The following is a 115,343-nucleotide window of genomic DNA, read 5'->3' on the forward strand; positions in this document are numbered from 1 at the left end:
CCCGCTGCCGATATCGGATAGATCGTAGCCAGCGTCGCCGTCAGCGTGGTGACTATACGGCTGCGTACACTCGGGGACCGGCCACCCGATGCGGCGGCAGCCGAGGAATATGAGGAGGAACACGTCGTGGGCACCGCGCGAACTCCCCGGGCCAGATGGATCGAGGAAGGTCTGTCCGTGCTGGCGTCCTCGGGCGTCGACGCGGTGCGGATCGAGGCGCTGGCCAAGCGCATCGGCGTGACCAAGGGCGGGTTCTACGGCTACTTCGCCGACCGCGACGCCCTGCTCACCGCCATGCTCGACGTGTGGGAGAACGAGGCGACCGATCAGGTGCTCGAGCGCGTCGCGACCCTCGACCCGAAAACCAAGGCGCGGGTGGCCGGGCTGCTCACTTTCTCCAGCGATCGGCTGCTACCCATCGACCTCGCGATCCGCGACTGGGCCCGCCGCGACGACGACGTCGCCGAACGGCTGCGCCGGGTCGACAATGCGCGAATGGCGTTGCTGCGCGAGACAATCGGCGTGTTCTGCGAAGATCCAGACGAGGTCGAAGCGCGAAGTCTGCTCGCCTTCTGCGCCACCATCGGCAGTCACTTCCTGGCCGCCGACCACGCGGGTCGCTCGCGTGTGGAGGTCCTCACGCGAGCCGCCGACCTGCTGTTCGAAGACCGGAATCGCTCGTAGCCGGAACTACCGCTACACTGGCCGACGGATCCCGCGCGGCGAGCATCCTGTGAACTCCCCCAGGGCCGGAAGGCAGCAAGGGTCAACGGGCTCTGCCGGGTGCGCGGGGTCCCCTTTAATTTCAGGGGTCCCGTCCTCGACCGATCGGCCTACGCACCTTCGCAGCGTGCGAGCCGGATCCTGGCCCTGATACCCCGCCGATTCCGGGCAACCGCCGGGTAACGTTGCGGGTGTTGGCACGCTAGAGCGTGCACCCCACCTTGCTGCTTCGAAAGGCTGCCCAGGATGCCCCGGCAAACGCAGATCGGTTTGATGAGCCACGAGGAACTCGTGTCCGAGCACGAGTCCCAGACCGCGAATTACGCGACGCTCAAAACCGAGAAGCTCACGCTGGACCTCACCCGAGGTAAGCCCTCGCCGGAACAACTCGATCTGTCCGCGTCGCTGCTGTCCCTGCCGGGCGACGGCGACTTCCGCGACAGCTCGGGCACCGACTGCCGCAACTACGGCGGCCTCACCGGCCTGTCCGAACTGCGCGCGATCTTCGGTGAACTGCTCGGCGTTCCGGTCGCCCAGCTGCTGGCGGGCAACAACGCCAGCCTCGAGATCATGCACGACATCATCGTGTTCTCGATGCTCTACGGCACCCCCGATTCCCCGCGCCGCTGGGTCGACGACGAGCCGATCAAGTGGCTGTGTCCGGCCCCCGGCTACGACCGGCACTTCGCCATCACCGAGGCGCTCGGCATCGAGATGATCACCATCCCGATGCGCCACGACGGCCCCGACACCCACGCCATCGCGGCGCTGCTGGCGAACGATCCGCAGATCAAGGGTCTGTGGGCGGTGCCGAACTACTCCAACCCCACCGGCGTCACCTTCTCCGAAGAGATTGTCCGCGAACTGGTTTCGATGCCCGCCGCGGCGCCGGACTTCCGGCTGTTCTGGGACAACGCCTACGCGGTGCACCCGCTCACCGATACCGCGGCCCCGGTCATCGACGTACTCGGGATGGCCGCGGCCGCGGGCAACCCGAACCGCCCGCTGGTGTTCGCGTCGACCTCCAAGATCACTTTCGCCGGCGCGGGCGTGAGCTTCTTCGGTGCGTCCCAGGCCAATATCGACTGGTACCTGTCGCACGCCTCGAAGAAGAGCATCGGCCCCGACAAGCTCAACCAGCTGCGCCACCTGCGCTTCTTCACCGACGCCGAGGGCGTGCGCGAGCACATGCAGAAGCACCGCGCGCTGCTCGAACCCAAGTTCGCGCTGGTGCGCCGCATCCTGGAAGACCGGCTCGGCGCGTCGAAGGTGGCGTCGTGGACCGAACCGAAGGGCGGCTACTTCATCAGCCTCGATGTGCTCGACGGCACCGCCGCCCGGGTGATCGCCTTGGCCAAGGAGGCCGGCATCGCGCTCACCGCCGCGGGCTCGGCGTTCCCGTACAGCAAGGATCCCGAGGACAAGAACATCCGCATCGCGCCCAGCTTCCCGCAGCTGCCGGAGCTGGAGAAGGCGATGGACGGGCTGGCGACCTGTGTGCTGCTCGCGGCCACCGAGAAGCTGATCGAAGAGCACTGAGCCGTGGGTGCCGGGCGCGGCGAGCGCCCGGCACCGGTGTCAGTCCGGTTTGTGCACCAGTGCGCCGAACAGGGTTACCGAGATGTGGATGTCGCCTCGGTCGGCGCCTGCCTGTAGGTCGGCGAGTAGTTGGTCGCGTTCGGTCGCGGTGATCACGCCGCGCAGGGCGGCCAGGTCCGCGATCCGGCGGACCAGGGCGCCGGTGCCGACCGTGCGGTCCTGGACCAGTGCGTGCGAGCCGATCTCGTCGACTACCAGGCCGGCGCCGGTGAGCAGTCCGGCGAGGCGACGGCCCGAGTGCGGGTTGGTGGTCGAGGAGATCAGCGTGTCGATCACCGCGCGCACCACCCTCGGGTTGCCGGGATGCACGATCGCGGTCGCCCAATCGCAGTCCACGACGACCGCGCGCCCACCGGGCCGCAGCACCCTGGCGATCTCGGCCGCCGCCCGCGCGGGGGCGGTGAGGTGCTGGAACACCCGCTCGCACAGCACCGCGTCGAAGGTGTCGGCACCGAACGGCAGGCCGTAGGCGTCGCCGGAGACGAACGTCGCGCTCGACCCGGACTCGACCGCGCGGCGCTGGGCCGAGGCCAGCAGGTTCGGATCCGGCTCGACGCCGACCGCGGTGCCGTCGGGCCCGACTTCCGCGGCGAAGGTGACCACCTCCGATCCGGTGCCGGACCCGATATCGAGGGCGCTCTCGCCGGGCCGCAGCGCCAGCGCGGTGTGACTCCAGGCGCCGAGCGCGCGCATGCCGGGTCGGGTGACTTCCAGATCATGGGCGTCGATCAATTGGTCCCGGGCCGCTTGGTCGAAGCGGGCCGGTCGTGGGGTGTAGTCGGTCATTCGCACCGCCAGAGTGGGAGCAGTCCTCGTGAGCATGGACTCAGAGGCTACTGGTGAAATGTGTCACGATGAATGTATGACTCGCACGCTGTGCCTCGCGCAGGAATCCGAGGCCGACGAACTGCTCAGCACCGACGATTTCGCGCTGCTGCTGGGGATGCTGCTCGATCAGCAGTACCCGATGGAGCACGCGTTTCGTGGGCCGCGCAAACTCGCCGAGCGCATGGGGGGTTTCTCGCTGCGGCAGATCGCCGAAGCCGATCCGGCCGAATTCGAGGAACTCGCGGCGACACCGCCCGCTATTCATCGATACGGGCGGTCGATGGCGCGCCGGGCGCAGGCGCTGGCCCAGTACGTGATCGAGCACTACGACGGGGTACCCGCGCAGATCTGGACCTCGGGTGATCCCGATGGGAAGGAGGTGCTGCGCCGGTTGCAGGACCTGCCGGGGTTCGGGGCGCAGAAGGCGAAGATCTTTCTCGCGCTGCTCGGCAAGCAGCGCGGCGTGCAGCCCGAAGGGTGGCGAAAAGCGGCCGGATCCTATGGCGATGACGGATCGCGACGCTCGGTCGCCGATGTGGTCGATGCCGAAACGCTGTCGGAAGTAAGGGAATTCAAGAAGCAGGCCAAGGCGGCCGCGAAGGCCGAGAAATGAATTCTTAGTTAAGATCTAGCTGCTTTTTTCCCTCGTCACGGGGGTGGATCTGCTCGAAGCTGGCAACTCGAACAGCTCCACGACAGATGAGGGATTGGCAGTTTATGAAGATTAGGAAATTCGCCGTGGTCGCGGCGCTGTTGACCGTGGCTACCGGTGTCACGGCGGGGACGGTGAACGCCGCGCCGGCCGACGAGACCGCCGCCCCGATCAACTACACCGCCGAGGTCGTCGACGAGTCGAAGGCCGTCATCACCACCGACGCGGGCTCGCTGGTCGAAGAGGACGGCGTCTTCAAGATCAAGGCCGCCAACGGCACCGTCGTCGCGGGCACCCCGCTGGCGTTCCGCCTCGACGAGTTCGAACTGCCGATCGCGGCGGAGATCTCGGGCAACACCGCGACGCTGACGCCGCAGCTGGATCCGGCCAGGGCCGTGTACAAACCGGTCGCGCTGCCGTATGAGGACAAGGCCCCATGGAAGACGGAATACGAGCGTGAGCAGGCTGCCTGGAGCCGTTTGACCTCCACCATCTCGCTCGGTGCCTCCATCGGCACCTTGGTCGGTGGACTCGGTGGCGCGGCCGTCGGTTGCGTCGCGGGTGCTGCCTCCGGTGCGGTCGCCGGTGGTCTTCTCGGCTTCCTGGTCGGCTCGGTCCCCGGCGGCATCGGCGGCTGCCTCGTCGGCGCCACCACGTTCGGTGCGCTCGGCGTCATCGCGGGGCAGATCCTGGTCACTGCTCCGGTCGCGATCGGTGCGGCGATCCAGTACTTCACCACGATCAACCAGCCCTTCAACGCGCCTGCTCCGGCCAAGTAAGAGCAGTTCTGCATTCGAATCCCCTGCGGGAACTTCGGTTCCCGCAGGGGTGCTGCTGCTTTGGCACGACGCTGACCTGCGGTGATGGTGTGCCGCATCGCACAATTCGCCGGTTCGGCTTGGATGGGTCCGGATTCGGTGTTAACTTGATTGTTATGTCCGGCAACCATCTCACCGCTGAGCGGGTCACCTATGTGACCGCCGCGCTGGGTCTGCGGTTGCCGTTGACGCGTGAACTGTGTCGTTCCTGCCACTGCGGCTGAGTCGTCTTCGGCTCCCTCGCCGCCACGTTATACGTGTAGGCAATCCCGTTGGGACAACGGGATTTCAGCAAGGAACTTCATATGTCTGCTCCTATCATCGATCGCCCCGTCTCCCGGGCGGGCGCCGGTCGTCCTCGAGTTTCCCGACCCGTCGTACCGCCGGAGCTGCGGCGTAGCGACAACCCCGCTGCCGCTGTGCTGCGTACCGCGGCCTCGGGCCCTGTCTCGCGCGACAATGCCGCACGGGCAACGGGTTTGAGTATCGCCACCGTGAATCGGCAAGTGGCGTCGTTGCTTTCGGCGGGACTACTGCGTGAGCGACCCGATCTCACCGCCGCGGGTGCAGTCGGCAGGCCGCGAGTGCCGTTCGAGATCGATCACGACGCGTATCTGACCCTTGGCATCCACATCGGTGCCGAGGCGACGAAGATCGTTGCCGCGGATCTGCGTGGACGGATTCTCGGTGGGCTCGCCATCGCGACGCCGCAGACCGGGCAGGAATTCGCGGTCACCACCGTCGCTCGCAGCGCCAAGGCGTTTCTGCAGCGGTGGCATCGGCGCACGCCGCTGTGGGCGGGTGTCGCCATCGGTGGGCGGGTGGATCCGCAGAGCGGGGTGGTCGACCATCCGAAGCTGGAATGGAAGGGCGCGCCGATCGGGCAGGTGCTCGGTGATGTGCTCGAGCTGCCGGTTTCCGTCGCGCCGCACGTCGAGGCGATGGCGGCTTCGGAGCTGCTGCTGCCGACCTTCGACGCTCGTCGTCCCGAGCCCGATACCGAACTCCCCGCCGCTCAGCACGGCAGCAGCCTCTACTTCTACGTTCGTGAGACCGCTGGTATCGCAGTGACTCTCGACGGTCGGGTGCACACTCCGAGCAACGGGCCGGGGTCGATCGCCCATCTGCCGACGGGGTCCGATGTGCAGTGCACGTGCGGGCGGCGTGGGTGCTTGGAAGTGACGGTCGGCGATCGGGCGTTGCAGGCTCGGGCGGTGGGACGGGGAATTATCCCGGCGCACAACGGGACTGCCGGGACGATCAACGATCTGTATCGGGCGGCGGAGTCGGGGTCGGAGTCGGCGCGGGAATTGCTTGCCGAGCGGGCGACGATGCTCGGGCAGACTGTCGCGCTGGTGCGGGACATGCTCAACCCGGATCGAGTTGTGTTGGGTGGGCAGGCTTTTACGGGGTATCGGCCTGCGCTGGGGCATGTGGCTCGGGCGTTTTCGCAGAGTACGCAGTTGGCTGCGACGGATGTTCGGATCAGTGGGTTCGGGGGGAAGGTGCAGGAGTTCGCGGCGGTGGTTACTTCGTTGAGTGCGTTGTACGCGGATCCGCTGGCGGCTGTTCGGCGGGTTTAGGTGGGCTGGGGTTTGGTGGTCCCGGGGCGGGTTTGTGTGGCGGAGTGCGGGGTTTGGTAGTCCCGGGGCGGGTTTGTGTGGCAGGGCGTGGGGTTTGGTAGTCCCGGGGCGGGTTTGTGTGGCAGGGCGCGGGGTTTGGTAGTCCTAGAGGCGCTGGCTGTGTTTATTGGAGCGCTGGCGCGCTCGAGTCGCGGCCCCGAGGGGCCGCCGGTTAGCCACCGGGGCTTGCTCCTTCGTCGCGTACGCCCCGGCGGCTAACCGGCGACCCGGCCGCGACCGGCCACTGCGTGGCCGTCCCTCCCTAAGGGTCGGGAGTGCGGTGGCTGGGTTGGGTGGGTTGTTGAGGACGGAGACGGAGACCGAGACGGTCGGGGCTCAGTGTGGGTTGTTGAAGACGGAGACGGAGGCGGAGACGGGCGGGGCTCAGTGTGGGTTGAAGGCGCCTTCTAGTGCCGTTATGAAGAAGGGGAATTGGGCGGCGAAGCGGTGGAGGTTGGGGTCTCGGTCGTAGCCGGCGAACCAGTAGAGGCCTGGTTGGGAATCGGCGGCGGGGTTCATGTCTCGGAAGGTGCGGATCCAGTTGTCTGCTCGGCCGCTGATCACCGTGTAGGGGAGGGCGCGGGAGAAGATTGTTTCCTGGTCGATGGGGGGGATGCGGTCGCGGGTGACGGTGTCGAGGCCGCGGTGCATGGCGCGGATTCGGCCTGCGACGGTGTCGCCGAGGGGGGTTCGGGTGGGGAGGTAGTTCGGGAGGAGCATTGCTGCGCCGCCGGCCAGCGCGATGGCTACGCCGACCAGGGCGTGGCCCGTGGTCAGGGCGAGGGTGACCGTGATGATCAGGCCGAGGGCGATCAGGGCGGCGCCGATCCAGCGGGGGAGGGCGCGCTGTTTGGGGTCGGCGAAGGCGCCGGTGGCTACGGCGTCGTTGCGCATGGCGGCGCGGATCGGGTCGAGTTGCAGGCGGCCGGGGGCGCGTAGTTCGCGGACGGCGACGGTGTCGGTGCCCTCGGGGAGCAGCATGTCGTAGACGGTGCGTTCGTATTCGCGCAACTGGTCGTCGGGGGCGTTGACGCGGCTGATGCGCCAATCGTCCTCACCGCGCGCGTTCACCGGCGTGATCCACAGGTAGCGCCGGACCGCGAGATCGACGACGGTGGCGGCGATGTCGACCGGGTCGGCGTGTTCGTCGATGATCAGGCCCGCCTCGCCGGGGAGCACGCCGTCGGGCGAGGTGAACTCGACGCGGCCGCCCTGCTGGATCAGCGGATCGAACGCGTCGCTGCCCGCCACCGCGGCGGCGGCCCGCTTCCGCGCCAGCAGCACGTAGGCGATCATGCCCGCCAGGGCGAGCAGGAAGGCGCCGAAGGCGACGAGCACTGGCGTGGTGAAGGCGAAGGGGCCCGTATCTCCGCCGCGCACATCGGCATTCGCGGGCACGGTGCCGGGGGGCATCTGCAAGGTGAGGTCGATGGCATCGCCCTTGCGCAGGTCGGTCTGGTGCAGGTAGAGCACGCCGTCGGGTTCGGTGTGGACGTCGGCGCACGGCTTGGCATTGCCCGCGGAGCCGAGTTTGCAGTCCACGATGCCCATTTGGAAGCTCGGGCTGATCACCGAGACGTCGAGCACGGCGATATCGGCGTTGAGTACGCCCAGCCAGTGGAACACCTGCGTGCCCGGCATGTCGGAGACGGTGTTGTGCACCGTATACGTGAACTTCGATTCGCCGGGCTTGGCTTCGACGACGAACTGGTCGTTGGCGGTGGTGGCGGTGCCGCTACCGGTCGCGGTCACATCGGTGACCTTGAAGACGCGTTCGACATCGTCACCGACCTTGAGGCGCAGCGGCAGCGACATGGTGAAATTTCCGTCGGCGGGTACCGCGACAGTTTCGATGACCTCGAGCACACCGGTTTCGGTCAGCGTGAGGTCGGCGGTAATCGAAACACCGGAGGTCGAGGGCTCCGTGTGGGCTACCGGCGCGGCCACGAGCAGACCCGCCGCAGCGAGTAGCAGCGCGCCCGCGGCGCCCCCCCGAAAAGTCAGCATGGGTGCTTACTCTAGACAGCTTGCTATTCTGCGTCAGCGGCTGTCGACGACTCATGAGACGAGGGGGGTACGGGGGAGTGACTCAACCACCGTACGGTTATGGGCCGAACGGCCCAGGTGGACGTCCGGTTCCACCACCCCCTGGCTATGGGCCGCCCCCGGGATACCGGCCACAACCGGGTTATGGGCCGCAAGGTTATCCACAGCCGCAGGGCCATCCCGGATATTCCCAGCCACAGGGTTACGGGCAGCAGCGTCCGGCGTACGGTCCGCCGCCGGGATACCGCCCGCCCCCGATGCCCTACGGTCCGCCGGGCAGGCCGACTCCGCCGCCACGTAAGCGCGGCGGTGGTTTCACCTCGCTGATCCTCGTCCTCATCTTCCTGCTGGTCGGCGGCCTGGTGAAGTATGCCGTCAACACCGGCGTCGACCTCGGGATCGGCGCGATCGGCCCGAAACCGACCACCACCTACGAGCCTCAGCCCGGCACCGCGCCCGCCGCGACCGGCGACAACCCGCTGCTCACCGACTCCGACGGCACCCTGGTCCCGGCCTCGTGCGACTACGCGCCGTGGGGCACCTCGGTCGACAAGGCACGCGCCTTCTTCGAATCGGCCGCGACGTGCCTCGAATCGGCATGGAAGCCGCTGCTGGCGGCGAACAATCTGCCCTTCGAGTCGCCGACCCTCAGCATCACCGCGACCACCGACGGCATCACCACCCCGTGCACCGGATCGACGAGTAACTTCGCCGCTTTCTACTGCCCGGCGAACAAGACCATCTACATGCCGATCAGCCAGCTGCAGACCGAGCAGTTCCGCGACAACTGGGTCGTGTACCTATCGGTGTTCGCGCACGAGTACGGCCACCACGTGCAGGCCCAGTCGGGCATCCTGCGCAAGGCCAACAGCGAGCGCGTCGACGCGGGCGCCCGCTCGGCCAAGGGCCTCGAGCTCTCGCGCCGAGTCGAGTTGCAGGCCAACTGCTTCGACGGCATGTTCATCGCCTCCTCGAAGGGCGGCGGCTCGCTGTCCTCCTCGCAGGTCACGGTCGCCACCAAGGATTCCTACGGCCGCGGTGACGGCGTAGGCGACATGCGCGACCACGGCACCGCCGAGCACGGCGGCCAATGGTTCGAAGCCGGCCTCAACCGCAACCTCACCGCCCAGTGCAACACCTTCATAGTCGCTGCGAGCGAAGTGAGCTGAGGCTGTACCGCCACTCCGGGCCTTCTAGCCAGACTTGTGTGCCGCATAGGTAGCGTTGGCGGCCGACGGTGTGGTGCGGGGTGAGTTGGCTCGTGCCCGGTGAGTTACCCATGTCCGTGCGTGATCAGTTGTCAGGTGATTGATGTATCCCCCGCCTCCTCCGCAGCCGCCCTATGGCCGGCCCGTGCCGCCGCCCTACGGCGGGCGGATGCCGTCGCCTTATGGCGGGCAGATGCCACCGTCTGGTCGGCCCGCGATGCCGCCGTACGGCAGGCCATTGCCGCCGCCGTACGGCTATGCGCCGCAGGGATATCCGCCGCCGCGTCGGGGTAGTTCGGGTGTGGCCGGTGCGGTGCTGACGGTATTGATCGTGTTCGGCGTCGTCGCAGGGCTGGTGGCGGCGGTGACGCTGTCCGATCAGACCTCGCCGGACAGGGGCGCGCAGACGACGCCACCGAGTTTCACCTACAGCTCGAATTCGCCTGCGCCGACCACGAATCCGACGACGACCGCGCGTGCCACCACCACCGCGCGCAGCACGGCGCCGACCACGACGAAACCGGCGGGGCCGCAACCTGTTATCGCGCTCGGCCAGCACCCGCTGTTCAAGAACGACGATGCGGGCCTGTCGAATATGGACTGTGATCTGCCGCGCTGGTCGACCGCCGCGGCGGTGGCCAAGGCGTTCTTCGCGGCGGCGCAGGTCTGCCTCGATCAGATGTGGCGGTCGAATCTGGCCGCCGCGAATCTGCCGTTCAAAAGCCCGGGCCTGGTTGTCGCGGAACAACCTTCGCAGTTGTCATCGCCGTGTGGCGGCGCCACCAGTGACGCGTTCTACTGCAGCGCGTCGAGCACCATCTACATGTCGACCGAGGGCCTGGTCCTGCACAACACCCCCTATCCGCCGATGGAAGCACTGTCGGTCTACGCGCACGAGTACGGCCATCACGTCCAGGGGCTCACCGGCCTGCTGCAGGCCTCGTCGAATCAGCGCCGCGAGCAGGGCACGATGTCGGCGGGCGGGCTGGAGACATCACGTCGAATGGAGCTGCAGGCCAGCTGTTTCGGCGGCATGTACATCGGTTCGTCGGAAGCGGGCGGATCGTGGACCTCGCAGGAGGGCTACGCCGCGGTGAAGCACAACTACAACCGCGGTGACGGCAACGGCCGCCACCGCGATCACGGCACCCCCGATCACAACGGCAATTGGTACAACCACGGCTATCTGAAGAATCGCAACTTCGAGTGCAACACGTGGTTGTCCCCAGCCGACGAAGTGAGTTAGGTCCCGTAGTGGCCTTCGCCGAAGCGGCGCGGCGAGGAGCCGTGTACCCCTTCGGCATAGGCGGTTTCGGCGTGCAGGGCGAAGTCGATGCCCGCGGTCTCGTCTTCCTTGCTCACGCGGAAGCCGATGATCTTGTCGATGCCCTTGCCGAGCACCCACGAGACGGCGAACGCGTAGGCCGCCACCACCAGCACCGCGACGAGCTGCTTGCCGAGCTGGGCGAACCCGCCGCCGTAGAGCAGGCCGTTCACGCCGCCGGTCATCACCTGGGTGGCCAGCAGGCCGATCAGGATCGTGCCGACGATGCCGCCGACGAAGTGCACGCCGACCACGTCGAGTGAATCGTCATAGCCCGCTTTGTGTTTCCAGCCGACCGCGAAGGAACACAGCACACCGGCGGCCAGGCCGACCACCACGGCACCGAGGGTGTTCACCACGCCGCAGGACGGGGTGATCGCGACCAGACCGGCCACCGCACCGGAGGCCGCGCCGAAGGTGGTTGGCCGCCCGTCGCGGAGCTGTTCGACGATGAGCCAGCCGAGCATGCCGAGGCTGCCCGCGACCAGCGTGTTCAGGAAGACCGCCGCCGCGGTCCCGGTGGCGCCGAGCGCGGAGCCCGCGTTGAAACCGAACCAGCCGAACCACAGCAGACCCGCACCGAGCAGCACGAAGGGCAGGTTGTGCGGACGCATCGCGTCGATGTTGAACCCGATGCGCGGCCCGAGGACCAGCGCCAAGGCCAGGGCCGAAGCGCCGGAGGCGATCTCGACCACGAGGCCGCCCGCGTAGTCGAGCGCGCCGAAGTTCAGCAGCCAGCCGTCGGGTCCCCACACCCAGTGCGCGATCGGCGCGTACACCGCCAGCGTCCACAGCGGAACGAACACCATCCAGCCCGCGAACTTGGCGCGGTCGGCGATGGCACCCGAGACCAGGGCCGCGGTGAGGATCGCGAACGTCAGCTGGAAGGTGACGAACAGCAGTTCCGGAATCGTGCCGCGGACGGAGCCGGGATCGATCCCGGCCAGCCCGAGGTGTTCCAGATTGCCGATCAACCCGCCACCCGCGTCGTCGCCGAACGCGAGGCTGTAGCCGGCGACCAGCCAGACCACGGTGACCAGCGGGATCGCGATGAAGCTCATCATCAGCATGTTCAGCACGCCGGTCGAGCGCACCATCCCGCCGTAGAAGACGGCCAGTGCGGGCGTCATCAACAGCACCATGGCGGTAGCCGCGAGTAGCCAAGCAGTGGCCGCTGGGTCGATCGTTGCGGGCACGGTAACTCCTTTCACGCGTGAGTGCGTTGCGAGAAAGTTACCGAACGCGCACCTCGAGTGGCGGTGCTAGCCCCGGTTTTCCTTGGCCAGTGCCCGCGCGCCGCGCTTACCGGGAATGGGCAGGTCATCGCTGTCGGCCAGCCATTCGGCGGTGGTGAGCCAGCGCCGCTGGGCATGCGCGTCGGCCACGTCGAAGAACAGGCGGCGGCCGCGATCGTCGCGCGCGTCGCGGGCGAGCACCGCCCAGCTCGGCGGCTTGCCCCGGTCGGCGGTGTGCTCGGAGACGAAGCCCGCGACCAGCTTGCCGACCATGTTGACCGGCTTCTGGGAGACCCGATTGCCGTATTTGGTGGTGTGCCAGCGCCGAGCCGGACACAGTGAACCCGGCGTCGCGTTCGAGGCGATCCAGCCGGCCCGCTGCGCCCGTTCGATGAGCCACAGATGCTTCACCGCCGACGGCGCGATCTCACCGACCCGTTCGGTGATGAGCTCGCAGACCTCGGCGTCGGCGAGGATATCGCGCCTGGTCGGACCGATATTGTGGTCGGTCCAGTGGGCGGCGGCGAGGCGGGCGAGAATGCGACCGAACTCGTCGATACTGCGCTGGGCGCGGCGGCCGAGCCGCTCGATTCGCTCGGCCTCGCGGCGCATCTCGTTCTGCGCGGTGAGCGTGCGAATGGCCGCCATCGTCGGCACCTGCCCGCGTTCGAGCAGTTGCAGGATGGCGTCGGCGGTCGCCGGGTCGGCCGCGGCCGCGACGGGTAACGAGTCGCGTTTGATGTCGAAGTCTTGTGGGCTGATCGCCCGGCTCAGTAGCCCGACGGCGGCGTTGTCGCCGGCGAAGTCGGTGTGGGCGAGCCAGGCGGTTGCGATGTCATCACACGACAGCACGGTGAAACGTTCCTCCGGTCGATGCGGTGGGGGAGCGATCGGTGCGCGAAGGTTGTGCCCCGGTCGGGATGAGGGACCGGCCGGGGTCACCAACCTGATGAAGGTTTGGCCACCGAAGTTGCCGAGATCCACGGTAGCCAGGCACTTGCGCCGCTGTCACGACCGTTCATGATTTCGTTACATCCAGTAAGGAGCCGTCAACCGGGGAATTGGTATGCATTACCGCAGCAACCAGTATCAACCGACTGCTCGACAGTAGATTCGCCGCGTGTAAAGCAGTCGATAGCTCGACCGTTGCGCCTGGTGGCACGCTTTACACCTACGCTCCATACCGCGAAATTCAATGTGATTTGGGTCACATCATTATCAAGGGTTCGTCACCGCGCGTGGGTACAGTGCCAGCCGCCGATAAACCCTGTCGGACACTCTCGGTAGCCTGTGGGTCGTGGCTCTGTACCGGAAGTATCGACCGGCGACATTCGCAGAAGTAGTGGGTCAGGAGCACGTCACCGACCCGCTGAGTACAGCGCTGGATACCGGGCGGATCAGTCACGCGTATCTGTTCTCCGGGCCACGTGGTTGCGGTAAGACCTCGTCGGCTCGGATCCTCGCGCGCTCGCTGAACTGTGTGGAGGGGCCAACGTCCACGCCGTGCGGTACGTGCTCGTCGTGTGTGGCGCTCGGGCCGGGCGGGTCGGGCAATCTCGACGTCACCGAGCTCGACGCGGCCAGTCACGGTGGTGTCGACGACACCCGTGAGCTGCGCGATCGCGCCTTCTACGCGCCCGCCGAGTCGCGCTATCGGGTGTTCATCGTCGACGAGGCGCACATGGTCACCACGGCCGGTTTCAACGCGTTGCTCAAGATCGTCGAGGAACCGCCAGCCCACCTGATCTTCATCTTCGCCACCACCGAGCCCGACAAGGTGCTGCCGACGATTCGCTCACGCACGCACCACTATCCGTTCCGTCTGCTGCCGCCTGCCACCATGCGCGGGCTGCTCGGCAAGATCTGCGAGCAGGAGCATGTGCCGGTCGAGGAAGCGGTGTATCCGCTGGTCATCCGGGCCGGTGGTGGTTCGCCGCGCGACAGCCTGAGCGTGCTCGACCAGCTGTTGGCCGGTGCCGGGCCCGACGGTGTCACCTATCCGCGCGCGGTCTCGCTGCTCGGCGTCACCGATGTGGCGTTGATCGACGACGCCGTCGACGCGTTGGCCGCCAATGATGGTGCCGCCCTGTTCAACACGGTTGATTCGGTGATGGAGGCGGGCCACGATCCGCGCCGATTCGCCGTCGACCTGCTCGAACGACTGCGCGACCTGATCCTGCTGCGCGCGGTCCCCGACGCCGCCGACCGCGGCCTGGTCTCCGGCCCCGGCGACGTCATGGAGCGGATGCGCGACCAGGCCGAACGCCTCGGCCCCGCCACCCTCACCCGCTACGCCGAACTCCTCCACGAGGGCCTTGGCGAAATGCGCGGCGCCACCGCGCCCCGCCTCCTGCTCGAAGTGATCTGCGCCCGCATGCTCCTGCCCTCGGTCTCCGACGCCGAGTCGGCGACCCTGCAGCGCCTCGAACGCCTGGAACGCGGATTCGCGAGCGGATCGGTCCCCGCTCCCGCGCGTCCTGGTCCAGCTGCGGGCGAGTCGCCCGCCGAGCGCCCCGCTGTCCCGTCGTCCAGCGGCCGGCGAGGTGCGGAGCTTCTCGCCGCCGCTCGCGCCGAGAAGGAAGCGGCGACCGGTGGGTCGTCAGCACCTGGTGTTGCGAACCCTGTTGTCGCGGAACAGAAGGCCGCCGCCCCGAGAACTCCCGCGCCGCCGCCTGCTGAGGCTGCGCTGATCGCCGAGTCCGCACCGTCGGCGCCTGCTGTGCAGCCCGCACCGTCCGCGCCTGCTGCACCGTCCGCGCCTGCTGGACCGTCGGCGCCTGCTGCGCAGTCCGCACCGTCCGCGCCTGTCGTGCAGTCTGCGGCGCCCGCCACCCAACCGGCACCCGCAGTGGATTCGGCAACGCCTGACCCTGCCGCGGCGCCGATCGATGCCGGGCAATCTGCCACCAGCGCTCCCGCGGAAGTGATTGCCCCCCAGCGACTTGCGGCCGACGGTCCGCCGGTCGAAGCGAGAGGCCCGGCGCGTTCCAGCATTCGATCGGAAGGCGTAGGCCCCGAGCAGTCCGCCGAGCCGTCGACCGACATCGACGCATCCCGCGCGGACGTGACCCCGGTCCCGGCGCCGGAAGTAGTAGCGCCGCAGGCGGATTCGCCGGTGCGGCCGGAACCCGAGCCGGATCCCGCCGAAGCACCGCAGGTCGACGCCACACCGGCAGAGCCGCCGGTCGGCGCGGCGCAGGCGGCCGAGCCCGCCGAGGATCTGGTCGGGATCGTCGATGCCGCGTGGCCCGAGATCAAGGGTCGGGTCCGCGAGTTCGGTGCCACGCTGCAGGCGTTGTTGTCGGGGGCGGCGGTGTCGCGGGTCGAGGGTGATGTGATCGTTTTCGCGCATCAGAGTCCGCCGTTGGCGCAGCGGTTGTCCGATCCGCGCAATATCGACGCGGTGCGGTCGGCGGTGCGGGCCGTGCTCGGGCGTGAACTGGATGTGCGCTGGGAGACCGGAGCACCGCCGCCGCGACCCGCGCCCGCCGCCAAGGCCGGGGCCGCGCGGGGGACGGGCAGTCCGGAGAGCAAGCCGGCGGGACGGCCGAAGTTCTCGCGGCCGAGTCAAGCCGGGGGCAACCAGTCGCCGAACCGCGCGAACCGCTCGTCCGACGATGACATTCCGCCGCCGGATTTCCCCGACTTACCCGATGACCCGGGCCCGGAGGACGGGCCGGAGTCCCGGTCCGGCGGCGATTCCGCGCGCAATGCCGCGGTTCTCGCCCCGCCGACGCCGGAGGAGGAACGGGAGATGCTGGCCGCCGCCGCGGTGCCGGTGGCTCCGGGCGACCGTCAAGACCCGGACGAGGTCGCTCTGGCGTTGCTACGTGAACAGTTCGGGGCAAAGAGTCTGGATGGTTGACAGCCACCGTCCGGAGCGCGTTAAGTTAACCGGAGTTCGCACACCACGGTAGTATGAACGGGTGGCCGGGATCGCCGGTGGAGCATGCTTCTATGCTCCGCTGGTGCTTGCCGGGATTTGTACGACGCTGAGCCGATCGGTCGTGGCGTTCGTGCGGCCACCGCACCCCAAGGAAGGAAACACTCCGATATGACCACAGAGGCCTACATCTACGAGGCCATCCGCACTCCGCGCGGCCGCGGCAAGAAGAACGGCTCGCTGCACTCGGTCAAGCCGATCGATCTGACTGTTGGTCTGATCCAGGAGCTGCGTGTCCGCTTCCCGAACCTCGACGAGGACCAGATCTCGGACCTCATCCTCGGCGTTGTCACCCCCGTCGGTGACCAGGGCATGGACATCGCCCGCGTCGCGGTCACCATCGCGGGTCTGCCCGACACCGTCGGTGGCTTCCAGCTCAACCGCTTCTGTGCTTCCGGCCTCGAGGCCGTGAACCTGGCTGCGCAGAAGGTTCGCTCCGGTTTCGACGATCTCGTCATCGCTGGTGGCGTCGAGTCGATGTCGCGCGTGCCGATGGGCTCCGACGGCGGCGCCTGGGCGCTCGACCCGGCCACCAACTACGACGGCTACTTCGTGCCGCAGGGTGTCTCGGCCGACCTGATCGCCACCATCGAGGGCTTCTCCCGCGACGATGTCGACGCCTACGCCGTGCGCTCGCAGGACCTGGCGGCCAAGGCCACCACCGGCGGCTACTTCGCCAAGTCGATCGTCCCGGTCAAGGACCAGAACGGCCTCGTCGTGCTCGACAACGACGAGCACATGCGTCCCGGCACCACCGCCGCCGACCTGGGCAAGCTGAACCCGTCCTTCGCCGGTGTCGGTGAGATGGGTGGCTTCGACGCCGTCGCGCTGCAGAAGTACACCTACATCGAGAAGATCAACCACGTCCACCACGGTGGCAACAGCTCGGGCATCGTCGACGGCGCCGCCCTGCTGCTGATCGGTTCCGAAGAGGCGGGCAAGAACTCGGGTCTGACCCCGCGTGCCCGCGTCGTCGCGACCGCCACCTCCGGCGCGGACTCCACCATCATGCTGACCGGCCCCACCCCGGCAGCCAAGAAGGCGCTGGCCAAGGCCGGTCTGACGATCGAGGACATGGACCTCGTCGAGATCAACGAGGCCTTCGCCTCCGTGGTGCTGAAGTTCCAGAAGGACCTGAACGTCCCGGACGAGAAGCTGAACGTCAACGGCGGCGCGATCGCGATGGGCCACCCGCTGGGTGCCACCGGCGCGATGATCACCGGCACCGTGCTCGACGAGCTGGAGCGTCGCAACGCGCGCTACGGCCTGATCACGCTGTGCATCGGTGGCGGCATGGGTGTTGCCACCATCATCGAGCGCGTCTGACCTTCCGGCCCAACTTCTCACAGGAGAGAACGAAAACTTATGACTGACAACATCATCGGCTGGGAGAAGGACGCCGACGGCGTGGTCGTCCTCACCATCGACGACCCCAGCCAGGGCGCCAACACCATGAACGACGCGTACCTCGCGTCGATGAACGCCACCGTCGACCGCCTCGAGGCGGAGAAGGACGACATCACCGGTGTCGTCATCACCTCCGGCAAGAAGACCTTCTTCGCCGGCGGCGACCTGAAGAACATGATGAAGGTCGGCCCGGACAACGCGGCCGAGGTCGTCAAGATGGTCACCGACGTCAAGGCCCCGCTGCGTCGCCTCGAGCAGCTCGGCAAGCCGGTCGTCGCGGCCATCAACGGCGCTGCCCTCGGTGGCGGCCTGGAGATCGCGCTGGCCACCCACTACCGCATCGCGGCCGACGTCAAGGGTTCGGCCATCGGCCTGCCCGAGGTCTCCCTCGGCCTGCTGCCCGGTGGCGGCGGCGTGACCCGCACCGTGCGCATGCTCGGCCTGCAGAACGCGCTGATGCAGGTGCTGCTGCAGGGCCAGCGTCACCGCGTCACCAAGGCCAAGGAAATCGGCCTGATCGACGAGGTCGTCGCCACGGTCGAGGAACTGATCCCCGCCGCAAAGGTGTGGATCGCGGCCAACCCCGAAGCGGCGCAGCCGTGGGACAAGAAGGGCTACCGGATCCCCGGCGGCACCCCGTCCACCCCGGCCTTCGCGGCGAACCTGCCCGCGTTCCCGGCCAACCTGCGCAAGCAGATCAAGGGCACCAACATGCCCGCCCCGCGCGCCATCATGGCCGCGGCGGTCGAGGGTTCGCAGGTCGACATCGACAACGCGCTGACCATCGAGGGCCGTTACTTCACGAGCCTGCTGACCGGTCCGGTCGCGAAGAACATGATCCAGGCGTTCTTCTTCGACCTCAACCACATCAACGGTGGTGGCTCGCGTCCGTCGGTCGCCGATGTGCCCAAGCGTGAGATCAAGAAGATCGGTGTCATCGGCGCGGGCATGATGGGCGCGGGCATCGCCTACGTCTCGGCCAAGGCCGGCTACGAGGTCGTGCTCAAGGACGTCGAGCTCGCCAACGCCGTCAAGGGCAAGGGCTACGCCGAGGCCATCGAGGCCAAGGCACTCTCGCGTGGCAAGACCACCCAGGAGAAGTCCGACGCGCTGCTGGCTCGCATCACCCCCTCGGCCGACGCGGCCGACTTCAAGGGTGTCGACTTCGTCATCGAGGCCGTGTTCGAGAACCCGGAGCTCAAGAACAAGGTCTTCCAGGAGATCGAGGACATCGTCGACGCCGATGCCCTGCTCGGCTCGAACACCTCGACCCTGCCGATCACCCTGCTGGCCGACGGTGTGAAGCGCTCCGAGGACTTCATCGGTATCCACTTCTTCTCCCCCGTGGACAAGATGCCGCTGGTGGAGATCATCAAGGGCGAGAAGACCTCCGACGAGGCGCTGGCCCGGGTGTACGACTACACCCTCGCCATCAAGAAGACCCCGATCGTCGTCAACGACAGCCGTGGCTTCTTCACCTCGCGCGTGATCGGTACCTTCATCAACGAGGCCATCTCCATGGTCGCCGAGGGCATCGACCCGGCCACTGTCGAGCAGGCCGGTCTGCAGGCGGGCTACCCGGCCGCGCCGCTGAAGCTCAGCGACGAGCTGAACTTCACCACCATGCAGAAGATCTACAAGGAGACCTCCGAGGCCATCCTCGCGGCCGGTGGCGAGCTCAATGCCGCGTCCGCGAAGACCGCCGAGGTCCTCAACACCCTGATCGACAAGTACGACCGCAAGGGCAAGCTGGGCGGCGCGGGCTTCTACGAGTACGTCGACGGCAAGGCCACCGGCCTGTGGGACGACCTGCGCGAGATCTTCAGCTCGAGCCGTGAGCTCCCGGAGGGCGTCACCTTCCAGGATCTCAAGGACCGGATGATGTTCGCCGAGTCCATCGAGACCCAGAAGTGCTTCGACGAAGGCGTGCTCACCAGCACCGCCGACGCGAACATCGGCTCGATCTTCGGCATCGGCTTCCCGGCCTGGTCGGGTGGCTCGCACCAGTTCATCGTGGGCTACCCCGGTGGCCAGGAGGCCTTCGTGGCCCGTGCCGACGAGCTGGCCGCGAAGTTCGGCCCGCGCTTCGAGGTCCCGGCCTCGCTGCGCAAGTAAGTCGGTAGTTCCCGGTTCGCGCCGGATCCGGACGCCCGTCACCTCATCGAGGTGGCGGGCGTTCGCGGAGCGGCGCGAGAGCAGGGCTAGCGGAAGCCGATCGCGCCGACGATGTCGCCGTGGCGGTATCGCAGGTACTTCTCGACGAGCGCCTCCTCGACTGCTGCGGTTGCGGTCACGAGGGTGATCACCACGAATTCCTTCGAGGCGCCCGCCTTCCATTTGCCGGTCTCGAAGTCGTCGATCATCCCCGCGGCGCGCACGTTCAGATCCTTTTCCTCGACCTGTTCGGCCGCGGTTTCGGCGGCGGCCGCGTCCTTCATCGCCAGCACGAACTGGGTGAACTTCACGGCACCACCCTCGGCGGTCAGCAGCATCTCGGTGGCGTACTCGCAGCCGAGTCCGGTGAGCTTGCTGCCCTTCGCGATCGGCGCGCAATCCTTGTGATCGCGCCCCTCCACCCAGTCGGCCTTCATCTCGACGTCGCCGAGTTTGAAGTTCCACGGACCTTCGTAGTCGACATAACTCAACCGCGCCGGCGCCTTGGGCTTCGGGCTGGTGGTGGTCGTGGGCTTCCTCGAAGTGGTGGAATCAGACGGCTTCCCGGTCGCCGACGCGGCCACTGCCGTACCCGCAACGTCGCGACCAGCCGATATGAGCAGCCCGGCGCCGACGATCAACCCGGCGACCACGACCAGGGCGATGACGATCCACCCCGCATTCGACTTCGGTGGGGGCGGACCGAGCGGCGGAATCTCCTGTGCGTACGGGGCAGGCGGCTGCCCCCACGCCCCGGGATCCTGTTGCCCCGATGGATACGTCATGACCAACCCCCCTTGTCATCCCCGACGGCGCCCCGAGCCCGCCCGAGTTCTTGCCATCGACCCTACTTTGTGCGGGCGCCGAGGATGACGCTGACATTGTCGTAGCGGGGCGACCGACAGTTCGGATGGTGTTAACCCGGGCGTGTGCTCCGGTGGATAGCGTTGCGGCCCATGGGACGTCGGGTAGCCGCGGTACTTTTCGGTGCGATGGTGGTCGGGGTGAGTGCGCCGGGGGCGGTGGCCGATCCCGGGGTTCGGGTGTTGGGGGAGCAGGTTGTCGCGCACGACGTGGACTATCGGGGAACTGTGGTCGGCGGGCTGTCGGGGATCGACTATCTGGCGGGCACCGGGGAATACGTGCTGATCAGCGACGATCGGTCGGAGAAGGGACCTGCTCGGTTCTATACGGCCCGGATTCCGGTGGGGGAAACGGGGATCGGCGAGGTGAGTTTCACGGGGACGGCTCCGCTGCGGCGTGCCGACGGCGCGGTGTACTCGCCGAAGTCGGTGGATCCGGAGGACATCCGGGTGGATCCGTGGACTGGCGACTACTTCTGGACGCAGGAAGGCGAGCGGGCCGGTGGGGTGCTCGCGGATCCGTCGGTGCGGGTCACGCGAGCCGACGGCGGTTTTGCCGCCGAGCTGCCGATCCCGGAAAACGAACGGATGCGGGCTGATTCGGGGCCGCGGCAGAATCAGGCGCTCGAAGGGGCGACGTTCGCCGCCGGTGGGGCGTTGTTCGTGACCGCGATGGAGGGACCGCTGATCCAGGACGGACCGGGAGCTACCACGACAGCGGGGGCGACGACGCGGATCACCGTGCAGGCCAGGTTCGGGCCGGTGCTGGCGCAGTACGCGTATCCGCTGGAACCGGTGTTCGCCGAGTCGCGACCCGAGGCGGGGCAGGCGAGCAATGGCGTGACCGCGATCCTGGCCGACGACGCGCTCGACCCGACGCGATTCCTCGTGGTGGAACGCGCTTTCGCCAAGGGCGTGGGGAACCGGGTGCGAATCTTCGAGATCGACACCGCCGCCGCGAGCAATGTGCTCGACGCGCCGATCGCGGGTGCGCGTCCGGTGGCGAAGCGGCTCGTCGCCGACCTCACCGATCTCGGGATCGAGGCCGTCGACAATATCGAAGCGATGACGTGGGGCCCGCGTCTGCCGTCGGGTGAGCGCACATTGGTGCTGGTCGCGGACAACAACTTCGCCGCCGAACAACGCACTCAGCTGATCGCGCTCGCGGTGCGCTGAACCACGGTTCGGACAACCGATGCCGCCACAGCGTCGAATCTCCACCCGATAGATGCCGGATCGCGCTAGCTTGGATATGTGCGGTGATGTCGATTCCGCATACCGACCGAAATGCCGGTGACGCCGAGTTTGTGAGAGGTGGTCACATGGATCCGGAGCCGACGCGATTGCAGCGCGGGCTAGCCGAAGCGGCACCGGTGGGTCTGGATACACAGCGGACGAAGGCGCCGGGGGAGCCCGACGAGGCTGTGATCGCGGAGCTGGACGTCATGGGGCTCACGGGGGCCAAGGAGATCGGGCGCGGCGGGTTCGGTGTCGTGTATCGAGCTTTGCAGCCGGCGCTGGATCGGGTGGTCGCGGTGAAGGTGCTGTCCTCGGAGATCGACGTGGAGAGCCGCGAACGGTTCCTGCGCGAGGAACAGGCGATGGGCAGGCTGTCGGGGCACCCGAATATCGTCGACATCCTGCAGGTCGACGTGACCGAGACCGGGCTGCCGCTGATCGTGATGCCGTACTGTTCGCGCGGCTCACTCGAACGGCTCATTCACGATCGCGGCCCGCTGACCTGGTCGGATACCTTGCGGGCGGGGGTGAAGCTGGCGGCGGCGATCGAGTCGGCGCATCGGGCGGGGATCCTGCACCGGGATGTGAAACCGGCGAACGTGCTGATCAGCGGCTATGGCGAACCGCAACTCACCGACTTCGGCATCGCCCGCATCCCCGGCGGTTTTCAGACGTCGAGCAGCCTGATCACCGGGTCGCCCGCGTTCACCGCGCCGGAAGTGCTCAAGGGCGAAGAACCGACCGTGCGGTCTGATATCTATGGTCTCGGCGCGACCCTGTTCGCGCTGCTCACCGGGCATGCCGCCTTCGAACGCCACGCCGGGGAGAAGGTGGTCGCCCAGTTCCTGCGGATCACCACCCAGCACGTCCCCGACCTGCGCGCCCAGGACATCCCCGGCGACGTGGCCGGGGTGATCGAGCGGGCTATGGCGCCGGACCCGCCCGACCGTCCGTCCTCGGCCTACGAATTCGGCGAACAGCTGCGCGATGTCCAGCGCGCCCACGGCCAGATGCCCGACGAAATGGCGTTGCTCGACTCCGCGGAGACCACCGACGCCGCACCGGAGGTCCTGAAATCGGTCACCGGCCGCCGCAGTTGGCCGCTGACCCTGCAGCCCGCGGGCGCCTCGGTGCCCATGCCGAGCACGAGCACCGGCACCCTGCCGCCGACCGCGGCCACCAAATTCCGCCCGCCGACGCCCGCCCGCGAACCCTTCCCCCGCCAGCGCCTGCTCGACGTGCTGCGCGCGGGTGGCGAGCGCCGGCTCGCCCTGATCCACGCGCCCGCCGGATTCGGCAAGAGCACCGTCGCCACCCAGTGGCGCGCGGACCTGGCCACCCGCGATATTCCGGTCGCCTGGCTCGGCGTCGACCAGGCCGACGACAGCGAGATCTGGTTCCTCGCCCACCTCATCGAGGCCATCCGCCGGGTGCGCCCCGACGTCGGCGCAGGCCTCGAACAGGTGCTGGAGGAGCGTGCCGCCGACGCGGTCGCCTACGTGATCGCCACCCTGATCGATGAGATCCACGCCAGCGGGCGACCGGTGGTCGTGGTGGTGGACGACTGGCACCGGGTGCGCGACCCCGGCGTGCAGCGCGCGATGGCGACTCTGCTCGACAACGGCTGCCACCACGTGCGGTTCGTTATCACCAGTCGCGATCAGTCCGGCCTGCCGATCAGCCGGTTGCGGGTGCGCGACGAACTGGTGGAGCTGGATGCCGCCGCGCTGCGGCTCACCGAATCGGAGACCCGGCAGATCCTGGTGGAGCGCAACGGTTTCGCGCTCACCGATGAGCAGGTCGAGCAGATCCACACGGCGACCGACGGCTGGCCCGCCGCGATCCAGCTGGTGAGCCTGACACTGCGCGGGAAGGCCGATCCGGCCCAGCTGCTGAGTTCGCTCGCCGAGGGTGGGCACGGAATGCGGGAGTACCTGGCCGAGAACGTGCTCGACGCGCTGGCGCCGGAGCAACTGGAGTTCCTGATGGCGATCTCGGTGGTCGAGCGGGTGAACGGCTCCCTGGCCGGGCTGCTCGCCGACGTCACCGACGGTGCCGCGATGCTGGAACAGGCCGAACAGCGTGAGCTCTTCCTGCACCGGATCCAGCACGATCCGGAGTGGTACCGGATGCAACCACTGTTCGCCGAGCATCTGCGCGCCCGGCTCGACCGCGAGCATCCCGGACGCTCGAAACTGCTGCACCGCAGGGCAGCTCGCTGGTACGCCGAGCATCAGCTGCTCCGCAAGTCGGTGGACCACGCGCTGGCCGCGACCGATCTCAAGCTCGCCGCCGATCTGCTCGAAAGCGGCGGCATGGACCTGATCGACGGTTCCCGGCTCGCCACGCTGCTCGGCAGTGTGTCGAAACTTCCTGTGCAGCAGGTGACTTCACGCTCGAAGCTGTTGATGGCGGTAGCCAGGGCGAATATGAACATGCAGCAGACCGGGACCGCCCGCAGTGCGCTCGGCAGGCTCTCGAACCTGCTGGCCCGCAGCGCGCCCGGCGCGCCCGAACTGACCGAACAGCGATGTGTGGCAACCGTTCTGGATGCGGCTGACCGGATAGCCCATGATGACACCGCCGAGGTGGCCGACAGCCTGACCGCCCTCCTGGAAGAACCCGGCGACCTGCCCGCTTGGACCGTGTCGACCGCCGCCAACTTGATGTCGTTCGTTCGGCTCTGTGAGTTCGACTTCGACGCGGTGACCGAGCTCCAGGACTGGGCCGCGGACTATCACGCACAGTCGAAGGACCCGCTCGGTCCGGTGTTCGGTCTCTGCGCGCAGGGCGATGCCGCCTACGAGCAACTCGATATCGGCACCGCCACCACCTGTTTCGAGCAGGCCTACGAGACGGCACGGGACCGGGCGGGGCCGCGTTCGGACGCCGCCCGCATCGCCGCCGCTCTGCTCGGGGAAGTGGCTTATCGCCGAGGTGATCTGGCGTTGGCCGATCGGCTGCTCGACGAGAGCCACGAGCTGGTCACCCGGGTCGGCCCCGTCGACTTCCTGATCGCGACCTTCGTGGTCGGCGCCAGGGTGAAGGCCGCGCTCGGCGACCAGTACACGGCCTCGGCCCGCCTCGACGAAGGCGCGCGAGTGGCCGCGGAGAACGGGCTGGCGCGCCTGGATGCCCATGTGCGGGCCGAACGGTCCAGGCTCGGATTGCCCACGGGCGACGACAAATTCATCCCCGATGCCTCGGGTAACGGCGCACGGCGCAAGAAGGGCGCCGCCGCGCTGATCACCGAGGCGCGCGCCATCGCCGATATCCGAATTCTGCTGGCCGAACAGCGGCTGCGCGCCGATGACCGCGCCGCCCGCCATGCCAGGGTGATCTACGCGAAAATGCTCGAACAGTCCCGTCCCCGTGCCGAATTGGACGCGACCCTGCTGCTCGCGGAGTGCCTGGCGTCGGCCGGGTGGGTCGGGGAAGCGACCGGGCTGGTGCTGCCGGTTCTGCGCACCTGCGCCGAACTCGGCTGGACCCGGCCGCTGCTGGACGCGGGGCCGGGTGTGGTCGGCCTGCTGCACGTGCTGCGCACGCAATCCCATGACGGGCAGGAGCATCCCATCCTGCAGGATCTACCCGGTCACTTCCTCGACGAGTTACTGGCCTGAGCAGCGCAGTCTAGGGCTGCCACCACGGGCGCAGCGGGACATCCCAGGCGCCGTTCGAATCCAGCTTCACGCCGAGGACGTGGTGCAGCTGGATCACGTTGCGCTGGAAGCCGAGTCGGCAGCCCGCCATGTACAGGCCCCACACCTTCGCAGTGCCCTCGCCGACCTCGGCGACGGCCTCGTCCCAGTTGGAGACCAGGTTCTTGCACCATTCGTGCAGCGTGAGCGCGTAGTGCTCGCGCAGGTTCTCCTCGTGCAGCACTTCGAGGCCGACGTTCTGGATATCGGAGATGATGCGGCCGGAGCCGATCAGCTCACCATCAGGGAAGACGTAGCGGTCGATGAAGTCGCCCGCCTTGGTGGTGCGGGTGTTGTCGTGGCGGGTGATGCAGTGATTGAGGAACAGGCCGCCCACCCGCAGCTTGTCTTTGATGTAGCCGAAGTAGAACGGGTAGTTGTGCACACCGATGTGCTCGGTGAGGCCGATCGAGGAGACCGCGTCGAACTCGCCCTCGGGGATGTCGCGGTAGTCGCTGTGCCTGACCTCGGCCAGTGCACCGAGGCCTTCCTCGGCGATCTTCTGCTGGGCCCAGGCGGCCTGTTCGGCCGATAACGTCGCGCCGATCACCTGCACGCCGCGGCTCGCGGCGTAGCGGACCATGCCGCCCCAGCCGCAGCCGATGTCGAGCAGCCGGTCGCCTTCCTTCAGCCGCAGCTTCTCGAAGATCAGGCGGTACTTGTTCTCCTGTGCCTGTTCGAGCGTCCAGTCCTCGTCGCCGTACACCGCGCAGGTGTAGGTCATCGACGAGCCGAGGACGTACTCGTAGAACTTGTTGGAGACGTCGTAGTGGTGATGGATCGCCTCGGCATCGCGAGTCTTGGAGTGGCGCAAGCCTTCCAGCGCGATCCGGCGCCACCGCGGCAGCGTCTCCTGTGGCGGGGGTGCGATCGGCTTGAGCCGCTCCCAGCCGAGCGAGCGGGCGATGGTGACCAGTGACAGTGCCGAAGGACGATGGAACTGCATGTCCTGCATGGCTTTCAAGATGTCGTACGGGTCGCCGGGGTGCACCCCACCGGCGGCCATGTCGCCCGCGATGTAGGCGCGTGCCATGCCGAGGTCACCCGGGGCGCCTGCGAGGTAGTTGATGCCGCGTGGGGTCTTGATGTCGAGGGTGTAGGGCGCGTCCTCGGGGCCGGTCGCGCTGCCGTCGTAAGCGGTCACGCGGACGGGGATCTCGCCGTCTACGAGGCTTTCGACGACCTCGGCAATGTTGAGCCTGGTCCCCAGCTCGGCCAATACCTCGGATCGGTCCTTGAATGTCGTCACTTGCGTTGCACCGCCTTCGAATACAGATTCAGCAGTCGTTGGCCCGGGTCGTAACGGGTCTTCAGTTCGGTATAGGTGTCGCCGCCGTAGAGCTCGGCGAACTCGGCCTCGTCGTAGTAGGAGTCCGAGTAGAGCGACTTGTGCCCGTCGAACGCGGACACGATCTTCTCGATGGCGCGGTTGGCCGCCCCTTCCGGTTGACCTCGCTTGGTCGGCACCGCCGACCAGAATCCGACATTGACGTAGGTGCGCTGTGGTTCGAGCGGGTACAGCGGCCACGGACGCGCACCGTCCGCCGCCGGCGCGTCATCGGTCGCACGCAAGCGCAATGGGCATAACCAGATCGGCTCGATCGGTATTTCCCGCAGGAACCATTCGACGAAGTCGGCGGTGTGTTGCACCGGTACTTCGATGTCCTGTACGACGCGTTCCTGCGGCGGGTTGCCCTTGCGGGCCTGCCTGCGGTCGTCGAAGTGGTACTTGCGGTCGAGCGCGACCAATTTCCAGTAGAAACTGCTGCGGCGCCGCGATTTCGGCCAGAGCCTGCGGATCTTCGGGTTCTGGGCGCCGAACGCGCGCGAGCACCAGAACCAGTCGGTATCCCAGCGCCACAGGTAGTCGTGGATGGTCAGCCGGTCTCGTTTCACGCCGTCGGCGTGCTGCAGGGAGCGGTAGAAGATATCCATGCCGGTGTAGTCGCTGACCTGGCCCGGCTCGTCGGTCTTGCGGCCCAGGGTCAGGTAGCTCTCGTCTGCGGTGAACACCACGCCGTCGATGTAGTCGACCACTTCGTCTTCGTAGCGGCGTTCCACGACGATCCGATCGAGTTCGGCTTCCAGTTCGCGCAGGTCGTGGAAGCGCACGTGCCGCAGTTCCACGAACGGCAGCACGGGTTCGAGCTCGATCTTGAGCCGGACGGAGTACCCGAGCGTGCCGTAGGAGTTGGGGAACCCGTGGAACAGGTCGGCGTGCTCGCCCGTCGGCCTCGCGGTGACGATCTCGCCCGAACCGGTCAAAATGTCCATTTCCAGCACGGATTCGTGGGGTAGACCATTGCGGAACGAGGTCGATTCGATGCCGAGGCCGGTCACCGCGCCGCCCAGGGTGATGGTCTTGAGCTGGGGAACCACCAGCGGCGCCAGCCCGTAGGGGAGGGTTGCCGCGACGAGGTCCTCATAGGTGGTCATGCCCGCGACGTCGGCCGTGCGGGCCTGCGGGTCTACCGCGATCACCTGCCCGAGGCCGGACACGTCGAGGCCGGGCGCGGTGGTTGCCGCCCTGGCCCGGAACAAGTTCGATGTCTTCTTCGCCAGTCGGACGACGGCACCGGGTGGGATGGCGCGATAGCTTTCCAGCAGTCGCTCCACGCCCGCTCGATGCGCGGCATATCCGGACTCACGTGCGGCCGGTTCGTGACCAGCCCTACCCAAAAGACTCACTGCCACCCCTTTGACGCTAGTACGACCCCGACCGCCGAGCCACTGGATACTTGCGCGCCGCGGAAAAATGTCACGCACATGTTTCCCGCTCGCCCCAACCTGGTCGGGAGATCCGGTCGGGCACAGGGCAGGATGTAACCCGGTCGAACCTCTAGCAAGGAGTCAACAGTGGGACAGGTCAGTGCCAGCAGTTCGATCGTCGTCGCCGCGGATCCGCAGCGCACACTCGCGGCGATCGGCGACTACGAAACGATCCGGCCGCGCATTCTTTCCGCGCATTACCGCGACTACAAGGTTGTCGAGGGCGGTCAGGGCGCGGGCACTGTGGTGGAGTGGACGCTGCAGGCCACCGAGAAGCGCACCCGCAACGTGCGCGCGACGGTGACGGTGGCGGATTCGGTCCTCACCGAGCGCGACGCCAACTCCACCATGGTCAACACCTGGACCGTCACCCCGGACGGCGCCGGCTCGAAGGTCACCGTCGAGACCACCTGGAAGGGTGCGGGTGGCATCTCGGGCATCTTCGAGGGCATCTTCGCCCCGCTCGGCCTGAAGAAGATCCAGGCCGAGGTGCTGGGCAACCTCTCGCGCGAACTGGTCTGAAATCCCGGTCCGTGCAGGTCAGGCCTTGCCGATGTCGAAGAGGTTTCCTTCGGGATCGGCGAGGGTTGTCCACTGGCCGCCGTACTCGTCGAAGTCGGCGATGTGCTTGGCGCCCAAGCTGATTGCGCGCTCGATGTAGTCCGGGGACTGTGCCGAGGCGAAATCCAGGTGAACGACGTTTTTACCGGGGGTCTTGTCCGGGACCTTGATGAACATCAGCAGCGGGGTTGTGCCTGCGGATTTGCCGACGGTCGCGAAGAACTCCGATGCTTCCGGATCGACGGTCGTGTCCATCAGTTCGGCGTAGAACGCGGCCAGGCTGGCGGCGTTGTCGCAGTCGATCGTCACATTCGCCAGGGCGATGGTCATCAGATGTCTCCTTCGGTGATCGGCCAGCACACTTCGGTGCGGTAGGCGGCCGGGTTATCGGTGATTTCCGGGCCGACGAGGTAGCGCTCGCGGACCGGCTCGTCGGGCAGTGCGGCGCCGCGCTCGGCGACGTGGCTGCCGAGGGCGCCGTAGGTGCGGTCGAAGTCTTCGAACGGGCCCTCGTGCACGGCCACGGCGAAGTGGCGGGCAGGGAAGTCGACGACGGTGAAGCCGCGGGTGGGGATGAATTCGGCCCCGGGCGGCAACGGCACGTACGCGGTGACCGCGCCGTTGTCTTCGGTGAAGAACTCGTTGGAATAGGTCGCGCCCGCAACACCTCCCGGGTCGACACCGGCTTCGAGCAGGATCATGTACAGCTGCTCGAACGCCGTGCCGCACCAATCGGCGATGGCGTTGTGCTCGACCTGGTCGGTGACCGTGAGCGCGGTGAACGCGGGCTCGATCCGGTAGTCGACCTCGATCGGTGGTGGCGGCGCGGTGAGCAGGGCGCGCAGCGAGACCACCACCTCGCGGGTGCGATCCAGCGCCGCCTCCATCCTGGTCAGATGCGTCCGCAGCGCGGTGTCGCGCTCGGCGGGGTCGGCGGCGGCGAGCACGGTGCGGATCTCCGGGAGCGGCATGTCCAGATCTCGCAGGCGCCGGATCAGATGCGCCCGTTCCGCCTGGTCGGTGGAATATCGGCGGTAGCCGGTGCCCGCGTCTATCGCGGCCGGTTCGAGGAGCTCGATCTCGTGGTAATACCGCAGCGTCTTGACGCTCAGATGGGTGAGGCGGGCGAACTCGCCGATCGCCACGGTTGCTGTCATGACGTCCAGAGAACACCCTCCAGCAGGTGGAGAGTCAACAATCGATTACGCGGGCGTCAGCACGAACGCGGCGAGTAGCGGCCACGAGCCCTCGCGCCACCACGAGTAACCGAACCAGACGCCGGGGGTGATCTCGCGGATCTCGTCGTAGACCTGCGGGGTGGGTGACGGCGCGTAGTTCAGCGCCCAGGCAGGCGCGCCGTCGAGAACCGACGGTGCTCGATAGACATCGGCCGGGAACGCCTCGATCCCGGCGCCGGTGACCCGGTTGGTCAGCGAGCCGCCGTCGGGCCCGGTACGGAACACCTTGCCGATCCACAGCGCCGGTGCGGTCGCTTCGAGTTGCGGCGGACGGGTCACCCAGCCGTTGGTGAGGCCCGTCGCGATCGCGCCCGCCTGCGCGTCGCGGTAGATCTGGTCCTGCTGGGCGACACCGCACCGGAAGCGCAGCGAATCGACGGTCGCCGCCCGATTGCCCGGATCGACAAGGCAGCCGTTGCCGTAGTCGGCGATTCCGGCCACGGGGTCGGCCGATACGACGGCGGGTGAGTGAAGAAGCAGGCTGGCGACAGCGGCGCACAGGGCTGACGTGGACATCAGCCGCGCACGGGATGCATTCATGGGATCTCCTGGAGATTGCTGAATCATTGCCCGATCGGTCTTGATCGTATGCCCGAACGCGTAGCGGAGCCATACCGGAGGCGACCGAATCCCACGACTAAACTGACAATCTCACGCGCCCGATCCCCGCACCCAACGCACCCCGACGGTTTTCGGCCGCCTCGCACCCGAGGGGCGAGACGGAACGCCGAAGGCGCAGTATCGTCCCTCGGGTGCGAGGCCTCCATGGCCGAAAACCCAGCGGCCCCGGCCGCAGACAAACACAGGAGTGTTCAGTGCAACCCGGTGATGGTCAGTTCGATATGCAGGCACTGCTTGCCCAGGCACAGCAGATGCAGCAGGCAGTGATGCAGGCGCAGGCCGAGCTCGCCGAGACCGAGGTGGCCGGGCAAGCCGGCGGCGGTCTGGTGCAGGCGACGATCAAGGTCAGCGGCGAGGTGATCGCGCTGACGATCGACCCGAAGGTGGTCGATCCGGCCGATGTCGACGGTCTGCAGGACCTGGTCATCGGTGCGATCAACGACGCGATGGCCAACGCGCAGCAGCTCGCGGCCGAGCGCCTCGGCCCGCTGTCGCAGGGTCTCGGCGGCGGCTCGATGCCCGGTCTGCCCGACTTCTGATGTATGAGGGGCCGGTTCAGGATCTGATCGACGAGCTGGGCAAACTGCCCGGCGTCGGTCCGAAGAGCGCACAGCGCATCGCTTTTCATCTGCTGGCGGTGGAGCCGCCGGATATCGACCGGCTGCAGGCCGCCCTGCAGAAGGTGCGCGACGGCGTGCAGTTCTGCGTGTCGTGCGGCACCGTCGCCGATGGTGAGCTGTGCCGGATCTGCGCCGACCCACGCCGCGACCGCACGATGATCTGTGTAGTCGAGGAACCAAAGGATGTGCAGGCGATCGAGCGCACCCGCGAGTTCCGTGGTCGCTACCACGTGCTCGGCGGTGCGCTCGATCCGCTCAGCGGCGTCGGGCCCGATCAGTTGCGGATCAGGGAGCTGCTCACCCGCATCGGCAATCAAGAGGACGGCATCGATGTGAGCGAGGTGATCATCGCGACCGACCCGAATACCGAGGGCGAGGCGACGGCCACCTACCTGGTGCGGATGCTGCGCGATTTCCCCGGGCTCACCGTCACGCGGTTGGCCTCAGGGCTGCCGATGGGTGGCGACCTGGAATTCGCCGACGAACTGACCCTCGGGCGCGCGCTGTCCGGTCGGCGGACGTTGTAGCACTGGCAGGCCGGTGGCGTCGGTCGCCGCCGGCCACCTCGGAATCAGAGTTCGACGCGGGTCCAGGTGACGCCGTCGCCGGCGGCGGGCTTGCCGTTGGCCCAGTCCCAGATGATCCGGGCGACCTGCGCCGGGTCGTCGAGGGTGGTGCCGAAGTGCCGGTCGGGGGCGCCGTCGCGGTATTCGAGGGTGTACGGGCCGCTCGGGTCGCGGTAGGTCTGGATGTACTGCTGTTCGCCCTGCTCGACGATCAGGTACGGGTTGGGAGCGGCGAGTCCGGTGACCCACTGGTGCGCCAATTCCTCGGTGATATAAGGGAATTCGCCCGCGCCGCCGTGGGTGACGTTGACCGGGATGTGGCCTGCCGGGTCGATCAGCCAGCTCAGCTGCGGATCGTAGACGGCATAGCCGCGGGGGGTGGCGAGGTCGAAGAGCAGGTTGCGGACGAAGCCGATGGCGTCGTACGGCGAGGGGATGTAGAGCGTGTCGCCGCTGGGACCGCCGACGGATTCGACGCTGAGGAACGAGTCGTCCACCGGCAGTTCGGCGTTGCGCGCGTTCAGCTCGGCCGCGATCTCGGCGATCGGTTCGGACTCGGTGACGCCCTCCTGGGCGGCCAGATACGCGTCGATCTCGTCGACGGAGCTGGCGACGCCGGACGGCAAGAGGATGTGGTCGTAGCTCACGGGGTCAACCCTACGGGGAGCGGCGCAGGCGGCCATCGATGCGGGTCGTCGGTGTCGAGCTATTACCGCGGTGTTTCGAAAGGGCGGCCGGTCGGGAAACTCCGCTTTCGTCGGCCCGCGCGGTGTCGGTGGTGTGTGGTCCACTTGGTGAATGGGCATCAAGGTGTCACTCGAGCACCGCACGGCATACTCCTTCGATCGGCTCGTCGAGGTGCATCCGCATGAGGTGCGGTTACGTCCGGCGCCGCATTCGCGGACTCCGATCGAGGCGTATTCCCTCGAGGTGTCCCCGGCCGACCACTTCGTCAACTGGCAGCAGGACGCGTTCGGCAATTTCGTTGCGCGCCTGGTGTTTCCGAATCCGACCAAGGAATTGTCGATCACCGTGGGGTTGATCGCCGACCTCGAGGTGGTCAACCCGTTCGACTTCTTCATCGAGGATTACGCCGAGTTCTTCCCGTTCGAGTACGAGACCGCGCTGGCCGAGGATCTCGCGCCGTATCTGCGGCGTGTCGACGAGGCGGAGCCGGGCAGCGGGCCGGGCGAGCTGCTGCGCGACTGGGCGCGGGCGCACCGGCCGCAGAGCCGCATCCGGGCCATCGACTATCTCGTCGAACTCAATTACGCGCTGCGCAACGCGGTCGACTACACCGTGCGCATGGAGGCGGGTGTGCAGACGCCCGATCACACGCTGCGTACCGCGCTCGGATCCTGCCGCGACTCGGCGTGGTTGCTGGTCGGCGTGCTGCGTGAGCTGGGGTTGGCCGCGCGTTTCGTCTCCGGCTACCTGGTCCAGCTCACCTCGGACGTGCCGTCGCTGGACGGCCCGTCGGGTCCGACCGCCGATTTCACCGATCTGCACGCCTGGACCGAGGTATATCTGCCCGGTGCGGGCTGGGTTGGCATGGACCCGACGTCCGGGCTGTTCGCCGGCGAAGGCCACATTCCGCTCGCCGCCACCCCGCATCCCGGCGCCGCCGCGCCGATCACCGGGGCGACCGGGATCACCGAGGCCACCCTGGATTTCAGCAATGTGGTTCGGCGCATCCACGAGGACCCGCGAGTCACGCTGCCCTACACCGATTCTCAGTGGGAACGCATCGTCGCTTCCGGTGCGGCGATCGACGCGCGGATGGCCGCCGCCGAGGTGGGCCTCACCATGGGCGGCGAGCCGACGTTCGTCTCCATCGACGACCAGATCAGCGCGCAATGGACCACCGACGCCGACGGTCGGCACAAACGTGAGCGCGCCGTCGACCTCGCCGACCGCCTCCGCGCGATCTACGCGCCGACCGGCATCGTGCAGTATCGCCAGGGCAAGTGGTATCCCGGTGAACCCCTGCCCCGCTGGGAGATCGCGATCGCGTGGCGGGCCGATGGTGAGCCGATCTGGCAGCGTCAGGATCTGCTCACCGATCCGTGGACGCCGGTTGCGCGGCACACGCCGGTGAAACCGGTTGTCGCCGAAGCGGCGGGGACCGGTCACCCGAACGGATACGCGCCCGCCGGTGCCGAGGTCGCGACCACGGTGGTCGCGTTGGGGCCGGCGGACGAGCCCAGTGAAGAGGCTGCCGACGACGTGCCCGGATCGGCCGAGGCGGTGCTCGGTGCGCGCATCCCCGCCGCCAAGGTCGTCGCCGACCCGGTCGGCATGGTGGCCGTCTTCGACGCGCGTCGTCGAATCGGCGGTGACGATGTCGCTGCCGTGGTTATCGCGCTGGGGCTCGCCGAGGATGACGATGTTCGTGGGAACCGCGAAACGGGCGGTGTCGATCTGCTCGAGAAAGTCGACGGCGCCGACGATCTCGCCGAAGCGGCAGCGCCTGCTGTCGAGGTCGTGGAGTTCGACGACGGGCCGGTGCTGATCGACGAGCCGGTCGAGTTGGTCGCCGCCGAACATCGCCGCGCCGCGGAGATTCAGCAGGCCTGCGCCGATGCGGGTGGCGATGTTCGCCCGGCGAAGAAGGCCGAGGAGCCGAAGAAGGCCGACGAGTCGAAGAAGGAAGCGAAGAAGACTGCCAAGGCCGCCGAGAAGGCAAAGGAAGAACTACGAAAAGTCCTGGGTAAGAAGAAGCTTCGAGGAAAGAAGGAGGACGGGAATGCCCCGCGGTCGGCGTTCCCGCCCATTCAGCTGACTCGCTCGCAGCCGACCAACTCGGCTGCCGGGGTCGTCACCGACCGGCCACCCGCCGCGGGCATCGGGGCGGCCAAGGCATTGATCGCGGAGATCGCGGGCACCCTCGGACTGCCGGATGGGCAGGTGCGGCCCGCGTTCGAGGATCCGTTGGCGCGGTTGGCGGCGACAGTCAGTGCGCCGTACGGCGATCCGCCGCCCGCCGATATCGACCCGGCCGAGGACTCGCCCGAGGTGCGGCGGGTATTGCTCGAGAGTCTGGAGGAGTCGGTCGATCAGCCGTCGGCGTACGTGTTGCCGATTCACCGGCGCGCCGATGGCGCGGGGTGGGCCAGCGCCGATTGGCAGCTGCGGCGCGGGCGCGGTGCGGACGGTCGTGGCCGGATTGTGCTGGCCGATGGCGATTCGCCTGCGGGACTTCGCCTTCCGATCGGCTCGGTGTCCTGGCACGCGCCGCCGATCCTGCCCGACAGCGACCCGCTCTACCAGCAACCGTTGCGCGCGGACCGGGCCGAGCCGCCCGCCGCGGTCGAGGCGGCCGATTTCACGCCGACTACCGCCTTGGTCGCCGAGGTCAGGCAGGGGCGGCTGCATGTGTTCCTGCCGCCGGTCGCCGAGCTCGACGACTTCCTCGACCTGATCGCCAAGGTCGAGGCCGCGGCGGTGGCGATCGGGCAGCCGGTGGTGCTCGAGGGTTACGCGCCGCCGAGTGACGCACGGCTGCAAACCTTTTCGGTGACGCCCGACCCCGGCGTGATCGAGGTGAACATCATGCCGACCAGCTCGTTCGCCGAGCAGGCGGAGGTGCTCAACACCCTCTACGAACAGGCCAGACTCGCCCGGCTGAGCACCGAGTCCTTCGACGTGGACGGCACGCACGGCGGCACCGGCGGCGGTAACCACATCACCCTCGGCGGGGTGACCCCGGCGCGTTCGCCGATGCTGCGCCGCCCCGATCTGCTGGTCTCCATGCTCACCTACTGGCAGCGCCATCCCGCGCTGTCGTACCTGTTCGCGGGTCGTTTCGTGGGTCCGACCTCGCAGGCCCCGCGCGCGGACGAGGGTCGCGAAGGCGCGCTCTACGAACTCGAGATCGCCTTCGCCGAGGTCGCCAGGCTCACCGCCGAACAAGCCGCCGGGCCAACGCCGTACGAAATCCGTTCGGCCCCTTGGCATATCGACCGCGCGCTGCGGCATCTGCTCACCGACCTCACCGGCAACACCCACCGCGCCGAGTTCTGCATCGACAAGCTGTACAGCCCCGACTCCGCGCGTGGCCGGCTCGGACTGCTCGAGCTGCGCGGGTTCGAGATGCCACCGCATTTCCAGATGGCGATGGTGCAGTCGTTGCTGGTGCGCGGCCTGGTCGCGATGTTCTGGGACAAGCCGCTGCGGGCGCCGCTGATCCGCCACGGGGCCAACCTGCACGGCCGCTATCTGCTGCCGCACTTCCTGATGAACGACATCGCCGAAGTCGCCGCCGATCTGCGCGCGGCGGGCGTCGACTTCGACACCGCCTGGCTCGATCCCTTCACCGAATTCCGTTTCCCCCGTATCGGTACCGCGATGATCGGTGAGGCGGAGCTGGAACTGCGCGGCGCGATCGAACCGTGGCTCACCCTCGGCGAACAAACCACCGGGCAGGGCACCGCCCGCTACGTCGACTCCTCGGTGGAACGCCTGCAGGTGCGCCTGGTCGGCGCCGACCGCGGCCGCTACGCCCTGACCTGCAACGGCATGCCCGTCCCGCTACTGGCCACCGACAAATCCGACGTGCAGGTGGCAGGCGTGCGCTACCGCGCCTGGCAGCCACCGAACTCCCTGCACCCCTCGATCACCGTCGATGCCCCCTTGGTATTCGACCTGGTAGACGTCGCGACCGGCATCTCCCGTGGCGGCTGCACCTATCACGTCGTGCACCCCGGCGGCCGCGCCTACGACGACGCCCCCGTCAACGCCGTCGCCGCCCAGTCGCGCCGCAATCGCCGTTTCGAGGCCGCCGGCCATACGGTGAACCCGATGGATCCCGCCGAACTCCGTGCGAAGATCGCGGCACAGTCGACCGATGTCGGAGCACCAGGCATCCTGGACCTACGCCGCGCGCGAACAGTGTGGGGCCATTGAACAGTCACCGGGCGCGATCGCTGTCGGCCGGCCGCGCGCGAGCCGACCAGGTGCGGTAGTCGCAGGAAGTCGGTTGCTCTGGGTTTTGCGGCCGTCCCGATTCTGGACTGACGGAGGGAGGGAGCGAAGCGACTGACCGGAGGAGGGAAGAATCGGGACAAACGGGGCCACAAAACCCCGCGGCGCCAGCCGCAAAAATAACAGGAGGCTCGGTGGCTCAGCGCGATGAAGCGCTCAGGGACGGGAATCGGCAGGGGTCGGGCGTGCGCGCTCAGGTTGCCGAGCAGTTCGCGCGGTATCGGGCTGACAGTGTGGCGGGTGCGCGCTTCGACGAGTGCGGTAGGCCGACCACGGGGTACTACGACGAGTTGGTCGACGGGCGCGGGCGGGTGCGGTCGATGTGGTCGGAGCTCTCGGCCGACTTCATCGATCAGGGGGTCGGCGGGATCGACCGGATCGATCACCGGGTGCGCAGGCAGATCGAGGATGACGGTGTCACCTACACCGAGGTCGGTCTCGGCGGCGATGACGACACCGCGATCCCGCAACCTTGGCGCCTCGACCCGATTCCGCTGCTGGTGTCCGCCGAGGACTGGACCCGGCTGGAATCCGGGCTGGTGCAGCGCTCGCTGGTACTCGACGAGGTGCTCACCGATGTGTACGGCCCACGCAGGCTGCTGAGCTCGGGCCTGCTGCCGCCGGAGGTGGTGTTCGGCAATACCGGGTATGTGCGGGCCGCGCACGGCATCACGATCCCCGGCACCCATCAGCTGTTCCTGCATGCCTGCGATATCAGCCGGTGGAGCGACGGGCAGTTCCGGGTGCTGGCCGACTGGGCGCAGGCTCCCTCGGGCGCCGGGTACGCCCTGGCCGATCGTCGCGTTGTCGCCGCCGCCATTCCCGAAGCTTTCGAGCACGCGGGGCCGCGACCGCTGAGCCCGTTCGCGCGGGCCATGCGGTTGATGCTCGAGGAGGCCGCCCCCGAGCTGGCCGATGGGGAAGAGCCGGTCGTTGTCGTGCTCAGCCCGGGCTCGCATTCCGAAACTGCCTTCGACCAGGCTTATCTCGCGCAGATGCTCGGCTTTCCGCTGGTGGAGAGCTCCGATCTGGTGGTGCGCGACGGTGCGCTGTGGATGCGCTCGCTCGGCAGTTTGGAGCGGGTGGATGTGGTGTTGCGCCGCGTCGACGCCGAGTTCTCCGACCCACTGGATCTGCGACCCGATTCGCGGCTCGGGGTGGTGGGGCTGGTCGAGGTGCTGCGTCGCGGGGCGGTGACAGTGGTCAACACCCTCGGCAGCGGGCTGCTGGAATCGCCCGCGCTGAGTCCGTTCCTGCCGCGCATCGCCCGCTCGGTGCTCGGCGAGGACCTGCTGCTCGACGCCACCCCCACCTACTGGGGCGGCGACGGCACCGAGCGCGCGCATCTGGTGTCGCACGTCGGTGACCTGGTGATTCGCTCCGCCGTCGACGGCTCGACGATCTTCGGACCCAGCCTGTCGGCGGCTGAACGCGCCGACCTCGCCGCCCGCATCGAGGTCGAGCGGTGGAAGTGGGTCGGCCAGGAGCCGGCCGAGTTCTCGGTCGCGCCCGCGGTCGACGGTCCGGCGGGGCTGGCGCCGGCCCCGGTCGGCATGCGGTTGTTCTCGCTGGCCAGGCGGGGCGGCTACACGGCGATGTCGGGCGGACTCGGCCAGCAGCGCATGCGCCTGGAACCGACCCGCAGCGTGATCAAGGTGGCCGCCAAGGACGTGTGGGTCCGCGCCGCCCCGGCCACCGTGCCCGCGGCGAGTTCCGAAGCGCCGCACGAGGAACGCTTGCGCAGGGCGGTGCCGGTCGTCGAGGCGATCAGCTCCCCGCGCGTGCTCAACGACCTGTTCTGGATGGGCCGCTACAGCGAACGCGCCGAGTCGGTGGTCCGCCTGCTCGCCGCCACCCACGACGTCTACCAGGACTACCGCTACCGACCCTGGCTCGACGGCGCCGAGGCATTGCCGATCCTCATGCGCGCCCTGTCGATCACCACGGGCACGGTCGCGCCACAATCGGTGCTGCCCAATGGAACCGGTCAGCTGGTGGCCGTGCGACCAGGCGGTGCCGCTGCCACCGGACATTCGAATCCCGCTGCGGAGCACGATGATTCGACGACCCATTCCGACGGCCGAACGCGCGATGCGGAGCTCGACCAGCCCTCGCGCTCCTCGTCGGGCGACGAAGCATCAACGGGCGCAGTGCATCAGGACTCGCCAGCCGATCCAACGACGGCACAGCTGGCGGGGCAGAGTCAGTCAGCGGGTCAGTCTGTCGGGCAGACCCAGTCTGCAGGTCAGGGGCGGTCCGTGGGGCCGGGCCAGTCGGCCGGGCAGGCCCAGTCTGCAGGGCAGGGTGAGTCTGCAGGGCAGGGTGAGTCTGCAGGGCAGGGTGAGTCTGCAGGGCAGGGTGAGTCTGCAGGGCAGGGGCGCTCGGCGGGGCCGGATCGGTCCGGTGCCGATGAGGTAGAAGTCGACTCCGAGGATGAGGCGGAGGCGCCTTGGGAACGGGCGGGGACCAGTGCGCTGGCTCGGGCGCTGCGCACCACCGGTGTCACGCCTGACCGCGGGTCGGAGCCGGTGCCCGAGCCGGAATCCGAGCCGGTGCTCGCGCGGTCGCGGCAGGCACAGGGCCAGTTCACCCATCGCGCAATGGATTCCAGTGGGCAGGACGGGGTCGCCCCGCGGCGGGCGGTGGCGGGCGCTTCGGCCGAGGGGTTCCACTATCTCGCCGCGTTGACCGGGGATCGGGAGTTGGCCGGGTCGTTGTCGTACGCGGTGGATCATTACGGGTCCGCCGCGCGGGCGGTGCGTGATCAGCTGTCCGGTGACACCTGGATGATCGTGGGTGCTGTCGATCGCGCGCTGGCCGAATTCCGCAGTGCGCGAAGCGAACAGGAGACGGCGCTGTCGGCGGTGCATTCGCTGACGCTGGCGGCGTTGCTGTCGCTGTCGGGGATCGGCGCCGAGTCGCTGGTACGCGACACCGGCTGGTACGTGATGGATATCGGCAAACGGATCGAGCGTGGGCTCGCCGTCACGTCGCTGATCAATGCCGCGCTGGGACGGCGGAGTTCGGCCGAGGTACAGGGAGTTGTCGCTGACGCCGTGCTCGCCGCGACCGAGTCGGCGGTGAGTTACCGTCGCCGCCACCGTGGTTCGGCGCACGTGGCCGCGTTGGCGGGACTGCTGCTGTTCGACCCGGGCAATCCGCGGTCGCTGGTCTATCAGCTCGACCGTCTCGAGGCCGACTTCCAGGCACTGCCGGGTGGAGCGGGTGCCTCGCGTTCGGAGCGTCTGCTCGCCGATGCCCAGCGCATGCTGCGCCGCGTCGACCCGGCCGACCTGGAACACACCGACGACGACGGCGTACGGACCGAACTGGTGGAACTGCTGGAGGGGGTGCACTTGCGACTGCGCAAGCTGGCCGAATCGTTCGAAGCCACCAAACTCACTGTCCCGCTGGGCATTCAGCCGCTCTGGGGCAACACCAGGCTGGTCGGATGACACGGCGATACATGGTGGTGCACCGCACCACCTACAGCTACTCCGACGAGGTGACCAGCTCCTACGGTCGCGCATACCTCACCCCGCGCGAATTCCCAGGTCAGCGCCTGCTCGAGCACGAGATCTACATCGACCCGGTGCCCTCGGACCGCTCGGTGGGCACCGACGTCTACGGCAACACCACGACGTACTTCCACGTGACCGCCGAACACCGCAACCTGGAGGTCACCGGCGAATCCCTGGTCGACGTCGACGGCGAACACCCGGAAGCGATGCCGGGCGCCGACCTGGCCTGGGAGGCAGCGCGTCCCACCATCGGCACCGGCCCGCTCGCCGTCGAGTTCACGCTCGACCTGCTCCCACCCGAGATCACCGCTGATGTCATCGACTATGCCGCAGCGAGTTTCCCGCCGAACCGGCCGCTACTCGAAGCCGTCACCGAGCTGAACACCCGCATTCACAACGACTTCCAGTACCGTTCGGGCTCCACCACCGTGAGCACCAGCGTGGCCGATGTGTTCGCCGCCCGGGAAGGCGTCTGCCAGGACTTCGCCCGGATCGGCGCGGCCTGCCTGCGTTCCCAGGGCCTGGCCGCGCGCTACGTCTCGGGCTACCTCGCCACCGACCCGCCCCCGGGCAAGGAGCGCATGGTCGGCGTCGACGCCACCCACGCCTGGGCCGCGGTGTGGCTGCCCGGCACCGACGACACCGACCGCACCGGCCGCTGGATCGCCTTCGACCCCACCAACGACCAGTTCGCCGACGAGCGCTACGTGACAGTGGCGTGGGGCCGCGATTACCAGGATGTTCCGCCGCTCCGTGGCATCATTTACACCGATGCGAAGCAGTCCACGATCAAGGTGTCGGTCGACGTAGCCCCGGTGGAGGTGTAGTCCGTGCGTGATTTCGTCTGTCCGAATTGCGGCCAGCAGCTGGCGTTCGAGAACTCGGTCTGCCTATCGTGCCGCAGCGCACTGGGTTTCAGCCTCACCGAGCGCGCGCTGGTGGTCATCGGCGATCCACCGGGCGACGCGGCGGTCGATCACGCGGCCGGCGTCGTCGACGGTGACCGCTTCCGCCTGTGCGACAACCTCCATGTGGCGCAATGTAATTGGCTCGTCGACGGTGATGCTTCCGGTCCTGCGCTGTGTGTGTCGTGCAAGCTGACCCGGACCAGGCCCAACGATTCCGATACCGACGGCCTCGCCGCGTTCGCCGAGGCGGAGGCAGCCAAACGCCGATTGATCTTCGAACTCGTCGAACTCGGCCTGCCGATCGTGGGCCGCGACGAAGATCCCGAGCACGGCCTGGCCTTCGACCTGCTGTCCAGCCGCACGAAGGGCGTGCTCACCGGTCATATGGACGGCGTGGTCACCCTCGACCTGGCCGAAGCCGACGACCCGCATCGTGAGCAATTACGCAAGGAGATGGCCGAGCCCTATCGCACGCTGCTCGGCCATTTCCGGCACGAGACCGGGCACTACTACTTCCCCGTCCTGGTCGCCGATGACGCTGCGCTGCAACGTTTCCGCGATCTGTTCGGTGATCCGTTCGCCGACTACCAGGCAGCACTGGACCGCCACTACTCCCAGGGCGCGCCCAGTGGCTGGAAACGCGACTACGTCTCCTCCTACGCCACCATGCACGCCGCGGAGGACTGGGCCGAGACCTTCGCCCACTACCTGCACATCCGCGACACCCTCGACACCGCGGCCGCCTTCGGCCTCGCCCCCGCGGGCGCGACCCTCGACCGCCCGCAGATCGGTCGCGCCGGGTTCGACAAGATCATCGAACTCTGGCTGCCGCTGACCTGGTCGCTGAACATGGTCAACCGCTCAATGGGCCATGACGATCTGTACCCCTTCGTGCTGCCCGAGCGGGTGCTGGAGAAGATGCGCTTCGTCCACGAGCTGTGCACCGGCAGTCACGCCACCCCGGAGGCCGCCGCGACGGTGCGGTAATCCTTTGCCGATTCCGCTGCGACGCGCGTTACAGCTGGCTATTCTTCGAGATTGAGACCAGCGCGTCTCAACGGAGTCGAGACCTCGGCTCGGAATGTTCGACGAGAAGTGTGTGGCTATGAACTCTCCACTGGTATCAGTCGGTCTGCCGTTGGCGCTGGCGGTGATCATGTTCGGCCTCGGGCTCTCGCTCACCGGCGCCGACTTCGCCCGCATCGCGAAGACCCCACGCATCGTCGCCATCGCGCTGGCCTGTCAATTGCTGGTGCTACCAGTGGTCGCGTTCGGGCTGGTGCTGCTGTTCGATCTGTCGCCGATCCTGGCGGTCGGCATGATGCTGCTCGCCGCCTCGCCGGGTGGGACCACCGCGAACCTGTTCAGCCACCTGTTCCGGGGTGACGTGGCGCTGAATGTGTCACTCACCGCGGTCAATTCGATCATCGCCGTCGTCACCGTGCCGCTGGTGACGAACTTCGCCATCGGCTACTTCGAGCCGGCCGGCGAGGACGGCTCCGTCGGCTTGCAGCTGAGCAAGGTGATCCAGGTGTTCGCGATCGTGCTGGTTCCGGTCGGTCTCGGCATGCTGGTGCGCCGCTGGTCGGCCGCGTTCGCGGACCGGATGGACAAGCCGGTGCGGATCGGCTCGGCGATCACGCTGCTGCTGGTGATCGTCGGCACCATCGTCAGCGAGCGCGACACGCTGGCCGACTCACTCGCCGACGTCGGCGCCATCACCGTCGTGTTCTGCCTGATCAGCCTGTCGGCCGGCTACTACCTGCCGCGCCTGCTCGGCGTCGCCGACCGCCAGGCCATCGCCTGCTCGTTCGAGGTCGGCATCCACAACAGCACGATCGCCATCACCATCGCGATCAGCGTCCTCGACAGCACCGAGATGGCCATCCCCGCCGCGGTGTACGGCGTGCTGATGTTCCCGCTCGCCGCACTCGTCGGCTGGCTCATCACCCGCCGGCAGGCGGTCGCCGCGGAATCACGCGCGTAGGCATTTCTGCGCGACCTGTGCACCGGAAGTCACGTCACTGCTCTTGGAGGCCGCCGTATCGCCAGGTGATGTCTGGTTGCTATGGACACGCTCCGCCAGTGGGGCTAACTTCTTAGCTAAGGAGGCGTCATGGCAGGTAGCGCGGCGGAACAGTTCAACATTCACGACGCGAAGACGAACCTGTCGCGCATCATCGAGCGGGTGGAGCAGGGGGAGGAAGTCGTGATCAGTCGTGCCGGAACTCCGGTCGCCAAGGTGGTGCCGTTGAGCCGTCGGGTCAATCGCACGGGGCGTGGTTCGCTGCGTGGTCGGGTGGAATTGTCGCCCGAGTGGGATTCGCCGGAGACGAACGCCGAAATCGCCCGCGACTTCGACGCATGAGCCTACTGCTGGATACCTATGTGATCTTGTGGTGGCTGACCGACGACTTGACGCTCGATCCCGAACTTCGAGAGCGGCTCGACCACGATCCTGATGTCTACGTCAGCGCGGCGTCGGTATGGGAGATCGCGATCAAGCAGGCGTCAGGCAAGCTGGCAGGTCCTGCCGACCTACCCGAGCGGGTGGTGGGCGGCGGGTTCCTGCCGCTGGCTATCGATGCACGTCATACGATCGAGGCGGCGCGTCTGCCGATGATCCATCGTGACCCCTTCGGCCGAATTCTGATCGCGCAGGCTCGATGTGAGGACCTGACGTTTGTCACCCGCGACCCGTATTGCCTCCAGTACGAGGTCGATTCGCTGCGCTGCTGACTCAAGCGCGTAGGCGTTCCTTGCGCAGCTGCTCGACCTCGGGGAGGTCGAGCGGTGCGAGGTCGGCGGCGGGGATGCCGAGGGCCATGGCGATGAGCAGGTCGGCCAGTTCGGGGTTGCGGGCCAGTGCGGGGCCGTGCAGGTAGGTGCCGAACACCGAGCCCTGGACTACGCCCTCGGTGCCGTCGCCGACGCCGTTTCCGACACCGCGGGTCACGCGGGCGAGCGGGGCGGCGTCGGATCCCAGAGTTGTTCCGCCCCGGTGGTTTTCGAAGCCGGTGAGGGGTGCTTTCAGCCCAGTGACCAGGGGCGTGGTGGTCACCTCGCCGATGGCGCGCAGCTTTTGGGGCGAGGTGGTGACGTCGAAAAGGCTTACGCCGTCGACCTTTTCGCCCGCCGAGGTCTCGTACCAGTTGCCAAGCACCTGAATGGCGGCGCAGATGGCGAGCACGGGTGTGCCTTTGGCGGCGGCCTGCTGGAGACCGGGGTACTTCTGGAGATGGCGGGTGGCCAGCCGCTGCGCGGAGTCCTCGGCGCCACCGAGGGTGTAGATGTCGAAGGAATCCGGGACGGGATCGGCGAGGGTGATGTCGATGATCTCGGCGTCGTAACCGCGCATCTGCAGGCGTTGCCGCAGGACCAGGGCGTTGCCGCCGTCGCCGTAGGTGCCCATCACGTCGGGCAGGACGAGGCCGATACGAATGGTCGACTCGCTCACACTGTGTCCTCTCGGCATGCTCGGGCGCCCTCCGTGGTTACGCGGGCTGCCTCCTCCGGGCGCTGACCGATCATGCCATGGCCTCCAGATCACGGTTGAGATCGCGGAACGCGGTGTAGTTGGCCAGCACCTCGACGTGTCCGGCGGGGCAGGAGGCGATGGCGCGCACCGGATCCGGGACGAGTGTGTGTTCGACGCCCGCGTAGGTGAGGCGCACGGCGAGGTCGGTGGCGCGCTCGCCCGAGGCGACCACCTGCACGCCCTCGAAGTGCTCGAAGCGCACGTCCCACAGCCAGGACAGGTCCTCGCCGTCGGGCACCTGACCGTTCACCGCGATCACCAGACCGGCCGAGGACGGCTCGATCATCGACAGCGCCTCCTGCCAGCCCGCGGGGTTCTTGGCCAGCAGCAGGCGCGCGTCGTGCTCGCCGACGGTGACGGTGCGGTAGCGGCCCGCGATCTCGCGCACGGTGCCGGTGGCATCGGTCGCCTTCGCGGGCTCGGCCCCCATCGCGACCGCGGCGGCCACAGCCTGCGCCGCATTGCCGCGATTCGCGCGACCAGGCAGTGCGAGGTGCAGCGGGGCGCGGAAACCATCAGGGCCGCACAGGTCTTCGCCTTCGAGCCACCAAACGGGTTGCGGGCGATGGAAATCGGCGCCGGTCGAGCGCCAGTTCTCGCCCTCCCAGACGATCGGCTCGCCGCTGCGCGGACAACTCGTCGCGTCGACGGCCCAGCCGCTGCCCGCCGACACCCACACCACATTCGGGTGGTCGTAGGCGATGGAGGCCACCAGCACGTCGTCACAGTTGGCGATGACGACGGTATCGGGATGACGCGCGAGCCCGGCCCGCAGCTTGCGTTCGATCATGTTGATCTCGCCGACCCGGTCGAGCTGGTCGCGGCTGAGATTGAGCAGCACCACCGCGGCGGGGTCGAGCGCGTCGCTCACGTGCGGCAGGTGCAGCTCGTCGACCTCGATCGCGGCCAGCGTCACATCCTGGTGCAGGCTGAGCGCGGCCACGATGCCCGCGTCCATATTGGCGCCGTCGGCCTGGGTGGCGACATCGCCGAGCGTGCCGAGCGCGGCGGTCGTCATCCGGGTGGTGGTCGATTTGCCGTTGGTGCCGGTGATCAGCACTGTCCGTCGACCGCGCCCGAGCTGCGTCATGATCGACGGATCGATCTTCAACGCGATCAGGCCGCCGATCATCGAACCCTTGCCGCGACCCGCCTTCTGCGAAGCCCACGACGCTGCCGCCGCTGCTCGCAAGGCCAAGCGCCCACGCACCGAGATGTCTGCCACGCCGCGAGTCTATGTTGCGCGGTGTTGCGCGGTGTTACGCGCCGCGTGCGGGCGGGTTTCGCACGGGTGTTACGCGCCCGGTGCGGGACGGGGTGACGCGCGGTTCGGTGGTCGCGGGGTCAGGTGTGGTCGTCGAACAGGTTGGGCAGGCCGCGGGCGTAGCGGTCGGTGTCGAGGGCGCGCAGCGGCTCGAGTTCGGGGGTGCGGCGCAGCCGGAAAACGCGGCAGCGCGGCGCCGAGGAGCCCGCCACATCGAGTAGCGCGTTCACCGCGGCGCGGGCCGACTCGTTCGCGCCCTCCATGGTCGCCAGGTCGATATCGGTGCGCACGTAATCACCGGCGAGGAAAAGGTTCTCGATCGAACCGTGCGGCTCCGGTCTGGCGTCCCACGAGCCCGCGGTATTGATGAGCAGCGGGTCGGCGTTCTCGTTGCGGCTGCCCTGCCAGGTGATTCCCGGATCGAGGAACCAGGAATGCACGTCGGCGGGGCGGAGCAGTTGTTCGCGATCGTTGAGATGGCTGCTCAGCTGCGCCCAGACTTCGCGGAAGATCTCCTCGTGGGTGCATGCGGTGGCGGGCTTGCCGTAGAGCATGCCGGGCGAATTCCAGTCGGAGATGTCGATCGAGAGGCAATCGGCCACCGAACCGTCGCCGAAGGACGGCAGTTTATCGGTCCACCATTGATTCTGGCTGATCGACGTGAGTGACCACGGTGAATCGACATAGGCGGTGTGCCCGCGCGAAATATGCAGCGGCGCACGGAAATAGATCTGAATTCCGTTCATCCAATCGACGAAGAGCCGATCCGTCGCGGCGAGTTCCGGGGCCACGGCGAGCACCTGCGACGACCACAATTTCCTGGCCTGCTCGACGGCAAGCGCCACGACGAAATAGTCGGCGTCGACGGTGCGTGCGCCCGTGGCATCGGTGATTCGGGCGGCTCGGATACGTCGGTCGCGCACGTCGAGTTCGCTGACTCTGGCGCCGAGTTCGAAACGAACGCCGAGGCCACGCAGGTGCTCGACCCACGGGTCGATCCAGGCGGCATTGGTCGTGTTGTTGAGCACGCGGTCGAGACCGCCGTCGTTGCCGAGGCCGAGCGGGTTGCCGAGGAATTGTTCGCCCATGCTGCCGATGGTGCGGGTGCTGGCCAGGCTCGCCTTCGCGGCGACCATGATCGACGTCAGCGACCTGGATACCAGCGCGCGGAACTCGTGCGAGCGCTCGTGCCCGCGGACGAAGTCGTGCCAGGAGGTGTGCTCCCACTGACCGAATCGGCGGGCATCGCAGCTGGTGTTGAACACCATCAGCCGGTTCGCGAAGTACATCGCCTCCGTGGGGGGCATCTTGGACAGCGTGGTGATGGTGGCGGCGAGGGTTTCCCTGATCGCCGCCGGGGTGGCCTGCGCGGCGGTGATGCTGTCGGGCAGGGCGAGGGTGATGTCGTCGGCGTCGCGGCGGGAGAATCTGGCCTCCGGTACCGCGACGAGGTTGTCCCACACGCCGCCGAAATTGCCCCCGAAGGGAATTCGGCGCATCGTGTCCGGCACGTTCTGATAGAAGCCGGGGAAGAATCGGAACCCGTGCTCACCGGGCAGATCGGGCCTGCCGCCGCGACCGGTGCCCGGCACGCCGACGCTACGTGCCTTGCCGCCGAGCGCCCGTGCCTCGTACACGGTGACCTCGAACCCGCGCTCGGCCAATTCGTGCGCGGCGGTGAGCCCGGCGACACCGCCGCCGAGTACCGCCACCCGGCGACCGGGTGGCGCGGCGAATCCCGGCGCGCCCGCTACGGCCCCCGCCGATATCACCCCCGCTGCGACCGTGCCGCGAAGAAGGTTCCTTCGCGAAACGGGCCACCGCTGTTCCGCCATACGCTGTTCAGCTGCCTTGCTCGACTATTGCCTGAGATTTGCTATCACTCTAGAGCGCGGCGAAGACCTGGCTATATCGACCTGTGTGTCGTTCGCGAGCTCGAAACCAACCGGTCGCACGGAAACGCATCGGGCGACCGGTTTCACATGCTAACGAGAGCCCGGGCGATCGTGGGCTGAATTCGGCCTCAGGCTCTGGCCAATTCGGGAGTGGGGGCGGCCGAGGGGGTCTTCCCGATGCCACGGGCGGTGGTCGCCGCGAAAGCGCCCGCGATCACGATCGCCCCGCCGATCAGCGCGGCAGGCGAGGGTTGTTCGTCGAGGACCGCCCAGGCCGCGGCGATGCCGACCACCGGCACGAGCAGCGACAACGGCGCCACCGTGCCCGCGGGGTACCGGCTCATCAGATAGGTCCACAACCCGGATCCACAGACTGTCGCGAGGATCGCGATGTAGGCCAGGGCGGCGAGTGCGGGCAGTCCGTCGGCGGAGAAGGCGGTGCCGATCGCGCGGAAGCCTGTTCCAGGCCCCTCGACAGCCATCGACAGCACCAGCATCGGCACTACGGGCACTACCGACATCCACAGCGTCAGATGCATCGGGTTGTAGCCGGGGGAGTCGGTGCCCGCCTGCCGGGCGCCGATATTGCCGAACGCCCAGCCGAGGCCGCCCGCCAGCGTCAGCAGGACCGGGAGCAGGGTGGCGTGCGCCAGCCGGTCGGCGCCGATGATCACCATCCCGAGCACCGCGACCGCGAGGCCGGCGATCTGCACCGGCCGCAACCGCTCGCGCAGCAGCACCGCGCCGAGCACCACCGTGAACGGGGCGGACGACTGCAGCACCAGCGAGGCGAGGCCGGTCGGCATGCCGGTGCGCATCGCCGTGAACAGGAACGCGAACTGCAGGATGCCGAAGCCGGTGCCGTAGAGCAACAGCCAGCGGGTTTTCACGGCGGGGCGCGGGATGAAAAGCAGCACCGGGATCGCGATGACGGCGAAGCGCAGTGCGACGAAGAAGAAGGGCGGGAAGTGGTCGAGGCCGATGCGAATGGCCAGGAAGTTCAGGCCCCAGAGCACGACGACGGTCAGGCCGAGCAGGCGGTCACGGGAGGTCACGCCCTTATCGTGCGGGTCGCTAAAGATCAGGACAATCGAATAAATATTGATGGATAACGTAGTTTTACTTCATGTTCTCGATCGAGCGATTGCGGATTCTGCGCGAGCTGGCCGACCGCGGCACGGTCGCCGCCGTGGCCGAGGTCCTGTCGATGACGCCGTCTGCGGTCTCGCAGCAGTTGAAGGTGCTGGCCAGGGAGGCCGGGGTCGCACTGCTGGAACCGGACGGGCGACGGGTGCGGCTCACCGACGCGGGGCAGGCGCTGGTGCTGCGGGCCGACGATGTGCTCGCCGCGATGGAACGGGCCACAGCCGAGATGGCCCACTATCGCGGTTCACCGCGCGGGCAGGTGCGGGTGGCGTCGTTCCCGTCCGGTGCCGCGCTGCTGCTGCCGCCGGTGCTGGCCAGATTGGCGGGTAGTGGGGTCGAGCTGGTCGCCGGTGATGAGGATCTGCCGCCGAGTGAGGCGTCGAAACTGCTGGCCGACTACGACATCGTGCTCACCCATCGCGACGAACGCGCACCGTCGCTGTCCGGGCCGCGGTTGTCGGCGCGGGTGCTGATGCGGGAGCCGATCGATGTTGTTGTCGCGCCGGATCATCCACTGGCGGGGCGTCCTTCGGTGCGGCCGGAGGAACTCGCCGAGGAGAGCTGGGTGAGTGTGCGCGGTGGGTTCCCGGTCGACGATGTGCTCGAGTCCATCGCCACCGTCACCGGGGTGCGGCCACGGATCGCGCAGCGGCTCAACGAGTTCCGGGTGATCGAAACGCTGGTGGTGTCCGGCTACGGCGTGGCGTTGATGCCGCGCTACGCCGTCGCCCACCCCGACCTGTCGGTCCTACCGCTGGCCGGGGTCCGCGCGGCGCGGGTCTACGAGATCATCACCCGACCTCAGGCGCACCGCAGCCCCGCCATCGCCACGGTGCTCGATGCCTTCGAGGCCGCGGCGCGGGCGGTGACTGACCCGCACTGATCTCGGCACTCCGGTGTGAGATCAGTGCGGTGACAACCGCATTCGGCCTACGTCAGAACTGGCCCGGCTGCTGGTACTGCTGCCCCGGGTAGGGCTGGCCGGGCTGGTACTGCTGCTGCTGTGGCTGCTGACCGTGGTAGCTGAAGTCGTCGGCGACCATGGCGGCCAGTTCGAGCAGCGCCCGCCTGGTCGGCTTGCTGACCAGTTCGAGGTCGATCTCGGCGCCCTCGGCCAGGTGATCGTCGAACGGGACGATCTGCACGGCGCGGGTGCGGTCGAGGAACAACTTGCGCAGCTGGTCCAGGTCGACCGTGGACGCGCCACGGCGAGAAGCGTTCACGACGACCACGGTGCGTTCGACCAGCTTGCTGTAGCCGTGGTGGTCGAGCCAGTCCAGCGTCGCCGAGGCACTGCGCGCGCCGTCGATCGCGGGAGAGGTGACCAGCACCAGCGAGCTCGCCATATCCAGCACGCCCGACATCGCCGAGTGCATCAGTCCGGTGCCGCAGTCGGTGAGGATGATGTTGTAGAACGACTGCAGGATGCCGATGGCCTTGCGGTAGTCGGCCTCGCTGAAGGCCTCCGACACGGCCGGATCCTGTTCGGAGGCAAGCACTTCCAGACGGCTCGGGGCCTGCGAGGTGTGTGCGCGGACGTCCGAGTAGCGGGTGATCTGCTGGTCTTCGAGCAGGTTGCGCACCGTCGAGCGGGTCTGGCGCGGCACCCGGTGGGCGAGTGTGCCCAGGTCGGGGTTGGCGTCGATGGCGATGACGCGGTCACCGCGCTGGGAAGCGAACGTGGAACCGAGGCCGACCGTGGTGGTGGTCTTGCCGACGCCGCCCTTGAGCGAGAGGATCGCGATCCGGTAATCGCCGCGCACAGGCTGGTTGACCCGCTCGCCGAGATCGCGGTAGACGACATCGGCCGCGGACTCACCCGGGTTGATCACACCGCCGGACACCTTGTGCACAGCCTTGCGCCACCCGCTGCGCGGCGACTTCCGCGCGCGCTTGAGCAGGTTCAGATCGTTCACCGAATGACCGGGCTGGCCCGGAACCTGCATGTGCTGCGGCTGGAATGGTTGCTGCTGCTGTGGGGCCGGGCCGCCTCCCCACTGCTGACCAGGTGGCGGACCCGCCGGACCCGGCTGGCCGAGCTGGCCGGGGAACTGCCCCGGCTGACCGGGGAACTGACCCTGGTCGGGCTGCTGGCCGGTGAACTGGCTCGGCTGTTCAGGCTGCTGGCCGGGCATCCCGCCCGGCATCGGCTGCTGGTACATCGGCGGAGGGGGCGGTGCCCAGCTGTAGATGGGCTCGGACTGCGGGCCCTGCTCCTGCGCGGGGAACTGCTGCTGTTCGGGACCGGGGTACGGCTGACCGTCGGCGCCCGGATACTGCCCCTCGGCACCGGGATACTGCGGTGGAATGCCGGGATGCGGCTGCTCGCCGGTCGCGTGCGGGCCGGGGTAGGGCTGTTCGGCGCCCGGCTGACCCGGCAGCCACGGCTGCTCGCCCGGCTGACCCGGCCACGGCTGCTGCTCGGGGCCGTTCACCATCGGCTGGCCGCCATTGCTCTGGTACGGATCAGGCACCGAGTACGGGGCGCCCTGCGCGAACTGTCCCGGCGGCGCGAAACCGGCGGGCTGGTACACGGTCTGGTCGGCGAGTCCGGCCTGGCCTGGCTCGGCGACGGGCTGCTCACCGGTCGACGGATCGACGGCTTCGCCGGTCGGCTCGGCGCCGGCGTCGGCGGGCTCGATGTCGTCTTCGGTCGCGGTCTGCACACCGGAGGGACCGGACGCAGCTTCGGACGCGTCAGCCGACGGACTCTGCAGCCACGGCGGCGAGGTCGGATTATGGTCGTTGTTGGTCACAGTTCCCCCACTTGCTCGCTGAACGAGCAGGAAAGCTCGGCGCTGAATATGCCCTAAAACGCTAACACGGGGCCGAAATTCGCGCGTCGGGGGCGGGTGGCTCACTGATGCGGGCGCGAGCTGAATGCGTGCAGCTCAACCGGCATATCCGGTGTCGCGTCGGCGGGTGGAGACGTAGTTATCCACAGGGTTGGGAAACTATCCACAGATCAGGGCTGGGGGTTTTATGGGCTCAGGAGAGTGGTGGCAGAGCTCGGGGTTTGAGTGGTCCTGGAGGCGCTGGCTGTGTTTGTTGGAGCGCTGGCGCGCTCGAGTCGCGGCCCCTAGGGGCCGCCGGTTAGCCACCGGGGCTTGCTCCTTCGTCGCCTACGCCCCGGCGGCTAACCGGCGACCCGGCCGCGACCGGCCACTTCGTGGCCGTCCCTCCCTAGGGGTCGGGAGTGCGGTGGTTGGGTTGGGTGGGTTGTGGAAGACGGGGACAGGCTGGGTGTGCGGCGGTGTGACCGGTTGTGCGGTCATGGTGGGCGCAGGGTGTGCGGTATGGCTGGTGGTGCGGGAGGGCTGCGGAGCCCTGGGTGCGGCGGTGTGACCGGTCGTGTGGTCATGGTGGGCGCAGGGTGTGCGGTGTGGCTGGTGGTGCGGGAGGGCTGCGGAGCCCTGGGTGTGCGGTGTGGCTGGTGGTGCGATCATGGCGGGCCCAGGGGGTGCGGTGTGGCTGGTGGTGCGGGAGGGCTGCGGAGCTGGGGGTACCGGGGGCCGGGTTCGCGGGGGCGCGGACCCGGCCTACCGGCGGGTGGATCTACTGCGCGGCGCGGTTTACCGCCGAGACGACTGCGCGCAGGGAGGCGGTGGTGATCGAGGTGGCGATGCCTACGCCCCAGACGACCTTGTCGCCGATGGCTACCTCGACGTAGGCCGCGGCCTGGGCGTCGTCGCCCGCGGACATGGCGTGCTCGCTGTAGTCGAGGACTCGTACGTCGAAGCCGACCGTCGCGATCGCGTCTACGAACGCGGCCAGCGGGCCGTTGCCGGAGCCGCTGATCTCCTGCTCGGCGCCCTCGACCTTCACGGTCGCGACGATCGAGTCGACGCCGCCGTCGGTCTCGGCGGCGGTGACCTTCTGCTTGATGCGCTCGAGCGGCAGGATCGGGTTCAGGTACTCGGTGGCGAAGACGTCCCACATCTCCTTGGGGGTCACCTCGCCGCCTTCACCGTCGGTGATCGACTGGATGGCCTGGGAGAACTCGATCTGCAGGCGGCGCGGGAGCACCAGGCCGTGATCGGTCTTCATGATGTAGGCCACGCCGCCCTTGCCGGACTGCGAGTTCACCCGGATCACGGCCTCGTAGGTGCGGCCGACGTCCTTCGGGTCGATCGGCAGGTACGGGACCTCCCAGACGATGTCGGACACGTCGGCGTCCTGCGCGTCGGCGGTGGCCTTCATCGCGTCGAGGCCCTTGTTGATGGCGTCCTGGTGGCTGCCGGAGAACGCGGTGTAGACCAGGTCGCCGCCGTAGGGGTGACGCTCGGCGACGGCCAGCTGGTTGCAGTACTCCACCGTGCGACGGACCTCGTCGATATCGGAGAAGTTGATCTGCGGGTCGATGCCGCGCGAGAACATGTTCATGCCGAGGGTCACCAGGCAGACGTTGCCGGTGCGCTCACCGTTGCCGAACAGGCAGCCTTCGATGCGGTCGGCGCCTGCCTGGTAGCCCAGTTCGGCGGCCGCTACGGCGGTGCCACGGTCGTTGTGCGGGTGCAGCGACAGCACGATGGAGTCGCGGCGGGCCAGGTTGCGGTGCATCCACTCGATCGAGTCGGCGTACACGTTCGGCGTGGCCATCTCGACGGTCGCGGGCAGGTTGATGATCAGCGGCTTGGCCGGGGTCGGCGCGATGATCGCCGAGACCGCGTCGCAGACCTCACGGGCGTAGTCGAGTTCGGTGCCGGTGTAGGACTCCGGGCTGTACTCGTAGCGCCACTCGGTATCGGGGTAGCGCTTCTCGATCTCCAGGCACAGCGACGCAGCGTCGGTGGCGATCTTCTTCACCGCGTCGCGATCGGCGCGGAAGACCACGCGGCGCTGCAGGATCGAGGTGGAGTTGTAGAAGTGCACGATCACGTTCGGTGCGCCCGCGCAGGCTTCGAAGGTGCGCTCGATCAGCTCGGGGCGGCACTGGGTGAGCACCTGGATGGTGACGTCGGCGGGGACGGCGCCGTCTTCGATGATCTCGCGAACGAAATCGAAGTCGGTCTGGCTCGCGGCCGGGAAACCGACCTCGATCTCCTTGTAGCCCATTCGCACCAGCAGGTCGAACATGCGGCGCTTGCGGGCCGGGCTCATCGGGTCGATGAGGGCCTGGTTGCCGTCGCGCAGGTCGACGGCACACCACGCGGGGGCGCGATCGATGATCTTGTCCGGCCAGGTGCGGTCGGGCACCGTGACGGGCTCGACCTCTTCGGCGAAGGGGCGATACCGGAACGACGGCATCGAGGAGTTCTTCTGGGTGTTCCAGGCGGGCTGGTCGGCCGGTGCGGGTTTGCCGGGGGCCGAAATGGTGCGCGAAGCGGATACGAATGCGTCAGCCGAGGACATGCAAGTTTCTCCGTGGGTGTGATGGATTCCCGTGAATGGGAGCGGGTCGACCGGCGCGTTGGAACCCCGCGACGGGAGCCGGTCCGTATCAGGACCCGTCGCGGCGGCCGAGAAGAAGAACCCGCTGCAGCATGATCCTCCGAGCTTACCGCGTGCCCACCCTTGCTTGTAAGCGGCCTGGAGAATCAACCTCGCCGAATTCGCTCACCGGTTGACCAGTACGGTTTCTCCCATAACGCACGCTTGTACGGACCTGCGCGTCCGACGAGACGTACCAAAGGAATTCGAATGACTTGGTTACAACAGGTGGCCATCTTCGCCGCGGGTATCGCGGCGGGTGGCATCAATACGATCGTCGGATCGGGCACGCTGATCACCTTTCCCACGCTGCTCGCGTTCGGGTTGCCACCGGTGACAGCGAATGTGTCGAACACGATCGGGCTCGTCCCCGGCTCGGTGAGCGGGGTGATCGGGTATCGGCGGGAACTGCGAGGGCAGCGGTCGCGACTGCTGCAGCTTGGCACCGCGTCGCTGCTCGGCGGCATAACTGGCGCCATCCTGCTGCTGACGATGCCGGCGGCGGCGTTCAAGGCGATCGTGCCCGTCCTCATCATCGTGGCGCTGATCCTCGTCGTCGTGCAGCCGCGACTGGCCGCGTGGGTGAAGCAGCGCAGGGCCGACGGTGACTCCGCGGCTCCCGAACACGGCGGCCCGATCCTGCTGGTCGCCGTGTTCGGGACCGGCATCTACGGCGGCTACTTCGGGGCGGCGCAGGGTGTGCTGCTGATCGGTCTGCTCGGGGTGTTCGTGCACGAGGACATCCAGCGCCTCAACGGTGTGAAGAACGTCCTCGCCCTGATCGTGAACGGGGTGTCGGCGGCGATCTTCATCGCGATCGCCGAGGTGGACTGGCAGGTGGTCGCGTTGATCGCGGTCGGCTCGATCATCGGTGGGCAGCTTGGCGCGAAGGTGGGCCGGAAGTTGCCACCGAATGTGCTGCGCGCGGTGATCGTCGTGGTCGGCACGATCGCGGTGGTCAACCTGCTCACCAGCTGAGTTCCCGCCCAGCACCACCCGTGCGTCGTGACTTGCGACAAATGTGGGTACTACCGGGCGATTCGTCGTGTTTGCGGGGTATTCTTCGCGTCGGCCATGCGTGATGAGGGAGGTGGCCTGGTGCACAGACGTGCCTTTTTCAAGGCGGCGGGGCTGGCGGCTGTTGCCGGTGCCGTGGGAACGACGTTGGCGAGCGCGCCCGCTTGGGCGGACCCGCGCGAGGCGATGTTCCAGTCCTGGGTGCCGGAGATCTTCGCGCCGATCCCGGACGCGCCCGCGCACACGCAGGCCATCGTCATCGGATCCGGCTTCGGCGCCGCGGTGACCGCGCTGCGCCTGGCCGAGGCCGGCATCACCAATACCGTGCTCGAGCGGGGTTCGCGCTGGCCGAACGATCCGTGGCGGGAGATCTTCACCGGCGACGATCTGCCCGACGGCCGCGGATTCTGGCACCGCACGAGCTTCACCGGTGTCACCAAGGTGCCGATGAGCTTCAGCGCGTTCGGCGGGGTGCTGGATGTGACCGAGTATTCCGGTATCGATGTGTGGCGGGCCGCCGCGGTCGGTGGCGGCTCGGTGATCTTCACCGGCGCGATGGTGGCGCCGGAACGCAGACTGTTCGACCAGGTCTTCGGCGGTGTCGTCGACTTCGGCGAGCTGGAACGCGTCTACTACCCGCGGGTGCGCCAGATGCTGCGCCTCGACACGATGCCCGCCGATATCTACCAGTCCTCCCCGTTCGCGCACTCGCGCGCCTGGGACGACCAGGTGCGCGCGGCCGGCTACCAGCCGCTGCCCAACGACTCGATCTTCACCTGGGACGTACTGCGCAGCGAGCTCGCCGGAACCTCGCGCGCCTCGGCCACCACGGCCCGCTCGAACCTCGGCAACTCCAACGGCGCCAAGTTCGACCTCAACCAGAACTACCTGCGCTACGCCCGCGAGACCGGCAAGTCCCAGGTCTACCCAGGCCACCGGGTCGACGCCATCGCCCAGGACGCGAGCGGCAAGTTCGTGGTCGCCGTGTCGAAGCTGGCACCGACCGGCCAGGTACTGAGCACCCGCAACCTGACCTGCGACAAGCTGTTCCTCGGCGCCGGTTCCGTCGGTACCTCGGAGCTGCTGGTCCGCGCGCAGGCCACCGGCACGCTGCCCAACCTCAACGAGCACATCGGCGACGGCTTCGGCACCAACGGCGATGTGGTCCTGGCCCGCGGCGCGAGCAATATCGCAGGACACGGCCAAGGCGTGCCGAGTGCCAGCCGGATCTACGACGAATCCAGCGTCCCGCTGACCCTGGAGAACTGGTACATCCCCGGCATCCCGTTCGAGACCGGCGCGCTCGCCTCGCTCGGCATGGTCCTCGACCCGACCCGCGCCCGCTTCGGCTATCACGCGGCGACGGGCGGTGTCGGCCTCAACTGGTCGGCGGGCACACAGCACGCGGTCGCCGGTGCGGCCCGCGCGGTCGACCACCGGATCGCCGAACGCGCGGGCGCGGTGGCCGAATACGGTGCGCTCGGCTACGACGCCAACGCCCAGTTCACCGCGCACCCGCTCGGTGGCGCGGTGCTCGGCAAGGCCACCGATGCCTTCGGCCGTGTCCACGGACACCCCGGCCTCTACGTGATGGACGGTGCCGCGATCCCCGGCAGCACCGCGACGGTCAATCCGTCGCTGACCATCACCGCACTCGCGGAACGCAATATCGAAGCCGTCCTGCGCGGCTGAACACGCCCTCGACCGGCGTCCGCAACTCCACTCGCGGCACCGGTCGACCAATTAGCGTGGGAAAGATTGAAGGCCGACCCCACAGCCGACCTCGCGGAGGCCGTTCGGGGCCGCCCCTCGATTCAGCACTCGAAGCGCATGCGCCGCAGGCGCGAGTCTCGAGTGCTGAATCGAGGGGTGACGAGGCCCCGAACACGCGGCGCCAGCCGCCGAAGATACAGGAGCAATCAGTGGCTTCACCGGGGATCGAACGGGTCGAGGCCCTGCCGGACGTGCGCTCGAAAACGCCCACGCTGCGCACCGACATCTTCATGCTGATCCTCGCCATCATCTCGGTGGTGCTGGTCGTGTGGATCACGTTCTTCCAGGTCAGCGAGCCGACTTATCACGCGATCGTCATCGTCGACACCTCGATCTGCGCGATCTTCGCCGTCGAATTCCTGTGGCGGTGGCGTCGGGCGGGCTGGCCGTGGTCGTTCCCGTTCATCTACTGGTACGAGGTCCTCGGCATGATCCCGGTGACCAGCCCGCTGTTCCGCGGGTTCCGGTTGCTGCGGATCGTGGTGATCTTGATCCGGCTCGGCCGGGTCGCCGACCGGGCGCTGGGGGAGCGGGTCACCGCGACGATCGTCAACCGGTTCGTCGGCACGATCGTCGACGTCATCAAGCGCCCGATGACGATCGCCATCCTCGACGAGGTCTCCAAAGTGCTGCGCGCCGGCCACTACACCCAGAACATCGCCGCCGCGCTCGAGGAGAACCACGCCGAGGTCGACCAGCTGATCATGGACCTGATCAAGAACGATCCGCAGACCGGCAAACTGCGCTACGTCCCGTTCCACGACGACATCATCCGGCTCGTCGCCGACACGGTCTACCGCATGCTGCGCCAGTTGCTCGACGATCCGCGCACCGACGAACTCGTCGCCGACATGCTGCGCGAGAACCTCGACCAGATCAACGACGCCGTGCGCGCCGGGGTCAAGGTTCCGCCCTCACACCGTGGGGCGACGCCCGCCGAGCACGGCGTGCGCCACCACCTCGGTCAGATCAAGCGTGCCTGATCTGGTCGCGCGGCTGGGCGAATCGCACGGTCTCGAAGATCACCAGCACGGCAAGTAGCGCGCACAGCACGGTGAGTGAGGCGAGCGCGGGCAGGTGCGCGGCGAACGGGATGAGCGCGAACAGCAGCGCGGCCATCACCAGGCGCTCGGCCGACAGTGACTTGGTCGCATAGTATTTCGCGAACGTGATGCCGAGCAGGAACAGCGCCGGGCCGCCGTAGAGCGCGCCGAGCGGGATCCCGTACAGCGGGTCGGTGAGCGTGTGATGCGACGAATCGCCGACGTAGTACAGCACCTTCTTCAACCCGAGCGAGAGCCCGATGATGCCGACGATCATCGGGAAATGCCCGTACATATAGGTGTTCTGGGCGATCTTGATCTGCCGTGCGTCTTTGGCACGGGCGAAGGCGTGCTCGATCGAGATCGCGGCGACATCGAAGTACAGCCACCACAGCAGGCCCGAGATGGCCAAGCCCAGCATCGAACCGAGCGCGATCGGCCAGGAGATGGGCAGCCCGGCCACCCCGATGCCGATCGAGACGATGGATTCGCCCAGCGCCACGATGATGATGAGCCCGTAGCGTTCGGCGTAGTGCTTGGCCGAGTTGAGCCGCCAGTCCGTGCCCGCCGCCCAGGTCCACACCATGTCGCCGACAATGGCGGCGAGCCACAACAGGATCTGGGTGAGACCGGTCGTCATCGCGGCGACGACCAGCAGCGCGGTGCCGACAGTGATCGAGCCGAGCGCCCAGCGCAGCAGCTGCCCGCGCAGCTGCGCGTCGCCGGCGCTGATCGTCCAGAACACCGTGACATGAACCAGTCGCACGATCAGGTAGGCCACCGCGAAGACCAGCGGACCGAACCACCCGCCGGCCAGATCGTCGAACGCTTCCGGAATGGTGAGCGCGGCCAGGAACGCACCGCCCATCGCGACGAACATCGCGACCCGCGTGATGCCCTCGTCGGCCCGCACCACATTGCCCAGCCACGAATACGCGATCCAGAGCCACCACATCAGGGCAAGGACCAGGGTCGCCCGCAGCATGTTCGCCGCGGTCGTCTGGTCGGCGGCCAGTGCGGTGACCATCGTGAACGCGAAGACGATCACCAGGTCGAAGAACAATTCGAGCTGGGTCACCGAGTTCTCCTCGGTGACGGGCTGGAACCGGACCCGTCGATTTCCGATCATGCGGTCAATCGTCGCACTGCCAGCCGCGATTCGCGCGCGGCGACGACGTTTTCGCGGACGGCGCGACTAGCCGACCGCGTAGCCCCCGATCTCGGGGTACCGCTCGGCGAAGTCGATGAAATTCGCGACCGTCTCGTCGTGCAGCTTGCGCAGGCTTCGGTTGAACAGGATGCCCGGAATGGGCAGTGGTAGGGAGAGCTCCACGTGGTAGTCGACCTCGGTGCCCTCTGGCGTGGCGAGCAGCTCGATCCAGCCGCCGCCCTTGGAACCGCGGCTGCTGTCGACGACCCGCCACTCCGAGCGGTACTGCTCCCAGGAGTATTCGAGCACCTGGGCGTCGGAGTTGCCCATGAAGTGGGCGGTGGCGAAGACTCGGCGCGGCCTGCCGTCGGCATCGCGCGGCCCGACCCGGACATCACTGAGCGAGGTCGACCACTCCGACATCAGGTCGACGGCCAGTAGTGCGTCCATCACTTGGTCGATCTCGGCGTCAACGGTGAATCGGATGTCGATCTTCGAGCGCATCTTTGTCTATCCTCCGAACCCCCGCAGCTTTCGCGCCCGATTGTGCACAGTCGTACTAGTGATCGTCAACACGTCTATGGTCTGGACATATGACCGGGTCAGCTGCATATCACACGCTCTACGGCCGTTTCGATCAGTGCCACGCGCTGTTGCTCGGTGAAGATCTCGGGCAGCGTGAGGTGTTCGACGATGAGCCAGTTGAGCGCCAGATAGAGCAGTAGTACCGACTCCGCGTCGCCCGGCAGGCCGGATGCCAGATGGTTGCGCACGTTGAAATCGATGTCGGCGCGGACGCGGTCGGTGAGCACCTTGCGCAGTTCGGGACGGCGGGTGGCCTCGAGGCGGAGTTCCAGCAGCGCGAGATAGGCCTTGCGATGCGATTCGATGCGCCCGACCACCTCCTTCATCAGCGCGGTGATGTTCGCGATGTCCTTCGGGCCATCGCTGACCAGGGCCATCGTCTCCTCGCTCGGCTGGACCACCTCGTAGAAGCGGACGCCGGCCTGGGTGAGCAGTTCGTCGCGATTGGCGAAGTAGTTCGACGCCGTGCCCGCGGGGACGCCCGCCTGTTTGTCCACCGCGCGGAAGGTGAGGCCGCGGGCGCCCTCGTCGGCGAGGACGTCGATGGCCGCGTCGAGCAGGGCCTGCCGTCGTTCGGGGTTGGTTCGCACTTGACACCACTCCATCTGTAGTACTACGTTGAAACCACTTCAAGCAGAGTACAACAACTGAGGCGGTACCCATGCGAAAGCTTGTCTACTACATCGGCGTCTCCCTCGACGGCTACATCGCGGGCTCCGGCGGCGAGGTCGACTTCTATCCGACACCGCAGAACTATGTGGAGTGGATGATGGCCGAGTTTCCCGACGCCATCCCGACCCACCTGCGTGCGCACTTCGGGATGGACCCTGATCTGCCCGCCAAGAACTGGGACACCGTGCTGATGGGCCGCGGCACCTACGTGCTGCCGGATGAGCACGTCGAGAGCCCGTTCTCGCACCTGAAGCAGTACGTCGTCTCGTCCACGCTCGACCAGGCCGACCATCCCGCGGTCGAGATCGTCGCCGGTGATCCCCGCGAGCTGGTCCGCGAGCTCAAGCAGCGCGAGGGTGGCGACATCTGGCTGTGTGGCGGCGGGCAGCTGGCCGGGCAGCTGCTCGACGAGATCGACGCGATGATCATCAAGAGCTATCCGATCGTCGCGGGCGACGGTGTCCCCGTTTTCACCGGCGTCTTCAAACCGACACAGTTCGCTCCGGTGCGGCGCAAGGAATTCGACAACGGCACGCAGGTCACCTGGTTCGATCGAGTGTGAATCCCGTGGTCATCCACAGGTGACAAGCCTGTGTCGTTTTCCACAGCCAGGGCAGGTAGCAGCAAAACCGGTGGCCCGCGCCCGGTACTCTTGGTCGCTGATACCAACCTGACACTCGATCGTGAAGGACCTGCTGTGGCTCTCGTAGTTCAGAAGTACGGAGGATCCTCGGTGGCTACCGCCGAGCGGATCCGGCGCGTCGCTGAACGGATCGTGGAGACCAAGAAGCAGGGGCACGACGTAGTAGTCGTGTGCTCGGCCATGGGTGACACGACCGACGAGTTGCTCGATCTCGCGGAGCAGGTGGCCCCCGCGCCGCCTGCTCGCGAGATGGACATGCTGCTCACCTCGGGCGAGCGCATCTCGAATGCCTTGGTGGCCATGGCTATTCATACGCTCGGCGCCGAGGCCCGCTCGTTCACCGGTTCGCAGGCCGGCGTGATCACCACCGGCGCGCACGGCAACGCCAAGATCATCGACGTGACCCCGGGCCGGTTGCAGGAGGCTCTCGACGAGGGCCAGATCGTGCTGGTGGCCGGCTTCCAGGGCGTGAGCCAGGACAGCAAGGACGTCACCACGCTGGGCCGCGGCGGGTCCGACACCACCGCCGTCGCGCTGGCCGCGGCGTTGAAAGCCGACGTCTGCGAGATCTACACCGACGTCGACGGCATCTTCTCCGCCGACCCGCGCATCGTCGCGGACGCCCAGAAGCTCGACAAGATCTCCTACGAGGAGATGCTCGAGATGGCGGCCTGCGGGTCGAAGGTGCTCATGCTGCGCTGCGTCGAGTACGCGCGCCGCTACAACGTTCCCGTTCATGTTCGGTCGTCCTACACCGACAAGATCGGCACCACTGTTTTCGGATCGATGGAGGACATTCCCGTGGAGCAGGCAATCCTGACCGGCGTCGCACACGACCGCAGCGAAGCCAAGGTGACCGTCGTGGCGCTGCCCGACGAGCCGGGCTACGCGGCCAAGGTGTTCCGCGCGGTCGCCGACGCCGAGATCAACATCGACATGGTGCTGCAGAACATCTCCAAGGTCGACACGGGCAAGACCGACATCACCTTCACCTGCCCCAAGACCGACCTGGTCCGCGCGGTGCAGAAGCTCACCGAGCGGCAGGCCGAGATCGGCTTCGCCGAGATCCTCTCCGACGACCACATCGGTAAGGTCTCGCTGGTCGGTGCCGGCATGAAGTCGCATCCGGGCGTCACCGCCACCTTCTGTGAGGCGCTGGCCAACGCGGGCGTGAACATCGACCTCATCTCCACCTCGGAGATCCGCATTTCGGTGCTGGTCCGGGATACGGAACTGGATGAGGCGGTCCAGGTGTTGCACAAGGCATTCGATCTCGGCGGCGAAGAGGCCGCCGTCGTCCACGGCGGAACGGGGCGTTAGGCAATGGGTGTACGTGTAGGTGTCGTCGGTGCGACCGGTCAGGTCGGCACCGTCATGCGCAAACTGCTCGAAGAGCGCAACTTCCCGGCCGACGAGGTGCGGTTCTTCGCGTCCGCGCGGTCCGCGGGCAAGACGCTGCCGTGGCGCGGGGGCGAGATCGTTGTCGAGGACACCGAGACCGCCGATCCCTCGGGTCTCGACATCGCGCTGTTCTCGGCCGGTGCCACCATGTCTCGCGTGCAGGCCCCGCGTTTCGCCGCGGCCGGCGTCACTGTGATCGACAATTCCTCGGCCTGGCGCAAGGATCCCGATGTGCCGCTGGTCGTCTCGGAGGTCAACCCCGAGGCCACCCGCAACCTGCCCAAGGGCATCATCGCGAACCCGAACTGCACCACGATGGCCGCGATGCCGGTGCTCAAGCCGCTGCATGATGTGGCCGGTTTGCAGCGTCTGATCGTGTCGTCGTACCAGGCTGTTTCCGGGTCCGGGCTCGCCGGTGTGGAGGAGCTCGCCTCGCAGATCCGCGCGGTGTCCGCCGATGCGGAGCAGCTGGTGCACGACGGTTCGGCCGCTGAGTTCCCCGCGCCGAACAACTATGTCGCGCCGATCGCGTTCAACGTGATCCCGCTGGCCGGCGCGCTGGTCGACGACGGTTCGTTCGAGACCGACGAGGATCAGAAGCTGCGCAATGAGAGTCGCAAGATCCTCGGGCTGCCCGATCTGCTGGTGAGCGGCACCTGCGTGCGGGTTCCGGTCTTCACCGGGCACTCGCTGTCGATCAATGCCGAGTTCGCCGAACCGATTTCGGTGCTGCAGGCCAAGGAACTGCTGGCCAAGGCGTCGGGCGTGCGGCTGGTCGACGTGCCGACCCCGCTGGCCGCCGCAGGCCAGGACGACTCCCTCGTCGGGCGCATCCGCCAGGATCCGGGCGTGCCGAGCGGTCGCGGTCTCGCGCTGTTCATCTCGGGCGACAACCTGCGAAAGGGCGCCGCGCTCAACACGATTCAGATCGCGGAAGTTCTGCTCGAGAACCGCTGAAGCTCGTAGTCGAGGCCGGGTCATCGTTCACGATGGCTCGGCCTCGCTGTTTCACTTGATCGGGCGGATGCCGGGGGTGCGGGGATCGTTGCCGACGCAGGCCAGGATGGCGCAGCCAGGGGGGATGCTGGCGAAGGGGGCGGCCAGGGGTTGGTTGAGGCAGTCGAAGACGGTGCAGCCGGGGTAGGCGCCGGGGCCGATGCCGAAGACGGCCAGCAGGATGTTGGCGTCGATGAGTTTGCCCGCGTCGAATTCGAGTGGAGGTTCCACGTAGGGTTCGGCGGTTGGTACCGGGGCGTCGGTGATCGCGTCGAACAGGCGGCGGAAGAATTCGTGGGGGAGTTCTTCGGCGTGGGCGAGGATACCGCTGGGGCCGTAGGCGGTTTGGTTGCCGAAGGGGCCGGTCCACATCACCGTCAGGTCCAAGCTGGGCAGGACGAAGACGTTCTGCAGGCCGAGTCCGGACATGAAATATGTGTCGTCGGGCAGGAAGTCGGGGGATTCGCTGCAATCGGCGCCCAGCCAGAACAGGTAGCCGTAGCAGCTGTTCGCCTTCGACGGGGTGCGGGCCTTGCGCAGATACTCCGAGGAGAGCACCCGTTCCGCGCCCCAGCGGCCGTCGTTCGAGACGAGCAGCCCGATCTTGGCCAGGTCGTTGGGCGGCAGCAGCAGATGCGCGTAGCCGTAGGTGTGGCCGGATCGGTCGCTGGCCCAGTAGTAGTCGCTGCGCGGGATGCCGAGAGGATCGAACAATTCGCGCTGCGCGAACTGCTGCAGCGGTTCGCCGACGGCCAGTTCGATCACGTACGACAGCAGGTCGACATTGCGCTGGCTGTAGCTGAACGTGGTGCCGGGCGGGTTGGTCAACTGCACCGACAGCGCCTGCACCGCCGAGTGCGGGTCGATCGGGATCACCGCGGTGATGCCCTCCGACAGCACTCCGACCTGCATGCCCGAGGTCTCGGTGAGCAGGTTCTCGACGGTGATCGAGCGGTGCACCGCGTCGCCGAGCCCGGGCGGCAGGTAGCGATCGATAGGGGCGGCGATATCGATTTTGCCTTGGTCGGAAGCGATTCCGGCCAGCATCGACACCACCGATTTGGTGACGCTCCAGATGTTCCACGGGGTATTGCCGGTCTCGTCGTTGCGCAGCCCTTCGCCGACGAGGCAGTTGTGCCGGAAGATCTGAACGTTGAGCCGGTTACGAGTGGCGGCGAACTGCAGTGCCGCTTCGAGTTTCGCCGAATCGAGCCCGACCTGTTCGGGCTCCGCGCGTTCTAGGTCGCGACCGGAAGTCACCTCGCAGGTCGTGCTCGGCGCGGCCTGAGCCGGGACGGCGACCAAGCTCGCCGAAGCCAGCAGCGCCGCGATCGTTCCTGCGAAAACGCCCGTGATGTGCCGCATGCGGGCGAGAGTAGCCCTTGTCACGCACCGTAACCCGTATAGCGTGGCCGCTGAACTTCACGGACAAGGCGCATGTTCACCTGGTCGCAACACGGCGAATGCCGTAGACCCCCGCACCGATCGCGAGCACGCCGAGTCCGCTCAGCACCGATCCGATCGGCAGTGCGAACCCGACCACCACACAACCCACCGCGCCGACCACCGGAACCCAGCGCCGCGGCCTACCCTCGGCGGCCGTCAGCGTGGCCGCCGACAGATTGGCGATGAGGTAGTACGCGAGCACCGCGAACGACGAGAACCCGATCGCCGCCCGCAGATCCATCGTGGCCGCGAGCACCGCGACCACCACCCCCACCGCCAGCTCGGCCCGATGCGGAACGTCGTACTTCGGGTGAATCGCGGCCAGGGACCTCGGCAGATGACCATCGCGCGCCATCGCCAGCGAGGTCCGCGAGACCCCGAGAATCAACGCCATCAGCGACCCCGCCGCCGCCAGCACCGCACCCACCCGCACCACCGGCGCCAACCACCCCGCCCCCGCGGCCTCGACAACCTGCGCGAGCGGATCCCGCGCCGCCGCCAGCCCGCCCGACCCCAACGTCACCAACGCGGCCACCGCCACCAGCGCGTACACCGCCAACGCCACCGCCAACGCGACCATGATCGCCCGTGGAATAGTCCGCTCCGGCGCACGCACTTCCTCGCCGAGCGTGGCGATGCGCGCGTACCCGGCGAACGCGAAGAACAACAAGCCCGCCGCCTGCAATACCCCATACGGCCCGATCTCCTCGACCAGAACCGTTGCCCCCGAATGACTCCCACCGACTCCCACGACAACAACCACCGCCAGCACCGCCAGCACCACTCCCACGATCACCCGCGAAGCCAGCGCCGACTTCTGCACCCCCACATAGTTGATCCCCGTCACCACCACCACAGCCCCCACCGCCACCGCGTGCGCCTGCTCCGGCCACGCGTAACTCCCCACCGTCAACGCCATCGCCGCACACGATGCCGTCTTCCCGACAACGAACCCCCACCCGGCCAGGTACCCCCACAACGCCCCCAACCGCTCCCGCCCGTACACATACGTCCCCCCGGACACCGGATACAACGCGGCCAATCGCGCCGAAGACATCGCATTGCAATAGGCCACCACCGCCGCCACCCCCAACGCGACCAGCAACCACGACCCCGCCACCCCCGCCGCGGGCCCCAACGCCGCGAAAACCCCGGCCCCCACCATCGCCCCCAACCCCACCACCACCGAATCCCCCAACCCCAACCCCCGCCGCAACTGCCCGCCTGAAGCCATGTTGCCCATCCTCGAGCATTCGCCTCGCTCGCGCGACTCCGGGACATAAAGAAACGCCGCCAGGTCGATGAGGGTGACCTGGCGGCGTTCGCTGGGGCCGACGCCCCACAAGCGCCTCTCGGCGGGTGGTCGCTCGTAGCGACTATGGGGTGAGGCCCGGGGCTGTTCGGACGTCGACAGTGTGTTCAACCGCGCCCCCCGGTGAACTATTCCGACCGCTCGATGTGACGCGCACAACGCACGAGGCAGGGACACCGATACGCGTACCTGCCTCGTGTCATGGGTGGGCGAAGGGCCTGGGTCCCGGGCTCTCGTGGTCGGTGTCGGGGGTCAGAAGTTGCTGAACCAGTACAGGATGCTGGCCAGCAACCAGACAATCGCGGTCTCCATGGTCGATCTCCTTGCGTCGGTACTTCCATCATCGCCGAAGACCCGGGTTTGCCGACAAGTTGTTCTTAAGAAGCTCTAGAGACCGACACCGCATTGTTGCTTCAGACACCGGAACAACCGGGTCCGATCGGTCTCGAGGGGTGATCGGTCGGGCCCGGCGGTGCAGACCAGAAGGTGGCTCTTCCAGACGCTGAAGACGCACTGCCGACGGTAACCACACCGACGGGCTGGGCCGGGAAATGTTCCACGTTGTGTCGGTGAGTACGCGTGCCGGGCCGGTCTGATCGAGGGGTGATCGGCCCGGGCGTTTGCGAATGGCCAGGATTCGGGTAAGGGTTGAGGGGTGGTCGATATTGCGGAGCACTCCGACGCGCTCGACCGTGCTGAGGTGCGGCTGCGCGAAGAATTCGCGACAATGTTCGAGCTGGCGACGATCCATCGTTTCCTGCACTCCTCCTATGAAGACTTCGCCGCAAGGGCGACGGTGACCCTGTACTTACCGCTGCTGGCCGAGCGATTCGCGCGGCAGCGGTTGCAGGCGCTGGCAAAGATCGAGGGCAAGGAGCCCCAGCCGCGTCCGACGGTGCTTTTCCTGTGTACGCACAATGCGGGCCGGTCGCAGATGGCACTCGGTTTCTTCGAGGAGCTGGCGCTGGGGCGGGCGGTGGCCTGGTCGGGCGGGTCGGTGCCGAGTGGGCAGCTCAATCCGGCCGCGGTGGGGGTGATGGCGGAGGTCGGCGTGGACATCTCGCGCGAATATCCGAAGCCGTGGACCGATGAGATCATCCGCGCCGCCGACGTGATCATCACGATGGGCTGCGGCGATACCTGTCCGCTGGTGCCGGGGGTGCGCTACGAGGAGTGGATCATCGAGGATCCGGCGGGGCTGGAGGTCGAGCAGGTGCGGCCCATCCGCGACGACATCGGTCATCGCGTGACGGGCCTGCTCGCCGAGCTCGGCATCGACGTCAACGAGCCCGTAGATACGCCACCCAGCTCCCGTACCGGGTGATGTCGGTGGCCGCGACCGCCGCGTCGTAGCTACACGCGAAACCTACGACGGCGCGTCCGTCGGACAGATCGATGCTGGTCAGCGCCATCGGCGGCGGTAGTTCGGCGAGGAATCGGCCGAGGCCGGCGGGGGAGACCAGGAACAGTTCGCCGAGGATCGGCGCGCCTTGTCCGTCGCCGTGCCGGACGAGTCCGGGTTTCGGCGGGGTGGTGTCGAGGGCGGTGAGGCGGTAGGCGTCGGTGGTGGTGATCTCGCCTGCGAAGCGGGCGCCCAGTTGTTCGAGTTGCCAGTGCAGGGGTTGGCCGCGCAGGTGGGCGCCGAAAACCGCGAGGGGCACACCGGTTTCGACGAGTAGCGGTGCCTGGGTGCCGGTGATTCGGGCGGCGAGGTCGACGGCCAGTTGGTCGGCGAAGGCGGGGACTACGACTGTCACGCCGAACGGGAGGCCGCCGGTGGTGGGTTTGCCGGGGACTGCCACTGCGGCGAGGTCGAGGAGGTTGCAGAAGTTTGTGTAGGTGCCGAGTCGGCGGTTGATCGCGAGTGGGTCGGCGTCGACTTCGGCGATCGAGGGGTGTTCGGTGGTGGTGGGGAGCAGGAGGCCGTCGAAGTCGGCGAGCAGTGTGGTCGCGGCGGTGCCGGCCAGGGCCAGCGTGTCGAGATCTCGCACGAACGCAGGTGCGTCGAGTTCTTTTGCGGCGCTGATTATTCCGGCGACGGTGCGGTCGAGGCCAGGGGCGCCCTTGTCGACGAACTCGCCGACTGCGGCGTATCGCTCGGCGACAATCGCGCCGTCGTAGAGGAGCCGGGCGGCGTCGAGTAGTGGCGAGATGTCGATTTCGGTGACGCTCAGCCCTTGATCACGAAGGGCTGCAACAGTTTCAGTGAATGCTGTGCGGTAGGCCGGGCTCAGCGGCTCGAGATCCGCGGGCCGGGGAATCGCGATCTTGGGCTCGGTGGAGATCGCGAGGCGGACGTCCGCGGGCCATTGCCGGCTGCGAGGGTCTCGAGAATCATTGCCTGACATGATCTTCGCGGCCTTCACCGCCAGATCCAGGTCCGCGGCGAAAATGGTCACCGCGTCATAATCGGCGCAGGCGGGGACGACGCCATGGGTGGGGATCACGCCGAGAGTGGCTTTGATGCCGACGATTCCGTGAAATGCGGCAGGCACGCGGCCCGAGCCTGCCGTGTCGGTGCCGATGGCGAGGTCGGCGATGCCAAGCGCGACCGCTGCCGCCGAGCCGGAACTCGAACCGCCCGAAACCAATTCGGGATGGAGCGCATTGCGGACGGCACCGTACGGGCTGCGAGTGCCGACCAGCCCGGTGGCGAACTGGTCGAGGTTCGTCTTGCCGAGTACCAGCGCGCCCGCCGTGACCAGGCGCTGTACCGCCGCAGCGGTTTCGGTGGCCTCGTAAGCGAATTCGGGACAGGCCGCGGTGGTGGGCAAGCTCGCCACGTCGACGTTGTCTTTGACCGCGAGAAGCAGACCTGCCAGCGGGAGGTCTTCGCCCGCAGCGACACGGCTTTCCAGCTCGACAGCTTCTCGCGCCAGTGCCTCCTGTGAGCGCAGCGTGATCCAGACCTCCGGCCGATCCACTTCGGCGATCCGTGCGTAGGCCGCGGCGACCCGCGCGGTCGGGGTGACAGACATTGACGCTCCTCTATTCGCTCAACGACATGGCTGCGACGGCACGCGAGATGCGCTCGAGCACTACGTCCAGCGAGTCGCCGATGTGGGTGTGCAGAAGTTGCTGAGCCAGCGCGAGGTCACCGGCGAGGACGGCGGCGAGAATGCCGAGGTGCTCGCTGATCGTGGTCTCGATGCGGTTGTTGATCATGAAGTCGTACATGCGCACATGCCGGATCCGGGTGTTCACCGCGATCAGCGCGCGCACCATCTCGGCATTACCCGCCGCGGTCAGCAGTGCGACGTGGAACTCCTCGTCGACGACGACGAAACCCGGCTCCTGGGCGGGCGGGTCGGCCTGCAGGGTCAACCATTTCTGCTGCTCGGCGCGCAAGAGGGCCTGATCATGGGTGATGTGCGGATCCGTCCTGACCCGCGTCATCCCGCCCAGTTCCAAGGTCAGCCGCAGCTCGTAGAGATCGCGAATCCGCGCCACACTCGGCCGCACCGGGCTGAACCCGAACTCCTCACGCTGCAACAGTCCATCCGAGCACAGCATCGTGAGCGCCTCCCGGACCGGCGTGCGCGAGATCCCGAACCTGGTCGACAGTTTCGGTTCGGTGAGCCGCTCCCCGAACCGGATGTCCCCGTTCATCAACTCACCCCGCAACGTCGAATACACGACCTCGCGCAACGGCCTCGCCGAGCCATCGCTCGGTGCATCCACCCTTGTCGACATGGGTGTATACGCTATCGATCGCTAATTTCTATCAAGTGACAGAAAGTAAGCGCCAGGTTATCGGTTGCTCACACCGGAACCTCACCGCATCGAGTCTCGCGAAGGGAGCACTTCTCAACCAACCCCGAACACGCAGGCAACCCCACTCGCCAGGCGACCGCCCACACTCGAACCACGAGCCCACCGCCGCGCTCCCACTCCGCTCACCCCGGAAGGGCGACCCCATGACCCCGACGATCCTGGTCCTCATCCTCGGCCTGCTCGCCATCACGGCCATCACCATCTACTGGCCCAACCCTGGCGATCGCAAGCCGCCCTCGGATCTGTGAGACACCGAGCGCGAGCGCTGCGGAGCCCGGGCATGCAAAAAGCCTCTGACCAGGAAACCCGGTCAGAGGCTTTTCGGTGTCTCAACCAACACGTCGGGGTGACAGGATTTGAACCTGCGACCTCTTCGTCCCGAACGAAGCGCGCTACCAAGCTGCGCCACACCCCGTGAGGCGAACCTGAAGTAGCTTACAACGTGGGGTCGTGAAACGTTAAATTGGCTGGTCAGATGCGGGTTAGTTGAGGGATCTGATGGTGCTGAAGATGCGTTTGGCCTCGGTGGCGTCGATGGCGCCCGCGACGCCGGTGTCGGCGATCATCACCATGACGAAGCTGCCGTCCTTGGCGCCTTTGAAGGCGTAGGTGTAGACGGAGTAGGTGGCGGCGCAGCCGGGTTCGGGGGCGGGGACGGTGCCCGTGGTCTCGGTGAACATGCCCTCGGTCTTGCCGTCCATCGACTTCAGGGGCTGGGCGGGGCCGGGAGTGCCCTTGGAGCCCTGGTAGGCGAGGGGCGCGGCTTTGGCCCCGAGTTCGGCGCCGGCCGCGGCGTTGTCGGCGTTCTTGGAGCCGGTGAGCAGCGACATGGTGCGGGTGGAGTCGGGGCAGTAGTCGCGACCGTCGGAGGCGTAGCCCTTGCCGAACACGGCGTCGCCGGGAGGTTCGCCGACGCCGCCGATGGTGGTTTCGGAGGCGACGTTCCAACCTGCTGGGACATCGTAGGCGGCGCCACGGTCGGGGGCGGCGACTACCTGGTAGCCGTCGATGAGAGGTTTGCGGTTCGACGCGGCGCCCGTGGGAGTGGTCGTACTGGGCTTGGGCTTGCTCGATGACGTCGGCGCGGGCGTGGTGGACAGGGCGCTGACCATCGACGGGGTGGCGTCGGCGCTGGTGGTCGGTGCGTCGTCGCCGCGGGTCAGCGCGACCGCGGTGACCGTGCCGCCGACCACGAGCAGCGCCGCGACACCCGCGGCAGCCCAGATCGCCGCCTTGTTGCCGGATTTCTGGGGCGGGAAGGGCTGGCCGTAGGACTGAACGCCGTGGTGCTCGAGCGGGGGCACTTCGCCGTATTGCTGCGGCGGATGCTGCCGACCTGCTGCGTCGACCCGGGCCGGATCGGCATGGGCTGCCGGCGAGCCCCAATGCTGCTGACCAGGCGGTGGCGAATTCACCGGACCCGGCGCACCCCAAGGCTGACCGGCCGCAGCGGGCGCGCCCCACTGCTGGCCAGGCGGCACCGGCGCGCCCCACTGCTGGCCAGGCGGCGGCCCGCCCCAGTGCTGACCGGGCGGCGGCCCGCCCCACTGACCCGGAGGTTGTTGTCCGGCGGCAACACCGGTCCCGGGAGCGGTTCCGCCCTGCGAGCCACCGGGGTACCACTGCTGGGCAGAGGGCTGTTGTCCCACCGGCGGGTTCATGCCGGGCTGCCATTGCGGAGTCGAACCGGGTTGACCTACAGACGGATTCGCTCCCGGCCAGGGCGGAGCCGGCTGACCTACCTGGGTCGGGTCGGCCTGCCCGGGTAGCGGAGCCTGTTGTCCCGCAGCAGGATTGCCGGAGTCCTCCCAATCCTGTGGACCAGCGGGAGCCCATTGGGTCGGCTCGGGGAGACCTGGCGGCGGCCCGGAACCGTCCCAGCGCAGCGTGGGAGGGAGTCCGGTGCTGCCCGGCGTCCACACCGCGGTGGGATCAGGAGTGCCCGGATCCGCTTGTCCCGCCGAGGGATCCGGCGAACCCGGCCGCTGGCCGGGCTGGTTCGGTGCGCCTGACCCGCCGAATACGGTCGGGTCGTCGGGTCCACTGCTCACGGTCGTCTCCTGATGACACCTCAATGACAATGCCGTTCGGAGGCAGACCCTAGCGGGCGACGGCCTCCGAGGTCGAAATGCCGAAGCCGGTGTCGGCCGACGGCCGCTTGGGCTGGGCGCCGACCAACGTGAGCAGCGTGGCCTCGGGGCGGCAGCAGAAGCGGTAGGGCGCCCACGGGGAGGTGCCGATGCCCGCCGAGACGTGCAGCTGGGTGTGCTCGCCCCACTGGGAGGCGCCCTTCACGCGGGACTTGTCGATGCCGCAGTTGGTGACAAGCGCGCCATAGCCGGGAACCACCAGCTGCCCACCGTGCGTGTGACCGGCCAGCACCAGGTCGTAGCCGTCTTCGGCGAAGCGATCGAGCACGCGCGGCTCGGGCGAATGCGTGACACCGATGCTCAGCTGCGCCAGCTGGTTCGGGGCACCGGCCACCGTGTCGTAGCGGTCGCGCTGCAGGTGCGGGTCATCGACGCCGGCGCTGGCGATGCGAATGCCCGCCACCTCGAGGTCGCGCCGGGTGTGGGTCAGGTCGAGCCAGCCGCGTTCGGTGAATGCCGCGCGCAGGTCCTTCCACGGCAGCGGATCGCCGTAGACGCGACGATGATCTTTCTTGAAATACTTCAGCGGATTCTTCGGAACCGGTGCGAAATAATCATTCGAACCGAACACGAACAAGCCGGGGCGAGCCAGTAGCGCACCGAGGGATTGCACAACGGCGGGCACGGCCTTGGGGTGGGAAAGATTGTCGCCGGTATTCACGACCAGGTCGGGTTCGAGCCGGTCGAGTTCGCGCAGCCACTGCTGTTTGAGCTGCTGTCCCGGCATCATATGCAGGTCGCTGACGTGCAGAATGCGCAACGTGGGCGACCCGGGTGCCAGCACCGGCATCGTGGCTTCGCGCAGGACGAACGCGTTCCGTTCGATCAGCGTGGCGTAGCCGATGCCTGCGACGGCGGCCCCGGCGGCTCCCAACGCGGTTCGGCGGACAGCGGACGTCGAGATAACGGGCATTTGCCCAGCATAGGTGACCCCCTCCCGGATCGGCGCGTGTGTTTCCGCACAAACGGTCGGAATTTTCTCGCCTGCGCCCAGTTCGCTATCCGTCGCGATGAAAATGTGATGGGACTTCCCAGGGTGGCCGACTACGGTAAGGCCCATGTCGGAACTGAAAGCCAAGCTGCGCGCGGATATGACCACCGCGATGAAAGCCAAGGACAAACTGCGTCTCGCGACCCTGCGGATGCTGCTCGCCGCTATCCAGACTTCCGAGGTCTCCGGTACGCAGGCGCACGAACTCTCCGATACCGATGTCGTGTCGCTGCTGCAGAAGGAAGCGAAGAAGCGCAACGAGGCGGCCGTGATCTACGAGCAGAACGGTCGCGGTGAACTGGCCGCGAACGAGCGCGCCGAGGAACAGATCATCGAGGAGTACCTGCCGACTCAGCTCGACGACGCCGAGGTGGCCCAAGTCGCCGATACCGCGATCGCCCAGGTCGCCGAGCAGCTCGGGGAGCGCCCGGGGATGAAGCAGATGGGCCAGGTCATGAAGGCCGCCACCGCGCTGGCCGATGGCAAGGCAGACGGTTCGCGCATTTCCGCGGCGGTCAAAGCCCGGCTGTAGAAACCAGCGAAGGCCGCCGTCCGGACTGGACGGCGGCCTTTGTCGGGTGACTAGCGCGGCACCGGGATGGGGATCGGTGGCAGGCGCGGAATCTGCGGTAGCCCCGGAATCACCGGTGCGGGCGCGGCGGGCGGGGGCGTCGTCGGCGCGGGCACCCGGACCGTCCCGTCACTGATGTAGATCGTGACCACCGAGCCCGGAATAGCCGAGCCGTTCGGTGAACTGCCCATCACCGTGCCCTTGGCCTGTGAACCGGCCCCCGTCACCGCGGAGACCTGGAAGCCCGCACCGGACAGGATCGAGGTGGCCTCGCCCTGCGACTTGCCCGCGACATCGGGGACCTGGGAGTTGTTCGCGCCACGGACGTACTTGTCGTCCAGCGGGGGCAGCGCGGCAGGCGGATATCGATCCATCAACGGCTTGATGGCGTTGAACCAGGTGCGGGCCGGTTCATTACCACCGAACAGGCCGGAGGCATCACTGGCGCCACAGTTGCGCAGCGGGAACGAGCAGATCTCGCCGGGGGTCGGGCTGTCGCCGTAGACGTAGACCGACGACGCCAGCGAGTTGGTGAAGCCGAGGAACGCCGAGGACCGGTGGCTCTCGGTGGTACCCGTCTTGCCCGACATCGGCGCCGACCACCCCGCGGCACGTGCCGCGCCCGCGGCGGTACCGCTGATGTCGTCCTTGCTCATCGCGTTGGCGAGGGTATTGGCCAGACCGGGGTCGACGACCTGTTCGCAGGCCTGCTGGGTGAGCGGGACGGCCTTGCCGCTGCGGTCGACGACTTCCTTGATGGGCGAGGGCGGGCACCACTTGCCGCCCGAACCCAGCGTGGCGGCCACATTCGTCAGCTCGAGCGGGTTGATCGAGAACGGGCCGAGCGTGAACGAACCCATGTTGTTGTCTTTGATGTGGTCGGCGAGGCTCGTGTTGCCCCGCCCGGAGGTGCCCGGCTCGGTGTAGGACCGCATGCCGAGGCGCACGGCCATGTCCACCGCGGCCTCGACGCCCACGTCCTGGATCATCTTCACGAAGGTGGTGTTGGGTGAGGTGGCCAGGGCATCAGTCACCGACATCGACCCCGGGTAGTTGCCCGCGTTCTTGACACACCACGAGTCGGCCGGGCAGCCCGGCGAGTTCGAGTAGCCCATACCCCTGGCGGCGTAGGTGCCAGGCACGTCCACCTGCGCGGCGATACCGAGGCCCTTCTCCATCGCGGCGGCGGTGGTGAACAGCTTGAAGATCGAGCCCGCGCCGTCACCGGCCATCGAATACGGCTGGCCGAGCAGCGTCTCGTTGGCATCGCGGTTGAGGCCGTAGGTGCGGCTCGACGCCATCGCGAGGACGGGGTGCGAATCCTGACCGGGTGCGACCACCGACATGACCTCGGCGATGTTGTCGAGGTTGGGGTCGGCCTGCTCGTTCACCGAACGCTTCACCGATTCCTGCAGCACCGGATCGAGAGTGGTCTTGATCAGGTAGCCGCCCTTGTCGATCTGCTCGCGACTGATCCCGGCGTCGGCCAGGTACTGCAGCGCGTAGTCGCAGAAGAAGCCCTTGTCGTTGGCGGAGATACACCCGCGCGGCAATCCCTTGGGCTCTGGCAGCACACCCAGCGGCTCGGCCTTGGCCTTGCGGAACTCCTCGGCGCGATGCGGGATGTTCTGGATCAGCGTGTCGAGCACGGTGTTGCGGCGGTCGGTCACGCCCTGCACGTTCGTGTAGGGGTTCAGCTTGGAGCTGGACTGCACCATGCCCGCCAGCATCGCCGACTGGGTCATGGTGAGCTGGGACGCGTCGATGCCGAAGTAGGTCTGCGCGGCGTCCTGGATGCCGTAGGAGCCGTTGCCGAAGGGCACCAGGTTCAGGTAGCGGGTGAGGATCTCGTCCTTGCTCAGCTCGCGGTCCAGCGTGAGCGCCATCCGGATCTCGCGCAGCTTGCGCGCCGGTGTCGTCTCGATCGCGGCGCGGCGCTCGGCGTCGGTCTTGGCGACCACGAGCAGGTTGAAGTTCTTCACGTACTGCTGGTCCAGGGTCGACGCGCCCTGCTGCACCGCACCGGAGGAGGTGTTGGTGAGGAACGCGCGCAGCGTGCCCTGCCAGTCCACGCCCTTGTGGTCGGCGAAGCGCTTGTCCTCGATGGACACGATCGCCAGCTTCATGTTGTTGGAGATCTTGTCGCTCGGCACTTCGAAGCGGCGTTGCTCGTAGAGCCACGCCAGCGGCGACCCGTTCGCGTCGACCATGGTCGACACGGCGGGGACCGTGCCCTCCACCAGTTCGGCGGAGACATTGTCGACGGCGTCGGCGGCGCGGTTGGAGATGAACCCGAACCCACCTGCCAAAGGGAACAACAGCCCAGCGACAAGCACGGCGGCCAGCGCGCAGCTGCCGGCCAGCCTCGCGAGCGTTTGAGTGATCGGCACGAGACCCAGCCTAAGGGGTGGGGTGGTGAGGTTCACGGCTGTGCTGCTCGACGGGGAATGTCCGGCCGGTGCCAGGGGGGTTGCTCGGGCGTGTCAACAAAATGATCACATCGGCGTGTCGCGACCGGCCACGCCGGTGATCAGCACTACTGCGTGGTTCTGACCCCATTTGAATGGACGCCCGTACCAAAAAATCGGGGGGCGGTCTTGCGCAACCGCCATACCTTTACCTAGATTGAGAACCCAGTGTGATAGAGCTAACACTCAAAGTGGAATGTGGTGCGGGACGCAGCGGTAGTTGGGTTGCTGTGATCCGCGCTCGCGATTCTGGAGCGCCGCACAACGGTGTTCGGACTGCAAAGGGGCACATCAAATGCACATCACAACCCCCATCGCTCGACTGGATGTAGAGCAGGCCGAGGCAAGGATCGCTTGGGTTGCCCAGGCGCGATGCAAGGAAGTGGACCCCGATCAGCTGTTCGTTCGCGGCGCGGCACAGCGCAAGGCGGCAACCATCTGCCGTCACTGCCCGGTGCTGATGCAGTGTGGTGCCGATGCGCTCGACAACCGGGTGGAGTTCGGCGTGTGGGGTGGGATGACCGAGCGGCAGCGGCGTGCGCTGCTGAAACAGCATCCCGACGTGACGTCGTGGGCTGAATTCTTCAACGCTCAGCGCCAGCACCAGGTGGCGATCTAGCAGGTCGAGACCGGACCGTTATCACAAACGGCGCCGAGACCGCTTGGTTTGCGGAATCGGCGCCGTTGGCGGGTGTTACGGGATTGTCAGCTATAGCGGATTTGTCTGAATCGATCAGGCCGAGGCCGGAGTACCGGTCAGCTGATCGCCGACCGCGCGCAGTGCTTCCAGGTCGGAGACCTCGAAGGGCAGCGCCGTCACCGACACGATCTTCACCCGCGGATGTGCTCCGGTGAAGCGATGCAGCAGCCGCCGCTCTCGCGTCGCCGTCGACACCCGATCGGCGTGGATGCGCAGCACCGCGGCGGTCAGCGGGTCCGAATCGGTCAGCTGGTCGGCCGCGGTCAGCGCGTGATCACCGGACAGCTCCGACAGCGCGGGATGCGTCCGGTTCAGCACCAGCCCGGCCAGCGGCATCTGCTCGGTGGAGAGCCGGTCGACGAAGAACGACGCCTCGCGCAGCGCGTCGGGCTCGGGCGCGGCGACCACGAGGAAGTGGGTCCCCGGCTTGGACAGCATCGCGAAGGTGCGCTCGGCCCGGTCCTGGAATCCACCGAACAGCGATTCCAGCGACTGCAGGAACGTCGAGGCGTCCTTGAGCATCTGCCCGCCGACGATCGTCGACACCCCGCGCATCGCCAGGCTCATCGCCCCGGTGACGAACCGGCCGACACCGCGCCCCGGCGCCATGATCAACCGGATCATCTTGCCGTTGAGGAAGGTGCCGAGCCGCTTCGGCGCGTCGAGGAAGTCCAGCGCGTTGCGTGAGGGCGGAGTGTCGACCACGATCAGGTCCCACTCCTTGCGCGCGGCCAGCTGGCCGAGCTTCTCCATCGCCATGTACTCCTGCGTGCCACCGAACGACGACGCCACCGTCTGATAGATCGGATTGGCGAAGATCTGCTCGGCCTTGTCGGCGCTGGTGTGCTCGAGCACCATGTCGTCGAAGGTGCGGCGCATGTTCAGCATCATCGCGTGCAGCTCGCCGGGCACCTCGGGGCCGAGTTCCACGCGCTGCGGGGTGTTGTCCAGCTCGGCCACGCCGAGCGACTGCGCCAGTCTGCGCGCCGGATCGATGGTCAGCACCACCACCTTGCGACCCGATTCGGCCGCGCGCAGGGCGATCGAGGCCGCGGTGGTGGTCTTGCCGACTCCGCCGGACCCGCAGCACACGATCACCTTGGCGTTCGGATCGGCGATGATCTTCGAAACGTCCAATAAGGGCGGGGTGGAAACGTGCTCGCTCATCGGACTCCCTGCGCGGATAGCTGTTCGGCCAGTTCGTAGAGGCCACCGAGGTCGATGCCGTCGCCCAGGGCGGGCAGGGACAGCTGGGGGACATCGATCTGCGCCAGTTCGGCCGCGCTCGCGTTCTGCGCGGTGAGCACAGTCGCGTGGTCGACCGTTTCGGCGATCAGGCCGTCGAAGTCCGATTCGGACAGGGTGATTCCGGCCTTCGCCAGACCCGCGGCGACGGCGGCGGTGTCGAGTTCGCCCGCCACGCTCGTGTCACGCTGGGCCGGGGTGAGCTCGGCGGTGGCCGCCCGGTTGACGATCACCGTGCCGATCCGCAGATCGTCGGCGGTGAGTTCGGCGATCGCGTCGGCGGTCTCCTGCACCGGCAATGCCTCGAGCAGTGTCACCAGGTGGATCATCGTCTGATCGGAGTGCAGCAGGCTGGACACGCCCTCGGCCTGCGAGGCGATCGGCCCGCCCTTGGCGATCTCGGCCATGGCCGTGGTGACGTCGAGGAAGCTGGCGATCCGCCCGGTCGGCGGCGCGTCGACGACGATGTCGTCGTAGGCGGGCCTGCCGTCCTTGCCGGTGCGGACCACACATTCTTTGATCTTGCCGGTGAGGATCACATCGCGCAGACCAGGCGCGATGGTGGTGACGAACTCGATGGCGCCCATCCGGCGCATCGCCCGGCCCGCGAAGCCGAGGTTGTAGAACATGTCGAGGTACTCGAGGAACGCGTACTCGATGTCCAGTGCCAGCGCCGTCACCTCGCCGCCGCCGTCGGCGCTGGCGATATGGGTCTCGGTGGGTGGCAGCGGTGGCCGGTCGAACAATTGCGCGATGGACTGGCGACTCTCGACCTCGACCAGCAGCACTTTGCGTCCCCCGGCGGCGAGCGCGAGTGCGAGTGCGGCCGAAACGGTCGACTTGCCGGTGCCCCCCTTGCCGGTGACGTAGTGCAAGCGGGCCTTGGCCGCGCGCTTCGGCCACCCGGTCGACGGTTCGGGAACCGACGAAACCGGCTCTGCTGTTGGTGCTCCCACGTCGCCGAGCCTATAACCCGTTTCGCCAAGGCGTTCGGGGTGAGCCCTAAACTCACACCATGAGTGAAGTCACCCGTTGGGAGTACGCGACCGTGCCGCTGTTGACGCACGCGACAAAGCAGATCCTCGATCAGTGGGGTTCCGACGGCTGGGAGCTGGTCTCGGTGCTGCCAGGACCGACCGGCGAACAGCATGTCGCCTACCTGAAGCGGCAGAAGTAGCCGTGGCCACCGCGTGGAAGGACGCGCTCGACCGGCTCGGCGTCACGCTACCGCCGGTCGCCGCCCCCGTCGCGGCCTACATCCCCGCCGTGCGCACCGGTTCGCTGGTGTACACCTCCGGCCAGCTGCCCTTCGTCGACGGTGAACTGTCGTCGGTCGGCAAGGTCGGGGCCGAGGTGGATGTGGAGCAGGCCAAGGAGGCCGCCCGGCTGTGCGCGCTGAACGCGCTCGCGGCCGTGCACGATCTGGTCGGGCTCGACCAGGTGGTGCGGATCGTGAAGGTCGTCGGATTCGTCGCCTCGGCGCCCGGATTCAGCGATCAGCCGATCGTGATCAACGGTGCGTCGGAGTTCCTCGGTGAGGTGTTCGGCGAGGCGGGCGTGCACGCGCGCTCGGCCGTCGGCGTCTCGGAACTGCCGAAGAACACGCCCGTCGAGGTGGAATTGATCGTCGAGGTTAGTTAGGCAGCCGCCATGGCACTGGAACATCCCGCGTACAGCCAGGTCAGACAGGTTACCCCGACGGCATCGGTACTACTGGCCGACAATCCCGGTCAGATGACGCTCGACGGCACCAACACCTGGCTGCTGCGCGGCCCGGACAGCGACTCCTACGTGGTCGTCGATCCCGGACCGAAGGACAAGAAACACACCGCCGACATCGTCGAAGCCACCGGCGGCCGGATCGCACTGACCCTGATCACCCACCACCATCACGATCACACCGGCGGTATCGATCACCTGGTGAAGGCCACCGGGACGCCGGTGCGTTCGGTGGATCCGGCGTATCTGCGCGGCGCGGTCGTGCCGTTGGCCGACGGCGAGGTGATCGAGGCCGCCGGCTTGCGGATCACCGTGCTCGGCACCCCGGGACACACGACCGATTCGGTGAGCTTGCTGCTCCCCGACGCGGTGCTCACCGGTGACACGGTGCTCGGCCGCGGCACCACCGTGCTCGAATCCGCACCGGGCGCGCTGGCGAACTTCCTCGCGTCGCTGGAAAAGCTGCGCGAGCTGGGCGCGGGCAAGGCGTTACTGCCCGCGCACGGGCCCGACCATCCGGATGCGGCGCCGGTCGCGCAGTACTACCTGGATCATCGGCGGGAGCGGCTCGATCAGGTGCGGGCGGCGCTCGTCGAACTGGGTTCCGGCGCGGGCGCCTTCGCGGTCGTCCGCAAGGTGTATGCCGATGTGGACAAACGGCTGTGGCCCGCCGCGCGTAGTTCGGTGCAGGCGCAGCTGGAATACCTGCGAGCCGAACAGAACTGAACACGCCTCGATCGCCGACATGCTGGGGAGTGTCGGCGATCGAGTCGTATCCGGGCTACAACGGCCGACATCCCGGCACGACGAAACCGCGGTGGTGTGGACGAGGCCCTCTCCTCGTGAGCCCACACGCATCAACGGTCCCGTCAGCGCCGGGACGGCAGTGTTCGAACGTCAGCGAGCGCGACGTGCCAGACGCTCGGAATCCGAGATCAGCACGCTCTTGCCCTCGAGACGCAGCCACCCGCGATGAGCGAAGTCGGCGAGCGCCTTGTTGACGGTTTCCCGGGAAGCGCCGACCAGCTGGGCGATCTCTTCCTGGGTCAGGTCGTGGGTCACGCGCAGCGCGCCCGCTTCCTGGGTGCCGAAGCGCTGTGCGAGCTGCAGCAGCGCCTTGGCGACGCGACCTGGCACGTCGGTGAAGATCAGGTCGGCGAGGTTGTTGTTGGTGCGGCGAAGGCGTCGTGCCAGCACGCGCAGCAGCTGCTCAGCGATCTCAGGGCGCTGATCGATCCACGACTTGAGTGCATCGCGATCCATCGTCACGGCGCGGACCTCGGTGACCGTGGTTGCGGTCGAGGTACGCGGGCCAGGGTCGAAGATCGACAGTTCACCGAACATGTCGGACGGACCCATGATGGTCAGCAGGTTTTCCCTGCCGTCCGGGGACCGTCGGCCGATCTTCACCTTGCCCGTCGTGATGATGTACAGCCGATCGCCGGGTTCGCCCTCGTTGAAGATGACGTGGCCGCGCGGAAAATCTACGGGCTGCAGCTGCTTGGCGAGCGCGGCCACCGCGGTGGGCTCGACGCCTTGGAAGATGCCTGCTCTGGCGAGGGCCTCGTCCACGAATGTGCTCCTTATGGGATATGGCTTGCGAACCTGGTCGAGCGAATCGACCAACCGCGCAGTCTACGCGGCATTCCGGCACCGCAGTGACAGACACCACGTAAAGAGTGGATTGCGCGATGTGCGCACACTGTGAATCGATCGTTTAGCTGGCCCTGGCAACGTCCAATTCGGAGGTCCGGGAACGGCGCTTGCGCACGCGCGCCACGGCGGCGGGCAGGCCGAGCTTCGTCAGCTCTTTCACTTCGGCGTTGCTGGCGTTGTCCAGGTACTGCTGAACCTCTTCGTCGGGTTCGAGAAGCTTTCGGAGCCGATTCTCGACCCGCTCCATCCCCAGCGCGAACAGCATCAACAGCACTGGGAAGAGCACCACAGCGAGTCCTTGCATGACTGGCAGTAAACACGGTCCAGGTCTCAGATGGAACACAGCGGGCAATCTGGCCGGGCAATGTTGTCGTAGTGGTTCCGTATGGTGAAGCGGTGCCCGTTTCCCCAGTCCCAGCCGCCGCAGGCGATGTCGATTCGGCCGCGGAAACGGCTGCCGCGCCCACCGGCATCACCGCCGCGCGCAAGCGCAAGAACCGTGCGATAGCTGCGGAAACGCGGATCGGACTCGTCCGCCGCGCGCGCCGGATGAACCGCACGCTCGCCGACGCGTTCCCCGACGCGCACTGCGAGCTCGACTTCACCACCCCGCTGGAACTGGCCGTCGCGACGATCCTGTCGGCCCAGTGCACCGACGTCCGAGTGAACCTCACCACGCCCGCCCTGTTCGCGAAGTACCGCGACGCGCAGGACTACGCCCAGGCCAACCGGGTGGAGCTGGAGGAATACATCAGGCCAACCGGCTTCTACCGGAACAAGACCAGTTCACTGATCGGGCTCGGCCAGGCGCTGGTCGAAAAATTCGACGGTGAATTGCCTCACACTCTGGACGAATTGGTGAAATTGCCGGGCATCGGGCGCAAGACCGCCAACGTCATCCTCGGCAACGCGTTCGATGTGCCGGGCATCACCGTCGACACCCACTTCGGTCGGCTGGTGCGCCGCTGGAAGTGGACCGACGAGGAAGATCCGGTGAAGGTCGAGCACGCGGTCGGTGCGCTGTTCGAGCGCAGGGACTGGACGATGCTCTCCCACCGGGTGATCTTCCTCGGCCGGCGCGTCTGCCACGCACGCAAACCGGCGTGCGGCGCGTGCGCGCTGGCCGGCGATTGCCCCTCGTTCGGTCTCGGTCCGACCGATCCCGCGGTCGCGGCCGCGCTGGTGAAGGGTCCCGAGCGCGATCACCTGTTGAACATGGTCGGCCTGTGAGCCAACCCTCGCCGCTGCGGCGGCCCGCGTTGCGCTGGGTGCTCGCCGCGGTGATCTTGCTCGCCGCGGCCACGGTGGCGCTGTGGCCGCGTGGGGGTTCCGAGACCACCGGCATCGTTTCGCAGACATCGCGACAGCCTTCGGGCGTGTCGGCCGAGGAACGGGCAGCCGCGGGCCTCACCCCATGCCCGGCCACGCAGGCATCGGTGTCGCAGCCACCATCGAACGCATCGGGACCGCGAGCGGTGGGGTCGGGACCGTTGGCAGGGCTTGCGGTGACCTGTCTGGCCGATGGCACACCGATCGACCTGGCCGCCGCGCTGGCGGGAAAGCCGGCCTTGCTGAATCTGTGGGCCTACTGGTGTGGCCCCTGTGCCGTCGAACTGCCCCATCTGCAGGAATTCGCGCAGCGGGCGGGCTCGGCGCTCACCGTCATGACCGTGCACAGCGATCCCGACGAGGCGAAGGCGCTGTCGCGACTGAGCGGGCTCGGCGTCACCCTGCCCGGTGTCGAGGACCCGCAGGCCGCCGTGCGCAGTGCGGTCGGTGCGCCCGCGGTGCTGCCCGTCTCGGTGCTCGTGCGGGCCGATGGCACCATCGCGAGTGTGGAGGTGCGTACCTTTGCCGACGTGGCCGACATCGCGGATACGGTATCCGCGAAGCTGGGGGTCACGGTATGACAGAGAACGTAATGGTGGCGTGCGGATCGAAGGCGATGGCGTGAACGATGTAGCGAGGCTCGACGATTCCGGCGTTCCCTCCTGGTTGCGCACGGCGATCAGAACCGGCGGCCCCGACGCCGACGACACCCTCGCTACCTCCCGCGCCCTACGCCGGGCCATGTCGATCACCGGAAAACCACGCCAGGCCGCGGTCCTCGTACTGTTCGGCGGATCGCCGGAGGCCGACGAGAACACCCCGGGCGGCCTGCCCGCCGACGCCGACGTCCTGCTCACCCAGCGCGCCTCGACCATGCGCCAGCACCGCGGCCAGATCGCGTTCCCCGGCGGCGCCGCCGACCCAGGCGACGGCGGCCCGGTAGGCACCGCACTGCGCGAAGCCGCCGAGGAGACCGGGCTCGACCCCGCGGGTGTCCAGCCGTTCGCGCTGCTGCCGAAACTGTTCGTCCCGCCCTCGAAATTCGACGTGACTCCGGTGCTCGGCTATTGGCGAGCACCCAGCGAAGTCCGCGTCGTCGATCAGGGCGAAACCGAGCGTGTCGTGCGTGTGCCGCTCACCGAATTGCTCGATCCGGCACACAGATTCATGGTGCGTGGCAGTCTCGGCTACCAGAGCCCCGCGTTCGGAGTCGACGGCATGCTGGTGTGGGGACTCACCGGCGGTATCCTCGCCGGCATCATCAAATCCGCTGGGTGGGAACGAGATTGGGATCGGGGCGACGTGCGTGACCTGGAGAGCTCGCTGGCTGCGGTCGGAATGACCCTGTGAGCGGGCACATCGGCGCTGCCGCCACCGTGGTCATGCTTGGCCCGAGCGTCGGCGAGGCGCGAGCATGAGCGCCTCGGTATGGCTCGATATCGCGGTGGTACTGATCGCGCTGGTCGCGGCGTCCACCGGCTGGCGGCAAGGCGCGGTGGCGTCGGCGCTGGCGTTCTTCGGTGTCGCGCTCGGCGCGGTCGCGGGCATTCTGATCGCACCGCACATCCTCAAACACCTCAGCGAGGGCCGCAGCCGGGTACTCGGCGGCATCCTGCTGATCGTGCTGCTGGTGATCGTCGGCGAGGTCGCGGGCATGGTGCTCGGCCGGGCCGCGCGGACCGGCATCCGTGCGCCGGTCGCCCGCAGTGTGGACAGCGTGGTGGGTGCGGTGCTGCAGGCGGTGACCGTGCTGGTCGCGGCCTGGCTGCTCGCGTTGCCGCTGGCCACGGCGTCGCAGCCCGCGGTCGCCGCCGCGATCAACGGGTCGAAGGTGCTCGCCGACGTCAACTCGGTCGCGCCCGACTGGTTGCGCAAGGTACCCAACGAATTCTCCAAGCTGCTCGACACATCCGGCTTGCCCGATGTGATCGGCCCGTTCGGCCGAGCACCGATCGCGGCCGTCGAACCGCCGGATCCGTCGGTGCTGGCGAGCCCGGTCGCGGCGTCGCTGCAGCAGAGCGTGCTGCGCATCCGCGGCACCGCACCCAGCTGCCAGCGGGCGCTCGAAGGTTCGGGCTTCATTGTCGCGCCGGAACGTGTAATGACCAACGCGCACGTCGTCGCGGGCACCAATACCGTGTCGGTCGATACCGCGCGCGGTGCGCTCGACGCCACCGTGGTCCTGTTCGACCCGTCCAAGGACATCGCGGTGCTGGCCGTTCCTGGGCTCACCGCGCCGGTCCTGAACCAGGCACCCGAGCCCGCGAGTTCCGGGGAGAGCGCGATCGTGCTCGGCTACCCCGGCGGCGGCCCGTACACCGCCAGCGCCGCCCGAGTCCGCGAGACCCTCGACCTCACCGGCCCCACCATCCACCGCGACGGCACCGTCGAACGTGAGGTCTACACCGTCCGAGGCCAGGTCCGCGCGGGCAACTCCGGCGGCCCCCTCGTAGACGCCGAGGGCCAACTGCTCGGCGTGGTCTTCGGCGCCGCGGTCACCGACGACGACACCGGCTACGTCCTGACCCTGAACGAGGTCGCCTCCGAACTGGCGGCGGCCGCCCCCAGCAGCACCCCGGTAGACACCGGCGCCTGCGTACTGAGCTGATCAGGCCCCTCGCGAGTCGGCCCCCTGGGTATGTCCCAGGGGACCGACCGTTCGAGCTTGTCAGCGCTCCGAACTACGGAGACACCAGGTCATCGTGCGGCGATCCGTTGACCCCGTTCTGCTCACGCCAGTGCGACGTGAGCACCGCATTGACCTCGCCCGGATTCTCCTGATGCGCGTAATGCCCAGCCCGCGGAATCGTCACCAACGTCCGATTCGGTGATAACGCCGCCCCCCGCTGGTACGTGGCGTCCAGCAGATACGAATCCTGTTCCCCACGCAGCATCAACACCGGGATATCGATCGGCGTGCGCATCGTGGCCATGAACCGCTTACCGTCGGGCCGCCACTGACTACGAAACGCCCAGCGCTGGTACTCCAGCGCACTGTGCGCGGCTCCAGGAATCCGGATGGCATGCCGCATCCGCGCCGCCGTCTCGACGAATTCCGCACTGCCCGACCAGGATTCGCCGACCCGGTCGTGCAGCAGCCGCTCCACTTCGGCGCCGCCGCGCCGCGTGAGCAGATTCTCGGGATAGCGCGGCAGCTGATACCGCAGGAAGCCGGGCAGCCAGGTCGCGCGCTGCGCCGGATCGCGCAGAACGGCGCTCTTCAGCGCGGCCGGATGCGGCGAGCTGACCAGCGCGATCGAGCGGACCAGCCGCGGATGCAGCACCGCGGTGGCCCAGCACACCAGGCCACCCTCGGCGTGCCCGACGAGCGTGGCCTCGGTGTGTCCGAGCGCCCGGATCAGGCCGGCGATGTCACCGGCGAGGGTCCAGCCGTCGTAGCCACGTGGCGGTTTGTCGGAATCGCCGTATCCGCGCAGGTCGACGGCGACGGTGCGATACCCGTGGCCGGCGAGCGCGGTCAGCTGATGCCGCCACGACCACCAGAAGTCGGCGAAGCCGTGCAGCAACAGCACCAGGGGTGCGTCGGCGCGATCCGTACCGTCGGCCTCGACGACATGGAAACGGATTCCGTTGGCGTGCACGTCCCGGTGGGTCCACGGTCCGTCGAAACGGACGCTGGAGGGATCCGGGAATGAATTGGACGACACGCCGATCGAGCCTAGTGGGCGGGTACGGCGGTGGCGACCGGGCCCGCCCGGCGCGTCATCGGTTGCTCGACTTCTCCAGCGACGGAGTGGCCTCACGGTGGGTGAACGCCGCGGGCAGCACCTCGGCGGACTGCTTGAGCGAGCCGATCGTCTTCTCCGGCGCGCGCACCTTCCGTACCTTGAGCCAGCCGAGCAACGCGAGCGTCACGGTGGTGAGCACCATCAGCAGGAACACGATCAGGAACGCGGCCCAGCGCCACAGCCACATGTCGAGCAGCTCGGCGACGAAGAAGAAAAAGAAGAACGAGCTGAACAGCAGCACCACCAGCGCGAGGATGAAGAAGACGCTGCCGGTGAGCCCCTTCTTGATCTCGCCGGTGACCTCGGCCTTGGCGAGCGCCACCTCGGCGCGCACGAGAGTCGACATCTGCTCGGTGGCATCGCGCACGAGGCTGCCGATGCTCGCCGATCCGGGCGGATTGGCATCGGTCAACGGGATCGAAGTGACCGTCCGACCGTCATTTCCGCCTTGGGTGTAACTCACTTCGTCGACCCTTCTCCCTGTGGTAACTGGTCTACATCGCGGCGCGCCTGGTGCACACGTCCTCGGCGCAACAGTAGCGCCGATCCCAGCAGCGATGCTGCCATCGAGGTCACCAGAACGGCGGCCTTGGCAAGATCGATGGCGTCGTCGCCGACGTCGGCGAGTGCGAGTTCCGCCACGAGAAGGCTAACGGTGAACCCGATCGCACCGAGTACCGACAGGGCGAACATGTCCCGATACTCCAGTCCGGCTGGGCGTTTGGCCCAGCCGAGCTTGATGACGACCCAGCTCACACCGAAGATCCCGATCGTCTTGCCGAGGAGGAGCCCGAGGATGATTGCCAGCGCGAGCCGGTCGGTGAACAGCGATCCGAACACCGCGCTGTTGAGCGGAACGCCGGAGGCGAACAGCGCGAACAGCGGTACGCAGAATCCGGCCGAGATCGGTTGCACCACATGCTCGAGGTGTGTCGCGGGCGCGGTCCGCTCGCCGGGATCCTTGCGCACCCTGGTGAGCAGCCCGAGTGCGACGCCGGCCAGCGTCGGGTGGATCCCCGCCTCATGCAGGGCGTACCAGCACACCAGCGCGACCGGAAGGTAGAACAGCGGCGTGTGCAGCCGGAATTTCTGAGCCAGCGCCCACGCGCCGCAGCACGCGAGTGCGGCGACCAGCCACAGCAGCGACAGCGAGGCCGTGAACAGCACCGCGATGAGCACGATGGCGAGCAGATCGTCCACGACGGCCAGGCTCAGCAGGAACACCCGCGCGCTGGTGGGGATCCGCGAGCCGGTCATCGCGAGGATCGCCAGCGCGAAGGCGATATCGGTGGCGACGGGAATAGCCCAGCCGTTGTCCATGCCGGGCACGCCGTGGCCGACCACCAGCGCGATCACGGCCGGGGTGATCACACCGCCGACCGCGGCGATGATCGGCAGCGCTGCCCGTTTCGGATCGCGGAGCTCGCCGACGGCGAACTCACGTTTGAGCTCGAGCCCGGCGACGAAGAAGAAGATCGCGAGCAGCCCGTCCTTGGACCAGTCGGCCAGGGTGAGGTCGAGGTGCAGCGCGGGAATATCGAGGTGCGTGTCGATCATCGTCTGATAGCTCGCGCCCCACGGCGAGTTCACCCAGATCAGGGCCACCGCGGCGGCCACCAGGAGCAGCGCACCGCCGACGGTTTCGGTGCGGAGATAGCGGGTGAGCTCGGAGCGGACGCGCGTGATCAAGGGCAAGCCTTCCGGCAGGGGTCGACTGAGCTGCGGGCGCTCATCGACTCGGATTCACGACCGCATGCCGACCAGACTTCCCGGCACACCTCTACGCGATCTTAACGGACCCGGCCGGTGACCTCGGACGTCACCGGCCGGTATCCGTCAGTTGCTCCCGGTGCGAATGGCCTCGAAAACGCCCGGATCGACCAGCGTGGAGGTGTCGCCGAGCTCGCGCCCTTCGGCCACATCGCGCAGCAGCCTGCGCATGATCTTGCCGCTGCGTGTCTTCGGCAGCTCGGGCACGATGTGGATCTCACGCGGCCGGGCGATCGGGCTGATCTCCTTGGACACCTCCGCCTTCAGCTCGGCGACGAGCCCCTCGGCCGCGGTAGCCGAACCGGTGAGGATGACGAACGCGACGATCCCCTGCCCGGTGGTCGCGTCGGTGGCGCCGACCACCGCCGCCTCGGCGACGGCCGGATGCCCGACCAACGCGGATTCGACCTCGGCGGTGGAGATGCGATGGCCGGAGACGTTCATGACGTCGTCGACCCGGCCGAGTACCCACAGATCGCCGTCGGCGTCGAGCTTGGCGCCGTCGCCCGCGAAGTACCACCCCTGCTCGGCGTAGCGCTCCCAGTAGGTGGACCGGTAGCGATCCATATCGCCCCAGATGCCGCGCAGCATCGACGGCCACGGCTTGTCCAGCACAAGGTACCCGTTGGCCTCGGTCTCGCCGAGCTGTACCGGCTTGCCCTCTTCGTCGACGACCGTCGCGGAGATACCGGGCAGCGGGCCCATCGCGGCGCCCGGCTTGGTGACGGTGACGCCCGGCAGCGGCGCGATCATGATGGCGCCGGTCTCGGTCTGCCACCAGGTGTCGACGATGGGAGTCTTGTCGGCGCCGAACACTTCTCGGTACCAGCGCCAGGCTTCGGGGTTGATCGGTTCGCCGACGGAGCCGAGCAGGCGCAGGGTGCTCAGGTCGTGGGCGTCGGGGATCTCGCGGCCCCATTTCATGAACGTGCGGATCAGCGTGGGCGCGGTGTAGTAGATGGTGACGCCGTACTTCTCGATGATCTGGAAGTGCCGGTGTTCGTCGGGGGAGTTGGGGGTGCCCTCGTAGACGACCTGGGTGGCGCGGTTGGCGAGCGGCCCGTAGACGATGTAGCTGTGTCCGGTGACCCAGCCGATGTCGGCGGTGCACCAGTACACGTCCTGTCCCGCTTTGTGATCGAAGACGTTGTGGTGGGTGTAGGCGGTCTGGGTGAGGTAGCCGCCGGTGGTGTGCAGGATGCCCTTGGGCTTTCCGGTGGTGCCGGAGGTGTAGAGGATGAACAGCGGATGCTCGGCGGGAAAGGCCTGCGCTTCATGGGAAGGTGAAGCGCCGGAGACAGTTTCGTGCCACCACAGATCGCGCCCGTCGGTCCACGGCACCTCCGTGCCGACCCTGCGCACAACGAGCACATGCTCCACCGAAGACGGCACGTTGCCCTTGGCGGCGAGTGCCTCGTCGACGGCCTCCTTGAGCGGTGCGGGCTTGCCACGACGCCACTGGCCGTCGGTGGTGATGATCAGCCGGGCTTCGGCGTCGTCGACCCGCTGACGCAAGGCGGTGGGGGAGAATCCCGCGAACACCACCGAGTGTGTGAGCCCGAGTCGCGCGCACGCGAGCATCGACACGATTGCCTCGGGCACCATCGGCATGTAGATGGCGACGCGATCGCCCGCCACCAGCCCGAGTTCGGTCAGGTAGTTCGCCGCCCGCGAAACTTCTTCCAGCAGTTCGCGGTAGGTGATGTCGCGCGAGTCGCCGGGTTCGCCCTCCCAGTGGATGGCCACCTGGTCGCCGTGCCCGTCGAGCACGTGCCGGTCGACGCAGTTGTAGGCGACGTTGAGTTCGCCGTCGCCGAACCAGCGCGCGACCGGCGCGTCGGACCAGTCGAGCACCTCGGTGAAGGGTTTGTGCCAGTGCAGCCGGTTGGCCTGTTCGGCCCAGAAGCCGTCGCGGTCGGCCTCGCCACGGGTGTAGAGCGTGGCGTCCGCGTTGGCGACGGCGGCGAATTCCGCACTCGGCGGAAACGAGTCCTGGTGTCCTGCAGCGGTTTCGGTCACGTCGATTCAGCCTCACATGCCTGGTGCGGTCGGGTCGGTCGCCGGGGTGCGGCCCGGCTGCCTCGACAGTAGTCAACAGACCCGCACCCGTGGCCCGTTGTCCTCGGCGAGGTTTCGGCGCGGTCAATAGGGCTAGTTCATCCGATGACTTTCCCGGACAGACCGGACGGTCGCGGGCTATCGTTTTTACTCAATGGCTCAGCCGAGGGCGCCCGATATTTGTTCATATTTTTCTGCCGAGAGAGAGGGGCTCGGCAATTTTTCCTGCGTTTCCGGCGAGTAACCGTATTGATACATGTGAAGTGAAAATGGCTCGGATCGCTGAAAAATCCAGCCGGAGCCGCTAACCTCCGACCGTTAGCCACGGAATCGAACCGGGAGAGAGCGTTGAGATTCATCAGAGCGACCGCGCTGGTCGCGGCGGGACTGGCGGCCACAAGCCTCAGTCTCACCGCGTGCTCGTCCGATGACAGTGCTGATTCGAGCATCGTCACCACCAACGCGGGTGAGCCGCAGAATCCGTTGGTGCCAAGCAATACCAACGAGAACATGGGCGGCCGCGTTGTCGACCGTTTGTTCGCCGGGCTGAAGTACTACGACGCCAACGGCGTGGCCCATGACGAGATGGCCGAGAAGATCGAGACGACCGATCGTAAGTCGTACAAGATCACCATCAAGCCGAACTGGAAGTTCACCGACGGCACCACCGTGACCGCGAAGTCGTTCGTCGACGCGTGGAACTACGGCGCTCTCGCCGACAACGCGCAGCTGCAAAGCTATGTGTACAGCCCCATCGCCGGGTTCGACGAGGTCAGTGCGGAGAAGCCGGCCGTCAAGACCATGTCGGGCTTGAAGGTCGTCGACGACCGCACCTTCACCGTCGACCTGAAGTCGCCGTCGATCGACTTCGAGAGCGCGCTCGGGTACGCGCCGTTCTATCCGCTGCCCGAGGCCGCGTTCAAGGATATGAAGGCTTTCGGTGAGAAGCCGATCGGCAACGGTCCCTACGCTTTCGGATCGTGGGAACACAACGTCAAGATCGATTTGACGCCCAACCCGGACTACCCCGGTGGCAGGCCCGCCAAGAACAAGGGCCTCCGATTCGTGATGTACCAGTCCTACGACACCGCGTACGCGGATCTGCAGGCGGGAAACCTCGACGCGCTCGACACCATTCCCGACAGCGCGATCACGACCTACCGAAGTGACCTCGGCGACCGCGCGATCACCAAGCCGACCGCGCAGAACCAGCACATCGGTATCCAGTCCTCGGTGCCGCATTTCGCCGGTGAGGAAGGCGTGCTGCGCCGCAAGGCCATCTCGATGGCCATCAATCGCCCGCAGATCATCGACAAGATCTTCAACGGCACCCGCACGCCGTCGCGCGACTTCACCGCGGCCACCCTGCCCGGCTACGATGCCAACCTGCCGGGCGCGGAAGTGTTCGATTACAACCCTGATCAGGCCAAGAAGTTGTGGGCCCAGGCCGACGCCATCTCGCCGTGGTCGGGTCAGTACCAGATCACCTACAACAGCGACGGCGGTCACCAGGCCTGGATCGAGGCCGTGGCCAACAGCGTGAAGAACACCCTGGGTATCGACGCTGTCGCCAACCCGATGCCGACGTTCAAGAACATCCGTGACGCCGTGAACGCCAAGACCATCGGCACGGCGTTCCGCTACGGCTGGCAGGGCGACTACCCGACGATGATGCAGTTCCTGAGTTCGCAGTACTACAGCTTCTCCGAGACCAACAACGTCAACTACAACAACCCCGAGGTCGACCGGCTGTTCGATGCCGCGCTTGCGGCCCCGACACAGGCGGAGTCCTACAAACTGATCGCCCAAGCGCAGGCGATCATGATCAAGGATATGGCCGACATCCCGGTGTTCGACTATGTCGCCAACGCGGGCCGTTCGGAAAACGTCACCAAGGCCGACCTCACCTGGAACGGCCTGTTCGACTTCGAGAACATCGAGAAGTAGAACTCGACAGTGGGGCCGAGTCACTCGTGAGTGACTCGGCCCCCGTCGTTTTCGGAGGAAATGATGGCTTGGTACGTACTTCGGCGTCTGCTCCAGATGATCCCGGTATTCCTGGGCGCGACGCTGCTCATCTATGCGATGGTTTTTCTGATTCCGGGTGACCCGATCAAGGCATTGGCAGGCGAGAAACAGCTGACGCCCGCCGCCGAGGCGGTACTGCGCGCTCGATATCACCTCGATCAGCCTTTCATCATGCAGTATCTGCATTATCTGAAAGGGATCCTCACGCTGGACTTCGGTACTTCGTTCTCGGGCAGGCCGGTGCGCGAGGAACTCGAACGCGCATTCCCGATCACCATCAAACTGGCATTTCTCGCGGTGCTGATCGAAGGCGTCTTCGGCATCGTGTTCGGTTTGATCGCCGGGTTGCGCAAGGGCAAGCTGTTCGACTCGACCATGCTCATCGCGAGCCTGGTCATCATCGCGCTGCCGGTGTTCGTCGTGGGTTATCTCGCGCAATTCCTGCTCGGTGTGAAGTGGGGGATCGCCCCGGTCACCGTCACGGGTAAGGCGAGTCTGGGCGAATTGATCGTGCCCGCGTTCGTGCTCGGGTCGCTGTCGTTCGCCTATGTGCTCCGACTGACCCGAAACTCGGTGGCGGAGAACAAATCCGCGGATTTCGTTCGCACAGCTACGGCGAAGGGGCTCGGGCGCAGGCGCGTGGTGGGCGTGCATATTCTGCGCAATTCGATGATCCCGGTCGTCACCTTTCTCGGCGCCGATTTCGGAGCGCTGATGGCGGGCGCGATCGTCACCGAGGGCATCTTCAACATCCCCGGCGTCGGCGGCACCATGTACCAGGCGATCATCCGCGGCGAGCCGCCAACCGTGGTGTCGTTCGTGACGGTGCTGGTGGTGTTGTTCCTGCTCGTCAACCTCGTGATCGACCTGCTCTATGCCGCACTGGACCCGAGGATCCGCTATGCATGACAAGCAACAGCATTTCGTGGCCCCCGCCGACGAGGTGGAGGTGCTCGCCACCGACCGTGTCCTGGACAAGGGCACCCCGACCAGCATCTGGGGCGATGCGTGGCGCCGCCTGCGCCGCAATCCGGTGTTCCTGGTCTCCGTTGTCCTGATCGTGTTCGTCATGCTCGTGGTGGTGTGGCCCTCGCTGTTCACCAGCCAGGACCCGCGGCAGTGCCTGGGTGAGTTCGGGATGGACGGCCCGCGCGAGGGTCATCCGTTCGGATTCGACAAGCAGGGCTGTGATGTCTTCGCGCGCACCATCTATGGCGCGCGTGCGTCGGTGACCGTCGGCATCGCATCGGCGGCGATGTTCCTGTTGGTAGGCGGCATCCTCGGCGCGATCTCCGGCTTCTACGGTGGTTTGCTCGACACGATCGTCTCGCGCATCGCCGAGATCTTCTACGCCATTCCGATGGTGCTTGCCGCGATCGTGCTGCTGCAGCTGTTGCGGCCCGCGGGGGTCATGACGGTAGTCGCGATTCTGGTGGCCTTCACCTGGCCGCAGGCCGCGCGCATCACGCGTGGTGCGGTGATCGAAGCCAAGAACAGCGAATACGTCACTGCGGCGAAGGCTTTGGGTGTCTCGCGGCTCGGCACGCTCATGAAGCACGTGCTGCCGAACTCTGCCAGTCCGCTGATCGTGGTCGCCACGATCTGGCTCGGTGTCTTCATCGTCACCGAGGCGACGCTGTCCTATCTCGGCGTCGGCCTGCCGCCGAGCATCGTGTCGTGGGGCGCCGATATCGACCGCGCCAAGACCGAGATCCGTACCTCGCCGATCCTGTTCTACCCGGCGACCGCGCTGGCCATCACGGTGCTGAGCTTCATCATGCTCGGCGACGCGGTGCGCGACGCGCTCGATCCGAAGGAGCGCACCCGATGAGCTTCGACAAAACCAAGCCACTGCTCGAAATCCGCGACCTGGACGTCGGTTTCACCTCCGACGGGAAGGAGATCCCTGCCGTTCGCGGGGTGAACCTCACCGTCTATCCCGGGCAGACCGTCGCCATCGTCGGCGAATCCGGTTCGGGCAAGTCGACGACCGCGCACGCGATCATCGACCTGCTGCCGGGCACCGGCAAGGTGACGGGCGGCTCGATCCTGTTCGACGGCAAGGACCTGACCAAGGCGTCGGCGAAGGAGATCGTCGCGATCCGCGGCAACGGCATCGGCCTGGTCCCGCAGGACCCGATGTCGAACCTGAACCCGGTGTGGAAGATCGGCTTCCAGATCCGGGAAACCCTGGTGGCCAACGGCATAGCGACCGGTGCCGCCGCTCGCGAACGCTCGGTGGAACTGCTCGCCGAGGCGGGCATGACCGATGCCGAACGCCGCGTGAACCAGTACCCGCACGAGTTCTCCGGCGGTATGCGCCAGCGCGCGCTCATCGCGATCGGCCTGTCGTGCAGGCCGAAACTGCTGATCGCCGACGAGCCGACCTCGGCGCTCGACGTCACGGTTCAGCGCCAGATCCTCGGCCATCTCGAACAGCTCACTACCGAGCTGGGGACCGCGGTGCTGCTGATCACCCACGACCTCGGCCTCGCCGCGGAACGGGCCGAGCACCTGGTGGTGATGTACCGCGGCAAGGTGGTGGAATCCGGTCCGGCGCTGCAGATTCTGCGTGATCCGCAGCACGCGTATACGAAGAAGCTGGTGAACTCGGCGCCATCGCTGGCGGCATCGCGGATGTCGTCGTCGCGGCAGCGGGCCGAGGTGCGGGCGCAAGCTGTCGAAGTGGCGGTCGCCGAGAAGGCATCCGATGCGTTGCCGGACACCGTGCTCGATGTGCGAAACCTGTCCAAGGCGTTCAAGATTCGTGGCAAGCGACCGTGGCAGTCCGCGGATTTCGTGGCCGTCGACGAGGTGAGCTTCACGGTCTGTCGCGGGACCACCACCGCGATCGTCGGCGAGTCGGGCTCGGGTAAATCGACCATCGCGCAGATGGTGCTCGGCCTGCTCGAACCGACTTCGGGCACTGTGGCTTTCGACGGCAAGGACGTCGCGAAGCTGGACCGGAAGGGCGCGTTCGCTTTCCGGCGCCGCGTGCAACCGATCTTCCAGAATCCCTACGGCTCGCTCGACCCGATGTACTCGATCTACCGGACGGTCGAGGAACCGTTGCGGGTGCACAAGATCGGCACGCCCGCCGAGCGCGAAGCGGTGGTGCGCGATCTGCTCGACAAGGTGTCGCTGCCGACGTCGGTGCTGCGGCGTTATCCCAACGAGTTGTCGGGTGGGCAACGTCAGCGGGTGGCGATCGCTCGTGCGCTGGCGCTCTCGCCGGAGATGGTGGTCTGTGATGAGGCGGTGTCGGCGCTGGATGTGCTGGTCCAGGCTCAGATTCTCACTCTGCTCAACGACCTTCAGGCTGAGCTGGGGTTGACGTATTTGTTCATCACGCATGATCTGGCTGTTGTTCGGCAGATCGCGGACAATGTGCTGGTTATGCGTGAGGGGAAGGTGGTGGAGGCGGCTACTACCGATGAGGTGTTCGCGTCGCCGCGTGAGGAGTACACGCGGACGTTGCTCGAGGCGATTCCTGGGCGGGAGTTGCTTACTGGGTAGGGGTGCTTCCGGGGCTTGGTGATGTGTGTGGCAGAGCTCCGGGGTTTGAGTAGTCCTGGGACGTGTTGGTATGGCAGTGCTCTGGGGTTTGAGTAGTCCTGGGACGTGTTGGTATGGCAGAGCTCCGGGGTTTGAGTAGTCCTGGAGGCGCTGGCTGTGTTTGTTGGAGCGCTGGCGCGCTCGAGTCGCGGCCCCGAGGGGCCGCCGGTTAGGCACCGGTGCTTGCTCCTTCGTCGCCTACGCACCGGCGCCTAACCGGCGACCCGGCCGCGACCGGCCACTTCGTGGCCGTCCCTCCCTAGGGGTCGGGAGTGCGGTGGTTGGGTTGGGTGGGTTGTGGAAGACGGGGACGGGCCGGTGTGCGCGGTGTGGTCGGGAGTGCGGTGGCTGGGTTGGGGAGGGTTGTGGAAGACGGGGGCAGGCCGGTGTGCGCGGTGTGGTCGGGGTGCGGTGGCTGGGTTGGGGAGGGTTGTGGAAGACGGGGACAGGCCGGTGTGCACGGTGTGGTCGGGGTGCGGTGGCTGGGTTGGCAGGTTGTGGAAGACGGGGACGGGTTTGGGAGTGCGCGGTGTGGTCGGGGGTGCGGTTGGGCTGCGTCTTCGGGGTGAGTGGTGTGGCGGGAGTGTGGTGGTGGGGATTCGGTGGGTTGTGGAAGACGGGGACAGGCCGGGTGAATTGTGTGGCTGGGAGTACGGGGGTGGGGTGTGGAAGTTGGGGACTGGACGGGGTGAACGGTGTGGTGGTTAGTGTCGTGGTTGGGGTTGGGGTGGTTGGGTTCTCGAAATCCTTCTGGCGTGCAGCTCATCGGCGTAGCGTGGATTTGTCCGAGGTGGTGCGGTGCGGATCGCAGGGTTGGAGACGCCGGTGGATCGAATCGATGCTGAACGGCTGGCCGAGCGGGAAGCGCGGCGGCGCAGGGCGGTGACGCCGGCGGCGAAGCGGCTTGCCGAGGTGCCGTGGCCGGATCGCAGCTGGCCGACGGTGCGTGGGTTGTATGTGATCGTGGGGGCGTCACTGTGCGGGCGGTAACCTCCATGCGTGACTGATCCGCTGCAGCCCCTGGTCGACCTGCCCGGCGTGCGCGAGGCCGCCGACAAGGCGCGCGACGCGCTCGCGGCCGTGCACCGGCACAAGTCGAACCGGCGTGGCTGGGCGACCACTGCCGCTGAAGCCGCCGTGCGGGCCGCGCGTTCCTCGGCGGCCATCGAAGGTGCGAGCACCGACCTGCCCGCCGACGGTCAGGTCAGCGACCCGGTGCTGGCCGGCGCGTTGCGGGTGGGTCAGGCGCTCGACGGTGACGCGCTCACCAATCTCGTCGGTACCTGGCGGCGTGCGCCCCTGCAGGCGCTGGCTCGGCTGCACCTACTCGCGGCCGCCGACCTGGTCGCCGACGATCAGGAGCTCGGTCGTCCGCGCTCGACTCCCGGCGTCGCCGAACGGCTCGACATGCTCGCGCAAACCATCCAGACCAGCAAGGCGCCCGCCCCGGTGGTCGCGGCGATCGTGCACGGCGAGCTGCTGACGTTGCGTCCGTTCGGCACCGGCGACGGGGTAGTCGCGCGCGCTGCTTCGCGCCTGGTCGCGGTGGCCAGTGGACTCGATCCGCACAGCCTCGGCGTGCCGGAGGTGTTCTGGTTGCGCCGCCGTCAGGCCTACCTCGACGCGGCCGCCGGATTCGGTCTCGGCACTGCGGAGGGTGTGGGTGGCTGGGTACTGTTCTGCGCCGGCGCGCTGGAAGACGGCGCCCGCGAAGCGAACTCGATCGCCGACGCGGCCGCCGGCTGAGACCGGCCCCACACGTCGAAACGGGCGGCGTTGTCGATTGCTCGACCTCACCGCCCGCTAGCACGGAACACCCGGTTACCAAGCGTGCAGGGTGGGTTGTGTTCGGTGGCCTCGGCGATCATCCCAACCCCGCCGGTTCATCCCCGCAACCTGTGCGAGGCGTTCGCCGACGTCGGCTCGAATTTCGCAGGCCCACAACTCTTTCGGCCTTGTCGCGGCGCGCTCCGCGTGGGTGCCTGGTGTCCGTGCTGGGAAGGGTGGGATGGGAGGCGAAACCTTCTCTTCCGGCTCCGTCTTGGCCTTCCGTCCTTCCGTGCCTCCATTCTTACACTGTGATGGCACTCACATCAAGGGTTTCTAAGGCATTACCGAATACCCGCGAATTCGGCGTGTCGCTCGGAGATTCGTGCTCGAGCTGGGCGGTTCAGCGTCGTTTGCGCAGCAGTCGGTAGCTGATCGCGCCCGCGATGATCGCGCTCAGTCCCACGGCGGCTGTCGCGGCGACGGTGGTGGTCGAGGGCGCCTGGAATCGCGACCACAGCGACACCGGATTGGAGAAGGTGAGCATCGGCCAGCCCTGCGCGGCGGCCTCCTTGCGCAACCCGCGGTCGGGGTTGACCGCGGTCGGATGGCCGACGGCGCTCAGCATCGGCACATCGGTCACGGAGTCGGAGTAGGCGTAGCACCGCGACAGGTCGTAGCCCTGCTCGGCGGCGAGTTTTTCGATAGCCGCGACCTTGCCCTCGCCGTAGCAATAGAACTCGATGTCGCCGGTGTACTTGCCGTCCTCGACAACCATCCGGGTGGCCTCGGTGTGCGAGGCGCCGAGCACCTCCGCGATCGGGCCGACGATCTCCTCACCGGAGGCCGACACGATCACCACGTCGTGCCCGCGGATCTTGTGATCGGCGATCAGATCGGCGGCCTCGGCGTAGATCAGCGGGTCGACCAAATCATGAAGTGTCTCGGCCACAATGGTTTTCACTTGTTCCACGTCCCAGCCCGCGCACATGTTCGCCAGGTTTGCCCGCATCCGTTCCATCTGGTCGTGATCGGCACCGGAAAGCAGGAACAAAAAGTGCGCGTAGCTGCTCTCCAGCACGGCTCTGCGGTTGAGCAGACCCTGTGCGTAGAACGGTTTGCTGAACACGAACGCGCTCGACTTCGCGATCACCGTTTTGTCAAGATCGAAGAACGCGGCGACCCGCCCGCCTGGCACCGGGTCGCGGCCCGTTTTGCCGAGACTTGTGTCCGTAGGCGAGGTCTGGTCGCGTTCTGGCGTCACGTCAACAGAATAGGCACGACCTGCGCGCCCCGCAGGATCGGCTGTCCGCACCGTGCAAAAGGGTTTGCCCTGGGGACGCCGGGAGGCGCGAATCGCCGAAGAATGTCGGCGAATGCTACTTGCGCCCGCGGCAGGGGGTGGGTGTAGTATTGCTGGCACCTGGACTTAGTCCAGGCGCGTTCAGCCCGACCCCCCGGGGCTGAACCCGACGGCCCCAGCCTCCTCCCCCCCGGCTGGGGCCGTCCTCTATTCCGGGGACGATCGAAAAAGTTCTCCACACCCCCGAGTTATCCACAATCGGTGTTTTCGGGGTGTTGACAACTTCCCCACTCGGCAACGCTGAGTCGCATGAACCTCACCCCCGCGGCGCTCCCGCAGCTCGCTCCCGCTCTGGTTCTCGTGCGTGACGAACGGTTGCGCGCGGAGGTCCGCCGGGTCGCGGCGGCCGCTGAACGCGTCACCGATGAACGGGTGATGCCCGTCGGCAGGCATGCGTGGGCAGGGGCCAGGATGGTGATCCTCGATACCGCCGCCGCTGTCGCCGCCACGGTGGCCGGCTGTCCGCGCCGGTCGGGGGTGGTCCTGGTCACCGAAGGGGAACCCACGGTCCCCGACTGGCAGGCGGCGACGGCAGTGGGCGCCGAACGCGTGCTCGCGTTGCCTTCGGGTGCTGTCGCGCTGGTCGAACAGTTCGCCGAACACGCCGAATCCCGGACGGGCGAAGGGATAGTCGTCGCGGTGGCCGGCGCGGGTGGTGGGGCAGGTGCGTCCACCCTCGCCGCCGCCATCGCACTGCGCGGGGCCGCGCGCCGGGTCCGGCGCGACACGGTGCTGATCGACGGCGCCCCGCTGGACGGCGGGATCGACCTGGTGCTGGGGATGGAGAATGTGCCCGGACTCCGGTGGCCGGACCTGGTCATCGAGGACGGGCGGGTGTCTGCCGCCGCGCTACACAATGCGTTGCCTACCGCGTCTGCGGGTTTGGCGGTGCTGTCCTGCGGGCGGGTGCGGCTTGGGGCGCGGAGCGAGACGGTTTCCGCGAATCATGCGGTCCCCGGGCATCCGCCGGGAGATTCGGCTCCTCGTACGGTGCTCGGGTCGGAGCCGCCGACACTGCGCGCGGAGGCCGGGCAGCTCACCGAGCGTTCGGTCATCGGGCACGCAGCGCTCGCGGCGCCCGGATACTTTGCGCCCGGGCCGGGGACAGGGCGGGCTGCATATTCTGCGCCAGGACCAGTGGCCGAGCAGGCTCGGAACGGCTGCGCACTCACCGAACTGTCACCGGCGGCGATGCGTGCGGTGATCGAATCGGGCAGGGATGCAGGGGATCTCGTCGTCTGCGACGTTTCGTGTGAACGCGGCCCCGCGGCCGACACGATGCTCGACGCCGCCGACTTGGTCGTTCTCGTAGTCCCGGCCCGTTTGCGTGCCATCGCCGCCGCCGAAAGCGTCTCGGCCTACCTGGGTGAACGAAATCCCAATCGCGGCTTGATTGTTCGAGGGCCCGCGCCCGGTGGTCTGCGGGGCGCGGAGGTGGCGGACCTGCTCGGATTGCCATTGCTCGCCGCAGTCCGTGGACAAGCCGGACTGGCTGCCCGCCTCGAACGCGGTGGCTTGAGCGTCCGCCGCCGCGGCCCCCTCCGCGACGCCGCCGACGCCGTCCTCGCCATGGTCGGAGCTGACCCCGCATGACCACTTTCGTCACCGTCGACCTGCTGGAGCGGGTCCGCGAACGGCTCGCCGAGCATCCGGGTGTCCCTGATGCCGCGCAGCTGGCCGCTGCGATTCGTACCGAAGCGGGCGGTGTCCTTGCCGACACCGACCTTCTGCGGGCTCTGCGACTGCTCCAAACCGAGATGACCGGAGCGGGGCTGCTCGAGCCGCTGCTGCACGATCCACAGGTCGCCGATGTGCTCGTCACCAGCCCGGATTCGGTGTGGGTGGACCGTGGACGTGGGCTGGAGCTGACCGATGTCCGCTTCGCCGACGAAGCTGCTGTTCGCCGCCTCGCCCAGCGCCTCGCCCTGGCAGCGGGCCGTCGACTCGACGACGCTCAGCCCTGGGTGGACGGCAAACTCGCCGGAACCGAAGCCGCTCTTGGCGACGCGTTCGGCGTTCGGCTCCATGCCGTCCTCGCCCCGGTCGCCCATGACGGCACGTGTCTGTCCCTTCGCATCCTGCGCCCCGCGACCCAGGGACTCGACGCGCTGGCGGCCGCCGGCTCGATTGCTCCGCCCGCCCGCCGACTGCTCGGCGACATCGTCCGCGCCCGCCTCGCCTTCCTCGTAGTCGGAGGCACCGGGGCGGGGAAAACTACCTTGCTCTCGGCCCTGCTCGCCGCCGTCGACCCCGCCGAACGAATCATCTGCGTCGAAGACGCCGCCGAACTGGCTCCGGTCCATCCCCACGTCGTGCGGTTGGTTGCCCGGACCGCCAATGTCGAAGGCGTCGGCGCGGTTACGGTTCGCGATCTCGTTCGCCAGGCATTGCGAATGCGACCCGACCGGATCGTCGTCGGCGAGGTACGCGGCGCCGAAGTGGTCGATCTCTTGACCGCCCTCAATACCGGCCACGACGGCGGTGCGGGCACCGTCCACGCAAACTCCCCTCAGGAAGTTCCCGCCCGGCTGGAAGCGCTGGCGGCGCTCGGCGGCATGGACCGTGCTGCCCTACACAGCCAACTAGCCGCGGCCGTTCAGGTGGTCCTCCATGTTCACCGCCGATCCGACGGAACCCGCGCACTTCGCGAAATCGGTGTCCTGCAACGTGATCCCGACGGTGTGCACATCAGTCCAGCCTGGCGATCGGATGATCACCCCGTGCCTGCGGCCGACGAACTCCGACGACTGCTCGAGGTGCGACTCGGATGAGCGACCTCATCGCGGCGACATCGGTCTCATCGCCTGATCAACGCCGGCTGCGGGACCGAATTCTGCTGGTGGGCCGTTGGATTCGTGGAATCGGCTCGGCGCTCGAAGCTCGGCACGGCGCCGACCGGCCGGCGCGAGGCCATCGCCATCGAGCCGGTTCTCACCTGTTGATGAGTGTTGACCGAGTGGCAGGTTTCGTCTCGAAGAAGGTGGGTTCGTGGGAAGTGCTCTGCTCTGTTGTGCGGTCGCGGTGCTGGTGCTTCCGGCAGCGGGCGGGCAGCGGCGATTCGTTCGGTTGTTCGGCGCGGGCAGACGCAGCGCGCCGAGACGGTTGCCTGTGGAGTGGTGTGCAGGAATCGGTCTGGGGTGCACCGCGTTCGCGTTCGGTCCCGGCGTCGGGCTGGCGGCCCTCATGCTGGGAGCCACTGTGGCAGTGCGGAAGCGGCGCGGACGAGGTGACCGCGATCGCCGCCGCGAATGTGGATACCTTCTGGCAGGACTCGAAGCCGTCGTCGGCGAGCTGCGCGTCGGCGCCCATCCGAGCGCGGCGGCCGAATCCGCCGCAGGCGAGTCGCGTGGCGAAGCCGCACGTGTGCTGGCGATCAGCGCGGGCCGCAGCCGCCTCGGCGGGTCGGGCGCCGACGGCTGGTCGCAACCGGATTCGATTGTCGCCGAGGAACTGTCGAGGATCGCCGCGGCCTGGCGAGTGGCTGAAGAACACGGCCTCGCCCTGGCAGAACTGCTCGCCGCCGCCAGAATCGACCTGCTCGGCCGCATCCGCTTCCGAGACCGCACCGAAGCCGCCCTGGCCGGCGCCCGAGCCTCCGCCACCGTTCTGGCAGGACTCCCGCTGGTAGGCATCGGCCTGGGCCAACTGATGGGCGCCGCCCCGCTGACAATTCTGTTCGCATCCCCAGCCGGTGAACTTCTCCTCCCACTAGGCGCGGCCCTCGCCTGCTGTGGATTGCTGTGGACAGATGTCATCACCCGCAAGAGCACCGCTTGACCCGCATCGCCTCGGTGCCGAACGGTTCCTCCAGCAGCGAAGCCGATTGGTTCGTGAGCAGCAGAGCTGGCGCGAATGTCTGCGGGGGAGAGGTCATTACCCGCAGCGGGCCGACCCGATGTGGACACGTGTGGATAAAACTTCGAGCAGGGGAGTGCTGTGCAGGAGATGGTAGGAGCTGCCTCGCCAGCGGTGTTGTTGATCGCGGCGGTGGCGATTGCGGTGTTGCCTGGGCGGGTTGCGGTCAGCCGGCGAGTTCGTGCGCTCGGCCCGGCGCCGGCCGGGGCCGCCGGGGCGACAGGTGGGGCCACGAAGATTGACCCGCTCGGGTCAGCGTCCGCTTTCGATCTGCTGGCCGCTTGTCTACGAGCGGGACTGCCGATGGCCGCGGCCGCGCGCGCGAGTGCGCCGACGGCGCCGCCGGTCCTTCGGGCCGCATTGCTCAGGGCCGCGGACCTTCTCGCGCTAGGCGCCGACGCGGCGACGGCATGGGAGCGCGCGGCGGCGGATGCGGTCGGATCGGCGGGCGCCGATGATGTGGAGTCACTGGCCAGGATGGCACGCCGCTCCGCCCGCTCCGGCGCCTCGCTGGCAGCCGCGGTCGGCGAACTGGCCACGCACCGTCGCGAAGCCGTGGAGGACGCCGCCGTCGCACGCGCCGAACGCGCGGGCGTGCTGATCGGCGGACCGCTCGGCCTGTGCTTCCTGCCGGCTTTCGTCTGTCTCGGCATCGTCCCCGTCGTTATCGGCCTCGCGGACCGCGTGCTCGGCGGCGGTGGGCTGCTGTGACCGGCCCCGGCGAGGCCACCAGAACTTCACCGCGCGGACCAGCCGCGCGGTGCGATCAGAGAGGGGATCACGATGACGTTCGTCCACACCGTATACATGGGGGCCCGCACTCGACTCACTCGTCTGCTGCTCGACGACGACGGCATGTCCACGGCGGAATACGCGATCGGGACGATTGCCGCGGCGGCCTTCGGAGCGGTGCTCTACGGGGTGGTGACCGGGGACAGCATCGTCACCGCGCTGACCGGCATCATCGACAAGGCGCTCAACACGAGCGTGTAAACCGCGCCAGCACAAGCACTCTCGGCGGCGATACGGGCGCGGTGACGGTCGAGGCCGCCATCGCCCTGGCCGCCTTGGTCTGCGCTGTAGCTCTCTGCATCGGCGCCCTCCTCGCCGGGTCCACCCAGGTTCGCTGTGTGGACGCGGCCCGCGAAACCGCCCGCCTTGCCGCCCGCGGTGACACCGCACGCGCGATCACCGCGGGCAAGTCCGTCGCCCCGCCGGGCGCAGCCGTCGAGCTTCGCGCCGAAGGAGGCCGAGTAGTAGCCACCGTCGTCGCCACCACCCCACTCCTCCCAGGTCTGCGCCTGCGCGCCGAGGCCGTCGCCGTCACCGAGCCAGGAGTGAACCCGTGAGGGCACGGCGCGAGACGAGCCGTGGGTCGACGCGGCGTGCGCTGGCTGGGGACGGGGGAGGGGCGACGGTGTTCGTATGTGTGGTGTTGGCGGCGTTGATCTGTTTCACCTTGGTGGTCGCGCAGGTGGGTGCCGTGGTGGTCGCTCGGCATCGGGCGCAGGGTGCCGCGGATCTCGGGGCTTTGGGCGCGGCGGTGGTGTTAGTGGAGGGTGCGGAGGCGGGGTGTGCGGAAGCCGGCGAAGTTGCTCGGCGGATGGGGGTTCGGGTGCGCCGGTGCTTGGTCGCGCAATGGGACGTCGTCGTCGATGTCGAGGCGAATGTATCGGCGGGAGTGTTCGGCGTGCGCACGGTGCGCGCTTCGGCGCGGGCCGGTCCGGTGGAAGAGAATGGGTGACCCGGAAGTGTTATCACTGGTCGGTGGTTGTTCCGGACCGAACCAATTCAGAATTAAGCACAAGCGCGTTTGCGTTATTTCATGCGCATTCTTTGATCCGGCCCGGAAAAATATGAAAAGTATGACGAGCCGGTACCGGCGGTTCCGGTTGGCTATGAGCCAGTTAACAGAAAAGTACTCCTTTTTAATCGTCCGCCAGCATATATCTGCTGGTCAACGCTAATCCGGACGAGTGACCAGCATTCTTGGCGGGTGGTGTATCGCCGGTCACGTGGTGGGCGCACCCACATCACGAATCCCCACGCCGGTCGCCATGGGCGCGCAGTTCGCCGAGAACGGCAGTCAGCAGGCGGGCGGCGGCATTCTTGTCCAGCGGATTGTTGCCGTTGCCGCACTTGGGCGACTGCACGCACGAGGGACACCCGTCCTGGCACCCACAGCTGCGGATCACGCTCAACGTCGCGGCCAACCAGCCCGTGAGCTGGGCGAATCCTCGCTCGGCGAAACCGGCCCCGCCGGGCTGGCCGTCGTAGACGAACACCGTCGGCGCCCCCGTATCGGGATGTTCGGCGATGGAGACACCGCCGATGTCCCACCGGTCGCAACCCGCGACCAGCGGCAACATGCCGATCGCGGCATGTTCGGCCGCGTGCAAGGCGCCGGGGAGTTGTTCGTCGGAAATGTCCGCGGCGGTGAGCAGCCGGGGCGCGACGGTATAGAGGACAGCCTTGGTGTGCAGCGTGTGTGCGGGCAGATCGAGCTCGACCTGGTCGAGCACCTCACCGGTCACCAGGGTCCGTAGGTAGCCGACAACCTGGTTGGTGACCGCGACCTGCGCGGATGCCGCGATGACCGCACCGAACACGTGCTCCTCGATCACGCCCTCGACGGTGATCGAGGTGATCTGCCGGGAGCTGGTGGTGAAGCCGGGATCCACCTCGTTGACGAACGCGACACCGCCATCGAGGTCGAGTTCGTCGACGAGATAGGTCTCGCCCTGGTGCAGGTGTACCGCCCCCGTGTGCAGCGTGGCCGGGGCACGCCCCGCGTCGGCGGTGCCGAGCAGGCGCCCGGTTTCGGCGTCGACGATCGCGACCGGCGAGCCGAGCCCGCCGCGGACGTCGACGTCGTCGTGCGGGTGGGTATGGGCGGTGATGTGCCAGCGAGCGCCCACTCCACGGCTACTCGGCCTGCGCCGGATCAAGCCCTGTTCGGCCAGGTCGGCCAGTACTTCGTCGGCCCTGAACTCGCTCACCTCCTCCTCGGTGAGCGGCAGCTCCATCGCGGCGCACAGCAGCTGGGGGCCGAGGATATAAGGGTTGTAAGGGTCGGTGATGGTGGCCTCGATCGGCCGATCCAGCAGCGCTTCCGGGTGATGCACCAGGTAGGTGTCCAGCGGATCGTCGGTAGCCACGAGCACCACCAGCGAACCCTGCAACCTCCTGCCTGCCCGCCCTGCCTGCTGCCAGAACGACGCGACCGTCCCGGGAAAACCGGCGATGACCACCGCGTCCAGGCCCGCGATATCGACGCCGAGTTCGAGCGCGTTGGTACTGGCCGCGCCGAGCAATGTCCCCTGCGACAGCGACTGCTCGAGCTCACGCCGGTCCTCAGCCAGATAGCCCGCTCGATAAGCCGCAACACGTTCCTGCAGTTCAGGAGCGGTTTCGGCAAGAACGCGCCGGGCATCGAGCGCGATCAGTTCGGCACCGCGCCGCGAACGAACAAAGGTGAGAGTTCGCGCGCCCTCGGCCACCAGCGCGGCCATGATCTTGGCCGCTTCGCTGGTCGCGGTCCGCCGTACCGGTGCCCCGTTCTCTCCGGTCACCGCCGCGCTGAGCGGCGGTTCCCACAGCGCGACGGTCCTGGCGCCCCGCGGCGACCCGTCGTCGGTGACCGCGACAACCGGCGCCCCGATCAGCCTGCCGGCCGACGCGGCCGGATCGGCACTGGTGGCCGAGCACAGGACGAACACCGGGTCGGCGCCGTAGAACTGGGCGAGCCGCCGCAGCCTGCGCAGCACCAGTGCGACATGCGAACCGAACACTCCTCTATATGCGTGGCATTCGTCGACCACCACGTACCGCAGGTGGCGCAGCACCCGCGCCCAGCGTTGATGCGAGCGCAGAATCCCGACGTGCAGCATGTCGGGGTTGGTGAAGATCCAGCGTGCGTTGGCCCGCACCCACTGCCTGATCTCGGCAGGAGTGTCGCCGTCATAACTCGCCGGATGGGCCTCACGCAGGGGATTGTGGTGGATCAGGCTGCCGACCGCGCGGAGCTGATCGGCGCCGAGCGCCTTGGTGGGGGAGAGGTACAGCGCGGTCGCGCGCGGGTCGTCGTGCAGGGCGGTGAGCACCGGCAGTTGGTAGCCGAGCGACTTCCCGGACGCCGTTCCCGTGCTCACGACGACGTGGTTTCCGCCCGCCGCCAGCTCGGCCGTGCGGGTCTGGTGTGCCCACGGCAGCTCGATCCCCTGTGCGTCCAGGGCTGTGACCAGCGCTGATGGCACCCAATCCGGCCACGCGGTGGTGTCGGCGCGCTGTGCGGGCAGCTCCGCGACATGGGTCAGTGGGTTGCCGCCTGCGGCCGCCTCGATCAGGACACGATTCAGCAACGATCGCCCGTAGCTCTCGCTCGAATTGCGCTCTCGGAGCTCGGTCCGGTCTGCCGGATTCATCCAGTCCTCCTCTCATGCGACACGCGAAGTGTGAAACGTGTGTGTGCGACAACCACTACCTGGGATTTCGTAACCCAGTAGCGATCTGGGTCACAGCAAGTTTGCTGGAAGCTCACTCGGTTATCCAGAAGCAAACAGACCGAAAGTACGGATACACCCAATCTGTCCCTTACCTGCACATTCGCAAGATCATGAATTTTGCAAATAGTCGGTAACTCGACTGTCGAATTGCGCAGAGACATGGTTCACTGGGTCTCGGTCGCAAGCTTCTGTGTTCGAGGGACGGATCCAAGGTCCAAACCATCAGCAGGATCGTTGTTGCGAACGCCGTGCTCAGGATTTCCTTGCAGGGGGACCAACAGTACAGCGGTCGGAACGGGCCCGGTGGACGAACCCAGTTGTCCGCCGTTTCCGGTAGAAAGAGAAGGAAACAGAATGGCACAGGGAACTGTGAAGTGGTTCAACGCGGAGAAGGGGTTCGGCTTCATCGCGCCCGAGGACGGCTCCGCTGACGTCTTCGTCCACTACTCGGAGATCCAGGGCACGGGCTTCCGTACCCTCGAGGAAAACCAGAAGGTCGAGTTCGAGGTCGGCCAGGGCACCAAGGGCCCGCAGGCCACCGGCGTTCGCGCGCTCTCCTGAGCTGCGAAACACAACAACGTCTCGTCCCCCTCCTCCGCATGCGGAGGAGGGGGACGAGCCATTTCCGGGTAGCATCGCCCAGGACAGCGCCCGCGACGTGAAACGCCGCAAATGCCTCTACCCCACGTGCGCAGGGTATAAACGTCACTGGTGGCGATGTCCGAACGTCGTCATCTGCCCCAGCCGCGCACCGAGCGGACCTCCCGACGCGCGGATCTAGAAGGAAGGTGTTCGCCGGTGGCAACACGAGACCGCAGTTCAGCCGACCAGGGCCGACCCCTGCGTCGTCTCGTGATCGTCGAGTCACCGACCAAGGCCCGCAAGATCGCGCCCTACCTGGGGCGCAACTACACGGTCGAGGCCTCGGTGGGCCACATCCGCGACTTGCCGCGCGGCGCCGCCGACGTGCCCGCCAAATACAAGGGGCAGCCGTGGGCGCGCCTCGGTGTCGACGTCGATCACGACTTCGAGCCGATCTACGTGGTGAACCCGGATAAGAAGGCCAAGGTCGCCGAGCTCAAGAGCTTGCTGGCCGACGCCGACGAGCTCTACCTCGCCACCGACCCCGACCGTGAGGGCGAGGCCATCGCCTGGCACCTGCTCGAAACGCTCAAGCCGAAGGTCCCGGTTCGCCGGATGGTCTTCCACGAGATCACCGAGCCCGCCATCCTCGCGGCCGCCGCCGACACGCGCGAACTCGACAACGATTTGGTCGACGCGCAGGAAACCCGCCGCATCCTGGACCGCCTCTACGGCTACGAAGTGTCTCCGGTGCTGTGGAAGAAGGTCATGCCGCGGCTGTCCGCCGGTCGCGTGCAGTCCGTCGCCACCCGCGTGATCGTGCAGCGCGAGCGCGAGCGCATCGCGTTCCGCTCCGCCGGGTACTGGGATATCGCCGCCAAGCTCGACGCCGGGCCCGACGAGAAGTCCGATTCGACCAACCCGCGCACGTTCGGCGCACGCCTGGTCCAGGTGCAGGGCGACCGCGTCGCCTCCGGTCGCGACTTCGGTTCCGACGGTCAGCTCAAGTCGACCACCGGTGTCGTCGTCCTCGACGAGGCCTACGCCCGCAGGCTGGCCGAGGCGCTCGACGGTGCCGCGCTCGAGGTCAGCTCGGCCGAGGCCAAGCCGTACACGCGCAAGCCGTATCCGCCGTTCATGACCTCCACGTTGCAGCAGGAAGCGGGCCGCAAGCTGCGGTTCACCTCCGAGCGCACGATGCGGGTCGCGCAGCGGCTGTACGAAAACGGCTACATCACCTACATGCGTACCGACTCGACGACGCTGTCGGAGTCGGCGATCGCGGCGGCTCGCTCGCAGGCGACCCAGCTCTACGGCGCGGAGTACGTCTCGCCTTCGCCGCGCCAGTACACCCGCAAGGTGAAGAACGCGCAGGAGGCACACGAGGCGATCCGTCCCTCGGGTGACACCTTCATGACGCCAGGTCAGCTGGCCTCGAAGGTCGACAACGACGAGTTCAAGCTCTACGAGATGATCTGGCAGCGCACGGTCGCCTCGCAGATGGTCGACGCGCGCGGAACCACGCTGACCCTGCGCATCACCGGCACCGCGCGCACCGGCGAGGAGTGCGTGTTCTCGGCCTCGGGCCGCACCATCACCTTCGCCGGGTTCCTCAAGGCCTACGTCGAGAGCGTGGACGAAGAGGCGGGCGGCCAGTCCGACGACGCCGAATCCCGTTTGCCCGCACTGGAAGAGGGCCAGAGCGTCACCGCCGTCGAGCTGAACCCTGACGGCCACAGCACCAACCCGCCCGCCCGCTACACCGAAGCCTCGCTGATCAAGACGCTGGAAGACCTCGGCATCGGCCGACCGTCGACCTACTCCTCGATCATCAAGACGATCCTCGATCGCGGGTACGTCTACAAGCGCGGCAGCGCGCTGGCCCCGGCCTGGGTGGCGTTCGCGGTGGTCGGTCTGCTCGAGGCCTACTTCGGCCGGCTCGTCGACTTCGACTTCACCGCCGCGATGGAGGACGACCTCGACGCGATCGCCGGTGGCCGCGAGCAGCGCGGAAACTGGTTGTCCAGCTTCTACTTCGGTGGCGAGGCCGGTGCCGAGGGTTCGGTCGCGCGTTCGGGTGGCCTCAAGAAGATGGTCTCCGTGCAGCTCGACGATATCGACGCGCGCGAAGTGAACTCGATCAAGATGTTCGTCGACGAAGAGGGCCGCGATGTCGTGGTCCGCGTCGGCCGCTTCGGCCCGTATCTCGAGCGGATGGTCATCAATCCCGATGACCCCGAAGGGGATCGGATCTCGCAGCGGGCCAACCTGCCCGACGATCTGCCCCCCGACGAGCTGACACCCGAGGTCGCCGAGAAGCTGTTCTCGACGCCGCAGGAAGGCCGTTCGCTCGGCGTCGACCCGGTATCGGGGCACGAAATCGTCGCCAAGGAAGGACGTTTCGGCCCGTACGTCACCGAGGTGCTGCCGGAACCGCCCGCGCCCGACCCGGACGCGGCGCCCGCGAAGAAGACGAAGAAGGCCGCGGAGGTCAAGCCGCGCACCGGTTCGCTGTTCAAGTCGATGGACTTGGCCGAGATCACCCTCGACGATGCGTTGATGCTGCTCTCGCTGCCCCGCGTGGTCGGCAACGATCCCACCTCGGGTGAGGAGATCACGGCGCAGAACGGTCGCTACGGCCCATACCTGAAGAAGGGCACCGACTCTCGTTCGCTGGCGACCGAGGATCAGCTGTTCTCGGTCACCCTCGAGGAGGCGCTGAAGCTCTACGCCGAGCCGAAGCGGCGCGGGCGTCAGGCCTCGGCCGCGGCACCGCTGCGTGAGCTGGGCAACGACTCCGCCACCGACAAGCCGATGGTGATCAAGGACGGTCGTTTCGGTCCCTACGTCACTGATGGCGAGACCAACGCGAGCCTGCGCAAGGGCGACGAGGTCGAGTCGATCACCGACGAGCGCGCTTCCGAACTGCTGGCTGATCGCCGGGCGCGTGGGCCGGTGAAGAAGGCTGCCAAGAAGACGACCGCGAAGAAGGCGGCCAAGAAGGCGCTTGCCAAGAAGGCCGCGGCGAAGTCGACCGCGACCAAGACGGCCACGAAGACCGCGGCCAAGAAGTCGACCGCGAAGAAGACGGCTGCCAAGAAGGCTCCGGCCAAGAAGGCCGCCGGCTCAGCGGAGGACTGATCGGAGTGGCCGCGACGGGCTGGCGTCCGGCGACCCTGTCGGACCACGCGGCTAGGGTGTAGCGCGTGGCAGGTGTCTTCGACCGACTGGTCGGCCAGGACGTGGTCGAGACCGAACTGGCCGCTGCCGCGAAGGCGGCGCGGGCGGGTGTGGTCACCGGGGCGATGACGCATTCGTGGTTGTTCACGGGGCCGCCCGGTTCCGGGCGATCGGTAGCCGCGCTGTGTTTCGCCGCGGCGCTGCAATGCACCGATCCCGATACGGTCGGCTGCGGTACGTGCCACGCCTGCACCACCACGATGGCGGGCACCCACGGTGACGTGCGGCGCATCATCCCCGAAGGTCTGAGCATCAGCACCAAGGAGATGCGGGCGATCGTGCAGATCGCGGCTCGTCGCCCGAGTACCGGCCGCTGGCAGGTCGTGGTCGTCGAAGACGCCGATCGCCTCACCGAGGGCGCGGCCAATGCTTTGCTCAAAGTGGTCGAAGAGCCGCCGGACCGCACCGTCTTCCTGCTGTGCGCGCCCACCGTCGACCCCGAGGACATCTCCGTCACCCTGCGCTCCCGCTGCAGACACGTCCACCTGGTGACTCCGACCGTCCCCGCCATCGCCCAGGTGCTGCGCGACCGCGACCAACTCGACGCGAAAACCGCCGACTGGGCGGCTTCGGTGAGTGGCGGCCACGTCGGCCGGGCCCGCCGCCTCGCCACCGACGAAGACGCCCGCCAACGACGCCGGCGTGCCCTCGCCCTGGTCACCGCGACCGAACGCCCCGGCGCCGCCTACGCAGCCGCCGACGAACTGGTGAAGTCCGCCGACGACGAAGCCAAACTGATGAGTGCCGACCGCGACGACCGCGAACGCGATGAGCTCGCCACCGCCCTCGGCGCGGGTGGCACCGGCAAGGGAGCCGCCTCCGCCACCCGCGGTTCGGCAGGTGTCCTCAAAGACCTCGAACGCCGCCAGAAATCCCGCGCCACCCGCACCGGCCGCGACGCACTCGACCGCGCCCTCATCGACATCGCGGGCATGTACCGAGACGCCCTTGCCATGCGCTTCGCGGGCCGGGGCGCCCCCATCACCCTCACCCACCCCGACATGGCCGGCGAGATCACCGACCTCGCCACCAGCGTCCGCCCCGAAGGCCTCCTCCGCAGCATCGACGCCGTCCTGGCCTGCCGCGAAGCCCTCGACCTCAACGTCAAACCCCGCTTCGCCATCGCCGCCATGGTCGCCACCCTCATCACCGCCCGCACCACCTGACCACCCGTTGCGGGCGGCTCGCCGCACTACCAAAACTATGCTGCTCCAACTCATTTGACAGACGGCTGCCGATTCTGTCGGACCTTCAGGTCATACTTTTGGCATGGGAAATGGGGCGGTGCGGGGGATCGGTCGCGGGGAACGCTTCCCGGGTGGGGACTACGTAGGCGGGCCGAGCTGGTGAGCAGACGCAAGGCCAGGCCGGGGCGCTACCGGTCGCTGCACGTCGCGGGCTATCGCAGCGCGTCACACATGCCGATCATGTGGGTCTTCGCTGCACTGGTGGGCGGGGTATTACTCCTGCTGATAGTGCTGACCATCGCCAATGTGGCGTCCGCCGACCATGCCGATACGCCGACCGGCACCACCGTGATGCAGCCGCAGCCGTCCGCCACCGCACCCGCTGCGGTGTCATCGCCACCCGCGCCGCCCCCACCGCCGCCCGCGCCGCCCCCAGCGCAACCGTGCTACCCGTTCCAATCCGCCTGCTGACCGCTGACCGGGCAGGCATTGAGACAACAGCCTGCTCCGAGCGCCCCGCGATGACCTGCTGTTTTCGCGTTCTGACCCGGAGGCGATAGACTCGCACCGCCGAAAGGTACGCCGCCTTAGCTCAGTCGGTAGAGCGCTTCACTCGTAATGAAAAGGTCGGGGGTTCGATTCCCCCAGGCGGCTCCAGCTCAGAGGTCCTTCCCGGTTCGCCGGGGAGGGCCTCTGTTCGTTCAGCGTGCTGACGATGTGACAGCTTCCCACCCAGCGCAGGACCGATGCCGGTCAGCGGGAAGACGCGAGCGTGCATAGGATGGCCGCATAGTGGGGAATGTTGTCGATCGAAGCTCCGACGAGGCCATTCGGCGCGCGATCGTATCGGATGGGGGCGGTAGCTGTGGAGCCACAGAGCGCATCGGCACAGGACTCTGGAAAACGCAGTGCCAACACCTCATTCGGCAGGCAGACCGGGACGATCGATGCCAACGCCTACATGGACCAACTCCAGGCGGACAACGCCGCCGGTCGGTGCTTCATCTGTGAACTGGCCGACGAGCACTCGACTCGTGAGCGCGAAACCGTCGTCTATCGTGACGAACATTGCGTCGTATTCTTTCCGCCCTGGCCTCGCCTCTACGCTTACTGTCTGCTTGCACCTCGACGCCACGCGACGAACGTAGTGTCGGACTTCACCGAGGACGACTACCTCGCATTGCAACTGCGCGTCCATCGCCTCGGTCGGGTCCTCGCCGAGATCACGCCCACCGAACGCTTGTATGTATTCAGCTTTGGCAGCATGCAGGGCGTCGCGCATGTTCACTGGCATCTAGCGCCGCTCCCGCCGGGGACGCCCTTTCGCGAACAGCAACTCGCCGCAGTCGGCAAGCTCGAGTACCTCGTCATGGCAAAGGCCGAACTCGATGAACTGGCAGAGAAGGTCGGAGCCGGAATGACCGCTCTCGCAGAACAAGAACGCGACTGATCGAGTGTCCGTCGACAGCGTCATGGCATGTTTCTGGTAGGCGCCCTGGCTGTATCTACGAACTTGTCCTGGCACCGACTGTCATCAGTCGACTAGTTGTCTTACTTGTGAATTCATTCGACCGGGCGGCCGCTGCGGCCTAACGATCCGTTTGGATCTTCTTGGTGCTCGCAGTGCGTTGGCGGCGTCAGCGGCCGTAGAGGAGATTCCAGACCGTTGCGTGTTCGTGGGCGAGGTCGATGGGGTGCCGTCGATGATGTCACGTCACCATGTTGCATAAAGTTCTTTGCACAGATGTCTGTGCAAAAGGTAGCGTGCAACTATGGCAGACGAGGTACCGCCCAGAGAGATCACTGATCCCGCGGCGCTGCGGGCGCTGGCGCATCCCCTGCGTCAGCGCATCCTGCGGGTGCTCGCCGAGAACGGGCCTGCGACGGCGACGGCGTTGGGCGCCAGGCTGGGGGAGAACACGGGGGCGACCAGTTATCACCTGCGTCAGCTCGCCGAGCACGGGTTCATCGAGGAGGCGCCCGAGCTGGCCAAGGGTAAGGAGCGGTGGTGGCGTTCGCCGCCGAAGGATCTGCGCTATCGGCTGGACAAGGGTCAGTCGCCGGAGATGCGGGAGCTGCTGGAAGGGCTTGTTGCGCAGCACATCACCGACGATATCGACATGTTCCAGCGGTTTCGGGACGAACGCGATCAGCTCGGCGAATGGGGCGATGTGATGCCGTTCTCCCGGGGGGCGATCTACGCGACACGGGAGGAGCTCGAGGCCTTCTGCGAGGACTACCTCACGCTCCTCAAACGATTCCAAGCCACCCACGCCGAGGACAGGCCGGGTGCGCGCCGCGTGCTGACCCGGTTCATCGCCTTCCCGGCACCAGGAATGAACGACAGCGAGTAGATCGATGCTTCTTCGAATTGCCTTGTTCGCCGGCGTGCTCGCCGCCACGGTAGCGGGCGCTCCGCTCGCACAGGCGGACGACATCGCCACCACCGACATCACCGTCACCCGCTCCGACGCGACGACAACCAACGGGACGATCCACGCCCCGGCGGGTGCGACCGGTCGACCCGGCGTAGTGCTCGTGCACGGATCGGGCACGGCCAAGAGCCCGCAATACGCCCAAGTGGCAACAGCTTTGGCGCGCCAAGGCATCGTCGCGCTGCG

At 67.4% G+C, this 115,343-nt stretch carries 96 protein-coding genes, 2 tRNA genes and 1 other RNA gene (1 of these 99 running past the window's edge); 61 read left to right on the top strand and 38 right to left on the bottom strand.

Annotated elements, in window-relative coordinates:
• Nucleotides 1-126: 126 nt before the first annotated feature.
• The 3 genes from ACWZHB_RS29615 (at nt 127) to ACWZHB_RS29625 (ending at nt 2,262) form a co-directional block, all read left to right on the top strand.
• Nucleotides 127-684, top strand: a complete 558-nt coding sequence (locus ACWZHB_RS29615; protein WP_427905037.1) for a TetR/AcrR family transcriptional regulator — start codon at nt 127-129, stop codon at nt 682-684.
• Between the two features lie 23 nt (nt 685-707).
• Nucleotides 708-802, top strand: an RNA gene (ffs, locus tag ACWZHB_RS29620) — signal recognition particle sRNA small type.
• A 167-nt stretch (nt 803-969) separates the two neighbouring features.
• On the top strand, nt 970-2,262 hold the full coding sequence (locus ACWZHB_RS29625) for an aminotransferase class I/II-fold pyridoxal phosphate-dependent enzyme (protein WP_427905038.1): 1,293 nt from the start codon (nt 970-972) through the stop codon (nt 2,260-2,262).
• A gap of 39 nt (nt 2,263-2,301) precedes the next feature.
• Here ACWZHB_RS29625 and ACWZHB_RS29630 read toward each other — a convergent pair whose 3' ends face one another.
• Nucleotides 2,302-3,144 carry a methyltransferase domain-containing protein gene (locus tag ACWZHB_RS29630; RefSeq protein WP_427905039.1) on the bottom strand — a complete coding sequence of 281 codons (843 nt, stop codon included), beginning with the start codon at nt 3,142-3,144 and terminating at the stop codon, nt 2,302-2,304.
• 40 nt (nt 3,145-3,184) lie between these two features.
• Between ACWZHB_RS29630 and ACWZHB_RS29635 the strand changes: the two genes are divergently transcribed.
• The 3 genes from ACWZHB_RS29635 (at nt 3,185) to ACWZHB_RS29645 (ending at nt 6,203) form a co-directional block, all read left to right on the top strand.
• Complete coding sequence (locus tag ACWZHB_RS29635) at nt 3,185-3,763, top strand: HhH-GPD-type base excision DNA repair protein (RefSeq protein ID WP_427905040.1); 579 nt, start codon at nt 3,185-3,187, stop codon at nt 3,761-3,763.
• A 104-nt stretch (nt 3,764-3,867) separates the two neighbouring features.
• Nucleotides 3,868-4,581 (top strand): hypothetical protein, encoded by a 714-nt coding sequence (locus tag ACWZHB_RS29640; RefSeq protein ID WP_427905041.1) that lies wholly within the window; start codon nt 3,868-3,870, stop codon nt 4,579-4,581.
• A gap of 344 nt (nt 4,582-4,925) precedes the next feature.
• The gene (locus ACWZHB_RS29645) at nt 4,926-6,203 is read left to right on the top strand and encodes an ROK family protein (protein ID WP_427905042.1); all 1,278 of its coding nucleotides are present in this window, start codon (nt 4,926-4,928) and stop codon (nt 6,201-6,203) included.
• 423 nt (nt 6,204-6,626) lie between these two features.
• Here ACWZHB_RS29645 and ACWZHB_RS29650 read toward each other — a convergent pair whose 3' ends face one another.
• The gene (locus ACWZHB_RS29650) at nt 6,627-8,249 is read right to left on the bottom strand and encodes a DUF2207 family protein (protein ID WP_427905043.1); all 1,623 of its coding nucleotides are present in this window, start codon (nt 8,247-8,249) and stop codon (nt 6,627-6,629) included.
• A 296-nt stretch (nt 8,250-8,545) separates the two neighbouring features.
• On the opposite strand from ACWZHB_RS29650, the gene ACWZHB_RS29655 reads away from it, so the two are divergent.
• Both ACWZHB_RS29655 and ACWZHB_RS29660 read left to right on the top strand, forming a co-directional pair.
• On the top strand, nt 8,546-9,457 hold the full coding sequence (locus tag ACWZHB_RS29655; protein WP_427905044.1) for a neutral zinc metallopeptidase: 912 nt from the start codon (nt 8,546-8,548) through the stop codon (nt 9,455-9,457).
• Nucleotides 9,458-9,689: 232 nt separating this feature from the next.
• Nucleotides 9,690-10,742, top strand: coding sequence for a neutral zinc metallopeptidase (locus ACWZHB_RS29660; RefSeq protein WP_427905045.1), 1,053 nt, complete (start codon nt 9,690-9,692; stop codon nt 10,740-10,742).
• Here ACWZHB_RS29660 and ACWZHB_RS29665 read toward each other — a convergent pair.
• Entirely contained in the window at nt 10,739-12,016 is a 1,278-nt protein-coding gene (locus ACWZHB_RS29665) for an ammonium transporter (protein WP_427905046.1), read from the bottom strand. The two genes, ACWZHB_RS29660 and ACWZHB_RS29665, sit on opposite strands and share 4 nt — an antisense overlap.
• A 66-nt stretch (nt 12,017-12,082) precedes the next feature.
• The gene (locus ACWZHB_RS29670; protein ID WP_427905047.1) at nt 12,083-12,907 is read right to left on the bottom strand and encodes a hypothetical protein; all 825 of its coding nucleotides are present in this window, start codon (nt 12,905-12,907) and stop codon (nt 12,083-12,085) included.
• A 445-nt stretch (nt 12,908-13,352) separates the two neighbouring features.
• Here ACWZHB_RS29670 and ACWZHB_RS29675 point away from each other — a divergent pair, with 445 nt between their 5' ends.
• The 3 genes from ACWZHB_RS29675 (at nt 13,353) to ACWZHB_RS29685 (ending at nt 19,520) form a co-directional block, all read left to right on the top strand.
• Entirely contained in the window at nt 13,353-15,920 is a 2,568-nt protein-coding gene (locus tag ACWZHB_RS29675) for a DNA polymerase III subunit gamma and tau (protein ID WP_427905048.1), read from the top strand.
• Between the two features lie 189 nt (nt 15,921-16,109).
• Entirely contained in the window at nt 16,110-17,324 is a 1,215-nt protein-coding gene (locus tag ACWZHB_RS29680) for an acetyl-CoA C-acetyltransferase (RefSeq protein ID WP_427905049.1), read from the top strand.
• A gap of 39 nt (nt 17,325-17,363) precedes the next feature.
• Entirely contained in the window at nt 17,364-19,520 is a 2,157-nt protein-coding gene (locus ACWZHB_RS29685; protein WP_427905050.1) for a 3-hydroxyacyl-CoA dehydrogenase NAD-binding domain-containing protein, read from the top strand.
• An 86-nt stretch (nt 19,521-19,606) separates the two neighbouring features.
• Here ACWZHB_RS29685 and ACWZHB_RS29690 read toward each other — a convergent pair whose 3' ends face one another.
• Complete coding sequence (locus tag ACWZHB_RS29690) at nt 19,607-20,344, bottom strand: hypothetical protein (RefSeq protein ID WP_427905051.1); 738 nt, start codon at nt 20,342-20,344, stop codon at nt 19,607-19,609.
• Nucleotides 20,345-20,515: 171 nt separating this feature from the next.
• Here ACWZHB_RS29690 and ACWZHB_RS29695 point away from each other — a divergent pair, with 171 nt between their 5' ends.
• Together ACWZHB_RS29695 and ACWZHB_RS29700 are read left to right on the top strand one after the other, a co-directional pair.
• On the top strand, nt 20,516-21,598 hold the full coding sequence (locus tag ACWZHB_RS29695; protein ID WP_427905052.1) for an esterase-like activity of phytase family protein: 1,083 nt from the start codon (nt 20,516-20,518) through the stop codon (nt 21,596-21,598).
• Between the two features lie 146 nt (nt 21,599-21,744).
• Nucleotides 21,745-25,284, top strand: a complete 3,540-nt coding sequence (locus ACWZHB_RS29700; protein ID WP_427905053.1) for a protein kinase domain-containing protein — start codon at nt 21,745-21,747, stop codon at nt 25,282-25,284.
• 10 nt (nt 25,285-25,294) lie between these two features.
• On the opposite strand, the gene ACWZHB_RS29705 is transcribed toward ACWZHB_RS29700, so the two are convergent.
• Nucleotides 25,295-26,611 (bottom strand): class I SAM-dependent methyltransferase, encoded by a 1,317-nt coding sequence (locus ACWZHB_RS29705; protein WP_427905054.1) that lies wholly within the window; start codon nt 26,609-26,611, stop codon nt 25,295-25,297.
• Complete coding sequence (locus ACWZHB_RS29710) at nt 26,608-28,050, bottom strand: FAD-binding oxidoreductase (protein WP_427905055.1); 1,443 nt, start codon at nt 28,048-28,050, stop codon at nt 26,608-26,610. The genes ACWZHB_RS29705 and ACWZHB_RS29710 overlap by 4 nt, the downstream gene beginning before the upstream one ends.
• Before the next feature lie 168 nt (nt 28,051-28,218).
• On the opposite strand from ACWZHB_RS29710, the gene ACWZHB_RS29715 reads away from it, so the two are divergent.
• Complete coding sequence (locus ACWZHB_RS29715) at nt 28,219-28,653, top strand: SRPBCC family protein (RefSeq protein WP_427905056.1); 435 nt, start codon at nt 28,219-28,221, stop codon at nt 28,651-28,653.
• Nucleotides 28,654-28,671: 18 nt separating this feature from the next.
• Here ACWZHB_RS29715 and ACWZHB_RS29720 read toward each other — a convergent pair whose 3' ends face one another.
• From ACWZHB_RS29720 to ACWZHB_RS29730, 3 genes are read right to left on the bottom strand one after another with little or no spacing between them, the layout of a single operon-like run.
• Complete coding sequence (locus tag ACWZHB_RS29720) at nt 28,672-29,022, bottom strand: VOC family protein (protein ID WP_427905057.1); 351 nt, start codon at nt 29,020-29,022, stop codon at nt 28,672-28,674.
• Entirely contained in the window at nt 29,022-29,849 is an 828-nt protein-coding gene (locus tag ACWZHB_RS29725; RefSeq protein WP_427905058.1) for a MerR family transcriptional regulator, read from the bottom strand. The genes ACWZHB_RS29720 and ACWZHB_RS29725 overlap by 1 nt, the downstream gene beginning before the upstream one ends.
• Before the next feature lie 45 nt (nt 29,850-29,894).
• Nucleotides 29,895-30,470: a hypothetical protein gene (locus ACWZHB_RS29730; protein WP_427905059.1), complete on the bottom strand. Its 576-nt coding sequence runs from the start codon at nt 30,468-30,470 to the stop codon at nt 29,895-29,897.
• Between the two features lie 302 nt (nt 30,471-30,772).
• Between ACWZHB_RS29730 and ACWZHB_RS29735 the strand changes: the two genes are divergently transcribed.
• Nucleotides 30,773-31,090: a YbaB/EbfC family nucleoid-associated protein gene (locus ACWZHB_RS29735; RefSeq protein ID WP_427909349.1), complete on the top strand. Its 318-nt coding sequence runs from the start codon at nt 30,773-30,775 to the stop codon at nt 31,088-31,090.
• Nucleotides 31,090-31,698: a recombination mediator RecR gene (gene recR, locus ACWZHB_RS29740; RefSeq protein WP_067454499.1), complete on the top strand. Its 609-nt coding sequence runs from the start codon at nt 31,090-31,092 to the stop codon at nt 31,696-31,698. The genes ACWZHB_RS29735 and recR overlap by 1 nt, the downstream gene beginning before the upstream one ends.
• 44 nt (nt 31,699-31,742) lie before the next feature.
• On the opposite strand, the gene ACWZHB_RS29745 is transcribed toward recR, so the two are convergent.
• Nucleotides 31,743-32,384: a hypothetical protein gene (locus ACWZHB_RS29745; RefSeq protein WP_427905060.1), complete on the bottom strand. Its 642-nt coding sequence runs from the start codon at nt 32,382-32,384 to the stop codon at nt 31,743-31,745.
• 151 nt (nt 32,385-32,535) lie between these two features.
• On the opposite strand from ACWZHB_RS29745, the gene ACWZHB_RS29750 reads away from it, so the two are divergent.
• From ACWZHB_RS29750 to ACWZHB_RS29780, 7 genes are all read left to right on the top strand, one after another.
• Nucleotides 32,536-36,642, top strand: a complete 4,107-nt coding sequence (locus ACWZHB_RS29750) for a transglutaminase family protein (protein ID WP_427905061.1) — start codon at nt 32,536-32,538, stop codon at nt 36,640-36,642.
• 212 nt (nt 36,643-36,854) lie between these two features.
• Nucleotides 36,855-40,175, top strand: coding sequence for a circularly permuted type 2 ATP-grasp protein (locus ACWZHB_RS29755; protein ID WP_427905062.1), 3,321 nt, complete (start codon nt 36,855-36,857; stop codon nt 40,173-40,175).
• Nucleotides 40,172-41,068, top strand: coding sequence for a transglutaminase family protein (locus tag ACWZHB_RS29760; protein ID WP_427905063.1), 897 nt, complete (start codon nt 40,172-40,174; stop codon nt 41,066-41,068). The genes ACWZHB_RS29755 and ACWZHB_RS29760 overlap by 4 nt, the downstream gene beginning before the upstream one ends.
• 3 nt (nt 41,069-41,071) lie before the next feature.
• A complete protein-coding gene (locus ACWZHB_RS29765; protein ID WP_427905064.1) occupies nt 41,072-42,136 on the top strand; it encodes a zinc-binding metallopeptidase family protein in 1,065 nt (354 codons plus the stop codon).
• Between the two features lie 118 nt (nt 42,137-42,254).
• Nucleotides 42,255-43,136 (top strand): bile acid:sodium symporter family protein, encoded by an 882-nt coding sequence (locus tag ACWZHB_RS29770; RefSeq protein ID WP_427905065.1) that lies wholly within the window; start codon nt 42,255-42,257, stop codon nt 43,134-43,136.
• Nucleotides 43,137-43,265: 129 nt separating this feature from the next.
• Complete coding sequence (locus tag ACWZHB_RS29775; protein WP_427905066.1) at nt 43,266-43,517, top strand: type II toxin-antitoxin system Phd/YefM family antitoxin; 252 nt, start codon at nt 43,266-43,268, stop codon at nt 43,515-43,517.
• Complete coding sequence (locus tag ACWZHB_RS29780) at nt 43,514-43,888, top strand: type II toxin-antitoxin system VapC family toxin (protein ID WP_427905067.1); 375 nt, start codon at nt 43,514-43,516, stop codon at nt 43,886-43,888. The genes ACWZHB_RS29775 and ACWZHB_RS29780 overlap by 4 nt, the downstream gene beginning before the upstream one ends.
• Before the next feature lies 1 nt (nt 43,889).
• Here the strand turns inward: ACWZHB_RS29780 and ACWZHB_RS29785 are convergent, their stop codons facing one another.
• The 4 genes from ACWZHB_RS29785 to ACWZHB_RS29800 form a co-directional block, all read right to left on the bottom strand.
• Nucleotides 43,890-44,606 carry a type 1 glutamine amidotransferase gene (locus ACWZHB_RS29785; RefSeq protein WP_427905068.1) on the bottom strand — a complete coding sequence of 239 codons (717 nt, stop codon included), beginning with the start codon at nt 44,604-44,606 and terminating at the stop codon, nt 43,890-43,892.
• 70 nt (nt 44,607-44,676) lie between these two features.
• Entirely contained in the window at nt 44,677-45,912 is a 1,236-nt protein-coding gene (locus tag ACWZHB_RS29790; RefSeq protein ID WP_427905069.1) for a Mur ligase family protein, read from the bottom strand.
• Nucleotides 45,913-46,031: 119 nt separating this feature from the next.
• Nucleotides 46,032-47,786: a hydroxysqualene dehydroxylase gene (locus ACWZHB_RS29795; protein ID WP_427905070.1), complete on the bottom strand. Its 1,755-nt coding sequence runs from the start codon at nt 47,784-47,786 to the stop codon at nt 46,032-46,034.
• Between the two features lie 188 nt (nt 47,787-47,974).
• The gene (locus tag ACWZHB_RS29800; protein ID WP_427905071.1) at nt 47,975-48,901 is read right to left on the bottom strand and encodes an EamA family transporter; all 927 of its coding nucleotides are present in this window, start codon (nt 48,899-48,901) and stop codon (nt 47,975-47,977) included.
• A 71-nt stretch (nt 48,902-48,972) separates the two neighbouring features.
• Between ACWZHB_RS29800 and ACWZHB_RS29805 the strand changes: the two genes are divergently transcribed.
• Nucleotides 48,973-49,875 (top strand): LysR family transcriptional regulator, encoded by a 903-nt coding sequence (locus ACWZHB_RS29805; protein WP_427905072.1) that lies wholly within the window; start codon nt 48,973-48,975, stop codon nt 49,873-49,875.
• A 52-nt stretch (nt 49,876-49,927) separates the two neighbouring features.
• On the opposite strand, the gene ACWZHB_RS29810 is transcribed toward ACWZHB_RS29805, so the two are convergent.
• Nucleotides 49,928-51,430, bottom strand: a complete 1,503-nt coding sequence (locus ACWZHB_RS29810; protein ID WP_427909350.1) for a MinD/ParA family ATP-binding protein — start codon at nt 51,428-51,430, stop codon at nt 49,928-49,930.
• Between the two features lie 1,117 nt (nt 51,431-52,547).
• Nucleotides 52,548-54,344, bottom strand: coding sequence for a 2-isopropylmalate synthase (leuA, locus tag ACWZHB_RS29815; protein ID WP_427905073.1), 1,797 nt, complete (start codon nt 54,342-54,344; stop codon nt 52,548-52,550).
• A gap of 288 nt (nt 54,345-54,632) precedes the next feature.
• Here leuA and ACWZHB_RS29820 point away from each other — a divergent pair, with 288 nt between their 5' ends.
• From ACWZHB_RS29820 to ACWZHB_RS29830, 3 genes are all read left to right on the top strand, one after another.
• Entirely contained in the window at nt 54,633-55,400 is a 768-nt protein-coding gene (locus ACWZHB_RS29820; protein ID WP_427905074.1) for a sulfite exporter TauE/SafE family protein, read from the top strand.
• Nucleotides 55,401-55,520: 120 nt separating this feature from the next.
• Nucleotides 55,521-57,131 carry a GMC oxidoreductase gene (locus ACWZHB_RS29825; RefSeq protein ID WP_427905075.1) on the top strand — a complete coding sequence of 537 codons (1,611 nt, stop codon included), beginning with the start codon at nt 55,521-55,523 and terminating at the stop codon, nt 57,129-57,131.
• A 230-nt stretch (nt 57,132-57,361) separates the two neighbouring features.
• A complete protein-coding gene (locus ACWZHB_RS29830) occupies nt 57,362-58,195 on the top strand; it encodes an ion transporter (protein WP_427905076.1) in 834 nt (277 codons plus the stop codon).
• Here ACWZHB_RS29830 and ACWZHB_RS29835 read toward each other — a convergent pair.
• The 3 genes from ACWZHB_RS29835 to ACWZHB_RS29845 form a co-directional block, all read right to left on the bottom strand.
• A complete protein-coding gene (locus ACWZHB_RS29835; protein ID WP_427905077.1) occupies nt 58,182-59,384 on the bottom strand; it encodes a low temperature requirement protein A in 1,203 nt (400 codons plus the stop codon). The genes ACWZHB_RS29830 and ACWZHB_RS29835 overlap by 14 nt on opposite strands.
• A gap of 66 nt (nt 59,385-59,450) precedes the next feature.
• Nucleotides 59,451-59,909 carry an SRPBCC family protein gene (locus ACWZHB_RS29840; protein ID WP_427905078.1) on the bottom strand — a complete coding sequence of 153 codons (459 nt, stop codon included), beginning with the start codon at nt 59,907-59,909 and terminating at the stop codon, nt 59,451-59,453.
• Nucleotides 59,910-60,007: 98 nt separating this feature from the next.
• On the bottom strand, nt 60,008-60,580 hold the full coding sequence (locus tag ACWZHB_RS29845) for a TetR/AcrR family transcriptional regulator (protein ID WP_427905079.1): 573 nt from the start codon (nt 60,578-60,580) through the stop codon (nt 60,008-60,010).
• A 71-nt stretch (nt 60,581-60,651) separates the two neighbouring features.
• Here ACWZHB_RS29845 and ACWZHB_RS29850 point away from each other — a divergent pair, with 71 nt between their 5' ends.
• The 3 genes from ACWZHB_RS29850 to ACWZHB_RS29860 all read left to right on the top strand — a co-directional run bounded on the left by ACWZHB_RS29850 (nt 60,652) and on the right by ACWZHB_RS29860 (nt 63,663).
• Nucleotides 60,652-61,224 (top strand): dihydrofolate reductase family protein, encoded by a 573-nt coding sequence (locus ACWZHB_RS29850; protein ID WP_427905080.1) that lies wholly within the window; start codon nt 60,652-60,654, stop codon nt 61,222-61,224.
• Between the two features lie 135 nt (nt 61,225-61,359).
• Nucleotides 61,360-62,625, top strand: a complete 1,266-nt coding sequence (locus ACWZHB_RS29855) for an aspartate kinase (protein ID WP_427905081.1) — start codon at nt 61,360-61,362, stop codon at nt 62,623-62,625.
• A 3-nt stretch (nt 62,626-62,628) separates the two neighbouring features.
• Complete coding sequence (locus ACWZHB_RS29860) at nt 62,629-63,663, top strand: aspartate-semialdehyde dehydrogenase (protein ID WP_427905082.1); 1,035 nt, start codon at nt 62,629-62,631, stop codon at nt 63,661-63,663.
• Nucleotides 63,664-63,714: 51 nt separating this feature from the next.
• Here the strand turns inward: ACWZHB_RS29860 and ACWZHB_RS29865 are convergent, their stop codons facing one another.
• Both ACWZHB_RS29865 and ACWZHB_RS29870 read right to left on the bottom strand, forming a co-directional pair.
• A complete protein-coding gene (locus tag ACWZHB_RS29865) occupies nt 63,715-65,067 on the bottom strand; it encodes a serine hydrolase domain-containing protein (RefSeq protein WP_427905083.1) in 1,353 nt (450 codons plus the stop codon).
• Between the two features lie 76 nt (nt 65,068-65,143).
• On the bottom strand, nt 65,144-66,391 hold the full coding sequence (locus tag ACWZHB_RS29870; RefSeq protein ID WP_427905084.1) for an APC family permease: 1,248 nt from the start codon (nt 66,389-66,391) through the stop codon (nt 65,144-65,146).
• A 724-nt stretch (nt 66,392-67,115) separates the two neighbouring features.
• Here ACWZHB_RS29870 and ACWZHB_RS29875 point away from each other — a divergent pair.
• Nucleotides 67,116-67,784 (top strand): arsenate reductase ArsC, encoded by a 669-nt coding sequence (locus tag ACWZHB_RS29875; protein WP_427905085.1) that lies wholly within the window; start codon nt 67,116-67,118, stop codon nt 67,782-67,784.
• On the opposite strand, the gene atzF is transcribed toward ACWZHB_RS29875, so the two are convergent.
• The 5 genes from atzF to ACWZHB_RS29900 all read right to left on the bottom strand — a co-directional run bounded on the left by atzF (nt 67,741) and on the right by ACWZHB_RS29900 (nt 73,297).
• Nucleotides 67,741-69,438 (bottom strand): allophanate hydrolase, encoded by a 1,698-nt coding sequence (gene atzF / locus ACWZHB_RS29880; RefSeq protein ID WP_427905086.1) that lies wholly within the window; start codon nt 69,436-69,438, stop codon nt 67,741-67,743. The genes ACWZHB_RS29875 and atzF overlap by 44 nt on opposite strands.
• 10 nt (nt 69,439-69,448) lie before the next feature.
• The gene (locus ACWZHB_RS29885) at nt 69,449-70,153 is read right to left on the bottom strand and encodes a GntR family transcriptional regulator (protein ID WP_427905087.1); all 705 of its coding nucleotides are present in this window, start codon (nt 70,151-70,153) and stop codon (nt 69,449-69,451) included.
• A gap of 422 nt (nt 70,154-70,575) precedes the next feature.
• A tRNA-Pro gene (locus ACWZHB_RS29890) sits at nt 70,576-70,649 on the bottom strand.
• A gap of 67 nt (nt 70,650-70,716) precedes the next feature.
• On the bottom strand, nt 70,717-72,285 hold the full coding sequence (locus ACWZHB_RS29895) for a hypothetical protein (protein WP_427905088.1): 1,569 nt from the start codon (nt 72,283-72,285) through the stop codon (nt 70,717-70,719).
• A 49-nt stretch (nt 72,286-72,334) separates the two neighbouring features.
• Nucleotides 72,335-73,297, bottom strand: a complete 963-nt coding sequence (locus ACWZHB_RS29900; protein ID WP_101464816.1) for a metallophosphoesterase — start codon at nt 73,295-73,297, stop codon at nt 72,335-72,337.
• 145 nt (nt 73,298-73,442) lie between these two features.
• On the opposite strand from ACWZHB_RS29900, the gene ACWZHB_RS29905 reads away from it, so the two are divergent.
• Nucleotides 73,443-73,907, top strand: a complete 465-nt coding sequence (locus ACWZHB_RS29905; RefSeq protein WP_427905089.1) for a GatB/YqeY domain-containing protein — start codon at nt 73,443-73,445, stop codon at nt 73,905-73,907.
• A 50-nt stretch (nt 73,908-73,957) separates the two neighbouring features.
• On the opposite strand, the gene ACWZHB_RS29910 is transcribed toward ACWZHB_RS29905, so the two are convergent.
• Entirely contained in the window at nt 73,958-76,336 is a 2,379-nt protein-coding gene (locus ACWZHB_RS29910; protein ID WP_427905090.1) for a penicillin-binding protein, read from the bottom strand.
• A gap of 373 nt (nt 76,337-76,709) precedes the next feature.
• Here ACWZHB_RS29910 and ACWZHB_RS29915 point away from each other — a divergent pair, with 373 nt between their 5' ends.
• Complete coding sequence (locus ACWZHB_RS29915) at nt 76,710-77,033, top strand: WhiB family transcriptional regulator (RefSeq protein WP_056821932.1); 324 nt, start codon at nt 76,710-76,712, stop codon at nt 77,031-77,033.
• A 114-nt stretch (nt 77,034-77,147) separates the two neighbouring features.
• Here ACWZHB_RS29915 and ACWZHB_RS29920 read toward each other — a convergent pair whose 3' ends face one another.
• Both ACWZHB_RS29920 and ACWZHB_RS29925 read right to left on the bottom strand, forming a co-directional pair.
• Complete coding sequence (locus ACWZHB_RS29920) at nt 77,148-78,281, bottom strand: ArsA family ATPase (protein WP_427905091.1); 1,134 nt, start codon at nt 78,279-78,281, stop codon at nt 77,148-77,150.
• A complete protein-coding gene (locus ACWZHB_RS29925) occupies nt 78,278-79,315 on the bottom strand; it encodes an ArsA family ATPase (protein ID WP_427905092.1) in 1,038 nt (345 codons plus the stop codon). Before ACWZHB_RS29925 ends, ACWZHB_RS29920 begins: the two co-directional genes overlap by 4 nt.
• A 59-nt stretch (nt 79,316-79,374) precedes the next feature.
• Between ACWZHB_RS29925 and ACWZHB_RS29930 the strand changes: the two genes are divergently transcribed.
• The 3 genes from ACWZHB_RS29930 to ACWZHB_RS29940 are packed head-to-tail and all read left to right on the top strand — an operon-like array spanning nt 79,375 to nt 80,804.
• The gene (locus tag ACWZHB_RS29930) at nt 79,375-79,536 is read left to right on the top strand and encodes a DUF4177 domain-containing protein (RefSeq protein ID WP_266297640.1); all 162 of its coding nucleotides are present in this window, start codon (nt 79,375-79,377) and stop codon (nt 79,534-79,536) included.
• A 2-nt stretch (nt 79,537-79,538) separates the two neighbouring features.
• The gene (locus ACWZHB_RS29935) at nt 79,539-80,000 is read left to right on the top strand and encodes a RidA family protein (RefSeq protein ID WP_266297638.1); all 462 of its coding nucleotides are present in this window, start codon (nt 79,539-79,541) and stop codon (nt 79,998-80,000) included.
• 9 nt (nt 80,001-80,009) lie between these two features.
• The gene (locus ACWZHB_RS29940; protein ID WP_427905093.1) at nt 80,010-80,804 is read left to right on the top strand and encodes an MBL fold metallo-hydrolase; all 795 of its coding nucleotides are present in this window, start codon (nt 80,010-80,012) and stop codon (nt 80,802-80,804) included.
• 171 nt (nt 80,805-80,975) lie between these two features.
• On the opposite strand, the gene ACWZHB_RS29945 is transcribed toward ACWZHB_RS29940, so the two are convergent.
• The gene (locus tag ACWZHB_RS29945) at nt 80,976-81,650 is read right to left on the bottom strand and encodes a Crp/Fnr family transcriptional regulator (protein ID WP_040703546.1); all 675 of its coding nucleotides are present in this window, start codon (nt 81,648-81,650) and stop codon (nt 80,976-80,978) included.
• A 145-nt stretch (nt 81,651-81,795) separates the two neighbouring features.
• The gene (locus tag ACWZHB_RS29950; RefSeq protein ID WP_056821920.1) at nt 81,796-82,038 is read right to left on the bottom strand and encodes a hypothetical protein; all 243 of its coding nucleotides are present in this window, start codon (nt 82,036-82,038) and stop codon (nt 81,796-81,798) included.
• Nucleotides 82,039-82,283: 245 nt separating this feature from the next.
• Here ACWZHB_RS29950 and nth point away from each other — a divergent pair, with 245 nt between their 5' ends.
• The 4 genes from nth (at nt 82,284) to ACWZHB_RS29970 (ending at nt 85,671) form a co-directional block, all read left to right on the top strand.
• On the top strand, nt 82,284-82,964 hold the full coding sequence (gene nth / locus ACWZHB_RS29955) for an endonuclease III (protein WP_427909351.1): 681 nt from the start codon (nt 82,284-82,286) through the stop codon (nt 82,962-82,964).
• A complete protein-coding gene (locus ACWZHB_RS29960) occupies nt 82,961-83,644 on the top strand; it encodes a TlpA family protein disulfide reductase (RefSeq protein WP_427905094.1) in 684 nt (227 codons plus the stop codon). The genes nth and ACWZHB_RS29960 overlap by 4 nt, the downstream gene beginning before the upstream one ends.
• Before the next feature lie 40 nt (nt 83,645-83,684).
• On the top strand, nt 83,685-84,413 hold the full coding sequence (locus ACWZHB_RS29965) for an NUDIX hydrolase (RefSeq protein ID WP_427905095.1): 729 nt from the start codon (nt 83,685-83,687) through the stop codon (nt 84,411-84,413).
• Nucleotides 84,414-84,477: 64 nt separating this feature from the next.
• A complete protein-coding gene (locus ACWZHB_RS29970) occupies nt 84,478-85,671 on the top strand; it encodes a MarP family serine protease (RefSeq protein WP_427905096.1) in 1,194 nt (397 codons plus the stop codon).
• 73 nt (nt 85,672-85,744) lie between these two features.
• Here the strand turns inward: ACWZHB_RS29970 and ACWZHB_RS29975 are convergent, their stop codons facing one another.
• The 4 genes from ACWZHB_RS29975 to acs form a co-directional block, all read right to left on the bottom strand.
• A complete protein-coding gene (locus tag ACWZHB_RS29975) occupies nt 85,745-86,731 on the bottom strand; it encodes an alpha/beta fold hydrolase (protein WP_427905097.1) in 987 nt (328 codons plus the stop codon).
• Nucleotides 86,732-86,786: 55 nt separating this feature from the next.
• Entirely contained in the window at nt 86,787-87,275 is a 489-nt protein-coding gene (locus tag ACWZHB_RS29980) for a phage holin family protein (protein WP_427905098.1), read from the bottom strand.
• A complete protein-coding gene (nhaA, locus tag ACWZHB_RS29985; protein WP_427905099.1) occupies nt 87,272-88,501 on the bottom strand; it encodes a Na+/H+ antiporter NhaA in 1,230 nt (409 codons plus the stop codon). Before nhaA ends, ACWZHB_RS29980 begins: the two co-directional genes overlap by 4 nt.
• A gap of 147 nt (nt 88,502-88,648) precedes the next feature.
• Nucleotides 88,649-90,601, bottom strand: a complete 1,953-nt coding sequence (gene acs / locus ACWZHB_RS29990) for an acetate--CoA ligase (protein WP_427905100.1) — start codon at nt 90,599-90,601, stop codon at nt 88,649-88,651.
• Between the two features lie 387 nt (nt 90,602-90,988).
• On the opposite strand from acs, the gene ACWZHB_RS29995 reads away from it, so the two are divergent.
• The 6 genes from ACWZHB_RS29995 (at nt 90,989) to ACWZHB_RS30020 (ending at nt 97,969) form a co-directional block, all read left to right on the top strand.
• Complete coding sequence (locus tag ACWZHB_RS29995; RefSeq protein WP_427905101.1) at nt 90,989-92,587, top strand: peptide ABC transporter substrate-binding protein; 1,599 nt, start codon at nt 90,989-90,991, stop codon at nt 92,585-92,587.
• A 63-nt stretch (nt 92,588-92,650) separates the two neighbouring features.
• Complete coding sequence (locus ACWZHB_RS30000; RefSeq protein ID WP_427905102.1) at nt 92,651-93,577, top strand: ABC transporter permease; 927 nt, start codon at nt 92,651-92,653, stop codon at nt 93,575-93,577.
• Nucleotides 93,570-94,499, top strand: coding sequence for an ABC transporter permease (locus tag ACWZHB_RS30005; protein WP_427905103.1), 930 nt, complete (start codon nt 93,570-93,572; stop codon nt 94,497-94,499). The genes ACWZHB_RS30000 and ACWZHB_RS30005 overlap by 8 nt, the downstream gene beginning before the upstream one ends.
• On the top strand, nt 94,496-96,184 hold the full coding sequence (locus ACWZHB_RS30010) for a dipeptide ABC transporter ATP-binding protein (protein WP_427905104.1): 1,689 nt from the start codon (nt 94,496-94,498) through the stop codon (nt 96,182-96,184). Before ACWZHB_RS30005 ends, ACWZHB_RS30010 begins: the two co-directional genes overlap by 4 nt.
• 837 nt (nt 96,185-97,021) lie before the next feature.
• Nucleotides 97,022-97,213, top strand: a complete 192-nt coding sequence (locus ACWZHB_RS30015; RefSeq protein ID WP_427905105.1) for a hypothetical protein — start codon at nt 97,022-97,024, stop codon at nt 97,211-97,213.
• A gap of 9 nt (nt 97,214-97,222) precedes the next feature.
• Entirely contained in the window at nt 97,223-97,969 is a 747-nt protein-coding gene (locus ACWZHB_RS30020) for a Fic family protein (RefSeq protein WP_427905106.1), read from the top strand.
• A gap of 424 nt (nt 97,970-98,393) precedes the next feature.
• Here the strand turns inward: ACWZHB_RS30020 and ACWZHB_RS30025 are convergent, their stop codons facing one another.
• The gene (locus ACWZHB_RS30025; RefSeq protein WP_427909352.1) at nt 98,394-99,188 is read right to left on the bottom strand and encodes an HAD-IB family hydrolase; all 795 of its coding nucleotides are present in this window, start codon (nt 99,186-99,188) and stop codon (nt 98,394-98,396) included.
• Nucleotides 99,189-99,602: 414 nt separating this feature from the next.
• Here ACWZHB_RS30025 and ssd point away from each other — a divergent pair, with 414 nt between their 5' ends.
• The 7 genes from ssd (at nt 99,603) to ACWZHB_RS30060 (ending at nt 104,952) form a co-directional block, all read left to right on the top strand.
• The gene (gene ssd, locus ACWZHB_RS30030) at nt 99,603-100,946 is read left to right on the top strand and encodes a septum site-determining protein Ssd (RefSeq protein WP_427905107.1); all 1,344 of its coding nucleotides are present in this window, start codon (nt 99,603-99,605) and stop codon (nt 100,944-100,946) included.
• Entirely contained in the window at nt 100,943-102,124 is a 1,182-nt protein-coding gene (locus tag ACWZHB_RS30035) for a TadA family conjugal transfer-associated ATPase (protein ID WP_427905108.1), read from the top strand. The genes ssd and ACWZHB_RS30035 overlap by 4 nt, the downstream gene beginning before the upstream one ends.
• 427 nt (nt 102,125-102,551) lie before the next feature.
• Nucleotides 102,552-103,130: a type II secretion system F family protein gene (locus ACWZHB_RS30040; RefSeq protein WP_427905109.1), complete on the top strand. Its 579-nt coding sequence runs from the start codon at nt 102,552-102,554 to the stop codon at nt 103,128-103,130.
• A 168-nt stretch (nt 103,131-103,298) separates the two neighbouring features.
• The gene (locus ACWZHB_RS30045; protein WP_427905110.1) at nt 103,299-103,919 is read left to right on the top strand and encodes a type II secretion system F family protein; all 621 of its coding nucleotides are present in this window, start codon (nt 103,299-103,301) and stop codon (nt 103,917-103,919) included.
• A 72-nt stretch (nt 103,920-103,991) separates the two neighbouring features.
• Entirely contained in the window at nt 103,992-104,201 is a 210-nt protein-coding gene (locus tag ACWZHB_RS30050) for a DUF4244 domain-containing protein (protein WP_427905111.1), read from the top strand.
• A gap of 41 nt (nt 104,202-104,242) precedes the next feature.
• Nucleotides 104,243-104,557: a TadE family type IV pilus minor pilin gene (locus ACWZHB_RS30055; protein WP_427905112.1), complete on the top strand. Its 315-nt coding sequence runs from the start codon at nt 104,243-104,245 to the stop codon at nt 104,555-104,557.
• Nucleotides 104,554-104,952 carry an Rv3654c family TadE-like protein gene (locus ACWZHB_RS30060; RefSeq protein WP_427905113.1) on the top strand — a complete coding sequence of 133 codons (399 nt, stop codon included), beginning with the start codon at nt 104,554-104,556 and terminating at the stop codon, nt 104,950-104,952. Before ACWZHB_RS30055 ends, ACWZHB_RS30060 begins: the two co-directional genes overlap by 4 nt.
• A gap of 289 nt (nt 104,953-105,241) precedes the next feature.
• Here ACWZHB_RS30060 and ACWZHB_RS30065 read toward each other — a convergent pair whose 3' ends face one another.
• Complete coding sequence (locus tag ACWZHB_RS30065; RefSeq protein WP_427905114.1) at nt 105,242-107,632, bottom strand: DEAD/DEAH box helicase; 2,391 nt, start codon at nt 107,630-107,632, stop codon at nt 105,242-105,244.
• 435 nt (nt 107,633-108,067) lie between these two features.
• Here ACWZHB_RS30065 and ACWZHB_RS30070 point away from each other — a divergent pair, with 435 nt between their 5' ends.
• The 8 genes from ACWZHB_RS30070 to ACWZHB_RS30105 all read left to right on the top strand — a co-directional run.
• On the top strand, nt 108,068-108,274 hold the full coding sequence (locus tag ACWZHB_RS30070) for a cold-shock protein (RefSeq protein WP_019044597.1): 207 nt from the start codon (nt 108,068-108,070) through the stop codon (nt 108,272-108,274).
• A 237-nt stretch (nt 108,275-108,511) separates the two neighbouring features.
• Entirely contained in the window at nt 108,512-111,436 is a 2,925-nt protein-coding gene (gene topA / locus ACWZHB_RS30075; RefSeq protein WP_427905115.1) for a type I DNA topoisomerase, read from the top strand.
• Between the two features lie 65 nt (nt 111,437-111,501).
• Complete coding sequence (locus tag ACWZHB_RS30080; protein WP_427905116.1) at nt 111,502-112,701, top strand: DNA polymerase III subunit delta'; 1,200 nt, start codon at nt 111,502-111,504, stop codon at nt 112,699-112,701.
• 180 nt (nt 112,702-112,881) lie between these two features.
• Complete coding sequence (locus ACWZHB_RS30085) at nt 112,882-113,193, top strand: hypothetical protein (RefSeq protein WP_427905117.1); 312 nt, start codon at nt 112,882-112,884, stop codon at nt 113,191-113,193.
• Between the two features lie 110 nt (nt 113,194-113,303).
• Nucleotides 113,304-113,379: transfer RNA gene (locus ACWZHB_RS30090), tRNA-Thr, on the top strand.
• A gap of 142 nt (nt 113,380-113,521) precedes the next feature.
• Nucleotides 113,522-114,172, top strand: coding sequence for an HIT family protein (locus ACWZHB_RS30095; RefSeq protein WP_427905118.1), 651 nt, complete (start codon nt 113,522-113,524; stop codon nt 114,170-114,172).
• A 322-nt stretch (nt 114,173-114,494) separates the two neighbouring features.
• Entirely contained in the window at nt 114,495-115,076 is a 582-nt protein-coding gene (locus ACWZHB_RS30100; protein ID WP_427905119.1) for an ArsR/SmtB family transcription factor, read from the top strand.
• Between the two features lie 4 nt (nt 115,077-115,080).
• On the top strand, nt 115,081-115,343 hold the start of the coding sequence (locus tag ACWZHB_RS30105) for an alpha/beta hydrolase family protein (protein WP_427905120.1). Its footprint extends 1,090 nt past the window's final position; 263 of the gene's 1,353 nt are visible here — the first part of the coding sequence; it begins with the start codon at nt 115,081-115,083; its stop codon lies off the right edge, out of view.

This window comes from Nocardia sp. FBN12, assembly GCF_054031145.1.

Coding starts and splice junctions, on each gene's coding strand:
- ACWZHB_RS29630 (WP_427905039.1), bottom strand. CDS start 3,144: ATGCTCACGAGGACTGCTCCCACTCTGGCGGTGCGAATGACCGACTAC.
- ACWZHB_RS29810 (WP_427909350.1), bottom strand. CDS start 51,430: ATGGTGAACGGCCCCGAGCAGCAGCCGTGGCCGGGTCAGCCGGGCGAG.
- ACWZHB_RS30070 (WP_019044597.1), top strand. CDS start 108,068: ATGGCACAGGGAACTGTGAAGTGGTTCAACGCGGAGAAGGGGTTCGGC.
- ACWZHB_RS29930 (WP_266297640.1), top strand. CDS start 79,375: ATGAGTGAAGTCACCCGTTGGGAGTACGCGACCGTGCCGCTGTTGACG.
- ACWZHB_RS29840 (WP_427905078.1), bottom strand. CDS start 59,909: ATGCGCTCGAAGATCGACATCCGATTCACCGTTGACGCCGAGATCGAC.
- atzF (WP_427905086.1), bottom strand. CDS start 69,438: ATGTCTGTCACCCCGACCGCGCGGGTCGCCGCGGCCTACGCACGGATC.
- ACWZHB_RS30050 (WP_427905111.1), top strand. CDS start 103,992: ATGACGTTCGTCCACACCGTATACATGGGGGCCCGCACTCGACTCACT.
- ACWZHB_RS29780 (WP_427905067.1), top strand. CDS start 43,514: ATGAGCCTACTGCTGGATACCTATGTGATCTTGTGGTGGCTGACCGAC.
- ACWZHB_RS29720 (WP_427905057.1), bottom strand. CDS start 29,022: ATGACCATCGCCCTGGCGAATGTGACGATCGACTGCGACAACGCCGCC.
- ACWZHB_RS30005 (WP_427905103.1), top strand. CDS start 93,570: ATGCATGACAAGCAACAGCATTTCGTGGCCCCCGCCGACGAGGTGGAG.
- ACWZHB_RS29650 (WP_427905043.1), bottom strand. CDS start 8,249: ATGCTGACTTTTCGGGGGGGCGCCGCGGGCGCGCTGCTACTCGCTGCG.
- ACWZHB_RS30045 (WP_427905110.1), top strand. CDS start 103,299: ATGGTAGGAGCTGCCTCGCCAGCGGTGTTGTTGATCGCGGCGGTGGCG.
- ACWZHB_RS29940 (WP_427905093.1), top strand. CDS start 80,010: ATGGCACTGGAACATCCCGCGTACAGCCAGGTCAGACAGGTTACCCCG.
- ACWZHB_RS29885 (WP_427905087.1), bottom strand. CDS start 70,153: ATGTCGACAAGGGTGGATGCACCGAGCGATGGCTCGGCGAGGCCGTTG.
- recR (WP_067454499.1), top strand. CDS start 31,090: ATGTATGAGGGGCCGGTTCAGGATCTGATCGACGAGCTGGGCAAACTG.
- ACWZHB_RS30035 (WP_427905108.1), top strand. CDS start 100,943: ATGACCACTTTCGTCACCGTCGACCTGCTGGAGCGGGTCCGCGAACGG.
- ACWZHB_RS29770 (WP_427905065.1), top strand. CDS start 42,255: ATGAACTCTCCACTGGTATCAGTCGGTCTGCCGTTGGCGCTGGCGGTG.
- ACWZHB_RS29725 (WP_427905058.1), bottom strand. CDS start 29,849: ATGACAGCAACCGTGGCGATCGGCGAGTTCGCCCGCCTCACCCATCTG.
- ACWZHB_RS29695 (WP_427905052.1), top strand. CDS start 20,516: ATGGGACGTCGGGTAGCCGCGGTACTTTTCGGTGCGATGGTGGTCGGG.
- ACWZHB_RS29870 (WP_427905084.1), bottom strand. CDS start 66,391: ATGGGCAACATGGCTTCAGGCGGGCAGTTGCGGCGGGGGTTGGGGTTG.
- ACWZHB_RS29950 (WP_056821920.1), bottom strand. CDS start 82,038: ATGCAAGGACTCGCTGTGGTGCTCTTCCCAGTGCTGTTGATGCTGTTC.
- ACWZHB_RS29690 (WP_427905051.1), bottom strand. CDS start 20,344: ATGACGTATCCATCGGGGCAACAGGATCCCGGGGCGTGGGGGCAGCCG.
- ACWZHB_RS29865 (WP_427905083.1), bottom strand. CDS start 65,067: ATGCGGCACATCACGGGCGTTTTCGCAGGAACGATCGCGGCGCTGCTG.
- ACWZHB_RS29645 (WP_427905042.1), top strand. CDS start 4,926: ATGTCTGCTCCTATCATCGATCGCCCCGTCTCCCGGGCGGGCGCCGGT.
- ACWZHB_RS29850 (WP_427905080.1), top strand. CDS start 60,652: ATGCGAAAGCTTGTCTACTACATCGGCGTCTCCCTCGACGGCTACATC.
- ACWZHB_RS29775 (WP_427905066.1), top strand. CDS start 43,266: ATGGCAGGTAGCGCGGCGGAACAGTTCAACATTCACGACGCGAAGACG.
- ACWZHB_RS29900 (WP_101464816.1), bottom strand. CDS start 73,297: ATGCCCGTTATCTCGACGTCCGCTGTCCGCCGAACCGCGTTGGGAGCC.
- ACWZHB_RS30010 (WP_427905104.1), top strand. CDS start 94,496: ATGAGCTTCGACAAAACCAAGCCACTGCTCGAAATCCGCGACCTGGAC.
- ACWZHB_RS30095 (WP_427905118.1), top strand. CDS start 113,522: ATGTTGTCGATCGAAGCTCCGACGAGGCCATTCGGCGCGCGATCGTAT.
- ACWZHB_RS29795 (WP_427905070.1), bottom strand. CDS start 47,786: ATGGCGGAACAGCGGTGGCCCGTTTCGCGAAGGAACCTTCTTCGCGGC.
- ACWZHB_RS30100 (WP_427905119.1), top strand. CDS start 114,495: ATGGCAGACGAGGTACCGCCCAGAGAGATCACTGATCCCGCGGCGCTG.
- ACWZHB_RS29655 (WP_427905044.1), top strand. CDS start 8,546: ATGCCCTACGGTCCGCCGGGCAGGCCGACTCCGCCGCCACGTAAGCGC.
- ACWZHB_RS30065 (WP_427905114.1), bottom strand. CDS start 107,632: ATGAATCCGGCAGACCGGACCGAGCTCCGAGAGCGCAATTCGAGCGAG.
- ACWZHB_RS29760 (WP_427905063.1), top strand. CDS start 40,172: ATGACACGGCGATACATGGTGGTGCACCGCACCACCTACAGCTACTCC.
- ACWZHB_RS29735 (WP_427909349.1), top strand. CDS start 30,773: ATGCAGGCACTGCTTGCCCAGGCACAGCAGATGCAGCAGGCAGTGATG.
- ACWZHB_RS29750 (WP_427905061.1), top strand. CDS start 32,536: ATGGGCATCAAGGTGTCACTCGAGCACCGCACGGCATACTCCTTCGAT.
- ACWZHB_RS29660 (WP_427905045.1), top strand. CDS start 9,690: ATGCCACCGTCTGGTCGGCCCGCGATGCCGCCGTACGGCAGGCCATTG.
- ACWZHB_RS29820 (WP_427905074.1), top strand. CDS start 54,633: ATGACTTGGTTACAACAGGTGGCCATCTTCGCCGCGGGTATCGCGGCG.
- ACWZHB_RS29860 (WP_427905082.1), top strand. CDS start 62,629: ATGGGTGTACGTGTAGGTGTCGTCGGTGCGACCGGTCAGGTCGGCACC.
- ACWZHB_RS29835 (WP_427905077.1), bottom strand. CDS start 59,384: ATGATCGGAAATCGACGGGTCCGGTTCCAGCCCGTCACCGAGGAGAAC.
- ACWZHB_RS29905 (WP_427905089.1), top strand. CDS start 73,443: ATGTCGGAACTGAAAGCCAAGCTGCGCGCGGATATGACCACCGCGATG.
- ACWZHB_RS29700 (WP_427905053.1), top strand. CDS start 21,745: ATGGATCCGGAGCCGACGCGATTGCAGCGCGGGCTAGCCGAAGCGGCA.
- ACWZHB_RS29920 (WP_427905091.1), bottom strand. CDS start 78,281: ATGAGCGAGCACGTTTCCACCCCGCCCTTATTGGACGTTTCGAAGATC.
- ACWZHB_RS30000 (WP_427905102.1), top strand. CDS start 92,651: ATGGCTTGGTACGTACTTCGGCGTCTGCTCCAGATGATCCCGGTATTC.
- ACWZHB_RS29915 (WP_056821932.1), top strand. CDS start 76,710: ATGCACATCACAACCCCCATCGCTCGACTGGATGTAGAGCAGGCCGAG.
- ACWZHB_RS29805 (WP_427905072.1), top strand. CDS start 48,973: ATGTTCTCGATCGAGCGATTGCGGATTCTGCGCGAGCTGGCCGACCGC.
- ssd (WP_427905107.1), top strand. CDS start 99,603: ATGAACCTCACCCCCGCGGCGCTCCCGCAGCTCGCTCCCGCTCTGGTT.
- ACWZHB_RS29625 (WP_427905038.1), top strand. CDS start 970: ATGCCCCGGCAAACGCAGATCGGTTTGATGAGCCACGAGGAACTCGTG.
- ACWZHB_RS29640 (WP_427905041.1), top strand. CDS start 3,868: ATGAAGATTAGGAAATTCGCCGTGGTCGCGGCGCTGTTGACCGTGGCT.
- ACWZHB_RS29635 (WP_427905040.1), top strand. CDS start 3,185: ATGACTCGCACGCTGTGCCTCGCGCAGGAATCCGAGGCCGACGAACTG.
- ACWZHB_RS29730 (WP_427905059.1), bottom strand. CDS start 30,470: ATGAATGCATCCCGTGCGCGGCTGATGTCCACGTCAGCCCTGTGCGCC.
- ACWZHB_RS29680 (WP_427905049.1), top strand. CDS start 16,110: ATGACCACAGAGGCCTACATCTACGAGGCCATCCGCACTCCGCGCGGC.
- ACWZHB_RS29970 (WP_427905096.1), top strand. CDS start 84,478: ATGAGCGCCTCGGTATGGCTCGATATCGCGGTGGTACTGATCGCGCTG.
- ACWZHB_RS29685 (WP_427905050.1), top strand. CDS start 17,364: ATGACTGACAACATCATCGGCTGGGAGAAGGACGCCGACGGCGTGGTC.
- nth (WP_427909351.1), top strand. CDS start 82,284: ATGAACCGCACGCTCGCCGACGCGTTCCCCGACGCGCACTGCGAGCTC.
- leuA (WP_427905073.1), bottom strand. CDS start 54,344: ATGTCCTCGGCTGACGCATTCGTATCCGCTTCGCGCACCATTTCGGCC.